The organism is Roseateles saccharophilus, assembly GCF_031458095.1.
Lineage (GTDB): Bacteria > Pseudomonadota > Gammaproteobacteria > Burkholderiales > Burkholderiaceae_C > Pelomonas > Pelomonas saccharophila_A.
Genome location: NZ_JAVDXU010000001.1, coordinates 1,741,277 through 1,854,178 on the forward strand (window position 1 = coordinate 1,741,277; position 112,902 = coordinate 1,854,178).

Here is a 112,902-nt window from a genome sequence, read left to right on the forward strand (position 1 = left end):
AGGCGCTGCGCCAGCAGGCCGACAGCCTGGGCCTGTCCTTCGACGCGGTGAACTCCAACACCTTCCAGGATCAGCCGGGTCAGGCCCAGACCTACAAATACGGCAGCCTGACCGCGCAAAGCCAGGCCGCCCGCGAGCAGGCGGTGGCCCACAACATCGACTGCATCGAGCTCGGCAAGACCCTGGGCTCCAAGGGTCTGACGGTCTGGGTCGGCGACGGCGCCAACTTCCCCGGCCAGCACAATCTGCGCGGCGCGCTGGAGCGCTATCTGGACAGTGCCAAGGGCATCTACGCCGCCCTGCCCGACGACTGGCTGATGTATATCGAGCACAAGCTGTTCGAGCCGGCCTTCTACTGCACGGTCATCGCCGACTGGGGTACCAGCTTCGCGGCGGCGCAGACGCTCGGCGACAAGGCCAAATGCCTGGTCGACCTGGGCCACCATGCGCCCAACACCAATATCGAGATGATCGTGGCCCGCCTGGCCCAGTTCGGCAAGCTCGGCGGCTTCCACTTCAACGACAGCAAATACGGCGACGACGACCTGGACTCGGGGAGCATCGACCCCTTCCAGCTTTTCCTCGTCTTCAACGAGCTGGCCGATGCCACGCTGCGCGACGGCACGTTCAAGCCCGCCTATATGCTGGACCAGTCGCACAACGTGACCGATCCCATCGAGAGCCTGATGAGCAGCGCCGTCGAGGTGCAGCGCGCCTTCGTGCAGGCCGCCCTGGTCGACCGCGCCGCCCTGGCTGGCTTCCAGGAAGCCAACGACGCGCTGCAGTCGGCCCAGGCGCTGAAGAAGGCCTTCCGCACCGACGTCAGCCCCATCCTCGCCATGGCCCGCCTGCGGGCCGGTGGTGCGGCCGACCCGGTGGCCGCTTATCGCGCCAGCGGCTATCGCGAGAAGGTCGCCGTGAAGCGTCCGCCGAAAGCGGGAGCCTCCGGCAGCGGCATCGTTTGAGGTGGATGCCCAAGCCTTCGGCGCCCGCGGCGACGGCATCACCCTCGACACGCGGGCGCTGCAGGCCGCCATCGACGCCGCAGCCCTGCAGCGCACGACACTGAGCCTGACGCCCGGCACCTATCTGACCGGTTCGCTCTTCCTGAAGAGCGGCATGACGCTGAGGTTGGAGACCGGCGCCACGCTGCTGGGCTCACGCAACCTCGCCGACTATCCGTTGCTGGCCACGCGCGTCTCGGGCATCGAGATGCGCTGGCCGGCGGCCCTCGTCAATATCTACGGCGAGCATGACGTCGGTCTCATTGGCGATGGCTGCATCGACGGCGACGGCCAGGTCTTCTGGGACAGCTACTGGGCCCTGCGCGCGACCTACGAGCCGCGCGGCCTGCGCTGGGCCTCGGACTACGACGCGCAGCGCCCGCGCCTCATCCAGGTCTTCGAGTCGTCCCGCGTCAGCATCGGCGATGGCCTGCTGCTGCGCCGTTCCGGCTTCTGGACGCTGCACCTCTGCTACTCGGAAGACGTGACCGTGGACCGCCTCACCATCCGCAACAACGATGGCGACGCGCGCGGTCCCTCCACCGATGGCATCGACATCGACTCCTCGCGCCGCGTCACCATCCGCCGCGCCGACATCGCCGTCAACGACGACGCCCTGTGCATGAAGGCTGGCCGCGACGCCGACGGCCTGCGTGTGGCTCGCCCCTGCGAGGACATCAGCATCAGCGACTGCATCGTCCGCGAGGGCGCCGCCGGCCTGACCTTCGGCAGCGAGACCTCGGGCGGGTTCCGGCGCATCACGGCGCAGCGCATCGAGGTGCACGCACCGGTGCCGGTCGGCCTGCTGTTCAAGTCGGCGCCCAGCCGTGGCGGCTTCATCGAGGGCGTGACGGTCAGCGACCTGTCCCTGCGCGACGTGCCCACCGCGCTGCGCGTGACGATGAACTGGAACCCCGCCTTCAGCCGTGCCGACATCCCGGCCGCCGAAACAGCCGGCGCGCCGGCGCACTGGCGCAACCTGGCCGCGCCGGTGCCTGCCGAGCGCGGTCGCGTCCAGGTGGACGGCGTACGCATCGAGCGCCTCAAGGCGCGTGGCGCGGATGTCGCCTTCGAGGTCGACGCCTATGCCGAGGCGCCGCTGCGCAACTTCCATTTCACGGGGCTGGACGTCGAGGCCCGGCGCGGCGGACATGTGCTGGATGCGGCCGACTGGCACTTCACCGGCAGCCGCCTGGCGCTGGGCCAGCCCATCGCCGTCGGTGCGGGCATCGAACTGGGCGGACTGAACCCTGGCTGCTGGCAGCATGATCCCGCCCTGCGCCGCCGCGACGTGTCGGCGCTGCCGATGGCGGAGCAGGACATTCAATAGACAGGAGACCCCCGGATGAGCGACGAAACCCTGGCCTTCAAGATGCAGCTCAAGCCCGGCGTGGTGGCCGAGTACAAGCGCCGCCACGACGAGCTCTGGCCCGACCTCGCAGCAGCCCTGCGCGAGGCCGGCATCCACGACTACTGGATCTTCCTGGACGAAGACACCCTCTCCCTGTTCGCCGTGCTCAAGCGCAAGCCCGGTGCCGCCTTCGACGCCCTGCCCCGGCAGCCCGTCATGCGCCGCTGGTGGGACTACATGGCCGACCTGATGGAGGTCGAGCCCGACAACAAGCCGCGGCAGTGGCCGCTGACGCCCCTCTTCCACTTCAACTGAAGGGCCGTCATGCGCGCCTGGATCACGCTCGCCCTCGCCTGGACGCTTTGCTCATTGGCCACCGCCGACACGCTGCGCCCGCCCCTGCTGCTGACGGCACGCGCCGCCGCCCAGGACCTGTCGGGCCGATGGGCCTATTCCAAGGACCTCTACCGCACCGGCTTCACCGACATCAACGGCTGGCCCGCCAAGCCGCGCATGCAGCGCTTCCGCGATGTGGACGTGGCCGCAACCGAAGCCAAGGGCGGCGTCGGCTTCTTCGAGTACGACCTCGACCGCGCGCCGATGCTGGACATCCCCGGCGCCTGGAACTCGGCCCTGCCCGAGCTGCGCTACTACGACGGCCTGATGTGGTTCCAGCGCCGCTTCGATGCTCCGGTGAAGCCGGGCCGGCGCAGCTTCCTGCGCTTCGAGGCCGTGAACTACCGCAGCACGGTCTTCCTGAACGGCCAGGAAGTCGGCAGGCATGAGGGCGGCTTCACGCCCTTCGTCGTCGAGATCACGCAGGCCCTGCGCGAGACGGGCAACCGCCTCGTCATCGGCGTGGATTCCAAGCACGATGCCCAGGCCATCCCGGCCGAGATCACCGACTGGGATCTGTATGGCGGCATCACGCGGCCGGTCAAGCTCTTCCAGACGCCGGCCACCTTCATCGACGACGCGACGCTGCGCCTGACCGACGCCGGCCGGCTGGTGGGCAGCCTGCAGCTCAACGGCGCCCAGTCGGCCAACCAGGCGGTGAGCCTGCGCATCGCGACGCTGGGCGTCACGCTGCAGGCCCGCACCGATACGAATGGCGAGGCCCGCTTCGATACCGCCGCGCCGGCGGGACTGAAGCGCTGGTCGCCCGAGTCGCCGACGCTCTACGACGTCGAATTCGAAGCGAGCGGCGACCGCGTGCGCGACCGCATCGGCTTTCGGACCATCGCGGTGCGCGGCAGCGAGATCCTGCTCAACGGCCAACCCGTCACGCTGCGCGGCATCTCCATCCATGAGGAAGAAGTCGGTCCCAACCCGGCTCGCCGCATCGACGAGGCCGCCGCACGCCGCCTGCTGACCGAGGTGAAGACTGGCCTGCATGGCAACTATGTGCGCCTGTCCCACTACCCGCACAACGAGACCATGCTGCGCGTGGCCGACGAACTCGGCCTGCTGGTCTGGAGCGAGATCCCCGTCTACTGGAGCATCGACTGGGACACGCCGGCCGTGCTCGACAGGGCCCGCCGCATGCAGGCCGAGACCATCTACCGCGACCGCAACCGTGCGGCGCTGATCCTGTGGAGCATCGGCAATGAAACGCCGGTGGCCGACAACCGCACGCGCTTCCACACGGCGCTCGCGCAGACCGTGCGCGCGCTGGACCCCAGCCGCCTGGTCAGCGCAGCCCTGCTCGTCGAGCGCCAGGGCGACATCCTCCACATCGCCGACCCATTGCTGCCCCAGCTCGACGTCATCGCCGTCAACACCTATGCCGGCTGGTATGGCGACGACACACTGGAGGCGGTGCGCCAGCTGCGCTGGGACGTGCCCAAGGACAAGCCCCTGCTGTTCTCCGAGTTCGGCGCCGATGCCCTCGCGGGCTTCCGCGACCCGGTGCTGAAACCGAAGTTCTCCGAGGACTACCAGGCCGACTACTACCGCGCGACGCTGGCCATGGCCGCCCAGGTGGCGACACTGCGCGGCATGTCGCCGTGGATCCTGAAGGACTTCCGCTCGCCGCGCCGCGAGCATCCGGTCTACCAGAACGGTTGGAATCGCAAGGGCCTGATCTCCGAGACCGGCCAGCGCAAGCTCGCGTTTGACGTGCTGGCCGAGCACTACCGGGCGCAGCGGCCATGACGTCCCGCCGCCTGCTGCTGGCCGGTGCCAGCGCCGCCCTGCTGGGCGCGGCCCTGCCCTCACGAGCCCAGTCCGCCTGGCCCAATCCCCTGATCCCCCAGCGCGCCGACCCGCAGATCCTGCGCCACGGCGAGTGGTACTACCTGATGGCCACGGTGCCCGAATACGACCGCCTCGAGTTGCGCCGCGCACGCAGCATCACCGGCCTTGCGACGGCTGAGCCGAGGGTGGTCTGGCGCATGCACGACAGCGGTCCCATGAGCCGCCATATCTGGGCGCCGGAGCTGCATTTCCTCGATGGCCGCTGGTTCATCTATTTCAGTGCCGGCGAAGCCAGGGAACCCTGGAAGATCCGCCTGTGGGCACTGGAGAACGCCTCGCCCGACCCCATGCAGGGCGAATGGCGGGAGCGCGGCCGGATCAAGACCCGGTGGGAGACGTTCACGCTGGACGCCACCGTCTTCGAGCACCGCGGCCAGCGCTATATGGCCTGGGCCCAGACCGACCCGGCGCAGAAGAACCACAGCACCGACATCTATCTGTCTCGCATGGCCAGCCCCACGGCGCTGGAAGGGCCGCAGCTGAGGCTGAGCCGGCCCGAGTACGCCTGGGAAAAGGTGCGCCACAGGGTCAACGAGGCGCCCACCGTGCTGATCCACGGTGGCCGCGTCTTCATCAGCTACTCCGCGGCCGGCACCGGCGCCGAGTACTGCCTGGGCCTGCTTTGGGCCGACGAGAACGCCGACCTGCTCGATGCCGGGTCCTGGCGCAAGTCCCCCGGCCCCGTCTTCGTCAGCAGCCCCGAGAACGGCATCTATGGCCCGGGCCACAACAGCTTCATCACCGAGCCCGATGGCCAGGTGCTCACTATCTTCCATGCCCGCAACTACCGCGACATCGTCGGCGACCCGCTGAAGGACACGGGCCGCGCCACGCGTGTGCAGCCGCTCAACTTCACGGCTGACGGCATGCCCGACTTCGGCCTGCCGCTGAAGGAAAAACCGTGACCGTCATTGCCCTCTCGGCCGGTGCGCCCAATGTCTTCGACGGTGAATCGCCTGACCGCATCTGCCGCCACCCCACGCGCGCGGAGCTCCACGCATTCCTGGCGCCCACGCCGGCCCGCGGCCGTGCCCTGGTCTACGCGGGTGGTGGCTATCTGCAGCTGATGCATGACAAGGAAGGCGTCGAGATCGCGCAATGGCTGAACACGCTGGAGCTGGATGCCTATGTGCTGGTGCACCGCCTGCCCGGCCAGAACGGCCAGCCCTTTGACATCGCCCTGCGGGACGGCCTGCTGGCCCTCGACCACCTCGCCAGCCTGCCGCCGCTGCCGCTGCTGCACGTGGGCCTGTCCTCGGGCGGGCATCTGGCGGGCGTGATGGCCTGCCAGCGTGAGTGCGCGGGCGCTGTCATGGCCTACGCGCCCATCAACGCCAACCACCGCGACCACAAATTCCCGCCCGGCAAGCCCGACTTCGCGCCGCCCGAGAAGCAGGCCTTCTACGACGCCTGGCCCATAGGCATCGCCAGCGAACCCCATGGCCTGCCGCGCTGCCCGGTCTTCCTGGCTTATGCCCTGCATGACGCCATCGTGCCCATCGCCCACGCCCTCCATCTGATCGCCGCGGCCCAGCAGCACAGGCTGGACGTCGAGGCCCATGTCTTCCCGCAGGCCGAGCACGGTTTCGCGCTGCGCGGGCTGGGCGGCACCCAGCAGCAATGGCCGGCCCTGGCGGCCCGCTGGATGGCCGAAAAACTGGACGGCCCAAACTTCGCCTAACCTTGCGCGCTTGTTGGGGCCACGAAGCAAGCATGCTGCAAGAGATCAATACCTGGGCTGACTACCGTTCGAAGCTGCGCGAATTCGACGCCGTGCTCGAGCATGGCAGGGCGGCGGCCGTGACCCTGGGCGGCCTGTCGGCGGCTTCTCCGCAGGTCAGCTACGGCCAGCAGATCTTCCTCAAGCTGCTGGCCCACTGCAGCGCCTTGCGCCGGCTGGCGCCTGATCCCACCCAGCCGCCGCCGCGCGAGCTGTCCGACCTGCCCTCCATGTGTGCCCTGGCGCGCTGCGTCATCGAGGCCCACGACGCCTTCGAATACATCGCGGGTCATGCGGTGACGGAGTCCGAGCGGGGCTTTCGCATCCGGCTCTGGGAGCTGCACGACGCCACGCGCCGCCTGAAGATCCTCGGCGGCACGGCTTCGGCGAACCCGGCCGTTGCCACCATCCTGGCCGATGCGGCACGCCTGCAGCTCGCGCTGGAAGCGCACGAGTACATGGCCTCGCTGCCAGCCGTGCCGCAGGCGGAGCTGCGGTTGCGGCTGCGGCGCAGCGATCCGCCGGATTTCCACCTGACCCGGCGCCAGCGCTGCGCCCTGAGCGGCATGGACGCCGACTGGCACAAGGCGGTCACCATGCAACTCTCCCTGAACATGCTCACCCTGCCGTTCTCCGTCCAGCAGTCGTCACAGTTCCAGGCCGGCACGCCCGAGGCGCTGCGCCTGATGGCCATGCCGCTGCTCTTCGCCCTGCCCTTCCTCGCTCGCGTCATCCAGTCCATGGACCAGCTGATTCCCGGCAAGATTCCCCGGCCACCGAGCCGGACGGCCCGCACCATGGCGCTGTGGCGCAGGGTGGGCGAGCAGGACGAACAGGCGGGCGATCCGCGCTAAGCGTGCGGCAGGCGGCCACCGGCCGGCGAGAAGTTCTCCCAGGGCAGGTCCTGGAAGACCACCATCAGGTTCTCGGCGTCCAGGCCAGCATGCGCGGGCGCACCTCGGCCGGGTAGGCGTCGAAGCGCGCCTGGACATCCGGGTTGCGGATGGGTGTCATGCCTCGCCGGGCGGCGCGTACTGCTCGATGACCTGCTGCTCGGTCAGCATGGGCGTCGGGTTGGCGAAGTCGTAATAGGCCGGCTTCTTGTCGACATAGATCTGGCTGGCCAGCTCGAAGTCCTGGCTGTCGAAGACGCCGGCCGGCACGAAATACTCGCCGGTGGCCAGCAGCTTGTAGAACAGATGCGTGCCGCAGCGCTTGCAGAAGGCACGTTCGGCCCATTCGGACGAGGCATAGACGCCGATGTGCTCCTGGTTCTCGAACTGCACCTCGGTCCCGCAGTGCACGGCCAGCAGCGGGCCACCGCCCCAGCGCCGGCAGAAGCCGCAATGACACACACCGATCTCGCGGGCCGCGGGCGAGGTGAAGCGGACGGCGCCGCACAGGCAGTGGGCTTGCATTTCTCGACTCTCCATTCGCAGCAGACCGCCCTCGGGTCGGCCAGAACGCGCGCATTGTTGCTCGAGGCTGCGGCAGCCGCAGCGTCAGGGCGAGCCGCTACCCGCCCTAGCGGACAGAGCTGGACAACACCGGCGCGAGCCGCTCGGTGCTCGCTCCGTCAGCCGCCAAGGCGGGTCATGATCCGTCCTAGCGGCAAGTCGCCACGAGCGCGCGCCGCACCACCTTGCCAAGCGACGCGCCACGCTCGTCGAAAGCTTCCATCAGTACCTGTCCGCCGAACTTGTCCATCTTGCCGACGAGATCGAAGGTCTTGATGCGCCGCACGTCGGCCGGTGCGAAAGGCAGCTTGATCAGGTCGCGAGTCGAGGGGGCCTCGCTCAGCCTGTGCAGGTGCACCAGCGAGCGTTCGGCGCTGTTGAACTGCTTGAACTCGCTGCCGTAGGCATCGACCGCGAAGTTCAGGCCGGGGCGGATGGTTTCATCGACCGGCAGCATGCCCGCATGGGTGGTGCGGCCGTTGACGACGGCGTCGAAGCGGCCCTCCAGCGCAGCCGGCTTGATCTCGACCGTCATGCTGCCTTGCCCGAAGGCGGAGAAATCCGCAACGCAGCTGATATCGGCGTGAGCGGCGGTGGTCAGCAGGCTCAGGGCCAGGGCGGAAGCTGCTTTCATGGCTATCACTTTGTCACGCCCGCAGGCGTGCCAGGTATTGTCCGACGGGGAAAATCACCCACGCCTTGCTGGGTCCGCTCGACCTTGCGAATCGTGCCGTCCTCGTTGAAGTAGAGATACTCGGCCGCCACATGGCGCTGCTTCCTGGCGCAGGCCGCGCCAGGGACGTCCAGCCAGCGGTGATAGAACAAGACCCACTGCCCCTGGTACTGCACGATGGAGTGGTGGTTGTTGCCACCCTCGGCGTCCATGATGACGCCGCGGTAGGTCCACGGTCCCTTGGGCGCCGTGGCCGTGTAATAGGTCAGGATGCGGTTGTGCTCGGGCATCGTGAAGTAGTACAGGCCGCCGCGCTTGAACACCCACGGGCCTTCCATCGGTGGCTCATAGCCGCCCATGTCCATCTTCTGCAGCTCGCCCTTGAGGCTGCGCATGTCGTCGGCCATCTCGGCGACCAGGTAGTTGACGCCCGAGGTGCGGCTGTAGAGATAGGCGCGGCCGTCGTCGTCGACGAACAGCACCGGGTCGTTGGCATAGGGCTTGCGCCACAGCGGCGCGCCGATCATGTCCTTGAAGGGGCCGGCGGGCGAGTCGCTTTCGGCGATGCCTATGCCCATCCACTTGGTGCTGTTCTTGGGGTTCTGGCGGTCCTTGATGCCATTGCCCGCGGGAAAGACGAGGTAGTACTTGCCGTTCTTGTAGGCCGCGTCGGGCGCCCAGGCGTAGTCGTCGGCCCACTTCAAGTCCCGCACCGACAGCACGGCGCCGTGGTTGGTCCAGTTGACCAGGTCGCTGGACGAGAAGGCGACCCAGTCCTTCATGTGGAAGTCGGCCTGGCACTCCTCGTCGTGCGAGGTGTAGAGCCACATCCTGCCGTCGGGCCAGACATGGCCGGAGGGGTCGGCGGTGCGCAGGTCCTTGCCGAGGGCGAGCGGGTTCTGGGCCTGGGCGAGCGGCGCTGCCAGCAGAGCGACAAGAGCAAGCGAGGCGAGCTTCATGGATTGCCTTTGCAGGCGCCGGGCAGCAGCTCGGCACCATCGAACATCAGATCACGTTGACCGGCCTTCAGGCGCAAGCCCACGGGGCGATCGGGCAGCGTGAGTGCGGCACCCAGGCGGTTGGCCAGCACGCCCTGGGCCCAGACGGCGTCCTGAGCGCCGCGCGGCCAGCGCAAGGGATAGGTCTGGCCGTCGACGAGCACCTCGGCCTGCCAGGGCTCATTCGCGGCCTGCGGGTAGTTGGGCAGCACATGGATGCGCAGGCAGCCGGGACCGGCGGCGGGGGCTTCGGCTTGCAAGCCCAAGGTCGCGCCGGGCTGCAGCGCGCTCAGCACGCCCTCGCCACGGCCGAGGCCGGGGATGCGGCGCCAACCTTCGGAGGCGATGACGCGGAGCATGAGCGGCGCGTCGGCAGCGACCACGGGCGCGAGATCCGCGGCCGCTTTTGCGAGATCGCTCAATGCATGGTCAGCTCGACCGCCCAGGCCGGCAGCCGGCATGAGCGGCGCCTGCTGGCGGTAGCTGGTCCACAGGCCGTCGGCCGGCTCCTCGGCCAGGATGCCGGCCCAGCGGCCGCTGTTGTAGCGGGCGGTCAGGGCCTTGAGTCGGGTGTCGGCCCGCACGGCTTGGGCGGCAAAGGTGCGCGCACCGACCGGGTCGCGCTCCAGCGTCGCGGCGTAGCGCTCCAGCGCGAAGAAGCGCTCATTGGCCAGGGCCGAGGCGCGCAGCGGGTACTCGACGAGCTGGAAGAAGGCGGCCTGCTGGGCGACGGCGACGCGCGCGCGCTGAGCATCCAGCTTCGCCAACAGTTGCGCGAAACGGGTCAGGCGTTCGTTGACCGCGGCGGCAGGCCAGCCGCTGCGCTTGAACTTCTCGCCGGGCAGGTGGAACTGCAGGTGCTCGGGGCGGCGCTCGAAGTTGACGCGGTAGTAGCCGTCCCAGATGTCCGCGATCTCCGCCGCGCCGAACCACCGCTGCGCCAGTTCGCGCAGGTAGCCGCCCTGCCCCTGCGCGCGCACGGCGGCGGGATTCCAGGCCAGGTCGAACCAATGGCTGAGGTTGACCTCGTGCGGCTTGATGTCGCCCGCGTTGGCCATCCACAGCCGCTGCGCGCCGGCGTCGAAGGCGCGGCCCATCTCCTCGGCCACCAGGGCCGGTGGCGTCGTGCTCAGCCACAGATAGGACAGCGGCGCGCCGAGATAGCTGAGGTGGTAGTAGACGCCCGAGCCCCCTGAGCGTTTGGCTTGAGCCGCGTCGGGGAACTGGCGGATATAGCCGAAGTTGTCGTCAGGCCAGACCAGGGCCACGTCTTCGGGCAGCGCCAGGCCCGGCAGCAGGGGCAGCACCTCCTTGTAGGGCACGAAGACCTGAGGCAGCGCCGCCGGATCGCCGACGTGTTTCGCCAGCAGCTCGCGCTGGTCGGCGATCAGCTGGCTCAGCAAGGCCTGCTTTTCGACCGCCGTGCCTCCACCCTGCATGCCCGAGTCGTGGATGCCACGCATGCCCAGGGTGTAGAGATTGTCGAAGCGGCCGTTCGTTTTCAGCCGCTCGGCCCAGTAGTCGCGCACCAGTTGCGGGTGGGTCGCGTAGTTGTACTGCTCGTGCGGCGCCTTCCATTCGGCCACGTTGTTGCGCAGCAGCGGCTCGGCGTGGGACGAGCCCATGACGATGCCGTAGAGGTGGGCCAGTTCGGCGTTGCGCGCGTTGGCGTTGAAGGCGCCCGACACCTGGTGCATGGCCGGCCACAGCGTATTGCCCTTCAGGCGCAGCAGCAGGCGAAAGACCTGCTCGTAGGTCCTGGGGCCGAGGGTGCCGGCCTCGGGCTCGAAGGTCCGCGAGGCCCAGGGGAAGAGGCCCCAGTCCTCGTCGTTGATGAAGAGGCCGCGGTACTTCACGGCCGGGCCATCGTGCAGCGGCGCCTCGAGGCCGAGGTGCAGCGGGCCGCGCCTGAGCGGCGCGACATCGGCCCACCAGTGCCAGGGCGACACGCCCAGGGCCTGGCTCAGCGTGTAGACGCCGTAGGCCGTGCCGCGGCGATCGGCGCCGGCGACGACAAGGGCCGCCTTCACGCCTGGCGCGGGGTTGCGCAGCAACTCGATGTGGAAACACTCCCAGCACCCCTGCAGCCGGCTGAGGTCAAGGCCGGCGGCGTCGATGGCGGGGTGATGGCCGGCGGTGCCGACCCAGATCTGCACGGCGCCCTGGCGGCCGACGCGCAGGCCCAGGCGCTTGAGGTCGTCGGCCAGGTCTTGGGCGACAAAGCGCTCGAGCGGATCAGCGTCCGGTGCCGCGACGATGACGGCGCCATCCAGCGGCACGCTGCCGGGCCTGGCATGGACGTCGACGGACAGGCCGGCCTGGGCCACGCCCGCGCAACACCACAGCCAGCCCAGCAGCAGCGCGCGCATCAGTGGCCCCTGAAGGCCGGCCTCAGATCGGGTGGCGGCGCGTTGCGATCGACTGCCAGCCAGCCGTCCTGCAGCTTCATCTCCGCCACCTGGATGACGGTGCGCTGGTGCCAGCGGTCGTCCGTTTGCGCCTCGGGCTCGCCGCCCTGGTGAGTGAAGTAGAAGAGGTAGGCCCGGCCGTCGACGACGGTCACGCCGGGGTGCTGGCCTTTGGCGCGGTCGGTGGCGTGCTGCCCGATGTCGGCCAGCAAGCGCGTGGGCTGCTCCTCCCAGTTCAAGGCGTCGTCGGAGCGCATGACGAGCAGGCCCTTCCACAAATCGGCCACCAGCCACCACTTGCCGGCGAAGCGGAAGACCGTGGGCCCTTCACCAGGCAGCGGGCTCACCGGGCCGCGCACGGTCCAGGTCTTCAGGTCGGGGCTGTCGGCCATCTTGAGCTTGCTGCCGCCCTGCTCGTCCTTGAACCACATCCGCCAGCCGCCCTGCGGCGCGCGGATGACGGATGCATCGATGACCTTGCTCGAACCCAGCTCGACGCGGCCGGCGCAGGTCCAGCTGCGCAGATCGGTGCTGGTCAGATGCTCGATGCGGCGCTCGCCGGTCCAGCTCTTGTGCACGCCGGGCACGATGGTCAGCCACAGGTGGTAGACGCCGTCGAAGTCCTGGATCTCCGGCGCCCACAGCGTGGGGCCGGTGCATTCGGCGGGGAAGCTCGCCTCGCCCGCCGCCTGCCAATGGTTGCCGTCACGCGTCGTCGCGATGCCTATGGGTGTGGCGTGCACCCAGCTGACGTCCTTGGGATCGTCCAGCCGCAGCGTGGCCCGGCGGTTGGTATAGAACATCTCCCAGCGCTTCAGGCCCCGGTTGAAGACCAGAGCGACATCGGCCGCGCCATCCAGCACAGGATCACGGTAAAGCGGGCGCGGCGCGGGTTCGACGCCGGCGCAACCCGCCAGCAGGGCGAGCAGGAGCAGGGCGACCCGCTTCATGGCGTCGTGATGGGCAGATAGCGCGGCGGCTTCATGCCGTGGCCCAGATGAAAACTGGTGTGCGGCGGCTGGTTGTAGCCGGCGTTCTGGGCGGCGACCTGCACGCGGTACTGCGGGTCGTGCATCAGCGTGACGAGGCGATGTTCGGTGGGCAGGGTCGTGGAGAAGATCAGCAGCGCCGTGCTGTCCTCGTTGCGCCAGACCACTTCCTCGCGCCAGTCGCCGAACAGGTCGGCCGACAGCACCGGGTTGCCCTTGGTGCCGTTGTTGGACGCGGCACCGAAGGCCTTGCCGTTGAGCAGGTTCTCGAACTTGAATTTGGCCGGATTCCATTTGTCGATGGCGACATGGTCCAGCGATTCGCGCAGCAGGTCGCCATCCCACCAGAGGGCGAAGTTGTAGCGGTTGGGGTGCTGCTCGCTGATGAGCTTGCCGCCCGCGCTCATCAGGCCCCCGACCGAGCCCCAGCATTCAGCGCCCGGGTAAGCCGGGTCGATGTCGAAGCAGACACCGCGGCCCACGTCGGTGTTCTTGCCGGACATGCTCCACAGCACCTTGCCGGTGGCGGCGTCGTGCATCTCCAGGCCGTGTTCGCCATAGCAACGCGGGCTCTCGTGGACCATGAAGACCTGCTGGCCTTCTCGCGACGGGTCGAAGGCGCTGACATGCAGGGCGTCGCCATGGCACAGGCCGGTGCTGTAGAGCAGCTTGCCGGAACTCGCGATGGTGGCGGCGCCATAGATGATGTCGTCGCGGCCATCGCCGTCCACATCGGCCACCGAGAACCAGTGGGCACCCTGCCCCGCGGCCGGCTTGCTCGCGGCATCGGCATCGCTGTCGAAGACCCAACGCTGCGAGAGCTTGCCGTCGCGCCAGTCCCAGGCCGCCAATACGGCGCGGGTGTAGTAGCCGCGCGAGAAGACGGCGCTGGGGCGCTGGCCGTCGAGGTAGGCCACGCCGGCCAGGAAGCGGTCGACGCGGTTGCCGTAGCCATCGCCCCAGGCGTTCACGTCGCCACGCGGCGGCGTGTAGGGCGCGGTCGCCATCGCCGCGCCGGTCATGCCGTTGAAGACGGTCAGGAACTCCGGCCCGGCCAGCACATAGCCGGCCTCGTTGCGGTAGTCGGCCTTGGCGTCGCCGATCACCTTGCCCGCACCGTCCACCGTCCCGTCGGCCGTCTTCATCATCACCTCGGCCTTGCCGTCACCATCGAAGTCGTAGGCGAGGAAGCTGGTGTAGTGGGCGCCGGCACGGATGTTGGGGCCGAGGTCGATGCGCCACAGCCGCGTGCCGTCGAGCTTGTAGGCATCGAGCAGGGTGTGTCCGGTGTAGCCCTTGTGCGAGTTGTCGTGGGCGTTCGTCGGCTGCCATTTGACGATGAGCTCGTACTCGCCGTCGCCATCAAGGTCGGCGGCGGCGCCGTCATTCGCCTCGTAGCGATAGGCGACGCCGTCGGGTGTCACGCCGCCCTCAGGCTTTTGCAACGGCACGCGCAGATAGGGCTGGCTCCAGGGTCCGGTAGCAGGGGACGCAGCCTGCTCCTGGCCAGCAACAACGGCACGCACTGTGTAGAGGCTGTCCGCACGGCCTTGGACATCCACCAGATTGGTCAGCTGTAGCGGTTCGCGGTTGACGCGCTTGCCATCGCGGTAGACGTTGAAGCGCACCTCGGCCGGCTCGGTGCCGAGCAGCCGCCAGCTGAGGAAGACGCCCTGCTGCGTCTTCAGCGCGACGACGCCGCGGTCGAGCTTTTCCATCTGCTTGGGTTGGGCCTGGGCCGTGCCGGCCAGCAGCAGGCAGCAGATCAGGACATGGCGCAATGGGTTCATGATGATGGATAAAAAACGGCCCCAGCGGAGGCGGGGGCCGGCGCGCGATCTGCGCAACTACGCAAGGCCCATGCCGGCCCGGGAGTTCAGGAAATGAAGAAGGCAATCAGAGCTTGTAGCCCAGCGTGACGTAGTAGCGGCGGCCCGACCAGGCCAGCTCGTTGGGGCGACCCAGGTCGCCGGCATAGGTCAGCTCGGCCTGGTTGGTCAGGTTCTTGGCCTCCAGGGCCAGCGTGAAGTTCTTCGTCGCCTTCCACTGGATCTTGGCGTCCAGATAGCCGGTCTTGTCGGCGAAGTTCGGATTGCCGGAGACGTCGTTGCCGCCGGTGTAGTACTTGTCTCGGTAGGCGTAGGCCAGGCGGGCGTTGAAGTTGCCGTCGTCGTACCACAGGCCCAGGTTGTAGGAGTTCTTCGACAGGCCCGGATAGGGCAGGACCGAATTGTCCAGCGGGCTGATGAGCTCGTTGCCCTTGGCGTAGCTGAAGGCCATGCGGGTGTAGTTGGCATCAACGCCGAAGTTGCCCAGCCAGCCCGGCAGGAAGGACAGTGCCGTGCGGCCGGCCAGTTCCAGGCCCTGGGTCTTGGCGCCTTCGCCGTTGATGGCCTGGGTGACGTCGAACAGGCGGCCGTCGCCGTAGAAGTCCACGCCGCGGTTCACGATGCCCTTGCGCACATAGGTGCCGATCTCGGTGCGAAAGGTGGCCAGGCTGAGCTGCGTGTCGCGGCTGGGGTAGTACTCGACGCTCAGGTCGTACTTGGTGGCGCGGTAGGGCTTGAGGTCGGGGTTGCCGGCCGTGCAGTCGTCGGTGCCGTCACCGCCGGGGCGCGCGGGACTGCCACTGCCGGTCGTGCAGGTGACGTTGGGCGCCAGCAGGTCGATCGCCGGGCGCGCCATCACCTTGGCCGCGCCACCGCGCACCAGCAGCTTGCTGTTGATCAGCTGCAGCGTGGCGTTCAAGCTGGGCAGCACGTCGTTGTAGCTGTTGCTGAGCGACACCACCTTGTTGCTGTTGACGAGGACCGAGCAGGTCGACACAGCGGCCGGATCACAGGTGCGGTCCGTCTGCAAGCCGGTCGAGGTCACGTCGGTGCGGGTGTAGCGCACGCCGACGTTGCCATCCAGCGGCAGGCCGAAGATCTCGGTGCCCCAGTCCAGCCTCACATAGCCGGCCTTGACCTTCTCGACGATGTCGAAGGCGGGGATCTGCGGATAGGTCTTGCCATCGCTGCCGGGCGACTCGTAGAGGTATTTGTGGGAGAAGTCGCTGGTGTCGAAGATGCCCGAGGCCGCCGTGACCGCGTAGCTCGGCGACGTCCAGTTGGCGGGAACGCCAGAGACGTCGCCATAGCCACCCATGAAGGTGCCGGGCGACTTGGTGCGGATGGTGTTGACGATCTCCTGCATGCGCGCGCTGGTCACATAGGACGTCTTGTAGCCGCTGTTGATGTAGGTCTGCACGTCGTTGGGGCGCTGCGCCGTGCCGGTGTAGAGCGGATCCCAGATGAGCGTCTGGTTGACGTTGGCGGTGCGGACGTTGATGTCCACCGCTTCGTTGGTGTTGTTCAGCGCGCCGTTGTTCTGCACCAGGTAGCCGCCGCCGTTGTATTGGCGCGCGCTGGACTCACGCAGCTGACCGCCGAACCACAGGCTCTGGAAGAAGCTGTGATCGAAGTTGTACTGGAAGTCCAGCTTGCCCTGGCGCTCGGTGTTCTTGGTGGCCGACGGGCGGTACTGCAATTGCGCCTGCACATAGGACGAGGCGTTGTCGGGGCTGTAGGCCGACGGGAAGGTGAACTGCGGCAGATGGCTGCCGTCGAGCTTGACGACCAGGCCGGGCGCGTTCTGCGTCAAGACGATGTTGTTGCTCTCGCTCTTGTAGTCGGACTTGGAGTCGCCCAGCAGGCCTTCGATGCGCCAGCTGCTGTTCTTGAACTTGAAGCCGGCCGTCGTGTACTTGGAGTCGATGTCCAGCGCGAAATCGCGCGCCGAGGTGCTGAACGCGCCCTGGCCGCCCTGGCCGGCCACGTTCAGGCAGTTGCCCACGGTGAACTGCGTGACGTGATGGTTGTCCACCACCATGCCGGCCGGCGTCGTGGCCGTCGGCGCGGCCACGCAGGTGCCGGCCGTCAGCACCGTGGCGTCGGCGCGGTAGACCGGCGCATTGCCCGCCGAGGCCAGCCGCGTCACCGCCGAGAAGTCGGTGCCGTAGTTCATGTCGTTGAGCCGCTGCGCCTGCTTGTTGGCCTGGTAGCTCACATAGGCGTCCAGCTCGGGCGTGAACTGGTATTGCGCCGTCACTTCGGCGGAGCTGCGCTTGTGGTCCCGGGTCCAGATGCCGTAGCGCGAGATGCGCGGCGAGTAGTCGAACCACTGCGACTGGCAGGGCGTGCGATCAGCCGCGGCCAGCGACGCGCAGCCGGCAGCGGTCGTCACCGCAGCGGCATTGGCGTTCAGGCTGGTGACGGTCTTCTCGGCCGAGAAGTCCCAGTCGCGCAGAAAGGCCCAGGAGGTGTTGCGCGAGAAGTCGCCACGCGTGTAGATCTTGTCGTAGACCAGGTTGGCCATCAGGCCGAGCTTGCCGTCCAGGAACTTGTCGGCCAGCAGCAGCGTGCCGCGCGGCTGGATGCCACCGCGCAGGCTGCCCCGCTCGGCGGCCAGCGTGCCGGCGACGGTGGTCTTGGTGAAGTCCAGCGGCTTGCGCGTCTTGATCTCCACGGTGCCGCCGATGCCGCCTTCGGTCAGGTCGGCCGTCGAACCCTTGATGACGTCGATGGAGGCGATCAGCTCCGACGCCAGCTCGCGCAGTTCGGCGCCGCGGCCGGCACCGCCGGTGGTGCTCAGCACGGACATGCCGTTGATCTGGACGCGGTTCAGGTCGGGCTCGACGCCGCGGATGGAGACCTGCGAGCCTTCGCCGAACTGGCGCGACAGCTGCACGCCGGTGATGCGCGACAGGGCCTCGCCAACGTTCTTGTCGGGGAACTGGTCGATGTCTTCGGCCACGATGCTGTCGCTGACGGTGGAGGCATTCTTCTTGCGGTCGATGGCGCTCTGGATGGAGCGGCGAATGCCGGTGACGGTGACGGTATCGAGCTGCTGAGCCTTGGCCTTGTCGGCAGCGGGCGCGGACGCGGGCTCAGCCGGCGCTGCAGCTTGCTGGGCCTGGGCCTGTCCGGCCAGGGCCGCCGAGATGGCGATCGCCAGCGGAGTCCAACGCGAAACCGCTGCAGCGCCGTGATTCTTCTTCAGCATTTTGTCTGTCTCCAGAATATCGACCGGGGAGAGTTAGCAAGGTCTCTCTTTAATGCCCCGGAGACAGTCTAGGGCGCTGGTTTTGCCGCGTGTTCACACGCCAGCAAAGAATCACGCGCGTGATTGCTTCGACTCCGCACAAACCCTTGAACGACTCAGGTTTCGCTCAAATTCCTGATTATCCGCGGCGGCTGCGCAGGCAGCGTGCGCTCAATGGTGATCGAAGCTGGGATGCCCGCGCTGGCCGCCCGCCGGGTGGTTTGAGCGTTAGGCAGAGCAGATGCTGAATATCGAAAACAAAGAAACCCGCGCGCGGCGGGTTTCAAGAATATCCCGAATATTCAGATTGAATCTGGTTTCGTCAATATCAAATACTGCAGGCGGAATCTCAGGGCTGGCGTTCCAGCCATGCCTTGGGCACCGGTACGATGCAGATATTCATCCCGCGCCCGTCGGCGGCCAGCATGGCGGACTGGATCTGGATCTTGCGGCCATCCGGGCTGAAGGTCGGATGCGGATGATCGCGCGCCGTGGTCTTGTGGCCGGTGGTCAGCAGCAGCATCTCGCGCGTCTTGCGGTCGATCAGATAGAGGCTGCGGCTGAAGTCGTCGCCGACCGCAAAGCGCCCATCCGGTGAGCCGTGGACATGCCACAGGCCGCTGCCCGAGGGCGTCTGGCCGACCAGGTTCATCTCGCGTGTGCGCAGATTGACGATGGCCAGGCCGGTCGGCTTCTCGCGCGTGCCGGCGTCGCCCCAGGCGGCGTCCTGGCCGGGGTTGGCGCCTTCGACACCGGTGGCCGCCGGCCGGCTGGGGTCGACGACGCCAGGGATGGCGCGGTGGCCCATGATGGCCAGGGCCACCTCGTCCTTGCCGATGAAGGCCTCGTGCGTGACCCACTCATACGGCGCCTCCGGGTAGAGGAGGCGCAGGCCCGAGCCGTCGCCCTTGACCGTCCAGGTGCGCTGTGGCGACTTGCCGCCCGTCTCCCAGCTGAACACGAGCTCGCCCGGATTCCAGCTGTTGCTCTGGATATGGCCGATCTGGAAGGGCACCGAGACGACATGGCGGATCTCGCCCGTCTGCACATTGATCTTGCCGATGGCGTGCGGCCCTGCACCCATGCCGCGCGGGCCGAAAGGCGGCTCGACCTTGGTGCCTGCGGGCAGGCGCGCACCGGCGTAGGCCTTGCCCTGGATGCGGAAGTAGAACCACTGGCCATCGGCATCCAGTGCGTTGTCGCCCACGGCCTCCAGCTCGGCCGGCAGCGTGCCGATGACGCGCTGGTAGCTGGCGGCGGGTTTCATCGCGCCCGCCTTGCTGTCGGTGAAGACGCGGTCCAGGTCCACCTCGATGGCCTGCATGGCCTTGGCCTCGGGGGCCTTGCGCAGGAAGTAGAGCCTGTTGCCGCCGGACTGCGCCAGATTGAGCATGCCCTCATAGCCGCCTTCGGTGACCTGCACCATCTCGCCGCTGGCCTCGTTGACGGCGATGGCCTCGCCCTTGACGCGGGCCGAGCGGAACACCAGCCACTGCCCGTCGGCCGTCCATTGCGGATGGCTGGGGTAGATCTTGGAGTCGCCGCGCGGCTGGGTGGTCAGGAAGGTCAGCGGCGTGCCGGTGACGGGGTCGTTGACAACGCGCTTTTCCGAAGGGAAGCGCTGGCCGATCTGGGCCCAGGCGGGGACCGTGGCGAGCAGCAGGCCCAGCAGCAGGGAGGTCTTGCGAAGCGACATGATGATGAGGGTCCCGGATCGAGGTGGCGCGACTCTAGGACCGGCTCTGTTGCGCGATATTGCTGGGCCCCAATCGCTCAAGAACTTGCGCCATCCCGGCCCGGGCTGCTCCTAGCATCCGCGCCATGCTCCGCACCCTCACCGCCCTGCTCTCGCTGCTGGCCCTGCCCTTGGCCCAGGCCCAGACCTTCACCGCCGCGACCGACCCGGCACGTGCCCAGGTCACCCTGCCTGCGCCGGCCCGGCCCGAGCTGCCCTCCATCCTCCTCATCGGCGACTCGACGGTGCGCAACGGTCATGACGACGGCCAGGGCAAGGGGGCCGAGGGCCAATGGGGCTGGGGCAACCCCATCGCCGCCTACCTCGATGCCAGCAGGGTCAACCTCGTCAATCGCGCCGTCGGCGGCTTGAGCAGCCGCACCTATCGCAGCAGCGGCCACTGGGAGCGCAGCAAGGCCTTCATCAAAAAGGGCGACTGGGTGCTGATGCAGTTCGGCCACAACGACGCCAGCCCGGTCAACGACAACAGCCGTGCCCGCGGCGTGCTGCGCGGCACCGGGCCCGAGAAGGAGGACATCAACAACCTGCTGACCGGCCAGCCCGAGACCGTCTACACCTATGGCGCCTATCTGCGCGGCTATATCGCCGAGATCCGCGCCCTGGGTGCCACGCCCGTCATCTGCTCACCCGTCATCCGCAAGCGCTGGGAGGCCGACGGCGTCAAGGTGCAGCGCGCCGGCGGCAACTTCGCAGCCTGGGCGGCCGAAGTGGCAAGGCAGGAGGGCGTGGCCTTCATTGACCTCAACGAATGGGGGGCGCTGCGCTACGAGGCCCTGGGCAAGGAGACCGTCGAAAAGCTGTTCCCCGCGGACACGCCGCAGGAGACCGTGCACACCAACTGGCTCGGCGCGGCGGTCAATGCCCAGCTCGTCATCGCCGGCCTGATCCAGAACAAGCTGCTGCCCGATGCCTTCTACACGCACCGCTTCGCACCCGATGGCAGCGATGATCGGCCGGTCGTCGATGCCCGCAAGGTCAAGGTCGAGGCGCCACGCGATCCCCGGCTGCCCAGCCTCGTGCTGATCGGCGACTCCACGGTGCGCAGCGGCGGCCAGAACGGCGCCTATGGCTGGGGCGAGCGCCTCGCCGCCTTCTTCGACACCCAGCGCATCAACGTCGTCAACAACGCCATCGGCGGGCGCAGCAGCCGCACCTTCTTCACCGAAGGGCGCTGGGCTTCCGTGCTCGAGCAGCTCAAGGCGGGCGACATTTTGCTGATCCAGTTCGGCCACAACGACGGCGCCCGCATCGGCGACCCGGCGGCCAAGAACCGCGGCTCGGTGCCCGGCATCGGCCCGGAGGCCGTCGAGGACACCAAGCCCGACGGCAGCAAGGAGATGGTGCAGAGCTTCGGCTGGTATCTGGCCCGCTACATCAGCGACGCCAAGGCCAGGGGCGCCAATGTGGTCATCCTCTCACCCATCCCGCACAAGGACCGCTGGCAGGCCGGCCAGCCGCGCGACTTCGAGAACTACGCCGCCTGGGGTGAGCAGGTCGCACGCGCCAACGGTGCCCAGTTCATCGACCTGACGATGCTCGTCACCGAAGCCTATCGCGGCATCGGCGCCGAGCGCGTCGACGGCTTCTTCTCCGATGCCCGCACCCACACCAACGACGCCGGTGCGGTGTTCAACGCCACGCGCGTCGTCGAGGGCCTGAAGCGCCTGCCGGGCCAGCCCTTGAAGGCCTATCTGCGCGAGCCGCCGCCCTGATTTTTTGCGCCCGCTTGCCAGCCTCAAAAAACTTCGTTTAGAATGGCGGGCTCAGGCGCTTTAGCTCAGTTGGTTAGAGCGATGGAATCATAATCCACAGGTCCGGGGTTCGAGTCCCTGAAGCGCCACCAAATACGCAAGCCCGCACCAGCTCCCGCTGTGCGGGCTTTTCTCATGGCCGGCCGGGACGGCTCATCTGGCGGATGGGGTTCGTTGCAACCGGACCGCAATCACCGCGGTGTTGGGGAGGCATCTGTGAGTGCACGCACAGACGGCCCGCATGGCGGGTGCTGTACTGGCCGCGCCCGCGTGGTGCGGGCGAACAGCAAGGAGTTCGCATGATGCACACCCCCAGCAAGTTGCGGTTCCCGATCCTGCACGGCGCCTCGGTCGCCGCCGCGTTGATGACGTTCTGCGTCGCCGCTTCCGCGGCCCTGCCCACGTTCAATTTCAACCCCGGCGCGGTCGGGCTCAATGGCGCCTCGCTCACCGCCGACAACATCCTGATCTCGAACTACTCCACGGTCACCATCGATCCGGCGGGCACTTTCACCGAGAGTGGCTATCTGCCCATCACGGGCTTCCAGCTCAGCGGCAGCGCCCTCACGCCGGGCGGGCTCAATACCGACTACGGGCTCTATCTGGCCTTCACCGGTACGGGCACGACGACGGTCAACGATCCGACGACGACGTTCAACTTCGGCAACTTCACGACGCTGACCTATACCCTCTACGGCTACAACGGCACGGCAAGCTTCGGCTTCAGCGGCAACACGCCGACCGAAACGGCCAGCGGTGAAGTGGCCCTGGCCAGCGGCACGCTGATTTCCGGCAGCGTGCTGACGGTGCCGACCGGCGGCGGCACGTTCAGCCCCTCGGCCAACGCCATGTTGACGGTGTCGCTGACCCAGCCGACCTTCTTCTCGCCCGACCCCTTCTATTCGGTCGCGCTGACCGCCTTCTCCAACACGCCTTCGCAGGTCGAGCCCTTCGCCGGGGGCTTTCGCATCCGCCAGGGCGGTGGGTCGCTGAACTTCGCGCCGGTGCCCGAGCCGGGCAGCGCCGCCATGCTGTTGTGCGGCCTCGTGGCTGCAGGCTTCCTGGGTTATCGCCGCCAGGGTAGACAAGGCTGACGCCGCCCTCAGCGCCGAGGTGTCACCTCGGCGCTCCTCAATACGCCGGTCGCGGCCGCAGCAGGCGATCGAACTCCAGTCTGATGGTGCGGTAGCAATCGCAGCAGCGCCCCTCCAGCCCGCCGCGGTCCTGCACCGCGATATGCCCCCGCGCATAGCGGATATAGCCACCTTGCTGCAGCCGGGCCGCGGCCAGCGTGACGCTTTCGCGTCGCACGCCCAGCATGCCGGCCATGGACTCCTGGGTCATGGCCAGTTCCCCGGCCTGCTGGCGGTCCAGCCGCAACAGGATCAGGCGCGCGAGCTGCTGCTCGAGCGCGTGATGCCGGCTGCACAAGGCCGTCTGCACGATCTCTGCCACCAGGGCCTGCGAATAGGCCAGCAGCAGGCGCCGCACGGCGGCATGGCGGGCGAATTCCTCGGCCACGACAGAAGCGCGCAGGCGCAGCGCCTTGCCGGGGACCTGCACCACCGCACGGCTGCGTGTGTAGTTGCCGTCGATCAAAGGCAGACCCACGACACCGTCGCGGCCGACCGTGGCCACCTCGGCGCAGGCACCAGTGCGATCCGGCACCGTCAGCGACGCCAGGGCCGTGATCGGGAAGTAGACCCACTGGATGAAGCCTGCAGCCTCGTGAAGCATCTGGGCGGACCGCAGATAGACGCACTCGGCCGACGCCAGAAGACGCTCGCGATGAGCCGGCAGCAGGCTGGCCAGCAGCCGGTTGTAGCGCCAGTCATCGGCGTAGTCCAGGCCATGCCGGACGCCCTCGTTTGGATCGTCCTGCAGCCATGCCTGGGCATGGACGCCCGCATGGACAGCCGCATCCGCGGCGACAAGGACTGGCGGGTTCTTCATGGCCCAACGATTGACGAACGTGGCCGCAGTTGCGGCAACAAGAGCCCTGGGAGGCAAAAGCCATGCCCGCCGCCATGTCGAGAGCTCCTCTCCCGGCTTGAAATATTTACGGAATCCTTTCCTTGCCCTCCCCTGACGCACAGCGATCCAGGCCCGCTCATTACAATGGCGGTCTCGCTCGACCTGCATCGAGCGCCACGGCTCGGGGCACCCCGGGTCGTTTTCATTTCCAACCGCAGCCACTGGACACATACCATGTACCGCTGTGCACTCGCGCTGGCCCTGGCCGCCAGCTGTCTGGTCGCCCACGCCCAGACCCACCGCTTCTTCCCCGCCACCGCCCTGCGCGGCGAGCTCGTCATCACGCAGTTCCCCGACGCATTGCTGAACGGCAAGCCAGCACGCCTGGCGCCCGGCAGCCGCATCAAGGGCGACACCAACCTCTGGGTGCCGCCCGCCGGCCTGACGGGCCAGAAGTTCATCGTCCACTACACCGTCGAATCCAGCGGCCTGATCATGGACGTCTGGGTGCTGAACCCCGCCGAGCTCGCCAACAAGACCTGGCCGACGACGCCGGCCGAGGCCGCGACGTGGCAGTTCATTCCCGCCAACCAGCTGTGGGTGAAGCCATGAGCGACGTGAGCTCCAAAAAGGTCTACATCAAGACCTTCGGCTGCCAGATGAACGAGTACGACTCGGACAAGATGGCCGACGTGCTGGGTGCCGCCAAGGGCTATACGCCCACCGATGACCCCGAGCAGGCCGACCTCATCCTGTTCAATACCTGTTCGGTGCGCGAGAAGGCGCAGGAGAAGGTCTTCAGCGACCTCGGCCGCGTCAAGCACTTGAAGGCCAAGGGCGTCATGATCGGCGTCGGCGGCTGCGTGGCCTCGCAGGAAGGCGCGGCCATCATCGAGCGCGCGCCTTATGTTGATGTGGTGTTCGGCCCGCAGACCCTGCACCGCCTGCCGCAGATGCTGGAAGCCCGCCGCGAGCAGCGCCGCCCGCAGGTCGACATCTCCTTCCCCGAGATCGAGAAGTTCGACCACCTGCCGCCGGCCAAGGTCGAGGGCGCCTCGGCCTTCGTCTCCATCATGGAAGGCTGCTCCAAGTACTGCTCCTACTGCGTGGTGCCCTACACCCGTGGCGAGGAGGTCTCGCGGCCCTTCGACGACGTGCTGACCGAGATCGCCGGCCTGGCCGACCAGGGCGTCATGGAGATCAACCTGCTGGGCCAGAACGTCAATGCCTACCGCGGCAAGATGGGTGACACGGCGGAGTTCGCCGACCTGGCCCTGCTGCTCGAGTACGCGGCGGAGATTCCCGGCATCCAGCGCCTGCGCTTCACCACCAGCCACCCCAACGAGTTCAGCCCCCGCCTCATCGAGGCCTACGGCAAGATCCCGCAGTTGGTGAACCACCTGCACCTGCCGGTGCAGCATGGCAGCGACCGCATCCTGATGGCCATGAAGCGCGGCTACACGGCGCTGGAGTTCAAGAGCATCGTGCGCAAGCTGCGCGCCATCCGCCCGGACCTGCGCCTGGCCAGCGACTTCATCGTCGGCTTCCCCGGCGAGACCGACGAGGACCACGCCAAGCTGATGAAGCTGGTGCACGACGTCGGCTTCGACGCCTCCTTCAGCTTCATCTTCAGCCCCCGCCCGGGCACGCCGGCCGCGGCCCTGGAGGACACCACGCCCTACGAGGTCAAGGTCAAGCGCCTGCAGGAGCTGCAGGCGGCCATCGAGGCCCATGCCATCACCATCTCGCAAGCCATGGTCGGCAAGGTCGAGAAGGTGCTCGTCACCGGTAACGCCCGCAAGGATGCCTCCGAGCTGATGGGCCGCACCGAGTGCAACCGCATCGTCAACTTCGCCGGCTCGCCGCGCCTGATGAACCAGTTGGTGGACGTGCGCATCACGACGGCCTTCGCGCATTCCCTGCGCGGCGAGGTCGTCACGACTGAGGAGGTGCTCAGCGCTTGAAGCTGAGCAAATACCACTGCGGCAGGGCGACGCCGAGCACCAGCAAGGCATAGCCCGCCATGCGGCCATCGCGGCCCAACAGGACCAGCGTAGCGATGGCCGCCGCCGTGCCGCCCGCCGCGCCCCAGCCCCAGAGCTTTCGCCAACCCAAGGACTTCGCCTCCCGCCGCCACAGCCCCTTGATCGCCACCGCCAGCAGCGCCGCCAGCCCCCAGGCCGGGGCAAACAGGTTGGCGATATGCCAAAAAGCGTCGAGAGGGCTCATTCGGACTTGACCGGTGTCAGGGGCGGAAAAGCCGCGAATCCTACAATTCAAGCCATGTCGGTCTTTGCTCTCGGCCTGAACCACAACACCGCCCCGCTGGATCTGCGCGGGCGGTTTGCGTTCACCCTCGAGCAACTCGCGCCGTCGCTGACCGGGCTGCGCCAGAAGCTGTCCGGCACGCCAGAGGCGGCCATCCTGTCGACCTGCAACCGCACCGAGGTCTATGTAGCCGCGCCCTCAACCCTGGTGCAGCCGGCCATCGCCTGGCTGGCCGACGCCGGCGGCGTGCAGGCCGGCGCCCTGCGCGAACACGCCTATGTGATGCAGGGCAGCGACGCCGCCCGCCACGCCTTCCGCGTCGCTGCCGGCCTGGATTCCATGGTGCTGGGCGAGCCGCAGATCCTCGGCCAGATGAAGCAGGCCGTGCGCGAGGCCGAGAACGCCGGCGCCCTGGGCACGACCCTGCACCAGCTCTTCCAGCGCAGCTTCTCGGTGGCCAAGGAGGTCCGCAGCTCCACCGAGATCGGCGCCCACTCCATCAGCATGGCCGCCGCCGCCGTGCGCCTGGCCGGCCAGCTGTTCGAAGACCTGGCCAAGACCCGCGTCCTTTTCGTCGGCGCCGGCGAGATGATCGAGCTGACCGCGACTCACTTCGCGGCCAAGACGCCGCGCCAGATGGCCGTGGCCAACCGCACCCTGGAGCGCGGCGAGAAGCTCGCCATTCATTTCGGCGCCGAGGCCATGCGCCTGGCCGACCTGCCGGAGCGCTTGCACGAATTCGACATCGTCGTCTCCTGCACCGCCTCCAGCCTGCCGCTGATCGGCCTGGGCGCCGTCGAGCGCGCGCTGAAGAAACGCAAGCACCGCCCGATGTTCATGGTCGACCTGGCCGTGCCGCGCGACATCGAGCCCGAGGTCGCCCAGCTGGACGACGTCTACCTCTACACCGTCGACGAACTCGCCGCCCAGGTGCAGACCGCCGGCGAAAAGCGCCAGGCCGCCGTGGCCCAGGCCGAGGCCATCGTCGAGACCGGCGTGCAGAGCTTCATGCACTGGCTGGACCAGCGCCACACCGTGCCGCTGATCCAGGCCCTGCACGCGCAGGCCGACGACTGGCGCGCGCTGGAGGTCGCCCGCGCCCGCAAGCTGCTGGCCAAGGGCGCCGAGGTCGACGAGGTGCTGGACGCCCTGTCCAGGGGCCTGACCCAGAAGCTGCTGCACGGCACCCTGGCCGAGCTGCATGCCAGCGATGGCGAGCAGCGCCTGCAGCTTGCGCAGACGGTGTCGCGCCTCTTCCTGCGCGGCAAGCAGTCTTAGCGGCGCTCTCTGCCGCCGCCCGGCGCTGCGCGCCGCCCCTGACTGCCACTCGTTTCCCGCCATGAAAGACTCCCTGCGCCAGCAGTTCGAACGCCTCGGTTTCCGCCTCGCCGAGCTGGACGCCCTCCTCGCCGACGGCGGCATCGCCGCCGACATGAAGCGCTACCGCGCCCTGACCAAGGAGCAGGCCGAGGTGTCCGGCCTGGTCGAGCGCTACCGCCGCTATCAGATGCATGAGGCCGACCTGGCCGCCGCGCGCGAGATGCTGGATGACCCCGAGATGGCCGAGATGGCCCGCGAAGAGGTCACTGCCAACGAAGCCGCCCTCGTCGCGCTGGACCAGGAACTGCAGCTCGCGCTGATCCCCAAGGACCCCGACGACGAGCGCAACGCCTTCCTGGAGATCCGCGCCGGCACGGGAGGTGACGAATCGGCCCTGTTCGCCGGCGACCTGGCGCGCATGTATCTACGCTTCGCGGAAGGCCAGGGCTGGCGCACCGAGATCCTGTCCGAGAACGTGTCGGACCTGGGTGGCTACAAGGAGCTGGTCGTGCGCATCGAAGGCGATGGCGTCTATGGCCGGCTGAAGTTCGAGAGCGGCGGCCATCGCGTGCAGCGCGTGCCGGCGACCGAGACCCAGGGCCGCATCCACACCAGCGCCTGCACGGTCGCCGTGATGCCCGAGCCCGACGAGGCCGAGGCCATCACGCTGAACCCGGCCGACCTGCGCATCGACACCTTCCGCGCCAGCGGCGCCGGCGGCCAGCACATCAACAAGACCGATTCCGCCGTGCGCGTCGTCCACCTGCCCACGGGCATCGTGGCCGAATGCCAGGATGGCCGCAGCCAGCACAGCAACAAGGCCAAAGCGCTGCAGGTGCTGCAGGCACGCATCCAGGAGAAGGAGCGCAGCGAGCGCGCCGCCAAGGAGGCCGCCACCCGCAAGGGCCTGATCGGCAGCGGCGACCGCAGCGACCGCATCCGCACCTACAACTTCCCGCAGGGCCGGCTCACCGACCACCGCATCAATCTGACCCTCTACAAGCTCGGGCAGATCATGGACGGCGACCTCGACGACATCATCCAGGGCCTGCTGGCCGCACAGGCTGCCGAGCAGCTGGCCGAATTGGAAGCAGGCCGCGCATGACCGTCGACGAGGCGCTTGCCCTCGCCCGCCAGCTCGGCGTCGAGCGCGGCGATGCGCAGACGCTGCTCGGTCACCTGACCGGCCAGGGTCGCGCCTGGCTGATCACCCATGGTGACGCGCCCGTGGACGCGGAACCCTCCTTGCGCCGCCTGGCCGCGGGCGAACCCCTGGCTCATCTGACCGGCTGGCAGCCCTTCCACGGCCTGAAGCTGCAGGTCACTCCGGCCACGCTGATCCCCCGGCCGGACACCGAGACCCTGGTCGACTGGGCGCTGGAACGGCTCGCCGAGCTGCCGGGCCAGCCCAGCGTCGTCGACCTCGGCACCGGCAGCGGCGCCATTGCGCTCGCCATCAAGGCGGCCTGCCCGCGCGCTCAGGTCACGGCCGTCGACTTCAGCGCCGAAGCCCTGGCCATCGCCCGCGCCAATGGCGAGCGCCTGGGCCTGGCCGTCGACTGGCGCCACGGCAGCTGGTTCGAGCCGCTGGCCGGCCAGGGCTTCGACCTCGTCGTCAGCAACCCGCCCTATATCGCCGGCGACGACCCGCATCTGCCGGCCCTGCGCCACGAGCCCCTCGCCGCCCTGACGCCTGGCGGCGACGGCCTGGCTGACCTGCGTACGCTGATTGATGTTGCACCGCAACACCTCAACGGCGGCGGCTGGCTGCTGATGGAGCATGGCTGGGACCAGGCCGAAACCGTCGCCGCCTGGCTGGCCGCGCGCGGATTCACCATGGTGACGCTGAGGCGCGACCTGGCCGATCGGCCCCGGGCCAGCGGCGGCCGCTGGGGTGCAACCAGCTGAAACCACCCCGAAATGTGTGATGTATTGCTGCCAGTTCTTGATTCCCGTAACTGAGCGGCCGGCGTAGTATCAAATCCCGGTGCCAGCCGATGCACCGCGCAGGAGACGATCATGGCCCGCCTCGCCAGCGCTGCAGTACTGAGCCTCTCTGTCCTTTTCACCGCGTCCGCCCTGGCGGCTGACAGCGATGCCAATCCGCGCTGGCAGGCACGATTGCAGCTGAGCAGCGTCGATGGCGGCACCGAGGCCCAGCAGCCTCATCTCGGCGGCTCCCGCGTCCTCAGCGCCAATCTGCTCGGCGACTACTACCTCACCAAGTCGGGCATGACGGGCGTCAGCGGCGGCCTGCGCGCCACCGGCGGCCTGCTGCTCGGCCCCCTGTCGATGGCGCAAAGCAGCGGCGGCCTGGCCCTGGGCAGCGGCCCCGTCGCCGCCGGCCGGCGCAGCCTGTCGCTGAGCGGCCCGGACGGCTATTCGGACAACGCCAACCTCTCCTACGTCGGCATCGGCTACACCGGCCGCGTCACGGGGGGCGGCCTGGCCTTCAGTGCCGACTTCGGCCTGATGTCGGGCTCCTATGGCGGCCTGCGCCTGGGCCGCAGCAGCGCCCAGGGCTTCGAGGACGCGATGCGCGATCTGCGCTTCAAGCCCCTGCTGCAACTGGGTCTGGCCTACAGCTACTGACCGGCCCTCGCGCTGTCTCGGATAATCGGGGTTTTGCCTTTCCGAGAACTGCAATGAGCGACGTTCAGCAACGCATCGACGACCTGGTCAAATCCAACCGCGTCGTGCTCTTCATGAAGGGAACGGCCCAGTTCCCCATGTGCGGCTTCTCCGGCCGCGCCATCCAGATCCTGAAGGCCGCCGGCGTGACCGACCTGAAGACCTTCAACGTGCTGGAGGATGAGGAAGTGCGCCAGGGCATCAAGGACTACGCCAACTGGCCCACCATCCCCCAGCTCTACATCGGCGGTGAATTCGTCGGCGGCTCGGACATCATGATGGAGATGTACGAATCGGGTGAGCTGCAGCAGGCCCTCGCCACCGCTTGATGACTCAGCGGCTCGTCGTCGGACTGACGGGCGCGACCGGCGCGGCGTACGCGCTGCGCCTGTTGCGCCGTTCGCGCGAGCTGGGCGTCGAAACCCATCTTGTCGCCACGCCCGCCGGCATCCTGAATGCCCATCACGAGCTGGGGCTGGACCGCTCGATGCTGGAAGCCGAAGCGGACCATGCCCATGCGCCGGGAGACATCGGCGCCTGCATCGCCAGCGGCAGCTTCGCCACGGCCGCCATGGTCGTGGCGCCCTGCTCGATGAAATCCCTCGCTGCCATCGCCCATGGCCTGGGCGACAACCTGCTGACCCGCGCCGCCGACGTGACACTGAAGGAGCGCCGCCGCCTCATCCTGATGGTGCGCGAGACGCCGCTGAACCTGGCGCATCTGCGCAATATGGTCGCCGTGACGGAGATGGGTGGCATCTGCTTCCCGCCGTTGCCGGCCTTCTACCATCACCCCAAGACCATAGCCGAGATGGTCAACGAGACGGCAGAACGGGTGCTGGAACTGGCTGGTGTGAGCCAGGCACAACCCAAGGTCTGGACGGGCCTGTAGTAGCCCGTCAACGCTGATCAGGGGGGCATTCCCCGCTCAGCTGGACCGTTTGCACCGGCGCCGCTCCCGCAAGATGCCCGCATCTACCGGCTCAACGGGTGCGCCATGCTTTCTGGCCTCAACAGCTCTCTGCTCAGCTATCTGAGCCTGCAAGGTCAGGACAGCGCGGCAACCAGCAACGCCGCCGCCGGCAAGTCCAGCACGCCGACGATCTCGTCTGCTGCGATGCAGCGCGCTGCGGGCACGGCAAAGACGTCGACCGCCGTCCACAACCTCGACACCAGCCAGAAGAAGCTGGCCACCGAGCTGCGCGCCGCCATGGACAAGGCCGGAGTCCATCTCACGGGCGCCATCGAGTTCTCGGTGAAGAGCGATGGCAGCGTCGACATCAAGGGCTCGGACGCCGACAAGGCCGCGACCCAGGCCTTCCTGAAAGCCGACACCAGCCAACCCGGCTTCGCCAACCGCATCGCGACCCAGGCGCGCGACGCACTGAAGCTGTCGACCAGCATCCAGCAGAGCGCCGCCATCTCGCAGGCTGCCAAGCTTGCCAAGACCTCGGGCGGCGTGATGTCGCTCTACACCTCGCTGATGCAGCAGACCGCCGCCACCAGCGTGGTGTTCTCGGTCTCGGCGGCGTCGAGCTCGCTGACCTACCCGGGCTCGCTGGCGACCAACGCCTGACGAACCCGGGCCGCCCGCAGACTCAGGGCTTCTGCACCACCAGGCCGCGGCGCTCCAGCAGCGGCTTGATGTCGGGCTCGTGACCGACGAGGTTGCGGAACAGCACCATCGCGTCTTCCGAACCGCCGCGCGACAGCAGCTTGGCGCGCAGCGCGTCGCCATTGGCGCGCTTGAGGCCGCCATGGGCCTTCAGCCATTCCACGGTGTCGGCGTCCAGCACCTCGCTCCAGATGTAGGCGTAGTAGCCGGCCGAATAGCCGCCCATGATGTGGCTGAAGTAGGGCAGACGGTAGCGCGGCGGCACGGGGCCGAAGTCGAGACCTTCGTCCTTCAGCACCTTGGCCTCGAAGGCCATGACGGCGTCGGCCGCCGGCACCTCACCGGCCTTGAGCTGGTGCAGGCGCTGGTCGACGATGGCCGCGCTCAGATAGGACAGGGTCGTGTAGCCCTGGTTGAAGCGCTTGGCGCGCGCCACCTTGTCCAGCAACTCGCGCGGCATGGGGGCGCCCGTCTGGTAGTGCTTGGCGTAGTTGGCCAGCACGCTGGGCCAGTCGGCCCAGACTTCGTTGACCTGCGAGGGGTATTCGACGAAGTCGCGCGGCACGCGCGACAGGCTCGGGTACAGGCCCTTGTTGAACATGCCATGCAGGGCATGGCCGAACTCGTGGAAGAGCGTGTTGACCTCGTCCCAGGTCAGCAGCGTCGGCTCGCCGGCCGGCGGCTTGGGGATGTTGAGGTGGTTGGCCACGACGGGCTGGGTGCCCTCCAGCGGGTTCTGGCCCACATAGGCATTCATCCAGGCGCCGCCGCGCTTGCTCGGGCGGGCATAGAGGTCGGCGATGAAGATGGCGAGCTGCTTGCCGTCCTTGTCGAAGACGTCGTAGGTGCGCACATCGTCGCGGTAGACCGGCAGGTCGGTGCGACGCTTGAAGCTGATGCCATAGAGCTGGTGGGCGGCATGGAACACGCCCTTCTCCAGCACGCTGGTCAGCTCCAGATAGGGCTTGAGCTGGCTCTCGTCGAAGCCGTACTTGGTCGCGCGCAGCTTCTCCGAGTAGTAGCTCCAGTCCCAAGGCTGCAGCTCGAAGCTGGTCTGCTGCTTGGCCGACTGGTCGGCGTCGATGAGCTTCTGCAGTTCGGCGGCTTCCTGCCTGGCCGAGGCGACGGCAGCCGGACCGAGCTTGCCCAGCATGGCGTTGACGGCGTCCGCTGTCTTTGCAGTCTCCTCTTCCAGCACAAAGGCGGCCGGCGTCGCGTAGCCCAGCAGCGCCGCGCGTTCCTGGCGCAGCGCCATCACGCGGGCGATGATGCCCGTCGTGTCATTGGCATTGCCGCGGCTGCCGCGTGCCACCGAGGCGCGGTGCAGGCGCTCGCGCAGGGCGCGGTTCTGCAGCTCGGTCTCCTGCGGCTGGATGGTGGTGTTCAGCAGCGTCAGCAGGTATTTGCCTTCCAGGCCCTTTTTCTTGGCGGCCTCGGCCGCGGCGGAAATCTGGGCCGGCGTGAGACCTGCCAGCTCGTCGGCGCTGTCGACGACGATGGCCGAGTCGTTCACCTCGGCCAGTACGGCCTTGTTGAAGCGCGCGCCCAGCATCGCCAGCTCGGCGTTGATGGCCCGCATGCGGGTCTTCTGCTCGTCGCTGAGCTGGGCGCCGGCGCGCACCATGTCGCGGCGATAGCGCTCGATGAGGCGCTTGGCTTCAGCGTTCGGCGCCGCCTTGTTGCGGGCCGCATAGAGGACCTCGATGCGGGCGAACAGCTTGGGATTGAGCTGGATGGCGTCGCGATGGGCGGCGAGCTTGGCGGCGTAGTCGGTCTGCAGCTGCTGGCGGGCCGGGTTGGCGTCGGCACCGATCAGGCTGAACAGCAGGGTGCTGGTGCGGCCCAGCAGACGACCGCTGCGCTCCATCGCGATGATGGTGTTGTCGAACGTCGGCGCAGCAGGGTTGTCGGCGATGGCCTGGATCTCGGCCAACTGATCGGCCATGCCCTTGTCCAGAGCCGGGCCGAAGTGCTCATCCCTGACCTTGTCGAACTGCGGGTACTGCAGCGGCAGCGGGCTGGGCGAGAACAGGGGGTTGTCGGAAGGCGCTTGAGCCCAGGCCAGGCCGGTGGCGAGCAAGGTGGAAAGCAGGAGAGGCGCGAAGCGTTTGGCAGCGGGCATGGGAAGGCTTGTCTTGTGGACGGAACCGCAAAGCCTAACGCGGCAACAGGCGCCAGCCACAAGCCACGCCGGGTCAACCCTGAGGGCTTTACCGGCCCTTCACTTCTCGCCGGGCAGCAGCCATTGCCGGCGTGCGGCGAACACGGCGTTCGGGTACTCGGGCCTGCCGCGGCTGCCGTTGTAGCGCCCCAGGGCCAGATACAGATCGCCCTTCTCCAGGTCGAGGTAGTGGCGCAGGATGACGCAGCCAAAACGCAGATTGCTCTGCATGTGAAAGAGCCGCGCCGCGTCGCCATCGCCGATCAGCTTGGTCCAGAAGGGCATGACCTGCATATAGCCGCGCGCGCCGGCGATGCTGATGGCGTATTTGCGAAAGCCGCTCTCGACCTGCACCAGGCCCAGCACCAGGCTGGGCTCCAGGCCCGCACGCTTGGCCTCGTACCAGACCGTCTCGAGGAACTCGATGCGAATCTGCGTCTCGGTCTTGCGCTTCTTCAGCCGCTCGCTCATCTCGCCCAGCCAGCGCAGATAAGCCATGCGTTCGTCGACCTGATGCGCCTCGAATCTCGGCCGCGGCGGCGCGGCTTGTGCGATGGAGGCGCTCAAGGCCGAGCGCATCGAGTCGGCCAGCGGCTCCTCGACCTGAGCGCCCGCCCGCGCCGCCAGCGGTGCGGCGAGCAGGCTGGACAGCAGCAGCCGGCGCTTCAAAGCTTGAGCAGGCCCTTCAGGTGGCCAACCACATCGTTGACGCCGAGCTTGGTCGCGGCGTCGTCACGGCGGCCCTGGTATTCGACCTGGCCTTCCTTCAGGCCACGGTCGCCCAGCACGACGCGGTGGGGCACGCCGATCAGCTCCCAGTCCGCGAACATCGCACCGGGGCGCTCGCCGCGGTCGTCCAGCAGCACATCCACGCCCAAGGCCTTCAGCTCTTCGTAGAGCTTGTCGGCCGCGGCCTTCACGTCTGCGCTGCGGTCCGCGCCGATGGGGCAGATCACGACCGTGAACGGCGCGATGGCGTCCGGCCAGATGATGCCGCGGGCATCGTGGTTCTGCTCGATGGCGGCGCCCAGGATGCGGGTCACGCCGATGCCGTAGCAGCCCATCTCCATCAGGGCCGGCTTGCCGTTCTCGTCCAGGAAGGTCGCATTCATGGCCTTGCTGTACTTGGTGCCGAGATAGAAGACATGGCCAACCTCGATGCCGCGCTGGATGGCCAGCAGGCCCTTGCCGTCGGGCGAGGGATCGCCGGCGACGACGTTGCGGATGTCGGCCACCAGGTCGGGCTCGGGCAGGTCGCGGCCCCAGTTGACGCCGGTGAAGTGGAAGTCCACCTCGTTGGCGCCGCAGATGAAGTCGCTCATGACGGCGACGGTGCGATCGGCGACGATCTTGACGGGCTTCTTCAGGCCGATGGGCCCCAGGTAGCCCGGCTTGCAGCCGAAATGGTCGACGATTTCGCCAACCGTGGCGAAGCGGAACCCGCCCTTGAGGCCTTCGACCTTGCCGGCCTTCACTTCGTTGAGCTCATGGTCGCCACGCACCAGCAGCAGCCAGACCTGGGTCTTGACGATATTGCCGTCCTTGTCGAGCTCGTCAGTGGCCAGCACCAGCGATTTGACGGTCTGGGCCAGCGGCAGGCCCAGCAGCAGCGCGACTTCCTCGCAGGTGGACTTGCCCGGCGTGGGCGTCTTGGCCTGGGCCTGCAGGGCCTCGCCGCGGGCGGGCAGCAGGGCCACGCCTTCAGCCAGCTCGATGTTGGCCGCGTAGTCGCTGGTGGGGCAGTAGACGATGGCGTCTTCGCCGGTCTCGGCGATGACCTGGAACTCGTGCGAGCGATCACCGCCGATGGCGCCGGTGTCGGCCGCGACGGCGCGGTACTGCAGGCCGAAGCGGTCGAAGATCTTGCAGTAGGCCGCGTACATATTGTCGTAGCTGCGGCCGGCGGCGTCCTTGTCACGGTCGAAGGAGTAGGCATCCTTCATCGTGAACTCGCGACCGCGCATCAGGCCGAAGCGGGGCCGGCGCTCGTCGCGGAACTTGGTCTGGATGTGATAGAAATTTTTCGGCAGCTGGCGGTAGGAGCGCAACTCCTGGCGGGCGATGTCGGTGATGACCTCTTCGCTGGTCGGCTGGACGATGAAGTCGCGGCCATGGCGGTCTTTCACGCGCAGCAGCTCGGGGCCCATCTTGTCGAAGCGGCCGGTCTCCTGCCACAGCTCGGCGGGTTGGATGACGGGCATCAGGCATTCGACGGCGCCGGCGGCGTCCATCTCCTCGCGGATGATCTTCTCGACCTTGCGGATGACGCGAAGCCCCATCGGCATGTAGTTGTAAATGCCCGCGCCCAGGCGCTTGATCATGCCGGCGCGCATCATCAGCTTGTGGCTGACGACCTCGGCATCGGCGGGGGCTTCCTTCAGCGTGGAGACGAAGAACTGGGTGGCTTTCATGGGCGGTACTAAATGCGAAGGCCGGGTGAAAACCCGGCCGAAGTCACAGCAAAACAGGGGCAAATCTTCGGGTTAGCGAGGGCGCTGTCGCAATCGCGGCCCGATGCAATAATCGAACCAACTAGAGATTTGAGGTTGATTATGCTCGACCGTGAAGGCTTCCGCCCCAACGTCGGCATCATCCTGCTCAACCAGCGCAACGAGGTTTTCTGGGGCAAGCGCATCCGGACACACTCGTGGCAGTTCCCGCAAGGGGGCATCAAGCACGGTGAAACGCCTGAGCAGGCGATGTTCCGAGAGCTCCACGAAGAGGTGGGGCTCACGCCAGAGCATGTGCGCATCATCGCGAGGACTCGCGACTGGCTGCGCTACGAGGTGCCCGAGCACTTCATCCGGCGCGATGCGCGCGGCCACTATCGCGGCCAGAAACAGATCTGGTTCCTGCTGCAGATGGTGGGCCGTGACTGCGACATGAATCTGCGCGCCACCGACCACCCCGAGTTCGACGCCTGGCGCTGGAACGAGTACTGGGTGCCGCTGGAGGCCGTCATCGAGTTCAAGCGCGGCGTCTACGAGATGGCGCTGACGGAGCTCGCCCGCTATCTGCCGCGCATCAACCATCACAACCGCTATCTGCGGGCCGGCATGCGGCCGGCGCACCGGGAGCGCAACAGCGGACCGATGCCGCTGGAAGCGACGGCGACGCCGCCTGACGGCGAGCCGCCAAGCTCCTCCTAGCGAAGTACGAGATTGTCTCGGTGAATCAGTTCAGGCTCTGCGGCATAGCCCAGCAGAGCCTCGAACTCCGAGGACGGCTTGCGGGCGATCAAGCGCGCTTCCGACGCTGAATAGTTGGCCAGGCCGCGGGCCAGTTCGACACCCTCGGTCGTCTGCACGGCGATGACGTCACCGCGATGGAAGCCGCCCTGCACTTCCACGACACCAATGGGCAGCAGGCTCTTGCCCTCGTCGCGCAGCTTGACGGCCGCGCCGGCATCGACCTTGACGGAGCCGCGCAGCTGCAGGTGGTCGACCATCCACTGCTTGCGCGCCGCTAGCTTGGGCGTGGCCGCGAGCAGTGCAGTACCGATGGATTCGCCGCGCGCCAAGCGCAGCAGCACGTCGGGCTCGCGCCCCCACGCGATCACCGTGCCGGCGCCGCTGCCGGCGGCGCGCTTGGCCGCCAGGATCTTGGTGATCATGCCGCCGCGGCCGATGCTGGAACCGGCGCCGCCCGCCATGCGCTCCAGTTCCGGGTCGCCGGCCTGGGCTGTGTCGATGAAACGGGCGTTGGGATCCTTGCGCGGATCGGCCGAATACAGGCCGCGCTGGTCGGTCAGGATGACGAGGGCATCGGCTTCGACGAGGTTGGCGACCAGGGCGCCCAGCGTGTCGTTGTCGCCGAACTTGATCTCGTCGTTGACGACGGTGTCGTTCTCGTTGATGACGGGCAGCACGCGATGGGCCAGCAGCGTCAGCAGCGTCGAGCGGGCGTTCAGATAGCGCTCGCGGTCGGCCAGGTCGGCGTGGGTCAGCAACACCTGGGCGCTGGCCATGCCTTGGGCGCTGAGCTGGCTCTCGTACATCTGGGCCAGGCCCATCTGGCCGACGGCCGCCGCGGCCTGCAGTTCGTGCAGCTCTTTGGGGCGCGTCGCCCAACCGAGGCGCTTCATGCCCTCGGCGATGGCACCGCTGGAGACCATGACCAGCTCGCGCCCTTCGCTCGCCAACGCCGCCAGCTGGCGACTCCAGTTCGCAATCGCTTCGGCATCAACGCCGCGGCCCTCGTTGGTGACGAGGCTGGAACCGACTTTGACAACGATGCGACGCGCGCTGGACAGCAGACTCATTCGGCAGGATCGGGGGAATCGAAACGGATATCGCGCTCTTCGATCACGCGCTGCTCGGCGGCGACATGGTCGTAGATGGCGTGGATCAGCGGCTGGCAGCCTTCGCGGGTCAGGGCCGAGATCTCGAAGACAGGGCCCTTCCACTTGTAGCGCTTGACGAAGTCCTTCACGCGCGCGGCGCGCTCTTCCTCGGGCACCATGTCCAGCTTGTTCAGCACCAGCCAGCGCGGCTTGGCGTGCAGCTCGGGGTCGTACTTCTTCAGCTCGGCCACGATGGCCTTGGCTTCCTTGACGGGATCGACCTCGGGGTCGAAGGGCGCCAGGTCGACGACATGCAGCAGCAGCCGGGTGCGCTGCAGATGGCGCAGGAACTGGTGGCCCAGGCCGGCGCCTTCCGCGGCACCCTCGATCAAGCCGGGGATGTCGGCGACAACGAAGCTCTTCTCCGGGCCGACGCGCACGACGCCCAGGTTGGGATGCAGGGTCGTGAACGGGTAGTCGGCGATCTTGGGCTTGGCGTTCGAAATCGCCGTGATCAGCGTCGACTTGCCGGCATTGGGCTGGCCCAGCAGGCCGACGTCCGCCAGCACGCGCAGCTCCAGGCGGACCTTCTTGATCTCGCCCGGCCAGCCCGGCGTCTTCTGGCGCGGCGCGCGGTTGGTCGAGGTCTTGAAATGCAGATTGCCGAAGCCGCCGTCGCCGCCCTTGCAAAGCAGGATGCGCTGGCCCGGCTCGAGCAGTTCGCCGATGACGGACTCGGTTTCCAGGTCGGTGATGATGGTGCCGACCGGCATGCGCAGCACGATGTCGTCGGCGGCGGCGCCGAAGCAGTCAGAGCCGCGGCCTGCCTCGCCATTGCGCGCCTCGTGGCGGCGCGCGTAGCGGTAGTCGATCAGCGTGTTGAGGTTGCGATCGGCTTCGGCCCAGACGCTGCCGCCCTTGCCGCCATCGCCACCGTCGGGCCCGCCAAAGGGGATGAACTTCTCGCGGCGAAAGCTCGCGCAGCCTGCGCCACCGTTACCGGCGGCGACATCGATGGTGGCTTCGTCAACGAATTTCATGGCGGGAAAGCCATCGTAATGGCTGGGGTTGCGTCCGGCGTGCCGTCGTGTGGCGCAGCAGACTTCAGAAATGACAAAGCCCCGGCGAGCCGGGGCTTAGGCTTTCGGGCGATGTTGCCGCCCGAACCTTGCCGACCTTAGGCGGCCAGCGGGGTCACGACAACCGTCGAACGGTTGTTGGCGCCCTTGGTGGTGAAGCTCACGTGGCCATCGACCAGCGCGAACAGCGTGTGGTCCTTGCCGATGCCGACGTTGACGCCGGGGTGGAACTTCGTGCCGCGCTGGCGGACGATGATCGAGCCCGCGGAGATCAGTTCGCCGCCGTAAGCCTTGACGCCCAGCATCTTGGGCTTGGAGTCGCGGCCGTTCCGTGTAGAACCGCCGCCCTTTTTCTGTGCCATGAGTAGCTCCTAGAAATTAGCGAAAAGAAGAGAACTGAGGGATCAGCCGTTGACCGCGCTGATTTCCAGCTCGGTGTAGTTCTGGCGATGGCCCTGGCTCTTCTTGTAGTGCTTGCGACGGCGCATCTTGAAGATGCGAACCTTGTCGTGCTTGCCGTGGCTGACGACCTTGGCGCTGACCGTAGCGCCGGCGACCAGCGGAGCGCCGACCGTCAGGCCGTCACCGCTGCCAACTGCCAGCACCTGGTCAAGGGTGACCTCGGCGCCAACTTCCGCGTCGAGCAACTCGACCTTGATCTTTTCGCCGGCAGCAACCTTGTATTGCTTGCCGCCGGTTTTGATGACCGCGTACATATTCATCCTTCCGCACCTTGGGGTGCAATCACCCGGCTCCAGCAGCTTGACGCCAGCCCTCAAGCTCGCGCCGCCGCCCTCGCCGGGCCTTTTTGTCGGTTTTGGTCTCTCGGCCACCATGCGCAATGGCTCACACCAAGGCGCACGAAATGCAAAGAGCCCACGAGTATACCCTGAGGCTCCGGCGGAAGGCAAACACCCCTCGCCACCAGACACGCAAGCCCCGCGACAACTGCACGTCCCGGCGTACCTGGGAGGGGGTGGACACCGTTTCTATAATCGACCATCCCTTGCCTGAGAGTCCAGAGTGCGCGTCGAGACTGCCTCGCCCCCATCCCAAGTCGCCGAGGTCCTCGCCCTGCTGGCCGCCGAAATGGCCCAGGTCGATGCCGTCATCGCCCAACGCCTCTCCTCAGACGTCGCGCTGATCGACCAGATCGCCCACTACATCGTGCATGCCGGGGGCAAGCGCATGCGGCCCAAGCTCGTGCTGCTGTTTGCCAACGCGCTGGGCTTCGACAAGCCGGCGCGCTTCGAGCTGGCCGCCGTCGTCGAATTCATCCACACGGCGACGCTGCTGCACGACGACGTCGTCGACGAGTCGTCGCTGCGCCGCGGCAAGCCGACGGCCAACGCCCTGTTCGGCAATGCCGCCAGCGTGCTGGTGGGCGACTTCCTCTACTCGCGCGCCTTCCAGATGATGGTCTCGGTCGACCGCATGCGCGTGCTGGAGGTGCTGGCCGAGGCCACCAACGTCATCGCCGAGGGCGAGGTCCTGCAGCTGATGAACATGCACGATCCGGACATCACGGTGGAGAGTTATCTGCGCGTGATCCGGTTCAAGACCGCCAAGCTCTTCGAAGCCAGTGCCCGCCTGGGTGCGGTACTTGCCAATGCATCACCCGAGGTCGAAGAAGCCTGCGCCGCCTACGGGCGCGCCCTGGGGACGGCCTTCCAGCTCATCGACGACGTACTGGACTACGAGGGCGATGCCCAGGAACTCGGCAAGAACATCGGCGACGATCTGCGCGAGGGCAAGACGACGCTGCCGCTGCTGATCGCCATGGAACGTGCGACGCCCGAGCAGCGCGCCCTGCTGCGTCACGCCATCGAGGAAGGCGAGCAGGAAAAGCTGCAGGAGATCGTTGCCATCGTGCGCTCGACCGGCGCCCTGGAATCAACCCGCGAAGCGGCCCGCACCGAAGCACGGCACGCAGCCGACTGCCTCAGCCATCTGCCTCCCAACAAGTGGACAGAATCTCTGCTAGAATTCGCAATTCAGTCGGTTGAGCGTCACTCGTAAGAGCAGCGCGCAACAGAAGAACATCGGGGTGTAGCTTAGCCTGGTAGAGCGCTACGTTCGGGACGTAGAGGCCGGAGGTTCGAATCCTCTCACCCCGACCAGTCTTCTGATGCTCCCCTCGGGACGAGGGTTGAGCAAAATCCGGCCAGATTGCCGATCGGCGACCCTGAAATCCTGACGTTATCCCTGGAAATCGTTTGCTTCGAGCCCGCTTTGTGGCTGGCACAATCGGTGGACTTCGCTCCTTCCGTCGCCGACGCAACTGTCTGTGGAAACTCCGCTCGCCGAGCCGCTCCAGTCTTCCCTGTCGGGGGTTGCGCGCATGCTTGTGCATGCCGGCAAGCTTCAGGCCAAGGCGGCCGAAGACCTGGTCAGGCAGGCCCGTGAGAAGAAGACCAGCTTCGTCAACGCCGTGATCGCGAGCGGCCAGGTCTCGCCGGTCGACTTGGCGCACACGCTGTCGAGCGCCCTGGCCCTGCCGCTGCTGGACCTGTCCGCGATGGACCCGCAGCGCATGCCGCAGAACGTCATCGACGCCAAGCTGGCCCAGCAATACCAGGTCGTCGCGCTGTCGCGGCGCGGCAATCGTCTTTTCGTCGGCGGTGCGGATCCGACCGACCTCGAGGTCATCGAGCGCATCAAGTTCGCGACCCAGTTGCAGCCGGAATGGGTCATCGTCGAGCACGACAAGCTGGCCAAGATGCTGGCCAGCGCCAGCGCCAGTGCGACGGAATCGCTGGAGAGCATCGCCGGCGGCGACTTCGACTTCGACATCGCCGAAGAGGATGCAGCGCCCCAGCAGGAGGCCGCCGAGCTGGCCGACGTCGAGGACGCGCCCGTGGTGCGCTTCCTGCAGAAGATGTTGGTCGATGCCATCAATCTGCGCGCCTCCGATCTGCACTTCGAGCCCTACGAGTTCCACTACCGCGTGCGCTTCCGCGTCGACGGGGAATTGCGCGAGATCACGCAGCCGCCCATCGCCATCAAGGACAAGCTGGCCTCGCGGATCAAGGTGATCTCGCGCCTGGACATCTCCGAGAAGCGCGTGCCCCAGGACGGGCGCATGAAGCTGAAGTTCGGAGCGAAGTCCATCGACTTCCGCGTCAGCACCCTGCCCACGCTGTTCGGCGAGAAGATCGTCATCCGTATCCTGGACTCCTCGTCGGCCAAGCTCGGCATCGAAGCGCTGGGCTACGAGAAGATCGAAAAGGAACGCCTGCTCGCCGCCATCTATCGCCCCTACGGCATGGTGCTGGTGACCGGCCCGACGGGCTCGGGCAAGACGGTGTCGCTCTACACCTGCCTGAACATCCTGAACCAGCCCGGCGTCAATATCGCGACCGTCGAGGACCCGGCCGAAATCAACCTGCCCGGCATCAACCAGGTCAACGTCAACGACAAGGCCGGACTGAACTTCGCGGCGGCGCTGAAATCATTCCTGCGCCAGGATCCCGACATCATCATGGTCGGCGAAATCCGCGACCTGGAAACGGCCGACATCGCGATCAAGGCGGCGCAGACGGGCCATATGGTCATGTCGACGCTGCACACCAACGATGCGCCCAAGACGCTGACCCGTCTGCTCAACATGGGCGTGGCGCCGTTCAATATCGCGTCCAGCGTGCTGCTCATCACCGCCCAGCGCCTCGTGCGCCGCCTGTGCGAGAACTGCAAGGCGCCGGCCGACTACCCGCGCGAAGCCCTGCTCAAGGCCGGCTTCGTCGAGGACGATTTCGACGGCAGCTGGAAGCCGTATCGGGCCGTCGGCTGCAGCAACTGCACAAATGGTTACCGTGGCCGCGTCGGCCTTTACCAAGTGATGCCCATCACGGAAGACATCCAGCGCATCATCCTGTCCGAGGGAACGGCGATGGACATCGCCGAGCAGGCCAAGAAGGACGGCGTGCGCGACCTGCGCCAATCCGGCTTGGTGAAGGTGCGCATCGGCGTGACGACGCTGGAAGAAGTGCTGTCGGCCACCAACGAATAATCAGTCTCGAGGAGAGCGCATGGCCACTGCCACCGCTGCAGCAAAAGGCGTCAAGGACTTCGTCTTTGAGTGGGAGGGCAAGGACCGCAACGGCAAGATCGTCAGGGGCGAACTGCGCGCCGGCGGCGAGGCCATGGTCAGCGCGACGCTGCGCCGTCAGGGCATCCTGGTCAACAAGGTCAAGAAGCGCCGCTCCAGCGGCGGAAGCTCGATCAAGCAGAAGGACATCGCCATCTTCACGCGTCAATTGGCGACGATGATGCGCGCCGGCGTGCCGCTGCTGCAGGCCTTCGACATCGTCGCCCGTGGCGCCACCAACCCGCGCCTGACACGCCTGCTGAATGACATCCGCCAGGACGTGGAAACGGGTACCAGCCTCTCGGCGGCCTTCCGCAAGCACCCGATGTATTTCGACGCCCTGTACTGCAACCTCGTCGAGGCGGGTGAAGCGGGCGGCATCCTGGAAGCCCTGCTGGACCGCCTGGCCGTCTACCAGGAAAAGACGGTCGCCATCAAGAACAAGATCAAGTCGGCCCTGACCTATCCAATCGCCGTCATGGTGGTCGCCTTCATCGTCGTCGCGGTCATCATGATCTTCGTCGTGCCGGCCTTCAAGGACGTGTTCACGTCCTTCGGCGCCGACCTGCCGGCCCCCACGCTGATGGTCATCGCGATGTCGGAGTTCTTCGTCAAGTTCTGGTGGCTGATCTTCGGCTCGATCGGCGGCGGCATCTATTTCTTCATCCAGAGCTGGAAACGCTCCGAGAAGATGCAAAAGCGCATGGACCGCCTGCTGCTGAAGGTGCCCGTCTTCGGCGACCTCATGTACAAGTCCGCGATCGCGCGCTGGACCCGCACGCTGTCGACGATGTTCGCGGCCGGCGTGCCGCTGGTCGAGGCCCTGGACTCCGTTGGCGGTGCCTCGGGCAATGCCGTCTTCCAAGAGGCGACCGAGCAGATCCAGCGCGACGTCTCCACCGGCGCGGCCCTGACGACGTCGATGCAGACAACGGGCATCTTCCCGACCATGGTGCTGCAGATGGCTTCCATCGGCGAGGAATCCGGCTCCCTGGATCACATGCTGGCCAAGGCCGCCGAGTTCTACGAGGACGAGGTCGACGAAGCCGTCAAGGCCCTGTCCAGCCTGATGGAGCCTTTCATCATCGTCATCCTGGGCGGCCTGATCGGTGGCATCGTGGTGTCGATGTACCTGCCGATCTTCAAGCTCGGCCAGGTGGTCTGATGGCGGTGGACTACGGCCTGCTGCTCTCACCCTGGGTCCTCGGCATCTTCGGCCTGTGCATCGGCAGCTTTCTCAACGTCGTCATCTACCGCCTGCCGCTGATGCTGGAGCGGCAATGGCTGCATGAGTCGGCCGCCCAGCTGACCGACGCGCCCGCCATGGCGCGCGTCGCCGGCGTGCCCCTGCCCGAGGCCGAGAAGCTGGCCAAGGCCGTCGACGCCTACGGTACCCAGATCGAGGCCCTGCCGCCCTTCACCATCGCCGCACCGCGCTCACGCTGCCCGCACTGCGGCCACCAGCTGCGCTGGCACGAGAACCTGCCCGTCATCGGCTGGCTGCGCCTGGGCGGCAAGTGCGCGTCCTGCAAGGCTCCGATCTCCAAGCGCTACCCCCTCATCGAAGTCGTCACCGGCGCCGCCTTCGCCGCCCTGTCCTGGCGCTTCGGCGCTCAGCCGACAACGCTGCTGTGGTGTGGTTTCGTCGCCGCCTTGATCGCGCTGGCGATGATCGACTGGGACACCACACTGCTGCCCGACGCCATCAACCAGCCCCTGCTCTGGGCCGGCCTCGCCGCCGCGCTGATGGGCTGGACCATCCCGCTGGACAAGGCGCTCATCGGCGCGCTGGCCGGCTATCTGTCGCTGTGGTCGGTCTACTGGGTGTTCAAGCTCCTCACCAAGAAGGAGGGCATGGGCTATGGCGACTTCAAGCTGCTGGCGGCCCTGGGCGCCTGGCTGGGCTGGCAGATGATCCTGCCCATCGTGCTGGGCGCTTCTGCGATTGGCGCGGTCATCGGCATCATCATGAAGATGAACGCCGGCCTGCGCGAAGGCCGCTACGTGCCCTTCGGCCCCTTCCTGGCCGGTGGCGGCCTCGTCGTGCTGTTTGCCGGCCAGGCCACGGTGCTGGGGTGGCTGGGCTGGACCTGACGCCGCGATGAGGGTGGGCCTGACCGGCGGCATCGGCAGCGGCAAGAGCACGGTCGCCGGCTTTCTGCGTGAGGCCGGCGCGGCCATCGTCGATACGGATGCGATCTCCCGTGGCCTGACAGGGCCGGGCGGTGCGGCCATGCCCGCCATCGCCGCGCAGTTTGGCGCTGACTTTGTCAGCCCTGACGGCGCCCTGGACCGCGATCGCATGCGCGCCCTCGCCTTCTCGGATCCGGCGGCCAAGCGCCGGCTCGAGGCCATCCTGCATCCACTGATCACCGCTGAAGCCCTGGCCCAGGCCGATGCGGCCACGGCCCCACTCGTTGTCTTCGACGTGCCCCTGCTCGTCGAATCCGGCCGCTGGCGCCCGCGACTGGCGCGCGTGCTGGTGGTCGATTGCTCGACCGAGACCCAGATCGAGCGCGTGCTGCAGCGTCCAGGCTGGACCCGGGAACGTGTTGCCGGGGCCCTGGCCGCGCAAACGACACGCGAGGCGCGCCGCGCCGCCGCCGATGTGGTGCTGCTGAACGACGGCCTGCCTCTTGTTGCGCTCAGAAACGAGGTTCTCGACCTGGCCGGACGCTGGGGCTGTGAAACAATCGCCCGGCCCTGATTGCAGTCCATCCCGAGGCCCCTTTGGTCCTGTACGAGTACCCGTTCAACGAAAGCATCCGCACGATGCTTCGCCTCGAACATCTGTTCGACCGCCTCGGGTCGCTGATGTCGCGCGAAACCGCGCTGGACCACCATTTCGCCCTGGTCACGCTGTTCGAGATCATGGACGTCGCCTCCCGCGCCGACCTCAAGAGCGATCTGCTCAAGGAGCTCGAGAAGCACAAGGCGCAGTTCGTGGCCTACCGTGGCAGCCCCGGCGTCGACGAGGCGCGCCTGGATGAGGTGGTCGCCCGCATCGATGGCGCCTTCGGCCGGCTGAATGCGTTGGCCGGCAAGGCGGGTGCGGCCCTGACCGGCAACGAGTGGCTGATGAGCATACGCAGCCGCATCAGCATTCCCGGCGGCACCTGCGAATTCGACCTGCCGGCCTACTACAACTGGCAGCAGCTGTTGCCGGTGCGCCGCCGCAAGGACCTGATGACCTGGGCCCAGACGCTGATGCCGCTGGCCGAGGCCCTGCAGGTGCTGCTCGGCATGCTGCGTGATTCGGGTGCGCCGCACAAGGTGGCCGCCACGGCAGGCCAGTTCCAGCAGAGTCTGCCGGCCGGCCGCGTCTACCAGCTGCTGCGCATGCGCATCGACCCCAGCCTGGGGCTGATCCCCGAGATCTCCGGCCACCGCCTGATGGTGTCCATCCGCCTGATGCGCCAGGACGAAGAGGGCCGGCTCAAGCTGGCCCAGGAAGACACCGGTTTCGAGCTGACCCTTTGCGCATGACGACCCCGAGCAAGCCCAAGGAACGCATCGTTCGTTGCCCGCAATGCGGCGGCGACAGCGTGTTCGCGCCCAGCAACAAGTGGCGGCCCTTCTGCGGCGAACGCTGCCGGCAGATCGACCTCGGCGCCTGGGCCAGCGAATCCTTCCGCGTGCCGGCGACGCCGCCCCAGGATCCCGATGAATTCGGGCCGAACGGCGAGCCGCTGATGCACTAGGCGCTCAGCAGGCGCCGCGACACCAGCTCACGCCGCGCGCTCGCGGTGTCCGTGAACAGGAAAGCCTGCCAGTCGCGGGACAGCGCCGCGTCGACATTGGCCGGATGGTCGTCCAGGAACAGCAGTTCCTGAGGCGGCACGCCAAAGCGCCGTTCGGCGATGGCGAACATCTCCGCGCTGGGCTTGATCTGCTTCACATGGCTGGAGAACACGCCCGACTCGAACCACTCGCCCAGCGGATGCGCCTTGGCCAGATGGGCCGCATAGGGCTCGGGCATGTTGGACAGGAAGTGCAGGGTGTGGCCGGCCGCGCGCAGGTCGCGGATCAGCACCGCGGTGGCGGGGATCAGCATCAGCTCGTCCGGCACGGCGCGCACGACGGCCGCCACATCACCGCGCGACCAGCCGGTGCGCGCGGCGATGCGGCGCACCACTTCATCGGCGCTGATCAGCCCCTGGTCGAACAGGCCCCAGTCGCCGCCGTAGTTCTGGAAGAAGGTCGCCGCCGCGGCCGCGCCCTGCTCCAGCGTCTCGATGCGATGCGGCCACAGGCGCGCGAGGAAGCTGGCCGGATGCCAGCGGAACACGACGCCGCCGAAGTCGAAGACGATCCTCATGCGTCCACCAGCCGCTTCAGCAGGCCAGCTGTTGAGCCGTCCAGGCCCGCCGTGTCGCCCGAATCCAGGCGCGGCAGCAGCTGGTTGCACAGGGCCTTGCCCAGCTCCACGCCCCATTGGTCGAAGCTGTTGATGCCCCACAGGGCGCCGGTGACGAAGACACGGTGTTCGTACAGAGCGATCAGGGCGCCAAGGGAGCGCGGCGTCAGCGCCTCCAGCACCAGGGTCGTGCTGGGGCGGTTGCCCGGGAAGCTGCGATGGCGAGCCAGCACTTCGCGGTCCAGCGTGGCCGAAGCCGTCGGCGCCTTCTCGGCCAGCGCCTCGGCCGCCGTCTTGCCCTGCATCAGGGCCTGGCTCTGCGCCAGGCAGTTGGCCAGCAGCTTGCGGTGCTGCTCGACGAGCTTGTCGGTCAGCTCGCCCGCCTTTTCGACGCCTTCACCATGGTTGGGCCGCTTCACGGCGATGAACTCGACCGGGATGACGTCGGTGCCCTGGTGCAGCATCTGGAAGTAGGCGTGCTGGCCATTGGTGCCGGCCTCGCCCCACACCACCGGCGACGTGCCCAGCGCCAGCGCGTTGCCGTCCAGGTCGACGCCCTTGCCATTGCTCTCCATCTCCAGCTGCTGCAGATAGGCCGGCAGGCGGCGCAGGCCCTGGTGATAGGGCGCGACGCTGCGGCTCGCGAAGCCGTGGAAGTTGCGGTACCAGATGTCGACCAGGCCCAGCAGCACCGGCAGATTGCCCTCCAGCGGCGCGGTGGCGAAGTGCTGGTCCATCGCATGCGCCCCGGCCAGCATCTCGCGGAAGTTGGCGGCGCCTACAGCGATGGCAATGGGCAGGCCGATGACCGACCACAGCGAGTAGCGGCCCCCGACCCAGTCCCAAAAGCCGAAGGCGGTGTCGATGCCGAAAGCGGCGGCAGCGGCGGTATTGCTGCTGGTCGCGACGAAATGGCGTGCCACATCCGTGCCGCCAGCCGCTAAGAACCAGGCCTTGGCGGCTTGGGCGTTGGCCAGGGTTTCCTGGGTCGTGAACGTCTTGGACGCAATGACGAACAGCGTGTGCTTGGCATCCAGGCCGGCCAGCACCGGCGCCAGATCGTGGCCATCGACGTTGGAGACGAAATGCAGCTTCAGGTCACGGCGGCCAAAGGCCTGCAGGGCCTGCACCACCATGGCCGGGCCGAGGTCGCTGCCGCCGATGCCGATGTGCACGACGTCGGTGATCTCGCCGCGATCGCCGTGCCGCACGCTTTCGGCAAAGGCCAGCATGGTGTCCAGCGAAGCCTGGACTTCGGCGTTGAAGGGGGCGTTGCTGCCGGCCGGCGCGCGCAGCGCCGTGTGCAGCACCGCGCGACCCTCGGTGTGGTTGACCGGCTCGCCGCGCAACAACGCATCGCGCCGCACCTCCAGGGCGCAGTCGCGGGCCAGGTCCAGCAGCAGCGCCAGCGTGGGCGCATCGATGCGGTTCTTGGACAGGTCGGCAAACACCTCGGGCGCCTCGAACGACAGCGTGCCGAAGCGGCCTGCGTCGGACTTGAAGGCGTCACGGATGTCGAAGCCGCGACCGCTCGCGGCGTAATGGGCTTGCAGTTCGGCCCAGACGGGAGAGAGGTCGCAGCGGGTCGTCATGTCAGGCGGCCTCGATGAGCTTGTCGAGCTTGCCGGCGTCGACGGCGAACAGGCGGATGCCTTCGGCCAGCTTCTCGGTCGCCATTGCGTCCTCGTTCAGCGCGAAGCGGAAAGCGGCCTCGTCGAGATGGATGGCGGGCATGGCGGCCGATTTCGCCGGGTCGAGCGCGCGCTCCAGCTTGGCCTGCGAGGCCTGCAGTTGCGCGAGCAGGTCGGGGCTGATGGTCAGCAGGTCGCAGCCGGCCAGCGCCTGGATCTGGCCGATGTTGCGGAAGCTCGCGCCCATGACCTCGGTCTTGATGCCATGCTGCTTGAAGTAGGCGTAGATCTGGCTCACCGACTTCACGCCCGGGTCGTTCACGCCAGCCATTGCGGCCTCGTCCCACGCGGCACCTGCCGACTTCTTGTACCAGTCGTAGATGCGACCGACGAAGGGCGAGATCAACTGCACCTTGGCCTCGCCGCAGGCCACGGCCTGGGCGAAGGCGAACAACAGCGTCAGATTGCAGTGGATGCCTTCGCGCTCCAGTTCGGCGGCGGCCTGGATGCCTTCCCATGTCGAGGCCAGCTTGATCAGCACGCGGTCGCGGCCAATGCCGGCGGCCTCGTACAGGCCGATGAGGCGGCGCGCACGCGCCAGCGATGCGGCCTTGTCGAAGCTCAGGCGGGCATCGACTTCGGTGGACACGCGGCCCGGCACGACCTTGAGGATCTCCAGGCCGAAGCGCACGAGGACGTGGTCGACGATCTCGTCCAGCGGTTTGCCGCGATGCGCCTGGACGGTTTCCTTCAGCAGCGGCGCGTAATCGGGCGACTGCACGGCCTTCAGGATCAGCGAAGGATTGGTCGTCGCGTCGCGCGGGGCGAACTGGGCGAGCTGCAGGAAGTTGCCGGTGTCGGCAACGACGGTGGTGAAGGCCTTGAGTTGGTCGAGCTGGTTCATGACTGGCATGCCGGATTGACCCGGCGAAGAAACTGCTGCATAGTATTTCACGAAACTTAGTTACACAACGGTTAGCGCCTCCAGTGAAGCGCTGGCCTGGAGACCCCGCAGATGTCTTTCGATCTCGTGTTCTTTGGCGGTACCGGCGACCTGACATGGCGCAAGCTGATGCCCGCGCTGTTCCAGGCCTTCCGGCACGGCAAATTGCCCGAAGGCGGTCGCATTCTCGCCGTCGCGCGTGACGACCAAACCGATGAGCGCTACCGCGAATGGCTGAAGGAGCGCTTCCGCGAAGTGGACGGCGCCAAGCGCCCGACGGACGAAGAATTCGAGAAGTTCGGTTCGCTGATCCACTACCGCCGCATGGACCTGTCCCAGCCCGAGCATTACCAGGGGCTGAAGGACTGGCTGGATGCGCGCAACGCCGACACCGTGGTGCTGTACCTGGCCACCAGCCCGCATCTGTTCACCGGCATCTGCCAGCAGCTCGGCGCCGTCGGGCTGAACCACGGCAAGGTGCGCGTGGTGCTGGAGAAGCCGCTGGGCCACGACCTGGCCAGCGCCCAGGAGATCAACCGCGCGGTGCGCGGCGTCTTCGCCGAAAGCCAGGCCTTCCGCATCGACCACTACCTCGGCAAGCCCTCGGTGCAGAACCTGATGGCCCTGCGCTTTGGCAATGCCCTGTTCGAACCGCTGTGGCGCCGCGAAAGCATCGCCAACATCCAGATCACGCTGGCCGAGCGCCTGGGCGTGGGCACGCGCGGCGCCTTCTACGACGGCACCGGCGCGCTGCGCGACATGATCCAGAACCACGCGCTGCAGCTGCTGACCATGATCGCGATGGAGCCGCCGTCCAGCAACGACGCCGATGCCATCCGCGACGAGAAGCTCAAGGTGCTGCGCTCGCTCAAGCCCTTCACGGCCGAAAGCGTGGCGCGCGATGTCGTGCGCGGCCAGTACCGCGCCGGCAGCATCGAGGGCAAGGCCGTGCCGGGCTATCTCGAGGAGGTCAAGGTACCGCCCGAAAGCCAATGCGAGACCTTCGTCGCCCTGCGCACCGAGATCAACAACTGGCGCTGGGCCGGCGTGCCCTTCTACCTGCGCACCGGCAAGCGCCTGGCCGAGCGGGACGCGCAGATCGTCGTCAACTTCCGCCCCGTGCCGCACAAGATCTTCGCCGGCGGCGGTCAGCCCAACCGCCTCGTCATCAAGCTGCAGCCCGAGGACGGCCTGGAGCTGCAACTGCTGGCCCAGAAGGGCACGGGCCAGGGCGAGCAGCTGACGCCGGTGTCGCTGGACCTGGACTTCGACAAGGCTTTCGCGACCCAGCGCGTCGGCGCCTACGAGCGCCTGCTGCTGGACGCGATTGCCGGCCGCCTCAACCTCTTCGTGCGCAGTGACGAGCAGGAACAGGCCTGGCGCTGGGTAGAACCCATCCTGAATGCCTGGACGGCGGACGCCAGCGGTCCCCGCCCCTATTCCGCCGGCTCCTGGGGCCCGGCTGCCGCGAGCGCCCTGGTGGCGCGGGACGGCTTCTCCTGGGCTGAAGAACAATGAGCATTCTCGAGCGCGTCAAGGCGGCCCTGCCCGCCCTCCCTCCGGCAGAACAGCGGGTCGCCAAGCTGCTGCTGGCCGACGCGCGCAGCTTCGCCAGCCTGCCCGTCAGCGAGCTGGCCGATCGCTCACATGTGTCCAAGCCGACGGTGGTGCGTTTCTGCCGCAGCGTCGGCTATGACGGCCTGGCCGACTTCAAGCTCAAGCTGGCCGGCAGCGTCAACGAAGGCGTGCCCTTCGTGCACCGGGCGGTGGACGAGGACGACAAGCCCGCCGACATCATCGTCAAGGTCGTCGACAACGCCGTCGCCGCCCTGCTGCACTACCGCAACGACGCAGCCAGCCACGCCTTCGAGCGCGCCATCGAGGCGCTGGCCGATTCGGCCCGCCACAACAAGCGCATCGAGTTCTATGGCGTCGGCAATTCCGGCATCGTGGCCCAGGACGCCCAGCACAAGTTCTTCCGCCTCGGCGTCAACACCGTCGCCACCAGCGACGGCCATGTGCAGTTGATGAGCGCCACCATGCTGCAGCCGGGCGACTGCGCCGTCATCATCAGCAACTCGGGCCGCAGCCGCGATCTGCTGGATGCGGCCGAGATCGCGCGCAAGAAGGGCGCGACCATCATCATCATCACGGCCAGCGCCTCGCCGCTGGCGCAACTGGCGCTCGGGCCCAGCCAGATCCTGCTGGCGGTGGACCACCCCGAGGACTTCGACCGCTACAGCCCCATGGTGTCGCGGCTGCTGCACCTGATCGCGGTGGACATCCTGACGACGGGCGTGGCGCTGAAACTCGGCCAGCACCTGCGGCCCATGCTGCAGGAGATCAAGAAGAACCTGCGCGCGAAACGCTACGCCGGTTAGACAAGCCCACCCCCTACCGGCTGACGCCGGCCCCCTCAAGGGGGCGCAGTCAGTGGCCCGGCAAAGCCGGTTCCACGACTGCCGCTGGAAGGGACAAAGCCCGCTTTTCAGGCGGGCTTTGTCTTTCTTGACTCAAGCTTGTGCGGAAGGGCTTGGCCCCCAGAACAGCTCCGACACCCCGTAGACGCGCGCCAGTTCGCGCAGCTTGTCGGGGGCATCGTCGAGCTTGAGCGTGGCGCCCTGCTCGCTGCATTGACGGGCCGCGGACAGCAGCAGGCTCAGAGCTGACGAGTCGAAATCCGTCAGCCCGGCGGCCGACAACCTGACCTCGCGGCCAGCTGCCGCCAGCACCTGGGCGGCCTCGGCGCGCAGGGCCGGCGACATCTGCGCCCAGGCGGCGCGGGCGCCATCCATGCGCAGCGGATTGGGCAGCTTCAGGCCGCTCAAGATCAGCTCTTGGCCGCGGTGGCGGTGCCACCGGCCTTGGCGTTCTTGTCGGCCAGGCTCTTGATCAGGCCATCGATGCCGTTGGCACCGATCTCCTGGGCGAAGCTGTTGCGGTATTGGTCCGCCAGCCAGATGCCCAGCACATTGACGTCATAGATCTTCCATTCGGCGCCGGCCTTTTCCAGGCGGTAATCGAGCTGGATGGCGTCGCCCTTGCCGCGGATCTCGGTACGCACGACGACTTCGGTGTCGGTCGGCTGGGCGCGCAGCGGCTTCAGGCCGATGGTCTGGTCCTTCACCTGGGTCAGGGCGCCGGCATAGGTGCGCACCAGCAGGGTCTTGAACTCGGCCTGCAGCTTGGTTTGCTGCTCGGGCGTGGCCTGGCGCCAGAAGCGGCCGACGGCCGAGGCCGTCATGCGCTGGAAGTTGACGTGGGGCATCACCTTGGCATCCACCAGGGCAATGATCTTGTTGATGTTGCCGGCCTGGATGTCCTTGTCGGCCTTGACGGCCTCGATGGTTTCCAGGGACAGCCCGCGGATCAGCTGGTCGGGGGCGCCGGCGTCGGCCGCATGGGTGGCATGCACGAGACCGAGGCCCAGGGTGGCCACAGTCAGCAGACGGCGCAGGGAGGTCAACAAGGTCATGGTGTCGCTTTCACTGAACAGGACGGACGCTCAACGCGTCAGCCCGGATTTTGGTTGGCTCTCGGCAAGTAACCGTTCGCACAGGGGGTCAGCGCGATGCGGCGGAGGCCGGTTCGGCGGGCCGCTTCACGCTGGGTTCGGAGGCCGCGGCCTCGGGGGCCGATGCGGCAGCCGCCGGAGCCGAAGCCGCCGGAGCCGAAGCCCCATTGCCCGGCACCAGCACTTCGACCTCATCGTCATCATCGAAGCTGCCGCGCCTTTGCAGATAGGCATCGCGGTAAAAGGTGTATTTATCCAATGCGATGCCATCGAGCATCTCGCCGGCGCGCAGGAAGTTGGAGCGCGTGTTGATGAGGCTGAGGGCGGTGATCGCGACCTTCTTGCGGCCGTCGTCGAAGATCACGCCCGGCGAGGCCTGCCAGTCGACCGGCAAGGCCAGCGAGTCGCGCACCGACGACGGGCCGAACAAGGGCCAGACGATGTAGGCGCCGGTACCCATGCCCCATTTGCCCAGCGTCTTGCCGAAGTCCTGGCTGTTCTTCTCCAGGCCCGCCTCGGTGGCGATGTCCAGCACACCGGCCAGACCCAGCGTCGAATTGACGGCAAAACGCATGCCCTGCTCGACACCCGCCTTGAAACGACCTTGCAGGAAGAGGTTCACCGCCGACCAGGCGTCGCCGATGTTGCCGAAGAAGTTGTCGATGCCGGTGCGGATGGGCGAGGGCACGATCTCGGTGTAGGCCGTCGCCACGGGCTTCAGCACGGTCTCATCCAGCTTCTCGTTGAAGGCGAAGACCTTGCGGTTCCAGGATTCCCAGGGATCCAGCCTCTGGCCCTTGGAGCCCATGACCTTGTCGACCGCCCGCTCGATGCGGCTGCCGACCCCCTTCACCGTCTGGCAGCCGGCCAGGCCCAGGGCCAGGGCCAGCACGACCAGCATGCGCAAGATCTGGCTCACGGCTTGCCCCCCGACGCCGCGGGCTGGGTCGCCGGGGCGCTGCCCATGTCGGCGGCCTTGCTGTTGATGAACTGGCCGATGAGGTTTTCCAGCACGACGGCGCTCTGGGTCTGCTTGATGACATCGCCACCGGCGAGGTTCTTCTCGTCAGCGCCGGGCTCCAGGCCAATGTACTGCTCCCCGAGCAGACCCGAGGTCAGGATCTTGGCCGAGCTGTCCTTGGGGAACTGGGTGGTCTTGTACAGATTCAGCAACACCTTGGCCTGGAAGGTCTTGTCATCGAAGTTGATGGACTCGACCCGGCCGACGACGACGCCGGCACTCTTGACCGCCGCGTTGGGCTTCAAGCCGCCGATATTGTCGAAGCGCGCCGACACCTGGTAAGTGGCATCGAAATTGAGGCTCAGCAGATTGCCGGCCTTGAGCGCCAGGAACAGCAGGGCCGCGCCGCCGATCAGCACGAACAGACCCACCCAGGCGTCATAACGAGAGGATTGCATCCTTCCTTCTCCCTAAATCGAAAACATCATGGCGGTCAGCATGAAGTCCAGGGCCAGCACGGCCAGGGACGACAGCACGACGGTCCGCGTGGTCGCCGCCGACACGCCTTCCGGCGTGGGACGGCAGGCATAGCCCTGCAGCAGCGCGATGAAGGTGACCGTCACACCGAACACCAGGCTCTTGATGACGCCGTTGCCGACGTCCTTGAACACGTCCACGCCGCCCTGCATCTGCGACCAGAAGGCGCCGGGGTCGATGCCCAGCAGCGGCACGTCGACGAGCCAGCCGCCCATGATGCCCACCGCCGAGAAGACCGCGGCGAGCAAGGGCATCGCGATCAGCCCGCCCCAGAAGCGCGGCGCCAGCACACGCTGCACCGGGTCCACGGCCATCATCTCCATGGCGGTGAGCTGCTCGCCGGCCTTCATCAGGCCGATCTCGGCCGTCAGCGAGGTGCCGGCGCGGCCGGCGAACAGCAGCGCCGTGACCACCGGCCCCAGCTCCCGCACCAGGCTGAGCGCCGTCAACAGGCCCACGGCCTCGCGGGAACCGTAGCGCTGCAGCGCGTAGTCGCCCTGCAGGGCCAGCACCGAGCCGACGAAGAGGCCCGACACGCCGATGATGAGCAGCGAGCGGTTGCCCAGATAGAAGAGCTGCTCGCGCACCAGCACAAAGCGCATCAACGCCCGCGGCGAGGCAGCCAGCAAGGCCCAGAAGAGCCGCGCCGAGGCGCCCCAGTCGGCGAGCAGACGGCGCACGCCCAGTCCGATATTGGCAGCCAGGCTCATCATGTCGCCACCCCGAAATCCTCGGCCACGGGTCGGGCCGGCTGATGGAAGCGCACCGGCCCGTCGGCCTCGGCGCCGACGAACTGGCGCACCAGCGGGTCGTCGCTGTGGCGCAATTCGTCCGGCGTGCCCTGGGCCACGACGCGGCCATTGGCCACCATGGCTACCACGTCGGCGATCTCGAAGGTCTCGTGCAGATCATGCGAGACGATGATGCTGGTCAGGCCCAGCGCATCGTTCAGGTCGCGGATCAGCCGGGCGGCCACGCCCAGGGAAATCGGGTCCAGGCCGGCGAAGGGCTCGTCGTAGAGCACCAGGTCCGGGTCCAGGGCGATGGCGCGGGCCAGGGCGACACGCCGGGCCATGCCGCCGGAAATCTCGCTCGGCAGCAGGTCGCGCGCGCCGCGCAGGCCGACGGCATTGAGCTTCATCAGCACCAGGTCGCGGATCATGGCCTCGGGCAGGTCGGTGTGCTCGCGCAGCGGGAAGGCGACGTTTTCGAAGACGCTGAGGTCGGTGAACAGGGCGCCGAACTGGAACAGCATGCCCATGCGCCGGCGCACGGCATACAGGCCCTGCAAGTCCAGCGGCGCCAGGTCCTGCCCATCGAACAGCACCTGGCCGCTGATGGGGCGAAGCTGGCGGCCCAGCAGGCGCAGGACCGTGGTCTTGCCGCCCCCTGACGTGCCGATCAGCGCCAGCACCTTGCCGCGCTCCAGCTTCAGGTTGACGCCGTCCAGGATCACGCGGTCGCCGTAGCCGACGCTGACGTTGCGCAGTTCGATCAGAGGTGCGGTTGCCAATTGATTCACGCGGGCAGGCTGCGAGCCGGGGCGGAAGAAAGGGCGCCATGATAGGGGAAACACCGAGAACCCCGGGGTTCACCCTCGACAAGCCCGTCAACCTGCCGATACAGCTCAAGGGTCAGGGCAGCGCGCTGTTACGTCCACTTGCTTCGGTCAACCCTCCGAACGACTGTTTTTGGCCCGCCAAACGTGCGCCAGTTCACGAATCGCCGCGCGACCGCGACCAGCGTTCGTTGCTTCGCGACAAGCGGTATCGCGCCGACGCCCCTCGCTACCAAAATAGCTTCCACCCGCCATGCAAAGCGCCAACATGCCCCGCCACAACCCCTCCTTCGCCAATCGCGGCTTCACCCTCGTGGAGCTGATGATCACCGTGGCCATCCTCGGCATCCTCGCTGCGGTGGCGATCCCGCAATACAAGGACTACGTGACGAGGGGCCGCATTCCGGATGCCACCTCGGGCCTCGCCGGCAAGCAGGTGCAGATGGAACAGTTCTATCAGGACAACCGCACCTATGTGGGTGCGCCGGCCTGCAGCTCCGACACGACGACCAGCAAGTACTACACCTTCTCCTGCGTCACCGGCAGCGCCACCGCCACGGCCTACACCCTGCAGGCCGTGGGCCGCAGTTCGATGGCGGGTTTCACCTACACGGTGACCCAGGCCGGCGCCAAGGCCACGACGGCCGTGCCGACCGGCTGGACCACGTCCACCACCTGCTGGGTCGCCAAGAAGGACGGCTCGTGCTAAACCCCATGCGTCAGCGCGGCGTCACCCTGATCGAGCTCGTCGTGGCCGTCGTCATCATGGGCGTCATGATGGCCATGGCCGCGCCGAGCTTCGGCACCTGGATCACCGGCACGCGCATCCGCTCGACGGCCGAGAGCATGCTGGCCGGCCTGCAATACGCCCGCAGCGAGGCCACGACGCGCAACACCCAGGTGCGCTTTCAGCTGACCACCTCGCTGGACGCCACCTGCGCCCTGAGCACCAGCAGCGCCAACTGGCTGGTCGACGTGGTGACCACCGACGCCAATGATTCGGTCGAAACCCGTTGCAACGCCACGCCGAGCGACACGGTCGCGCCCACCATCCTGCAGGTGCGCGCCGCCGCCGAAACCGGCTCCGGCATCGTCGTCGCCGCCGGGTCCAGCCAGATCATCTTCAACGGCCTCGGCCGCCAGGTGCCCATCGCACCGGCGACGGCGGCAGCCAACGTGTCCATCGACATCACGCCCGCCACCACGCGCGGCACGTGCGTGGCCAGTGGCGGCAAGGTCACCTGTCTGCGCATCGTCATCAACCCGGGTGGCCTGGTGCGCATGTGCAACCCCGCTGCCGCCTCGAGCGACCCCCAAGCATGCTGAACCACCGCCGCTCCCAATCCGGCGTCCTGCTGCTGGAAGTGCTGATCGCACTGCTGATCTTCTCCCTCGGCGTGCTCGGCCTCGTCGGCCTGCAGGCGAATGCCATCAAGCAGTCCGGCCAGTCCAAATACCGCATCGACGCAACGCTGCTGGCCAATGAGTTGATCGGCCAGATGTGGGTCGCCGACCGCAACTACACGACGCTGAACGCGGCCTTCACCAGCACCTCCGGCGGCGGCCCCAGCTACCGCGCATGGAAGACCAAGGTCCTGGCCGCCCTGCCCGGGGCCGACACCTATCCACCCACGGTCATCCTGACTCAGGTGAACCCGCTGAATGCCATCGTCGGCAACACCACCGTCGCCCCCGTCGGCCTGACGCCCAGCACCCGGGTGACCATCACGATGCAGTGGAAGGCGCCCGGCGAACCGTCCGGCGACCCCGCCCACAGCTTCGTGCTGACCAACGAGATCAAGTGATGCGCCGCCACCACTTTCACCGCCGCGTACGGGGCTTCAGCCTCGTCGAGCTGATGGTCGGCATCGTCGTCGCGATGGCCGCCGTTGTCGTCGTCATGCAGGTCTTCAAGGTCTCGGAAGGCCAGCGCCGCAACACCAGCGGCGGCGATGACGCGCAGACCACCGGCGCCATCGCCGTCAGCCTGCTGCAGCGCGACCTGCGCCAGGCCGGCCAGGGCTTCAGCAATGAGCAGATGCTGGATTGCCAACTCAACCTCACCAGCACCCGCAGCATCGCCAACCTGGCGCCCGTCATCATCAACCCGCCCGGCATTCCCGATGGCGAGGACAACACCGACGTGCTGCTGATCGGCTATGGCTCGGGCTGGGGTGCGCCGGAAGGCGGCCTGATCAATTCCCAGCCCGGCGCGGCGACCTATGCCGTGACGGCGCCCCAGGCCTACCAGCTGGGCGACCGCGTCGTCGCCGCACCGCAGAGCCGGGCCAGCCCCTGTGTGCTGACCCTGACAAGTCTGGCTGCCGCGCCGACATCGACGTCGGTCACCGTCACGCAAGGCATGGCCAATGCGTCCAACGGCACCCTGTTCAACCTGGGCCGCGCGCCCCGCTTCGTGGCCTACGCCGTGCGCTCGGGGCAATTGACCGCCTGCGACTTCATGACCCAGGACTGCACGAGCGCCGATCCGGCCAACTGGACCGATGTCGCCGAAGGCATCGTCAGCCTGCGTGCCGAGTATGCCCAGGACACCTCGACGCCGCGCGACGCCGTGGCCGACAGCTACAGCCAGACCGTATCGACGGCGACGCCGACCTACTGCGGATGGTCACGCATCGTCGGCCTACGCCTCGTCCTCGTCGCCCGCAGCCGCCAGGCCGAAAAGGAGGACGTGACCGCGTCCGCACCGACGTGGGCAGGCGCCGCATCCGTCTCGCTGACCGACCCCGACTGGCGGCGCTACCGCTACCGGACCTTCGAAACCACCGTGCCGCTGCGCAACACGCCCGCCGCCACCGCCGCGGCCTTCACATCATGCCCCCCCTGAACGCTCGCCCCCTCCGCCAAGCCGGCCAGCGCGGTCTCGTGCTGGTGCTGGCCCTCGTCGTGCTCGCCGCGATGTCGCTCGCCGCCGTCGGCCTGATGCGCGGCGTGTTCGGCAGCAACCGCGTCGCCGGCAACCTCGCCTACCAGCAGGCCGCCGTGCAGGCGGCCGACGTCGGCGTGGAAACCGCCATCGCCTGGCTCGAGCAGCGCACACGCGAGCTGGAGCAGCCCAACCCCAATGTCGCGACGCTGAGCCTGGCCAACAAGCTCTACAGCAACATCGTCAGGGGCACGGGCGAGCCCTATGCCTATGTGGCGACGCGGGCCGACCCGCCGGCCAACCAGACCTGGGACGCCTTCTGGCAGACCCTGACGACGGCCAATGTCGTCAACAACCTGCCCGTCGATGCCGCCGGCAACCAGGTCTCCTTCGTCATCCACCGCCTCTGCGCCAATGCCGGCGAGCCCTCGGTGAGCCGCTGCGAGGCGGCGCCCGTCCTGCCCGCCGCCATCCAGACCAGCAGCAAGTCCAGCAGCCTCAAGCTCAAGGAAGCCAGCCAGGTCTATTACCGCATCACGGTGCGTGTGCTGGGCCCGCGCAATGCCACCAGCTTCATCCAGACCATGGTCGCCATCTGAGCGGCCGCACCCGAACCACATCGAGGTCATCATGGTGTTCCGATCGCCCCGCCCCCTGATCCGCGCCGCGCTGGCAGTGCTGCTGACGGCCACGGCTCATTTCAGCAACGCGGACGTCATCGACGTCTCGCAGTCCCCCCTCATCGTCACCTCGCAGGATTCGGTCAAGGCCAACCTGCTCTTCATCCTCGACGACTCGGGCTCGATGAACTTCGACTTCCTGCCCGACCACATCAACGGTGACGGCAGCCCCGACCCGGCCCTGTGCCGCAGCAGCGGCGCCACGCCGGTCAACAGCGGCAACTTCAACAACACCTGCTGCATCGGCGGCAACAGCTCGGCCGCCTGCTGGACGGGTGCCGCCCCCTTCGGCAGCCTGCGCGGACAACCGCCCTTCCTGGCCGCCAGCTTCAACGGCCTGGCCTATGACCCCGCCGTCAACTACAAGCCGCCGATCAAGGCCGACAACACCTACTGGCCCAGCCAGACGCGTACGCAGACGTCCAACTGGACCTCGGTCAAGAACGACGCCTACAACGTCCAGAACACCGGTTCCATCAACCTGACGACGCAGTTCCCTGACACCGAATGGTGCGTGGACAGCAGCTACACCGACTGCCTGCGCAACGACAACTACATCCTGCCCGGCACCGTCAACAGCAAGGCCTACACGGTCTTCCACGCCACCGTCGCCACCGGCACCGGCGCCGTGGCCACCGGCGCCCCCGACAACCCGTCGGTCACCCTGGCACGCCCCTTCGGTCCGCATTACTACAACATCGTCGCCGCCGAGTACTGCAACGGTGTCGACCTGCGCGACTGCTCTGGCACCGCCGGAAACGGATACGTCTATGCCGCACCGCTGCGTTGGTGCAAGACCGACGCCGACTCGCGCGCCACCGCCCCGGCCGCCAACGCCTGCCAGGCCACGCGCAACAACGTCTTCTCCTACGCCCGCTTCCCGACCAAGTTCTTCAATGCCGGCCAGGCCGGCTCGCCCGAGGTGCGCGCGAAGGCGACGTTCACGATCACCGCCAACACGAGCTGCAGCATCCAGGTCACGGCCGTCACCGTCGGCGGCCTCAACCTGATGGGCACGGCCACGGCCTCCAGCACCAACCGCGGCACCATCGGCAATGCCATCCGCGACTCCATCAACAACAAGAATCCGGCGAGCGGCTACACGGCCTCCACCAGCAACAGCGGCCGCACGGTGACCATCACGGCGCCCGCCGGCCTGAACACGACAGCGCAGATCTCCTTCACGCGCACGCCGACGAACTGCACCTTCCCGCTGGACAACAACAACCCGGCCTTCAGCGGCTATGCCGCCGCCGTTCCTGCCACGCCCGGCATCTATGGCGGCAGCTTCCAGCGCGTCGACATCGTCTCGTCGACGACCAGCTATGCACGGCCCAGGACCCGGGACGACTGTGCAGCCATCGCCTCCGCGAGGGCGGCGGGCAACTGCACCTATGACGAAGAGATGACCAATTTCGCGAACTGGTGGACCTACTACCACTCGCGCATGCAGTCCATGAAGTCTTCGGCCGCGTTGGCTTTCGGTGCTGTCGGCAACAACCGCCGCGTCGGCTACATGAGCATCAACAACAACACCGGCACGGACTTCCTCAACCTCGACACCTTCGAGAACCGCACCTCGCCGGCCTACAACCAGAAGACCAACTGGTTCAACAAGCTGACCGCCGCCATTCCCAACAACTCGACGCCGCTGCGCAGCGCCCTGTCCAAGGCCGGCAAGCTGTACGCCGGCAAGTACAACCCCATCAACTCCCAGGGCACCACGCTCAACGGCGTGACCACGGTCGACCCGGTCCAGTATTCCTGCCAGCGCAACTTCACCATCCTGTCCACCGACGGCTTCTGGAACGAGACCTCGAACCCGACCAAGCTGGACGGCACCGAGATGGGCGACCAGGACGGCAGCCTGGTGCGGCCGATGCTGGACGGCTCGGCCACCGGCAACACCCTGGCCGACGTGGCCGCCTACTACCTGAACACCGACCTGCGCACCGGCACGACCGGCGCCAACGAGTGCAAGAGCTACAGCGGCACCAATGCCGATGTCTGCGGCAACGGCAATACCTCCCCCGACATCCTGCTGCAGAAGATGAAGACCTTCACCCTGGGCCTGGGTGCCTCGGGCTATATGCAGTTCTCGCCCACCTATCTGACCGACACGAGTGGCGACTTTCATGCGGTGAAGGAAGGCTCCACGCCCAACGGCGGCGTCTGCAGCTGGCAGAGCAGTGGCGACTGCAACTGGCCGACGCCGGTCAGCAACACGCTGACCACCATCGACGACCTCTGGCATGCAGCCGTCAACGGCGGCGGCACCTACTTCAGCGCCTCCAACCCGACGTCGCTCTACACCGGCCTGGCCAGCGCCATCAATTCCCTGGCCGGCCAGGTGGGCGCCGCCGCGGCGGCCACGACCAGCAACCCCAACGTCTCGGCCGGCGACAACCAGGTCTTCATCTCCAACTTCATCTCCTCCGAATGGTCGGGTGAACTCAGGAGCCAACGCCTGGACATCGACACTGGCGTGGTCCAGTCGGGGGCCTACGACTGGTCGGCCAGCGAGCGTCTGGACGCCAATACCTCGCGCAACATCTATTTGTTCTCGGCGGGCGCCGCGGACAAGCTCAAGGCCTTCAACTGGGGCTCGCTGACCGCCACCGAACAGGCTTATTTCTCGCTGGCCTATGTGACCACCACCGGCCGTGCACTGAGCCAGTTCTGCGCCTTCGGTCCCTACTGCGTGTCGGCTTCCGACCAGGCCGCGGCGGCCGGCCAGCCCCTGGTCGACTTCCTGCGCGGCGACCGCACCAACGAAGGCGATGTGACGGTCGCGACCAAGTACTTCCGCCAGCGCACCCACCGCCTGGGCGACATCGTCAACTCCGAGGCCGTCTACGTGTCGAGTTCCCTGGTGAACTACAACGATGCCGACTACGACACCTTCAAGGCCACGGTGTCCACACGCCAGGGCGTCGTCTATGTCGGCGCCAACGACGGCATGCTGCACGCCTTCCGTGCCGACACCGGCGACGAGGTCTGGGCCTATATGCCGACGGCCGTGCTGCCCAATCTCTACAAGCTGGCCGACAAGCAGTACGCGGTGCAACACCAGTACAGCGTCGACGGCACGCCCGTGGTGCAGGACGTCTATATCAATGGGGCCTGGCGCAGCATCCTCGTCGCCGGCCTGGGCGCGGGTGGCCGCAGCTATTACGCGCTGGACGTGACCGACCCCACCGCGCCCAAGGCCCTCTGGGAGTTCACCGACACCAACCTCGGCCTGACCGTCGGCAAGCCGGAAATCGGCAAGCTCGAGGATGGCACCTGGGTCGTCATCTTCGCCTCGGGCTACAACAATGTGTCGCCCGGCGATGGCGTCGGACGCCTCTATGTCGTCAACGCCGCCACGGGCGCACTGATCCGCAGCATCAGCACCGGCATGGGCAGCACCTCCACGCCCTCCGGCCTGGCCCATATCCGCGGCTGGGTGGAGAACAGCGACCTCGACAACACCATCGTGCGCGTCTACGCCGGCGACAACATGGGCAATCTCTGGCGCTTCGACGTCAACGACAACGTCGGTGCCGCCGGCTATGACGCCCAGCGCATCGCCACGTTGAAGTCCAGCACCGGCATCGCCCAGCCCATCACGTCGCGCCCCGAGCTCGGCTTGGTTGGCACCTATCCCATGGTCTTCGTCGGCACCGGCCGCTATCTGGGCCAGACCGACCTGACCGATACGAGCGCGCAGACCATCTATGGCATCAAGGACAACATGAATGGCACCGACATCGGTGACCCGCGCCTGACCGCCAACGCCTTCGTGCAGCAGACCCTGACCGCCGGCACCTGCCCGGCGAACTCCAACGCCTGCGCCAGCGGCGACGTGGTTCGCAAGGTGGCTGCTCCCAATCCGGTCAACCTGGCGAGCAATGGCGGCTGGTTCGTTGATCTGCCCCAGAGCCGCGAGCGCGTCAACACCGACCCGCAGCTGGCACTGGGCACCCTGGTCGTCACGTCCAACATCATCGAATCCGGCAACGTCTGCAAGGTGGGTGGCAGCAGCTGGGCCAACTTCCTGGACTACCGCACCGGCGCGGCGGTCGATTCGGCAAGGGGCGTCGCCAGCGTCTCTCTGGGTGACGCGATTGCCACGCGGCCGGCCCTGATCAAGTTGCCGAACAACAAGGTCATCAGCCTGTTCCGCCTGTCCAACGACAGCACCGTGTCGGCGCCGACGCCGACGCCCAGCACGTCCAACGCGACGCGCCGCCTGTCCTGGCGCGACCTGCTGCAGCAATGAGGTGAATGAGGCCGTGAAGGGCGGCAAACCGGTCCTGGTCAGCGCAGCCCTCGCGCTGGCCGCCCATGCCGCCCTGCTGCTGGGGCCCACCGGTCCGCGGGCGGGCCGGCAAGGCGCAAGCGCGCCGCCGGCCGTGACCGCAAGGCTCGCCATCGAAACGCCCGCCCCTGCCGAGCCACCGCCCCTGCCCGAGCCCGAGCCCACACCGGCCCCCGCCCCGGCCCAGGTGGCGGTGGCTTCCGCATCGGCCCAACCTCCGGCCGCGGCCGAAGTAGGCCCTCCCGACACCGAACCGCCCGTTTTCGAAGCGGCGGCACCGCGCATCGGCTTTCCTGATGCACCGCTGCCGGCCGATGGCGTGCAGTTGCGTGCCTATGTCGAACTGGAGGCGGACGGCAACCCACGGCAGATCAGCATGGCCAGCCCGCCCGGCACGGCCGTGCCGCCGCTGGGCTTCCAGAAGCTGGCCGAGATCGGCCTGAGGCAGGCGCGCTTCAAGCCCGGCCTGGGCTCGGCGTATTGCCTGCAGATCCGTTTCGAGCCGGACACTCCCGCGCCCAAACTCTCCTGGCTGCCTGGCGCCGCGCGCGACGTATCGCGCTGTCTGGCCGGTACTGCGCCGCCACCGCGCGATATCGACGTCGCGGCGTCAGCGCCCTGACGCGCCTTCAGCGCGGCAGCGTCGTCGAACCCATCAGATATTCGTCCACCGCGCGGGCGGCCTGGCGGCCTTCGCGGATGGCCCAGACCACCAGGCTCTGGCCGCGGCGCATGTCGCCAGCGGCGAAGACCTTGTCGACATTGGTCTTGTAGGCGTTGGCGCCTTCGGTCGTCGCCTTGCCGTTGCCGCGGGCATCCTTGTCGACGCCGAAGGCTTCCAGAATGGTGGCGACCGGCGACACGAAACCCATGGCCAGGAAGGCGATGTCGGCCTTGAGGACCTGCTCGCTGCCCTCGACCTCGATCATCTTGCCGCCTTCCCACTTCAGCCGCACGGTCTTGACGCCGGTCAACTTGCCCTTCTCGCCGATGAATTCCTTGGTGGCGATGGCGAACTCGCGCTCGCAACCCTCTTCATGGCTGGAGGAGGTGCGCAGCTTGATCGGCCAGTAGGGCCAGGTCAGCGGGCGGTCTTCCACTTCGGGCGGCTGGGGCAGCAGCTCGAACTGGGTCACGCTCTTGGCGCCGTGGCGGTTGCTCGTGCCGACGCAGTCGCTGCCGGTGTCGCCGCCGCCGATGACGATGACGTGCTTGCCGGCAGCCGTGATCTGGCCCTTGAGCTTGTCGCCGGCGTTGACCTTGTTCTGCTGCGGCAGGAACTCCATCGCGAAATGCACACCGGCGAGTTCGCGACCGGGCACGGGCAGGTCGCGCGACTGCTCGGCGCCGCCGGTCAGCACGATGGCGTCGAACTGCGCCTTCAGCTCATCGGCGGTGACCGTTTCCTTGGCCCAGTTGGTGACCTTGCTGCCCTCGGGCAGGGTCGCGACCATGACGCCGGTGCGGAACTCCACACCCTCGGCCTTCATCTGCTCGACACGGCGGTCGATATGGGACTTCTCCATCTTGAAGTCCGGGATGCCGTAGCGCAGCAGGCCGCCAACGCGGTCGTTCTTCTCGAAGACGGTGACGCTGTGACCGACGCGCGCCAGTTGCTGAGCAGCTGCCAAGCCGGCCGGGCCGGCGCCGACAACAGCGATCTTCTTGCCCGTCTTGACCTTGGGGGGTTGGGCGTGCACCCAGCCCTCGGCCCAGGCGCGATCGATGATGGCGTGCTCGATGGACTTGATGCCCACGGCGTCGTCATTGACGTTCAGCGTGCAGGCCGCCTCGCAAGGCGCGGGGCAGATGCGGCCGGTGAACTCCGGGAAGTTGTTGGTGCTGTGCAGAACGGTGATGGCGTTCTTCCAGTCTTCCGGCCGGCCCTTGTAGACCAGGTCGTTGAAGTCCGGAATGACGTTGTTGACCGGGCAGCCGTTGTTGCAGAACGGCGTGCCGCAGTCCATGCAGCGGGCGCCCTGCTGCTTGGCCTGGTCGACGTTCAACGCGATGACGAATTCCTTGTAGTTCTTGACGCGAGCGACGACGGGCTCGTAGCCCTCTTCGAGGCGCTCGTACTCCATGAAGCCGGTGACTTTTCCCATGCTTCCTCTCCTCAGGCCTTGGCAGTGACGGCCTCAGGCGACTTGGCCTGGGCGATGGTTTGAGCGGCTTCCTTGGCGGCGTTGATTTCGCCCAGGGCACGACGGTATTCGTTCGGGAACACCTTGATGAACTTGGTGCGCGACTCGGCCCAGTGGTCGAGGATGTCGCGGGCGCGTTGGCTGCCGGTCCAACGGTGGTGGTCTTCCAGCAGCTTGCGCAGGATGGCCTCGTCCGTCTGGGCTTCGCGATCCACGCCGTCGACGGCCTTGGTCTTGTGCCAGATGGCCTTGTCGACCGTGGCCTCCTGCTCGTGGGCCGGCAGCAGCTTCTCCAGCGACACCATGCTGGTGTTGCAACGCTTGGCGAAGTGGCCATCCTCGTCATAGACGTAGGCGATGCCACCGCTCATGCCGGCGGCGAAGTTGCGGCCGGTCTTGCCTAGCACGGCGACGGTGCCACCGGTCATGTATTCGCAGCCATGGTCGCCCGTGCCTTCGACGACGGCCGTGGCCCCCGACAGGCGCACCGCGAAGCGCTCGCCCGCCACGCCGCGGAAGAAGGCCTCGCCGCGCGTCGCGCCGTAGAGCGCGGTGTTGCCGACGATGATGTTCTTGGTCGCGTCGCCGCGGAAGTCGATGCTGGGACGCACGACGACACGGCCGCCGGACATGCCCTTGCCGGTGTAGTCGTTGGCGTCACCGATCAGATAGAAGGTGATGCCCTGGGCCAGGAAGGCGCCGAAGCTCTGACCGCCCGTGCCTTCCATCTGGATGAAGATGGTGTGGTCGGGCAGGCCCTCGGGCTTGCGACGGATCAGTTCACCGGACAGGCGCGCACCGACCGAGCGGCGCACGTTGGTGACCTCCTGCATGAACTGCACCTTCTCGCCCTTCTCGAAGGCGGGCAGGCACTTCTCGATGAGCTTGACGTCCAGCGCACGTTCCAGGCCATGGTCCTGCACATCGTTGTGGATGCGCGAGACGTCGGCCGGCACGTTGGGGCGGTGGAAGATGCGGGCGAAGTCCAGGCCCTTGGCCTTCCAGTGCGAGATGGCCTTCTTGGTGTCCAGCCAGTCACTGCGACCGATCAGTTCGTCGAACTTGCGCACGCCGAGCTGGGCCATGATCTGGCGCGCTTCCTCGGCGACGAAGAAGAAATAGTTGACGACGTGCTCGGGGCGACCCGTGAACTTCTTGCGCAGCACCGGGTCCTGAGTCGCCACGCCCACCGGGCAGGTGTTGAGGTGGCATTTGCGCATCATGATGCAGCCCTCGGCCACCAGCGGCGCGGTGGCGAAGCCGAACTCATCGGCACCCAGCAGCGCGCCGATGACGACGTCGCGGCCGGTCTTCATCTGGCCGTCGGCCTGCACGCGCACGCGACCGCGCAGGCGGTTCAGCACCAGGGTCTGCTGGGCCTCGGCCAGGCCGAGTTCCCACGGCGTGCCGCAATGCTTGATGGAGCTCCAGGGCGAGGCACCGGTGCCGCCGTCGTGGCCGGCGATGACGATGTGGTCGGCCTTGCACTTGGCGACACCCGTGGCCACCGTGCCCACGCCCACTTCCGACACCAGCTTGACCGACACGTCCGCCTTGGGGTTGACGTTCTTCAGGTCATGGATGAGCTGGGCCAGGTCCTCGATCGAGTAGATGTCATGGTGGGGCGGCGGGCTGATGAGGCCCACACCCGGCACCGAGTGGCGCAGGAAGCCGATGTACTCGGACACCTTGCCGCCGGGCAGCTGGCCGCCTTCGCCAGGCTTGGCGCCCTGGGCCATCTTGATCTGGATCTGGTCGGCGCTGACCAGGTATTCGGTGGTGACACCGAAGCGGCCCGAGGCCACCTGCTTGATCTTGGAGCGCAGGCTGTCGCCGTCCTTGAGCTCGTAGTCGGCCTCCATGATCTTGTGGCCGAGCACGTCGCCGACCTTGCTGCCGCCGGTGATCTTGATGCCCTTGAGCTCGTTGCGGTAGCGGGCCGGGTCTTCGCCGCCCTCGCCCGTGTTGCTCTTGCCGCCGATGCGGTTCATGGCGACGGCCAGCGTGGCGTGGGCCTCGGTGGAGATGGAGCCCAGCGACATGGCGCCGGTGGCGAAGCGCTTGACGATGTCCGCCGCCGACTCGACCTCTTCCAGCGGCACGGCCTTGGCGGGATCGAACTTGAACTCGAACAGGCCGCGCAGCGTCATGTGGCGCTTGCTCTGGTCGTTGATGATCTGGGCGTATTCCTTGTAGGTCTCGAACTTGCCGCTGCGCGCGCTGTGCTGCAGCTTGGCGATGGCGTCCGGCGTCCACATATGCTCTTCGCCGCGCACCCGCCAGGCGTATTCGCCGCCGGTCTCCAGCATGCTGTCCAGCAGCGGGTCGTCGCCGAAAGCCGCCTCGTGCATGCGGATGGCTTCCTCAGCCACCTCGAACACGCCGATGCCGCCGACCTGGGTGGCCGTGCCGCGGAAGTACTTCTCGACGAAGTCCGCCTTCAGGCCGATGGCCTCGAAGATCTGCGCACCGCAGTAGGACATATAGGTCGAGATGCCCATCTTGGACATGATCTTGGACAGACCCTTGCCCACGGCCTTGATGTAGTTGTAGCGGGCTTGCTCGGCCGTCAGCTTGGCCGGCAGTTCGTCTCCCATGGCCTCGAGCGTCTCCAGCGCGAGGTAGGGGTGGACGGCTTCGGCGCCGTAGCCGGCCAGCACGGCGAAGTGGTGCACCTCGCGGGCCGTGCCGGTCTCGACGACCAGACCGGCCGTCGTGCGCAGGCCCTCACGCACCAGGTGGTGGTGGACGGCGGACAGGGCCAGCAGCGCGGGGATGGCGATGCGGTCGGCGCTGAGGTGGCGGTCCGTGATGATGAGGATGTTGTGGCCGGTCTTGATCGCGTCCACGGCCGAGGCACACAGTGAGGCGAGCTGCGCTTCCACGCCGGCGCGACCCCAGTCGCGCGGGTAGGTGATATCCAGCTCGCTGGGCTTGAACTTGCCGTGGGTGGGCGCCTCGATGCCGCGCAGGCGCGCCATGTCGTCGAAGTCCAGGATGGGCTGGCTGACTTCCAGCCGCATCGGCGGGTTGATGGCGTTGATGTCCAGCAGATTGGGCTTGGGGCCGATGAAGCTGTTCAGCGACATCACGATGTTTTCGCGGATCGGGTCGATCGGCGGGTTCGTGACCTGGGCGAAGAGCTGCTTGAAGTAGTTGTAAAGCGGCTTGTTCTTGCCCGACAGCACCGCCAGCGGCGAGTCGTTGCCCATCGAGCCGATGCCCTCTTCGCCGTTCGCGGCCATGGGCGCGAGCAGGAACTTGATGTCTTCCTGCGTGGTGCCGAAGGCCTGCTGGCGGTCCAGCAGCGTCGTCGTGAAGCCGGGGCGGGCCGCGTCGGGCACGCTGATGTCGTCCAGCTTGACGCGGACGTTCTCGATCCACTGGCGATACGGGCGCGCGTTGGCGAACTGGTTCTTCAGTTCCTCGTCATCGACGATGCGGCCCTGCTCCAGGTCGATGAGGAACATCTTGCCGGGCTGCAGGCGCCATTTCTTGACGATCTTGGCTTCGGGAATCGGCAGCACGCCGGACTCGGAGGCCATCACGACGAGGTCGTCGTCGGTGATGCAGTAGCGGGCCGGGCGCAGGCCGTTGCGGTCCAGTGCGGCGCAGACCTGGCGGCCGTCGGTGAAGGCCATGGCGGCGGGGCCGTCCCACGGTTCCATCATGGCGGCGTGGTACTCGTAGAAGGCGCGGCGGCGCTCATCCATGCCTTCGTGCTGCTCCCAGGCTTCCGGGATCATCATCATGGCGGCGTGGGCGAGCGGGTAGCCGGCCATCGTCAGCAGCTCGATGGCGTTGTCGAAGGTGGCCGTGTCGGACTGGTGCTCGAAGCTGATGGGGTAGAGCTTCTTCAGGTCGTCGCCCAGCACCGGCGACTTCATGACGCCTTCGCGGGCGCGCATCCAGTTGAAGTTGCCCTTGACCGTGTTGATCTCGCCGTTGTGGCAGACCATGCGGTAGGGGTGGGCCAGCGGCCACTCGGGGAAGGTGTTGGTGGAGAAGCGCTGGTGCACCAGGGCAATGGCCGAGACGACGCGCGGGTCGGCCAGGTCCAGGTAGTACTTGCCGACCTGGTCGGCCAGCAGCAGGCCCTTGTAGATGATGGTGCGGCAGCTCATCGACGGCACGTAGTACTCGCGGCTGTGCGTGAGCTTGAGTGCCTGGATGGCGCTGGAGGCCGTCTTGCGGATGACGTAGAGCTTTCGCTCCAGCGCGTCGGGCACGATGATGTCCGGGCCGCGACCGATGAAGATCTGGCGGATCACCGGCTCCTTCTCGCGCACCGTGGGCGACATGGGCATGTCGCGGTCCACCGGCACGTCGCGCCAGCCGATCAGCACCTGGCCTTCGGCCTTGATGGCACGGGCGAGTTCCTGTTCGCAGGCCAGGCGCGAGGCGTGCTCCTTGGGCAGGAAGATCATGCCGACGCCGTACTCGCCGGGCGGCGGCAGGTTGATGCCCTGCTTGGCCATCTCTTCGCGGTAGTACTCGTCCGGGATCTGGATCAGGATGCCGGCGCCGTCGCCCATCAGCTTGTCGGCCCCCACCGCACCGCGGTGGTCCAGGTTCTCGAGGATCTTCAGACCCTGCTGGACGATGTTGTGCGCCTTCTGGCCCTTGATGTGAGCCACAAAGCCCAGGCCGCAGGCGTCCTTCTCATGGGTGGCACGGTAGAGCCCATGTTCGGCAAGGTCTTGGATCTCGGCTTGAATCTGCGCGGCGTGGCTCATGGCGCCCTCCTGGAACACAACAGGGCGGGAGCGTAATGCAGTGCAGCATTTGCAGCAACTTGATTAAATTAGGGTCAGAGTCGATTATTTGCATTCAAAGACGCTGAGCGATAATAATTGGGGCCACAGTCAGATGCACTCACCGGGGCCTGACTCAGGAGGAACCGGTGTTTTGCGTGGCCGGCCACGGGGTCGCTTGACCGCGACCTTCGGATGAACATCGGCCAAAGTCTCCAGGAATGCGGCGCTGCCAACGGGCCGCCCGCGCAGCACGGCCTGGGTGAATTGCGCCTGTTCCAATGGCGTGGCGCCCTGCCCCATCAACTCGGCATAGGCATGCTCGCGTTCGAAGGGAGTGTTTCCGAGCGACCAATACAACTTGTGCTCGGTCACCAGCGGACTGCGCATCCGGCCCAAATGATGGGCAGCGCTGGACCAGGGCCATTGCGCCGCTTCCTGACACAGGCCCGCACGCACAGGATTCAGCTCGATGTAGCGCATGCAGGCCAGCAGATGCCGCTCGCCCTCGATCAAGCCGGCGCGGAAACGTCCTTCCCAGAGCGTGCCGCTGCGTTGATGGCGGGTGTTGAACCAAGCCACATAGCGTCGACCCAGCGCCTGCATCATGCGGCTGAGGGCATCGGCTTGCGAGGGCGTCAACAGCAGGTGGAGATGGTTGTCCATCAGCACATAGGCATGGATGGCAACCCGGTACAGCGCGGCGACCTCGCCCAGCGTGGCCAGCATGTGCTGGCGATCGTGATCGCTGAAGAAGATCGCCTGACGGTTGTTACCGCGCAGGATGACGTGGTGAGGCTGACCCGGCAGGATCAGTCGGGGGAGACGGGCCATGGAGGCATCCCTTTCGGCTCGGCAGCCGGATTGGAGGCACCTAGGATAATCGACTCCGACCCCAATTTATCGGGATTGCTCTAGAACAGGCTCTTGCCCGTCAGCCTCAAATGCTCGCGGATGGCGAAGCGGTCGGTCATGCCGGCGATGTAATCGGCGCAGGCGCGCTCGCGGTCGAGGCGGTCGGCGAAGTCGGCGGGCATCTGGCTCGCGTCGGACGAATAGGCCGCAAACAGATCGCGCAGCACCTGTTCGGCACGCGCCCGCGTTCCCTGCACCTGGGGATGGCGGTAGAGGTTGGCAAACAGGAAGCGCTTCAGCGCCGTGCTCTTGGCACGCATTTCCGGGCTGAAACGCAGCAGCGGCTTGTCGGCCCGGCGCACAGCCTCGACGTCGGCAGGCGCCGCCTCGGCCAGAGCCGCGCGCGTGGCGTCGATGATGTCGTAGACCTGGGCCGACAGCATGCGGCGGATGGTCTCGAACAGCAGGCGCTTGCCGGCCAGGCCGGGGTGCGCGTCCAGTGACGCCTGCCAGTGCTCGCGCACGAGGTCCACCTCCAGCAATTGCTCCAGTTCGATCAGCCCGGAGCGCACGCCGTCATCGACATCGTGGGCGTTGTAGGCCACCTCGTCAGCGAGGTTGCAGAGCTCGGCCTCCAGGCTGGTCTGGCCACCATGCAGGAAGCGCGTCGCGATGCCTTGCGGCTCGGCCGCCTCGATCAGTTCGGCATTGCGGCGCGAGCAATGCTTGAGGATGCCCTCTCGCGTTTCGAAGCAGAGGTTGAGCCCGTCAAAAGCGGGGTAGCGCTGCTCCAGGTGGTCGACGACCCGCAACGACTGCAGGTTGTGCTCGAAGCCGCCATGGCCCTTCATGCAGTCGTCCAGCACGTCCTGGCCGGCATGGCCGAAGGGTGTGTGGCCCAGGTCATGGGCCAGGGCCACCGCTTCGACCAGGTCCTCGTCCAGGCCCAGGCTGCGCGCGATGGAGCGTCCGAGCTGGGCCACCTCCAGCGAATGCGTCAGCCGCGTGCGGAACAGGTCGCCCTCGTGGTTGAGGAAGACCTGGGTCTTGTAGACGAGGCGGCGGAAGGCCGTGCTGTGGATGATGCGGTCACGGTCGCGCTGGAACTCGCTGCGCGTCGGCGCGGCCGGTTCGGGAAGGCGGCGGCCGCGGCTGCGCGCCGGGTCGGCGGCATAGGCCGGGCGCATCGCCGACACCTCAGGCGGCCCCGTGGGCCGTCAGCGTTTCGACGATGCTTGCGTCGGGCACCGAATGCAGCCCCGCCTTGCCCAAGGCCTCGATGAGCACGAAACGGATCTCGCCGGCCTCGGCCTTCTTGTCCACACGCATCAGCGACAGATAGCGCTCGGCGCCCAGCTTGGGCGGGTGCACAGGCAACCCCGCCCTCTCGATGAGGTGTCGCAGGCGTTCGACAAAATCAGCCGGCATCAGGCCCATGCGCTGCGACAGGTCGGCCGCCAGCACCATGCCGCAGGCCACGGCTTCGCCGTGCAGCCACGCGCCATAGCCCATGCCGGCCTCGATGGCGTGGCCGATGGTGTGGCCGAAGTTCAGGATGGCGCGCAGGCCCTGCTCCCGCTCGTCCTGTCCCACCACGTCAGCCTTGATCTCGCAGCTGCGCCGCACCGCATAGCCCAGCACGGCCTTGTCCCGCACCAGCAGCGCGTCGAGGTTGTCCTCGATCCAGCACAGGAAGGCCGCATCGGCGATCGGTCCGTATTTGATGACCTCGGCCAGGCCGGCGCGCAACTCGCGCTCGGGCAGGCTGTCCAGGGTGTCGAGGTCGGCGATGACACGCTCGGGCTGGTAGAAGGCGCCGATCATGTTCTTACCCAGCGGGTGGTTGATGGCCGTCTTGCCACCCACCGAGGAGTCAACCTGGGCCAGCAGCGTCGTGGGCACCTGCACAAAGGGCACGCCACGCATATAGATGGCGGCCGCGAAGCCGGTCATGTCGCCGATGACGCCGCCGCCCAGTGCGAACAGCACGGTCTTGCGATCCAGGGCCTCGCCCAGCAGGTGGTCGCAGATGCGGTTCAGGCTGGCCCAGTCCTTGTGCTGCTCGCCATCGGGCAGCATGACGACATCGACACGCTTGTAGACGGCCAGCAGGCGTTGGCGCAGCCGCTCGGCGTACAGCGGCGCCACGGTCTCGTTGCTGACGATGACGGCGGCCGCGGCCTTGGGCAGGCGCTGCCAGCTCGCCACCTCATCCAGCAAACCCGAACCGATGCGGATCTCGTAGTCGCGGTTGTCGGGAAGCTGGATGCGGACGGTATCGGTGGCAGGCATGCGGTCGAGTGTAAGAGCCGCCCCGGCGGGCGCCCTCCGCTTCCCGTCAAGCCGGCATCAAAGCGGCTCGGCGCCCACCGTGGCGGCCACGCGGGCCGGGTCGAGCAGGCCCGCCAGCTCCAGTTGCATCAGCGCCATGTTGACGAGGGCATGCACGGACGGGCGTGCGCTCTCCAGCACATAGTGGGCGCAGCGGCGGTAGAGGGGGTCGCGCTGCTGATGCAGTTCGCGCAGCTTGGCCAGGGGGTCGCGCACCTGCAGCAAGGGCCGCGTCGTGTCGTGGCGAAGGCGGCGGAACAGGTCCTCGGGCGTGGAGCGCAGATAGAGCACGATCGCGCCGTTATGCAGCAACTCGCGATTGCGCTCCCGCAACACGGCGCCGCCGCCAGTCGCCAACACGCACTCGCCGGCGCGCGCGATCAGCTCGGCGATGACCTCGGTTTCAATGTCGCGAAAGGCATCTTCGCCGTGGCGCTCGAAGAACGGCCTGATGCTGCCGCCGATGCGCTGCTCGATTTCATGGTCCGAATCGACAAAAGGCACGCCGATCTGGCGTGCCAGTTGCTTGCCGACGGTGGACTTGCCACCGCCCGGCATGCCCACCAGGGCGATCACGTCACTTCGGGTCGGAACAGCTGACAGCTGTGCCATATGGGCTGACCTTGAACGCGGGATCCCCCACGCCGCCGAGATCAGCGGCCGCCACCGGCAGCGAAGCGTAGGTGTACAGGTAGTTGATCACCGCATCGGCGTACGTCGTGCCGCCAGCGACGGCCTGGGCCGTCAGGTTGGAGTAGGACGTTGAAGGCAGAACCACCGGGACGCCGATCGGATAGTAGGCTGGCGGGCTGAGGACCCCTGCAGCGGTGACCGTGATCTTGTACTTCACCCAGCTGCCCAGGCTCTTCGCATACTCGAGCCGCAGGACGGCCACGCCATTCGCATCCGTCTTGGTGGAGCCCACCAGTGTGATGGCCACGTCGGATTTGCGCGGGTCGAGTTGCTTGTTGCCGTTGGCGTCCTCGACGCCGTCAATGACGCCGTTTCGATTCAGGTCCTCGTTGGGGCAGATGGCCGTCAGTGCACCCGCGCCGTAACCCTGGCTCCCGAGGGCCGTGAAATAGTCACCCTGCGGCCTCAGCTCCCAGCGTTGCGTGGCGAGGTTGTATCCCCAGGCGCCCTTGTAGAAGCCACCCAGGTCCACCGACGGCGTGATCTGGACGTCAGGCTTGGGATTGCCGGCGGAATCGACAACCAGCACCACGTACTTCTTGACGTAGGTCAGCCCCGAAGGTCCGTCGGAGATGGTGTTGTCCGTACCGATGGAGATCGAGACCGGATTGGACACGATGGTCAGCGTGGTGGTCAGCAACTGGCCGCCCGCCGCAGCGCAGTTGCCAGCCGTCGCGCCGGCTGCAAAGTCGCTGACCTTCCAGCAGGCCTGAATCGTCACGCCGTTGGTGGGGCTGCTGACGGCGCCAGGTGAGTAGGTCGTCGAGGCCGTACCCGAGGCGTCGGACAGCACGGAATTGAGTCCGGCGCCGATCTTGCCCGTTCCGTTGTCGCCCGTTGCCGCGAACAGGACGCGGACGTTGGAGATGGGGGCGTTGTTGCCATCGCGGAAGATGGCGCTGATGGTGACCTGGTTGTTGGTGGCCGCGGTGTTGACCGAGACGACGTCCGCGGACAGGTTGAGCGCGGTCGCGACAGGTGTCGAGCCGGCATCGGGCACCGTCGTGCCACCACCGCCGGCGATCGGAATCGTCACGATGGACTCGCGGCCACCCGCCACTGCCTTGATCGTCAGATTGGTGCCCGGCGCGTTGGGCGTGGTGTAGTTGAAGGTGTAGGCCCCGTTCAGGTCTGTCGTACCCGTGGCGCTGGTCACACCATTGCCGCTGACGCTGATGGGCACGCCCGGCATCGGGTTGGTGTTCACATCCGACAAGGTGTACTGCACGGTACCCGCCGCACCCACAGTCGCCACGGACGGAACCGGGCTGGCCTGCGAGAAGCTCGCCCCGATGACCTGGAAGGCGGCGGTACGCGTCAGGGTGCCGCTTGTCGCGACAACGGTGATGGTGCGGTTGGACCTGTCCTGGCCGATGCTGACCGTGCCTGTCACCTGACCACTGCTATTGGTGGTGCTGGATGGCGCGATCATGTAGGCGCTGGCATCCGTCACCGACAGTTGAACGGGGATGCCCTGCAGGGCGTTCCGGTTGCCGTCCACCGCGGTGGCCGTCGCCGTGATCGTCGCGCTGCCGCCGTTGTTGATATTGCTGGCACTCAACGTCAAGGACAGGTCATTCGCCTGCGGATTGTTCGGCGACGAGTTCTGGACGATGTTGAAGGTCACGGCCCGCGTGACCTCGCCCGACTTGACAGTCAGCGTCACTGGCCGCAGGGACGAGTCCGAACCTTGGGTGATGGTGGCGACCAGCACACCCTTGGCGTCGGTCGCTGTCGCGGTGGTCGACACCACTGCGTTGGCATTCACGGAAACGCTCACCGGCGCGCTGGCAAGTGCCGCGCGGTTGCTGTCGATGGTGGTCACCGTCGCCGTGATCGAGTCGGTTCCGGAGTTCGTCATCGTGGATTTGTTCAGCACCACAACGACATCGGCCGCCACGGCGCTGGCTGCGCCCGTGGGGCTTGACGCACCACCCCCGCCGATGACGGGAGTTCCGGCGCTGCCACCACCGCCACCACAGGCTGCGAGGGTGGCCGCAAGCACGCCACCCAACAGCGCGCGGACCGCGGTCCGGCTCCAAACATCAAACTTCAACATCTCTTTGCACTCCCGTGTGTAGCCAGCGCAGCTGACACATCGTCAATTCAGTGAAACCTCAGCGCACCGTCTGCCGCTCGCTGACGACCTTGGGCGTCAGGAAGATCAGCAGCTCGGTCTTCGAGGTGGTGCGGGTCTTGTTCTTGAACAGATTGCCCAGCAGGGGCACATCACCCAGCAGCGGGACCTTGTTGACGGTCTCACCTTCATCCTGGGTGTAGATGCCGCCGATGACGACGGTACCGCCGTTCTCGACCAGCACCTGGGTCTGGACATGCTTGGTGTTGATCGCATAGCCCTGGGGCGTCAGCGTGCCACGGCTGTCCTTGTTGACGTCCACGCTCAGGATGACGCTGCCTTCGGGCGTGATCTGCGGCGTGACCTCGAGCTTGAGGTTGGCCTTGCGGAACTGCACCGAGGTCGCGCCGCTGGACGTGGCCACCTGGTAGGGCAGTTCCTCACCCTGCTCGATCAGGGCCTTGACCTGGTCGGCCGTGATGACGCGCGGGCTGGACACGACCTTGCCCTTGCCATCGGACTCGAGGGCCGAGAGCTCCAGGTTCAGGAAGCGGTTGGCCGTGGCGCTGAACAGCGACAGCGCGACCTGGGCGGCCGTACCGCCACTGAAGGCGTCGGACGAGGTGTTGGCCGGCAGGTTCACGAACTGCGTGTTGTTGTAGTTGGTCGCAACCCCCTGGTTGGTCTGCGAGCCGACGCCGTTGTAATTGCCGCCCACGGTCACATAGTTGCCGCCGCCCACGCTGTAGCCCGGGATGCCGCCCTGCTGGCCGCGCAGGTCGTTGACGCCGAGCTTGACACCCAGCGAGCGGCCGAACTTGTCGTTGGCCTCGACGATACGGGCCTCGATCAGCACCTGGCGCACCGGGATGTCGATCTTGGCGATCATGGCCTGGATCTCCTCGAGCTTGCTCGGGATGTCGGACACGAACAGTTGGTTGGTACGCGGCTCGAAGATGACACTGCCGCGCTGCGACAGGATGCGGGTGCCACTGCTCGAACCGCCGCTGCCGCCGGAAGCCTGACCAGTCAGGCCCTTGGCAATGTCCTCGGACTTCACGTAGTTGAGCTGGAAGGACTGGTTGCGCAGCGGTTCAAGCTGGGCGATGGCCGCCTTGGCCTCGAGATCCAGCTTTTCCTTGGTGGCCAGTTCGTCCTTGGGCGCGATCCACAGCACATTGCCGGACTTCCTCAACCCCAGGCCCTTGGCCTGCATGATGATGTCCAGGGCCTGGTCCCAGGGCACGTCCTTCAGGCGCAGCGTGACGCTGCCGGTCACGGTGTCGCTGGTCACCACGTTGAAGTTCGTGAAGTCGGCAATGACCTGCAGCAGCGCGCGGACTTCGATGTTCTGGAAGTTCAGCGACAGCTTGTCACCCGCGTAGCCGGGGCCCTGGGTCAGCTTGTTCGGGTCGACCTTCATCGATCGAACTTCAAGCACGAACTGGTTGTCGCTCTGGTAGGCGCTGTGCTCCCAGTTGCCCTTCGGCTGGACCACCATGCGCACGCGGTCACCGACCTGCGTCGTCGTGATGGTCTGCACCGGCGTGCCGAAATCGACGACGTCGATCTTGCGGCGCAGGTTCTCGGGCAGGCTGGAGCGCAGGAACTCGACGACCAGGCTCTGGCCCTGCTGCTGGATGTCGACGCCAACCTGGTTGCTCGGCAGGTTGACGACCACGCGGCCGGCATCGTCTGCGCCGCGGCGGAAGTCGATGTCGCGCAGCGCTTGCGGCGCGGCGTTCAGGCTCTGCGCAAAATGCACGGGTTCGCTGGGCGCTGGCACGGCCTGCGCAGCGCCGGCGTCCAGCACCAGGACGATCGCATTGCCTTCGAGTTTGGCGCTGTAGTTCGACGCATGGCGCAGATTCAACACCACACGGGAACGCTCACCCGCCTGGGCCACATTGGCCGAGCGCAGATTGCCCTGGTTGATGTCGAGCTGGTTGCGACCCATGCCGTTCACGACGCCGGGCAGATCGATGGCGATGCGTGGTGGCGTCTGGATGGTGAAGCCCGCTGGCACGGCCGCCAAGGGCTCGCTCAGTTCGATCCGCACGATCTCCACGCCCGCCTGCTGGCTGGTGTTGATGGCACGAATCTGCGTCTGCGCCCAGGCCGCCGGCACAGCCAGCAGGGTGAGTGCAATTCCCAGCAACCAGCCACGGCCCATCGACTTGTTCTCCTGCAATGTCTTCATCGTCCCTTCTCCTGTAGCTGGAGGGTACTGGTGCGCTCGATCCACTCGCCCGCAGCGTCCTGGACGACTTCTCGCAACGTGATCTCGGTCTCGCTGATCTTGGTGATGCGGCCGAAGTTCTGGCCGAGGTAGTCCCCGGCCTTGACCTGATAGAGCAGGTTGTCGACGCGCAGCAGCGCATAGCGACGGCCCTCGCGCGTCAGGCTGCCCACCATGGCCATGCCATCCAGTGGATAGGCCTCCAGGGGCTCCTTGCGACGGCTGATCTCGGCCGTCAGCAGAGAGTTCGGCTGGGCCGCTTCCTGCTTGATCGCGACACTCAGCTTCTGCGGGCTGTAGGGGTCCACGCCAGCCGCCGATTCATAGGGCTGAGGCAGGAACTTCTTGGGCGGCAGCAGCGGCGTGACGGTGGTCTTGGCGTCCTTGCGCTCCTGTTCCATCCATTGGCGCAGCTCGTCCATGTCGCTTCCGCAACCCGACAGCGACATCAGGACCGCGAGGGGAATCAGCAGGCGCTTCATTTCTTGGCTCCCGCCTTGGTCGCGGCCTTCTTCTGCTCGGCGACCTCCGCCGCGTCAAGGTAGCGGTAGGTGCGGGCCGTGGCCTCCATGCTGAGGGGGCCATTCGCATCGCGCGGACCTTGCGGCGCGACGACATTGAGGTTGTGCAGAGTGACGATGCGCGACAGATTGGACACGTCGGCCGCGAAGGCGCCGATGTCGTGATAGCGGCCCGACACCTTGACCGCGATCGGCAGTTCGGCGTAGTAGTCCTTGATCAAGACCTGACCCGGGCGGAACAGCTCGAACTGCAGGCCGCGTCCGACGCCGGCGCTGCTGATGTCGGAGAGCAGGGAGTCGATCTCCGCCTTGCCTGGCAGCTGCTTCTCGAGCTGGGTCACATATTCCTCGACCTGGCTCTTCTGCTTGCGCAGTTCGGGCAGGTTGACGGCCTGGCCCAGCTTGTTGTGATAGTCCTGGCGCAGCTGCGGCTCGCGGTCGCGCTCGGCATCCAGGCCGGCCTGTACATCGGACAGCACGAAGACATAGCCCGCGACACCGACGGCCAGCATCACGATCAGCGCGGCCGCAAGCTTGGGCAGCAGCGGCCACTGGCCGGGCTCCTTGGGGTTCAGCCCTTGGAACTGGCTCGCGACGTCGGCGAACCAGGCGTTCAGGTCAAACTTGGAAGTGGAGGTCGCCATGGCGGTCAGCTCTTCTTCGGCGCGGAAGCACCCGGTGCACCCGGCGCGGCCTCGCGGACCGGGGACTTGATCGATACCTTCATAGAGAAGTCCAGCAGGCGCCGCGGGTCACGCGTGTTGGTCGTGACGGAGGCCAGCTTGACTTCGATGAGGTCGGGTTTCTCCAGCCACTCCGAGCTGCGCGAGACGTTGCGCAGGAACTCGGACACACGCTCGTTGGTCTGGGCGATGCCGCTGATGGTCACCACCTTGGCGTCCTGCCTGAGCGCCGTCAGGTAGATGCCTTCCGGGGCGAGGCGGGCGAGGTCGTTGAGCAGCTGCACCGGCGTGTTGCGATCGGTCTGCAGGTCTTCGACGGCGCGCTGGCGTGCCTTCAGGGACTCGATCTCGGCCTTCAGGTCGGCGATGTCCTTGATCTGGGCCTCGAGCCGCGTGATCTCGTTCTGGATGTACTGGTTGTGCGACTGCTGTTCAGCCGTCAGGAACTGCAGCATCAGATACGCCGCAACGACGATGCCGGCACCCACCAGGCCCGCGAGACCCAGACCCGCGAAGAAGGCTGCCTTGCGCCGCTTGCGCCGTTCCTCACGGTAGGGCAGCAGGTTGATCAGGATCACTGGAAGAACCTCCGCATCGCGAGGCCGCAGGCGGTCAGATAGGACGGGGCCTCACGCCGCAGCTTGGGCTCGCGCACGGCCGCGCCCATGCCCATGTTCTCGAAGGGATTGACGACCATGCAGGCAAAGCCCGTCAGGTCGGTCACGCGTTCCTTCAGCCCGGGCAGCGTTGCCGTGCCGCCAGCCAGCATCACGTAATGCACCTTGTGATGCGGCGTGCTCGTGAAGAAGTACTGCAGGGCCCGGCCGATCTCCTGGGACAGGCTGTCGACAAAGGGGTTGAGCACGCTGCTCTCATAGTCCTCGGGCAACTCGTTGGCCAGCTTCTTCTGCTCGGCCTCTTCGAAGGAGAAGCCGTATTGGCGTGAGATGAGCTGTGTCAGCTGGGATCCCCCGAAGGACTGGTCCCGGTCGTAGAGGAGTTCGTCGTCACGCAGCACCTTCAGGCTGGTGGTATCGGCGCCGATCTCGAACAGCGCCACGAGGGCGTCCTTGCCTTCATTGGGCAGCGCCGCGATGAGACGGCCCATGGCCATGCGCGAGGCGTGGGACTCGATGTCCAGCACGACCGGACGCAGCCCGGCCGCTTCGGCCAGACCCTGGCGATCCTGCACGCGGTCCTTGCGCGAGGCGGCGATCAGCACCTCGACGTCACCCACCGACGTGGGGCTGGGGCCGATGACGCAGAAGTCCAGGCTGACCTCGTCCAGAGAGAACGGGATGTATTGATTGGCCTCGGCCTCGACCTGCAGCTCAAGCTCTTCCTCGCGCAGGCCGGCCGGCAACATGATCTTCTTGGTGATGACGGCCGACTGCGGCATCGCCAGGGCCGCGTCGCGGGTCTTGCTGCCGCTGCGCGCAACCACGCGGCGCACGGCGTCGGCCACCTCGTCGAACTTCTCGATCTGGCCGTCAGCGATCCAGCCCTTTTCGAAGGGCTCGCTCGCGAAACGCTCCAGAACGAATTCGCCGCTCTTGGTCTGGCTCAATTCCACCAGCTTGACGCTGGAGGAACTGATATCCAGGCCAATCAGGGGGGGGTGCTTGCGACCCAAAAGTGCGTCAAGTATTCCCATGCCCTTTATCTCCGAGACGCTCCCCGACACGCGAGTTACGTTCTGGACTATTAATAAGTTACTTGAATGCTAGCAGCAAAGCCGTTGACGCCGAACGGAAATTCGGCGCGAGCTGGTAACGCCACGTTGCTAAACATACACGATTCAACTGACTTGCAAGCTCCTGAAAAACACATGTGATCCGGTCGTTTGGCACGCCGTTTGGGGCGCACTGCGTATACAAGGAGGCGTCAACCGCCCTTCCTATAATCCGCCGCCTCCTCCCAACGCGTCTTCGGGCGCGCCCCGCCGGCTCATGAATGACAAGCCCCGCTCCGCTGCATCCAGTCCTTCGCCTGCCGGCTCATCCGCTTCCAGTCCCCTCTCCCGCCTGAGTTCCTACTTCGGTCGCTGGGTGCTTTGGGCTCTGGGTTTGCTGGCTGGTGGCATCGCAGCCGTTGCCCTGCTGCTGGCCCTGGGCCTGGCCCTGGCCTATCCCAACCTGCCCGACATCGGCGGCCTGACGGACTACCGTCCCAAGCTGCCCATGCGCGTGCTGTCCAGCGACGGCGTGCTGCTGGGCGAGTTCGGCGAGGAACGCCGCAACTACCTGCCGATCCGGGAAATTCCCAAGGTCATGCAGGAAGCCGTGCTGGCGATCGAGGACGCCCGCTTCTATCAGCATGGTGGCGTCGACTACCTGGGCATCATTCGCGCCGGCCTGGCCAATGTGGGCGAATCCCGCAGCCAGGGCGCTTCGACCATCACCATGCAGGTGGCGCGCAACTTCTATCTAAGCACGGAGAAGACCTTCACGCGCAAGATCTACGAGATCCTGCTGGCGCTGAAGATCGAGTCGGCCCTGTCCAAGGAAAAGATCCTCGAGATCTATATGAACCAGATCTTCCTGGGGCACCGCGCGCACGGCTTCGCGGCGGCCAGCGAGATCTATTTCGGCAAGACCCTGGACAAGCTCAGCGTGGCGGAGGCGGCCATGCTGGCCGGCCTGCCCAAGGCGCCGTCGGCCTACAACCCCATCAACAATCCCAAGCGGGCCGCCATCCGCCAGCAATACATCATCGAGCGGATGTATGAGACAGGCTACATCACCGAGGAGCAGCGCGACGAGGCCAAGGCGGAGAAACTGCGCATCCGCCCGGTGCAGGAGTCGGTCTCTCACGCCGAGTTCGTCGCCGAGGCGGCGCGTCAACTGATCTTCAACCAGTACGGCGACGAGGCCTATTCGCGCGGCCTGAATGTCTATCTGACGCTGAACAGCGCCGAGCAGAACACCGCCTACCGCGCCCTGCGCCGCGGCATCCTCGACTACGAGAAGCGCCAGGTCTACCGTGGCCCCGAGGCCTATGCCGACCTGCCCGGCGATGCCAAGGCCCTGGACGCGCGCATCGCCGAAGCCCTGGCCGACCATCCGGCCAACGACGAACTGCTCGCCGCCGTCGTGCTGGAGGCCGACCCGAAAAAGGTGACGGCGGTGTTGCAAAGCGGCGACGCCATCACCATCGTCGGCGACGGTCTCAAGCCCGCCACCTCGGGCCTGTCGGACAAGGGCAACCCCAAGACCCGCATCCGCCGCGGCGCCGTCATCCGTGTCGTCAAGGGGATCAAGCAGAAGGATGGCAACGAGTGGACGATCACCCAGCTGCCCGAGGTCGAAGGCGCCTTCGTGTCCATGGACCCCAAGACCGGCCAGGTGCACGCCATGGTCGGCGGCTTCGACTACAACAAAAACAAGTTCAACCACGTGACCCAGGCCTGGCGCCAGCCGGGCTCCAGCTTCAAGCCCTTCATCTACTCGGCGGCGCTTGAAAAAGGCTTCACGCCGGCCACCGTCGTCAATGACGCGCCGCTGTTCTTCGACGCCGGCACGACGGGCAGCCAGCCTTGGGAGCCCAAGAACTACGACGGCAAGTTCGAGGGCCCGATGCCGCTGCGCACCGCCCTGGCCAAGTCCAAGAACATGGTCTCCATCCGCGTGCTGCACTCCATCGGTGTCAAGTACGCGCAGGAGTGGATCACCCGCTTCGGCTTCGAGGCCGAGAAGCACCCGGCCTACCTGACCATGGCCCTGGGCGCCGGCTCGGTGACGCCCATGCAGATGGCCCAGGGTTATGCCGTGTTCGCCAACGGCGGCTACCGCGTCAGCCCGCAGCTCATCAATCGCATCACCGACAACAAGGGCCGGCTGCTCTACGAAGCCCTGCCGACGACGCTGAGCGACGACGCCCGCGCCATCGAACCACGCAACGCCTTCCTGATGAGCAGCCTGCTGCAGGAGGTCACGCGCAGTGGCACGGCGGCGCGCGCCCAGGCCACGCTGAAGCGCCCCGACATCTATGGCAAGACTGGCACGACCAACGACTCCATGGACGCCTGGTTCGCCGGCTACCAGAAGGACCTCGTTGCCATCGTCTGGATCGGCTACGACCAACCGCGCAAGCTGGGCGACCGCGAAACCGGTGGGGGCTTGAGCCTGCCGGTCTGGATCGAGTACATGGGCTTCGCGCTGAAGAACAAGCCGGTTGACGAGATGACGCCGCCCGAGGGCATCGTCAACGTCAATGGCGAATGGTTCTACGAGGAATACACCACCGGCAACGGCGTGCGCGAACTGTCCAACGAACCCGCGGCGGTGCCGGGAGCGGCCACCGAGGACGAGAAGAAGTCCATCCTGGACCTCTTCAAACGATAGGGATCAGGCGCTCAAGCTGAGAACTTCAGCGCCTGGCCGGCCTGCTCACTGGCGCTGCGCGACAGCCGAGCGAGGAATTCCTGGCCTTCGCGGTCGACCCACTGCGAACCGTCCCATTTGAAGTGATAACCGCCGGAGCGCGCGGCCAGCCAGATCTCCTGCAGCGGCGGCTGGGTGTTCAACACGATCTTGCTGCCACCCGGCATGCTGAGCTCCAGCAGCCCACCGGTGCGATGCGCGTCGATGTCCACCACGTCCTCATCGAGCCACGCGTCGATCTGCGCCTCGATACGGGCGAGCAGGGCATGGGCCTTGGCGTGGTAGTCGGCGTCGGACAGGGACATAAACTGGGCGGATGAAGAAGACTGCCGCCAGTTTAGGTGTCCTGCTGATCACCCTTACCGCTCTCATGGGTTGCGGGCAGAAGGGGCCGCTGAGCCTGCCCAAGCCGGCCGGGGCCGCATCCGCGGCTTCGGCGCCCCCGCACTGATCAGCCTGCCCTGCCCTCTTCCACCGCGTGGCAGGCCACGCGCACACCCTTGATCTCCAGCAGCGCCGGCCTCTCGGCCTTGCAGCGCACATTGGCCAGGGGGCAGCGCGGGTGGAAGCTGCAACCGCTCGGCGGGTTCAGCGGATTGGGCACTTCGCCCTGCACCGGCGTGCGGGCGCGGCCGCTCATGTGGATGTCAGGGATCGCATCCAGCAGCATGCGCGTGTAAGGGTGGCGCGGCTGGGAGAACAGCCTGGCCTTGTCCGCCACCTCGACGAGGCGGCCGAGATACATGACGCCGACCTGATCGGCCACGTGCCGCACGACGGCCAGGTTGTGCGAGATGAAGAGGTAGGTGAGGCCGCGCTGGCGCTGCAGGTCCTTCATGATGTTGAGGACCTGGGCCTGCACCGACACATCCAGCGCCGACGTGGGCTCGTCGCAGACGAGGAATTCGGGCTGGGTTGCCAGCGCCCGCGCGATCGAGATGCGCTGGCGCTGACCGCCGGAGAACTGGTGCGGGAATTTCTCGGCATCGGCCGGGTTCAACCCGACCGAGCTGAGCAACTCGGCGACGCGCATCCTGGCCTCGGCGCCGTCACGGATCAGGCCATGCTCACGCAGCGGCTCAGCCACGATGTCCAGCACCTTCCAGCGCGGATTCAGCGACGCATAGGGATCCTGGAAGATCATCTGCATGCGCCGGCGCAGCTTGAGCGCACCGGCACCGCCGCTCAGCGTCTTGACGATGTCTTCGCCGTCGAAGTGCACCGCGCCACGCGTGGCGCCATACAGGCCGACCAGCAGACGCGCGACGGTGCTCTTGCCGCAGCCGCTTTCACCGACCAGGGCCAGGGTCTTGCCACGCTCGATGCTGAAGGACACACCATCCACCGCATGCACGAAGGCCTTGGGCTTGCGCTCGACGACGCGGTTCAGCCAGGGCGGCGACACGTCGAATATCTTCGCAAGGTCGCGGACCTCGACGAGGGGGGCACTCATCGCACGACCTCCACGGTGACGGGCCGCCAGCATGCCGCCGTCGTTGCCCCCACCTCGACCAGTTCGGGTCGCTCGCTGCGGCAACGATCGACGACGCGCGGGCAGCGCGGGTTGAAGGCACAGCCGGGCGGGATGGCGGTCAGGCGCGGCATGGCGCCGTCAATCTGCAGCAACCGCTCGCGGTCCTCGTCCATGGCCGGGATGGAGCCCATCAGGCCAACGGTGTAGGGATGGGCCGGGCGGTGGATGACGTCGGCCACCGGGCCGATCTCGGCGACACGGCCGGCGTACATGACGGCCACGCGGTCGCAGGTCTCGGCGATGACGCCCATGTCGTGGGTGACCAGCATGACGGCGGCACCCTGCTCGCGGCAGACCTTCTTCAGCAGCGCAATGATCTGGGCCTGGATCGAGACATCCAGCGCCGTCGTCGGCTCGTCGGCGACGATGAGCTTGGGGTTGGCCGCCAGCGCCAGCGCGATGACGACGCGCTGGCGCATGCCGCCGGAGAACTGGTGCGGGAAATGGTCGACCCGCGCCTCGGGCGCCGGGATACCGGTGGACGCGAGCAGCTCGATGGCGCGGGCGCGGGCCTGCGAGGCCGTCAGGTCCAGGTGCGTCGTGATGGTCTCGGTAAGCTGGCGGCCGACCGTGTAGAGCGGATTCAGCGACGTCAGCGGATCCTGGAAGACGGCACCGATCTCCTTGCCGCGGATGCGGCGCATCTGCTCATAGGGCAGGTTGTCGATACGCCGGCCGGCGAGCTTGATTTCGCCCGCGGCGATGCGCCCCGGCGGGTCCAGCAGGCCGATGATGGCCGCGCCCGTCAGCGACTTGCCGGCGCCGGATTCGCCGACGACGCCCAGGATCTCGCCCGGCGCGATCGAGAAGGAGATGTCGTCCAGCGCCAGCAGCGTGCCGCGGCGGGTCGGGAACTCCACCCGCAGGTGGCTGACTTCGAGCAGAGGGGCAGTCATCGCAATCAACGCAGCCTAGGGTTGAGCGCGTCGCGCAGCCAGTCGCCGAGCAGGTTCACGCTGAGCGTGATCAGCACCAGGGTCAGGCTGGGCCAGGCGGTGATCCACCACTCGCCCGAGAACAGATAGTCGTTGCCGTTGCGGATCAGCGTGCCCAAGGACGGGCTGGTGGCCGGCACGCCGACGCCGAGGAAGGACAGCGTCGCCTCGGTGATGATGGCCGAGGCGATCTGGATGGTGGCCAGCACCAGCACCGGCCCCAGCACATTGGGCAGCACATGGCGGCGCATGATGCGCAGCGGGCCAACGCCGATGACGCGGGCGGCTTGCACATATTCCTTGTTGCGCTCCACCAGCGTCGAGCCGCGCACGGTGCGCGCATATTGCACCCAGCCCGTCAGCGCGATGGCCAGCACGAGCACGACGAAGGCCAGCATGTCGGGCGCATGCGGGAACAGGCTGCGGCCCACGCCGCTGATCATCAGCGCGACCAGGATGGACGGGAAGGACAGCATCACGTCGCAGATGCGCATGATGAAGGCGTCAGTCCGGCCGCCGACGAAGCCGGCCAGCAGTCCCAGGCTGACGCCGATCAGGATGGACAGCAGCACCGAGGCGATGCCCACCAACAGCGAGATGCGTGCGCCATACATCAGGGCCGAAAGGATGTCGCGGCCCTGGCCATCGGTGCCCAGGCTGTACTTGGATTCACCGCCGTCGACCCAGGCCGGTGGCTTCAGCGAGTCCAGCAGTTCCAGCGTCGCCAGGTCGAAGGGGTTGTGGGGTGCGACGACCTCCGCGAACAGCGCGCAGACGAAGCAGATCAGCACAATGGCCGCCGCCAGCATCGCGACCGGCGAGGTCCGGAAGGAATGCCAGACGTCGCCATCGAAGAAGCCCCGCAGCGCGGAGGCCGAGGCGGTAGGTTTGGGGTCGGCGTCGACAGCCATCGTCAATGGGCCTTGCCTTCGATGCGCAGGCGCGGATCGACGGCGAAATAGAGCAGATCCACGCCGAGGTTGATGACGACGAAGATCAACGAGATCAGGCAGAGATAGGCGGCCATCACGGGGATGTCGGCGAACTGCACAGCCTGGATGAAGAGCAGGCCCATACCGGGCCACTGGAAGACCTGCTCGGTGATGATGGCAAAGGCGATCAGCGAGCCGAGCTGCAGGCCGGTGATGGTGATGACGGGCACGAGCGTGTTCTTCAGCGCATGGCCGAAGTAGACGCTGCGATCCGTCAGGCCGCGGGCGCGCGCAAAGCGGATGTAGTCGGTGCGCAGCACCTCCAGCATCTCGGCGCGCACCAGCCGCATGATCAGCGTCAGCTGGAAGGCTGACAGCGTGAAGGCCGGCAGGATCAGATGCAGCAGACCGTCGCGGGTGAGAAGGCCCGACGTCCAGGTGCCGAAAGCGACGACTTCACCACGGCCAAAGCTGGGCAGCCATTTCAGCTCCACGGCGAACACCCAGATCAGCACGATGCCGATGACGAAGTTGGGCAGGCTGACGCCGAACAGCGTGCCCGTCATCAGCAATTGCGCGCTCGCCTTGCCACGTCGCAGCGCCGCAAACACCCCGAGCGGGATGCCCAGGCCGAGAGCGATCAGGCCCGCGACGAGAGCCAGCTCCAGCGTCGCGGGAAAGCGCTCGGCGATCAGGGTCGACACCTTGCGCCCCTGCCTCAGGCTGATGCCGAACTCGCCCTGGACCGCATTGGCGGCAAAGCGGCCGAACTGCACCGGGAAGGGTTGGTCCAGGCCCAGGTCTTTGCGCAGCGCGACACGCTGTTCCTCGGTCGCATCCTGGCCCAGCAGATTGGTGACGGGATCGCCGACGAACTGGAACAGCATGAAGGCGATGAAGGCCACCGACAACATGACGACCAGGGCCTGAACCAGGCGGCGAAGAATGAAGACCAGCATGAAGACTTTGAAGCGGGCGCGTCACTGCGCCGCGCGAAGGCGGGATCATGGCGAAGCCTGAGGGCCTGAGCCTCCCGGGAAAGCCCTAGCGTGTGCTCGGTGCCATCACCAATGAAAAACGGGCCGCTTTCGCGGCCCGTCGTCGTGATGCCTGCGAGGCCTGGCCTCGCATCGACATCAGAAGCGGTGACGCAGACCCACCATCGCGCCGCCACGCTTGCTGGCAGCATTCAGGAAGCGAACCTGGCCATCCAACCTCGTGTAGTCGGCCTCGAGGTAGGCGTCCGTGCGCTTGGAGAACGCATAGTCGAGCACGACAGCGAAGAAGTCGGCCTTGGAGGTGCTGTTAGCGGTCGTCGAGAGTGCCAGCGGAGCAAGCGCCAGCCCGTAGTGGGTCTGCTTGCTGATCCATGCATTGGCACCGATGTTCAGCTGAGGGGTCAGCTGATAAGTGGCGCCGACCATGTACATGGTGCGGGTCTTGATGTCCGCTGAGTTGTTGTTGAAGATGCTGGCGCCCAGCAGACCGCTGGTGTAGCTGCCGCGAGTGGTCAACGCAACCCGGAAATTGCCGTTGGCATCGGCAACCGCAGCCGGCGAGGTGATCAGGTCCGAAATGCGGTCGAACTTGTTTTCGCCCCACGACGCATGCACATACAGCGGGCCGTCGGTGTAGGACGCACCCAGGACCGTGGCCTTGATCTTCTTGCCGGTCTGCTCGGTCGCCTGCAGATAAGCGCCGCCTGCACCGAACTTGCCGTCGTTGTAGCGCACCAGGCCGCCGATGGTCTTGTTCGGCAGGGAAGCCGCAGCCCCGGACTGGCCTTCGCCTGCACTCACCTGCACTTCGCCATAGATATTGCCGACCTGGACGAGGTACTTGACCATATTGTCCTGACGGGCGGCCATGGCCATGCCGATTTCGGGCTTGTACGCCTCGATGTAGGGCGAATAACGGAAGGAAGCAAAGGTCGACGTATAGACGTCAAACAGGATGTTGTATTGGCGGCCCAGACGAATCTGACCGAAATCGCTGGACTGCAGGCCAACCCAGGCCTGGCGCCAGAATTCAGCAGCGGCGACCGCGCCGGTATCCGAGCTCAGGCGGTGCTCCATGTTCACCAGGGCCTTCAAACCGCCGCCCATGTCTTCGGTGACATTCACGCCCAAGCGGCTTTGGGACATGCCGCCGGGAATCAGCTGCTTCTGGGCGACACCCGGGTTGGCATTGGTGGTGTAACGCGTAGCAGCGTCCACGATGCCATACAGGGTCACGCTGGACTGGGCCCAAGCGGCGGAAGTGCTGGCGGCCAGAACGGCAACTGCAAAGGTTGCTTTTTTCATCAAGGTTGTCTCCTGCGAAGAAAGGTGAACCTTTTTATTCTCAGGGATGCGCTCTGCCATAACCGCGGGTCTGTTGTTGATTACCCACAGCAATTCCCCTGTCTCATGCGGGACAAGGGAATAGACAAAAGAAAAGCCGCCCGAAGGCGGCTTGGCTGAGTCGGCAGCGGCCCGAGGGCCGCGGGGCGTCATCAGAAGCTGTGGCGAACGCCGACGTCGAAGCCGCTGGACTTCTGACCGTTGGCAGTGGCCGCCGGAGCGCCACCGACAGCGAAGCGCGCGCCGCCGCTGTTCTTCAGGTTGGAGTAGGTCGTGTACAGCGCGGTACGCTTGGACAGGTTGTAGATGTAACCTGCGGCGAGCAGCTTGCCTTGGCCGATGCCGGTGTAGCCGGTCTCGCCGGTGATCTTGGCATCGGTGTACGAGCCCCACAGCTGGCCCTGGCCCAGAGGCGCCGTCAGCGACGCGGTCCAGACCTTCTCCTTGCGAGCCTGGTACTTGGATTCCGTGTACGACAGCGACGGACGAACCACGCCGAAGTCGAAGGCGCCGCCGATCGAGGCCAGCTTGAACTTGTCGCTGTCATTCGCGTTGGACGTGTTGGCATAGGCGCCCGACACGTGTAGGGGGCCCTGCTTGTAGCCCAGGCGAACCGACTGGCCCTTGTTGGTGCCCACGCCTTCACCGGCGGAGACATCCACGCCGCCGTAGAAGCCGCCGAGGTTGTTCGGCAGGGAGTACGACGCCAGGTTGTCGGCACGGCCGAACGAGGTGCCGTTGCCGCTGCCCAGGTTGCTGTACAGCACGCTGACGCTGCCCAGACCGGTGAATGCGGTCGGGTCGAAGTCTTCAATGTGCAGGCGCGAGACGGTCTTGTTGCGACCCAGACGCACTTCACCGAAATCGCCGCTCAGGCTGACGGTCGCACGGCGGCCCCAGAAGGCGCTGCCGCCACCGGCGACGCCCGTATCGGTGTCGACTTGGGATTCCAGCCAGAAGCCAGCCTTCAGGCCGCCACCGAGATCTTCGGTGCCGCGCACGCCGAGACGGCTGGTGTTCAGGCCACTGGAGTCCAGCTTCTTGACCGTCAGGCTGCCGGTCTTGACGTACTTGAGGTCGGCATCCAGGACGCCGAACAGGGTGACGGAGGATTGCGCAACGGCTGCGCCGCCGGTCAGACCGAGGACGGCCAGGGCAATCAGAGCTTTCTTCATTCGATACTCCTAGGTATTCATCCGAGACGCCGGTCGAACGCGACTCAACGACTCACCTCCTGTGAGGAAGTGGGCGTATTCCACCAGAGCTTGGGGGTCCTCGGGAATTCACGGATATGAAATTGTGTGTTGCCGTTGCTGGTCCACAACGTCATCCCTAGTTCATGATTCATTCATGGAAACACTGCTTAACTGAATGCATCCGCCTGCAAGCCCTACCCATCCACGTCGACTGACCTTCACGGACCGCTTGCTCGGCGCCCTGGACTCGGGTCTGCGCACGGTCTTTGCGCCCACCCGCCCCGCCCGACCGTCACCGGCCACGGGCGTGCAGGCGCCCACCTTGAGCCCGCTGGAAATGCGCGAAGCCGGAGCGCTGATGCGCGTCAACCATGTCGGCGAAATCTGCGCCCAGGCCCTGTATCAGTCGCAGGCCCTTTTCAGCCGCAGCGAGGAATTGCGACACCATTTCGAAGGCGCCGCTGAAGAAGAACTCGACCATCTCGCGTGGACGGCCGACCGCATCGCCGAGCTCGGCACCCATACCAGCCACCTGGCACCGCTCTGGTGGGCCGGCGCCTTCGCCTGGGGCAGCCTGGCCGGCCTGGCGGGCGATAGATGGAGCCTGGGCTTTGTCGTCGAGACCGAACGCCAGGTCGAAGCCCATCTGGCCTCGCACCTGGACCGGCTGCCCGCCGAGGACGCCCCGTCCCGGGCCATCGTGGACCAGATGAAGCGCGAGGAGGCCGAGCATGCCGACGCGGCGCTCGCCGCCGGCGCGCTGCCCCTGCCCTCACCCATCCAGGAGCTGATGCGTGCGGCGGCCAAGGTCATGACGACCGTGGCCCACCGGGTTTGATCAGACTTCGGCGACCTCGAAGGAAGTGCTGATGGCCGAGGTCTTGGCCAGCATGGCCGTGGCCGAGCAGTACTTCTCGTGCGACAGCGCGACGGCGCGCTCGACGATCTCGGGCTTGAGGCCCTTGCCGCTGACGACGAAGTGGAAATGGATGGCCGTGAAGACCTTGGGGTCGCTGGTGGCGCGCTCGGCCTTCAGCGTCACCTTGCAGCCGCGCACATCGTGGCGGCCGCGCTTGAGGATGAGCACGACGTCATAGGCCGTGCAGCCGCCGGTACCCGCCAGCACGGTTTCCATCGGCCGGGGCGCCAGGTTGCGGCCGCCACCATCAGGCGCACCATCCATGGACAGCACATGACCGCTGCCGGTCTCGGCCACGAAGCTCATGCCACTCGGCCCCTCAGGACCCAACCAACTGACGGTGCATTCCATGCTCATCTAGAGTCAAAGCTCCAATTCGTTCACGAAAAATATTGCAGCGCAGCATAACTCGGCGCTAAACTGCTTCCCAAGCGAAAACGTTTTCGCACCGATTGTCTCCTCCACCGCCTCCATGGTGGATTCAACCCGAGCTTGCAAGAGCTCGGGTTTTTTTTCGCCGAAGGCAGACAGCGGCGCCGCTTGAAGGGTTCCCCCTATCATGCGGCGCCGCAACAAGACTGTTTGGAGACCCGATGAGCTCGCCTTCGCGACGCCGCCCGTCCGCCGCCAAGGCGCAGACGCCCCAGGTGCCCGCGATGCTGCCGCCCGGCAGCAGCTATCTGCAGCGAATTCTGAACGCCCGGGTCTACGACGTCGCCCGCGAAACCACGCTCAGCCAGGCCCCCAAGCTGTCCAAGCGCCTGTCCAACAAGGTCTGGCTCAAGCGCGAGGACGAGCAGGACGTCTTCAGCTTCAAGCTGCGCGGCGCCTACAACAAGATGGCCCATCTGACGCCCGAGCAGCGCGCCGCTGGCGTCATCTGTGCATCGGCCGGCAACCACGCCCAGGGCGTGGCCCTGTCGGCCAAGAAGCTCGGCTGCCGCGCCGTCATCGTGATGCCAGTGACGACACCCCAGGTCAAGGTCGACGCCGTACGCGGTCATGGCGGCGAGGTCGTGCTCTTCGGCGAAAGCTTCACCGACGCCTATGGCCACGCCAAGGAGCTGGAAAGCGCGCAAGGCCTGACCTTTGTCCACCCCTTCGACGACCCGGACGTCATCGCCGGCCAGGGCACCATCGCCATGGAGCTGCTGCGCCAGCATCCCGGCCCCATCGACGCCATCTTCGTCGCCATCGGCGGCGGCGGCCTGATCTCGGGCGTCGCCGCCTACGTCAAGGCCCTGCGTCCCGAGATCAAGATCATCGGCGTGCAGACGACCGACTCCGACGCCATGCTGCGCTCGGTCAGGGCCGGCAAGCGCGTGACGCTGACCGACGTTGGCCTGTTCGCCGACGGCACCGCCGTCAAGCTGGTCGGCGAGGAGACCTTCCGCATCGCCCGCGAACTGGTCGACGACTACATCGTCGTCGACACCGACGCCGTCTGCGCCGCCATCAAGGACGTCTTCGAGGACACCCGCTCCATCCTGGAACCCTCGGGCGCCATGAGCGTCGCCGCCGTCAAGCAGTACGCGGCCACGACCGGCGCCAAGGGCCAGACCCTGGTGGCCATCACCTGCGGCGCCAACATGAATTTCGACCGCCTGCGTTTCGTCGCCGAGCGCGCCGAGGTCGGCGAGCATCGCGAGGCCCTGTTCGCCGTCACCATCCCCGAGGCGCGCGGCAGCTTCAAGCGCTTCTGCGAGCTGCTGGGCCCGCGCAGCGTCACCGAGTTCAACTACCGCATCGCCGACGCCAAGGTCGCCCACATCTTCGTCGGCATCGCCATCTCCAAGCCCGACGAGGCCGCCAAGCTGGCCCGCACCTTCAGCAAGGCCGGCTTCGAGACCCTGGACCTGACCAACGATGAACTCGCCAAGCAGCATGTCCGTCACATGGTGGGCGGGCGCAGCGAGCTGGCCCGCCACGAGCGCCTCTACCGCTTCGTCTTCCCGGAGCGGCCGGGCGCGCTGATGCGCTTTCTGTCCAGCATGCACCCGGACTGGAACATCAGCCTGTTCCACTACCGCAACCAGGGCGCCGACTACGGCCGCATCCTCGTCGGCATCCAGGTTCCCAAGGGCGACGCCGCTGCGCTGAGGCAGTTTCTGGACGGCTTGAACTACCCCTTCGAGGACGAAACCGCCAATCCGGTCTACCGCTTGTTCCTGGCTTGAGTTGAAATGCGGGGTCTGACAACGCCTGCGCCATGACCGTCGCCCAACAGTCGCTCATCTCACCCACCGCCAATCCCGAGCTGGAAAAGGCCTTGCGCGACCGCGTCGACCGGCGCTCGGCCATTGCCGGCGGCCTGGGAGAACTGGAGCCGCTGGCCGTGCGCCTCGGGCTTGTGCAGAACAGCCTGACACCGCGCTTCCGCGACCCCGTCCTCGCGCTGTTTGCCTCCGACCACGGTCTGGTCGTCGATGGTGTTGGCGCCCAGTGGGGCCGTGCGACCAAGGACCAGGTGCAGATGGCCCTGCACGCCCAGTTGCCGGTATCGGTGTTCTCGCGCCTGCAAGGTCTGCATCTGACGGTCGTCGATTGCGGCGTCGCCGAGAACCTGCCGCCTCATGCCCGGCTGCTGGCGCGCAAGGTCTCGCACGGCACGCGCAATGCACGCACCGCCCATGCCATGAGCGTCGAGCAGGCCCATGCCGGCGTGCGCGTCGGCATGGAGATCGCCGACAACCTGCCCGGCAATGTGCTGGCCTGCGCCGCCATGGGCCAGGGCTCGCCCGAGTGCGCGGCGCTGATCCTGGCCCGGCTGTCGGACCAATCGGTGCGCGACTTCGTCGTCTCCGGCCCCACCATGCGCCAGGACGACCTCGTCCATCTGCTCGACGTGCTGCACGGCGCCCTGGCCCGGCATCGCGACGCCAAGGACCCCATGGACATCCTCGCGGCCTTTGGCGGCCACGAGATCGCCGTCATGGTCGGCGCCATGCTGGTCGCGGCCAGCAAGCGCAGCCTCATCATCGTGGACGGCATCGCCGCCTGCGCGGCCCTGAAGCTGGCCTCGCTGATCTGCGCGCCGGTCACGGACTACGCCGTGTTCTGCCGCAGCCATGTGCACCGCGGCCTGGACGAAGCCCTGGCCCTCTTCCACGCCTCGGCCCTGCTGGAGCTCGGCATGGACAGCGCCGACGGCACCGGCGCCGCCCTGGCCTGGCCCATGATCCGCGCCGCGGCGGCCCTGCTGACCGACCTGCACGAGGTGGCCGAGGCCCGCGTCGCGGCTCGGCCTGAACCCGGCGCCCACGTGCCAACGTTGGGCGCCTGAACTCGGCACCGCTGTCGTTTCAGCGCTGCTGCTGCTGCAATTCCTCGTTGCGGGTCGGCGGCGAGGCCTGGTTGGCCGGCGGCGCACCATAGACCGAAGGCATGGTGGCGGACACCGGCGGCGGCACATTGGCGCGCAGCGGCACGCCCTGCGCATTCTGTGAAGGGTTAGGCGGCGGATTCGGATTGCCACCCAGCACGACGGGCGACGGCGCGGCGGGCGCCAGGGCACCCGTGGCCGCAGCCGCGGGCGGGCTGATCTGCAGCACCTGGCTGGGCGCCTGGCCAAGCCGGCCGAGGCTGGCACTGCGCACGTCCACTCGCAACAAACGCAGCTCGCCATCGACGGCGGCGCCGACGCGCACCGTGCGCGCCACACCGTCCACTTCGATCAGCGCCACCCCCTCGCCGGCTTCGGCTGCCTTGGCGTTCTTGGGCGCCACCACGCCGAGCAGGCGCAGCCGCGTCGAGGCGGCGACCTCAGGCTCGGGCGCGGTCTCGGCGACCGTCACGCCCAGCAAACGGCTCAGGTCGACCGAGCCGCCGCGCGCCTCGCCCGCCGGCAGCACCGAAGCCGGCATGGGCAGGGGCCGCGCGAGCAGCTGCAGGCTCCAGTAAGCCACCGAGCCGCCCAGCAGCAGCCACACCGTAAACGACATCGTTCGAGCAAGCATGGCCCATTATGATGGCCCGCTCATCGCTGCCCAGCGCTCCTACGCTCCCTGACATGCGCCGTTCCTCTCTCGCCCGCGGCTTCACGCTGATCGAACTGCTGGTCGTGCTCGTCATCATCGGCGTGCTCGCGGCCCTCGTCGTGCCCAATGTGCTGGATCGGGCCGAGGACGCCCGCGTCACTGCCGCCCGCACCGACGTCAACAACCTGATGCAGGCCCTCAAGCTCTACAAGCTCGACAACCAGCGTTACCCGAGCTCCGAGCAGGGCCTGGACGCCCTCGTGCACAAGCCGACCGCCGGCACGCCGCCGCCGAACTGGAAGCCCTATCTCGAGAAGCTGCCCAACGACCCCTGGGGCCACCCCTATCAATTCGCCAACCCGGGCGTGAAGGGTGAGGTCGATGTCTACAGCTTTGGCGCCGATGGCCGCGCCGGCGGCGAGGGTCGTGACGCCGACATTGGCTCCTGGCAATAAGCCGCGCCGCGCGGCAAGCGGCTTCACGCTGATCGAGCTGCTGGTCGTCGTCGCCCTGATTGCGATCACCAGCGCCACCATCACGCTGGCCCTGCGCGACCCTGCCGAAATGCAATTGCAGCGCGAGGCCCAGCGCCTGGCCGCGCTGCTCGAGACGGCGCGCGCCGAGAGCCGCGCCTCGGGCCTGGCCGTGCGCTGGATTCCCAAGGGCCTCAAGACCGGCGACGACTTCCGCTTCGAAGGTCTGCCGCGCACCCTCCAGCTGCCCACGCGCTGGCTGGGCGAACCGGTGGCCGTGCTGATCGAGAACGCGACGGCCGCCAACCCCGGCCTGATCCTCGGTCCCGAGCCCGTCATCCCGGCCCAGCGCCTGCGCCTGCAGCTGGGCGGCCAGCACCTGACGCTCGCGACCGACGGCCTCGCCGCCTTCGACGTCGTCACCCCGCAATGAAGCGCGCGCGCGGCTTCACGCTGATCGAGGTCCTCGTCGCCCTCGTCATCGTCGCCATTGCGCTGGGCGCCGGCATCAAGGCCGCGGGAGCCTTGACCGACAACGCCGAGCGCCTGACCCTGGTCAGCGCCGGACAATGGTGTGCCGAGAACCTGCTGACCGAGCTGCGTCTGTCCCAGCAGTTCCCCAACATCGGCGAATCGCCCTTCGCCTGCGAGCAGCTGGGCCGCAGCTATACCGGCAAGCTCAAGGTCAGCCCGACGCCCAACCCGCTGTTCCGCCGCGTCGACGCCGACGTCATCGACGATCAGGGCCGGCCCGTGCTGACCTTGACCACCATCCTCGGCAAGTGAATGTGAGCCCCTCGCCTCGTCTTGCCCCGCTGAACGCGGGCCAGCCCAACCGGTCCCCCGAGGGGACGGCGACGCTTGCCGGCTCGACCGGCAAGCACATCGCCTGTGCGGGCCGGCTAGGGAGCGGCCCGGCGCTCGGCCCGCGAGTTTCATCAGCTGCGACCGCTGCGCTTTCAGCCCGGCGACAGTGCGGCTTCACCCTCGTCGAAGTGCTGGTGGCTCTCGTCGTCATGGCGACGATGGCCGCCATGGCCTGGCGCGGCATCGATGCGCTGGTGAGAAGCCGCGAGATCGCGCAGGCCCGCCTGGCCCAGACGGCCCGGCTGCAGACCGTGCTGGCCCAGTGGGAGGTCGACCTGCGCGCCCTGCAGGACAGCCACAGCACCGTGCCGCCCATCGCCTTCGACGGCGGCAACCTCGTGCTGACGCGCCAGGCGACGGCCGGCCTGCAGGTGGTGGTGTGGAGCCTGCGCGAGGGCAGCCTGTGGCGCTGGGAGAGCCCGGCCCAGCGCACCGTGCAGGACCTGGAAGACCAGCGCCAGCGCGGCCTGCAGCAGCTGGCCCAGCGCAACCCGGCCCTGCGCACCTTCGACGGCGTGGCCGGCTGGCAGTTCTATTGCTACTGGGGCAATGCCTGGAGCAATTGCCAGTCCACCGGCGGCAGCAGCAATGCCGGCCCGGTGAATCCCCAGACGCCAACGCAGCCGCCCGCCGGCCTGCGCGTGGCCATGCAGTTCGCCGAAGGCAGCGGCCTGGTCGGCACGTTGACGCGCGAACTCGAGGTGACCGTCCGATGAAACCGGGCATTCCGGACCGAGCGCTGGGCCTGCCATGGGCCAGAGGCCCATGGCGTTCCGTAGGCACAAGCAGTCCGCAGGGACTGCTTGTGTCCGACTCCACTTCGCCGAGCCGGCCCGCGTCAAACCGCGTTCAGCGGTGTGCGGCTGGACGAGGGGCTTCACGTCAACGCGGCGCGGCCCTGCTGACCGCCATGATCATCGTCACGCTGATCGCCAGCCTGGCCGCCGGCATGGTCTGGCAGCAATACCGCGCCGTGCAGATCGAGGCCGCCGACCGCGCCCGCGCCCAGAGCGCCTGGATCCTGCAGGGCGCGCTGGACTGGACGCGCCTGATCCTGAAGACGGACGCCCAGGGCAACCAACAAAAGAAGATCGACCACCTGGGCGAGCCCTGGGCCGTGCCGCTGGCCGAGGCGCGGCTGTCCACCTTCCTGGCCGCCGACAAGAGCGCCGCCAGCGATGACGAAGGCCCCGAGGCCTTCCTCTCCGGCAGCATCGAGGACGCCCAGAGCCACTACAACCTGCGCGCCCTGCTCGGCGGCGCCACCGTGGACCCGCTGGAGCAGCGGGTGCTGGAGCGGCTGTGCAGCCAGGTCAACGCTCCGCCGGGAACGGCCGCCGTCATCATTGCCGGGCTGCGCGATGCCTTTCCGGCGCCGGCCAGCACGCCCAGCGCGCCCGGCACGGCGGGTCCGCCAGCCAGTCAGCCGCAAAGCCAGAACGGCCCCCTGCAACCCGCCGGCGTCGACCAGCTTGCCTGGCTGGGCCTGGATGCCGACACGATCAAACGCCTGCAGCCCTATGTCACCCTGCTGCCCAAGCCCACGCCGGTCAATGTGAACACCGCGCCGCGCGAGGTCATCGCCGCATTGTTCGATGGCATGAATCTGGCCTCGGCCGAACGTCTCGTGCAGACCCGCAAGGTCAAGCCCTTGCAGGATCCCGTCAACGACATTCAGCCCTACCTGCCCGCCAATTCCCAGCCGCAGGCCACGCCAACCCGCGTCTCTGTCGACTCGTCCTTCTTCATCGTCACCGGCCGCTTGCGCCTGGACGAACGCCAGCTCGAGCAACGCTCGCTGATCGAACGCCAGGGCCTGAACATGATCGTGCTGGCCCGCGAGCGCATCAACCAGCTGCTGGATCGGTGATTCCTTGAACTCGAACCCGGCTACAGATCTTCACCGCCAGCGCGGCGCCCGACTCGGGAAGCTCGCAGCCCCTCCTAGAATGCGCCGCCCCCTGATGCCCCAATGAGCACCCTGTTGCTGTTCCTGCCCCCAAGGACGCGCCTGCGCGCCCTGGGCAAAGCCGCGCCCGCGGCGGCCGAGCTGCCGCGCGCCGATGCGGTGCGTGAGTACGACTACGCGCTGACCCCCGACGGCCGCCAGATCACGGCCGAGGGCCGCGCCGCGCCGGGTGGCCTGCCGGCGGCGGACAGCGTCATCGCCATCGTTGCTGAATCCGATGTCAGCTGGCGCCGCGTCGACCTGCCGCGCGCCGGCCGCCAGATGCGTGCCGCCCTGGCGGGCAAGCTCGAGGAGGCCCTGCTCGACGACCCCGACACCCTGCACTTCGCGCTCGAGCCCGACGCCCTCGGCGGCGACACGGCCTGGGTCGCCATCACGTCGCGTCCCTGGCTGGCCGAGCATCTGGCCCAGCTCGAAGCCGCCCAGATCTTCATCGACCGCGTCGCGCCACTGTCCTGGCCGGACGAGCTGGCCCGCGGCCACTTCTTCGAAGCCAACGGCGCCGGCACGGCGCTGCGCTGGAGCCACACCGAAGGCGTCGCCACCCTGGCCCTGGAAGGCGGCCTGGCCCGCCAGTTCTTCCCGCCCGGCCTGGTGCATGCGGCGCAGTGGACGGCCACGCCGGGCGCCGCGACGGCCGCCGAGCGCTGGCTGGGCACCGCCGTCACGGTGCAGACGCCCGCCCAGCGGGCCCTGGCCGTCGTCGACAGCGCCTGGAATCTGCGTCAATTCGATCTCGCGCCCCGCGCCCGCGGCACGCGCGCCCTGCGCCTGTTCAGCCGCGGCCTGATGCGCAAGCCCTGGCAGCCGGTGCGCCAGGGCCTGGTCGGCCTGGCCTTGGTGCAGTTGCTGGGCATCAATCTCTGGGCCTGGCACCAGCAGCGCGAAGTCGCGGCGCGGCGCGAGGCCATCACGACGACGCTGACCGGCGCCTTCCCCCAGGTGCGCGCCATCCTGGACGCGCCGGTGCAGATGCAAAAGCAACTCGACCTGCTGCGCGCCAGCGCCGGCAGCGTCGGCGAACAGGATCTCGAAGCCCTGCTCGCAGCCGCCGCCCTGGCTTGGCCGGCCGACCGCCCGCCCACCGAGGCCCTGGCCTTCGAACCCGGCCGCCTGACCGTTTCGGCCCAGGGCTGGGCCCAGCCCCAGATCGACAACTTCCGCAACCAGCTGCGCAGCGAAGGCTGGCAGCTGGACGCCAGCGAGGGCAAGCTGACCATCAGCCGCGCCAGCGCCCAAGGACGCCCCTGATGGCCCGCTTCAATTCCAGCGGCAGCGACGGCCTCGCCGCCCAGTTTCAACAGGCCAGGGCCCAGGCGGCCGCGCAATGGCAGTCCCTCGGTGAACGTGAGCGCTTCGCCCTCGGCACCGTCGGCGTGCTGCTGGGCCTGCTGCTGGCCTGGAGCCTGCTGCTGGCGCCGGCCCTGCGCACGCTGAAGACGGCGCCGGCCGAGCTGGAGCGCCTGGAGCTGCAGCTGCAGCAGATGCAGGCGCAGGCTCAGGAAGCCCAGACCCTGCGCGCGGCGCCGCCCGTGCCGCCAGACCAGGCCCAGGCCGCGCTGAAGGCCTCGGTCGAACACCTGGGGGCCGCGGCCCGCCTGAACCTGACCGGCGATCGCGCCGTCGTCAGCCTCAACGGCGTCGCCCCGGAGCAGTTGCAGGGCTGGCTGGGCGAGGTGCGCGCAGCCGCGCGGGCCCGCCCCGTCGAGGCTCAGTTGACCCGTGGCCCCAAGGGCTATTCCGGCACCCTGGTGCTGAGCCTGGGAGGCGCCTGATGGCCTGGTTCAAGAAGCGCAGCGGTCACACGACGATGCAGCTGTCCGACTCGGTGCTGGGCGGCGCCAACTATGGCGGCGGCCGCGCGGTGCGCCATCGCACGCCGCGGCGCTGGGCCGTGGCCGGCGCCCTGGTCGGCATCCTGGGCGCCCTCATCGTCTTCGCCCCGGCCAGCTGGCTGGCGCGCGCCCTGGCCTCGGCCAGCAACGATCACCTGCTGGTGGTCGACACGCGCGGCAGCGTCTGGAATGGCTCGGGCGTGCTCGTGCTGACCGGCGGCGCCGGCAGCCGCGATGCCTCCGCCCTGCCTGGCCGCCTGCACTGGCGCATGAGCATCAAGGGCCTGGGCCTGCAGCTGGCGGCGCGCCAGGACTGCTGCATCAACGGCGACCTGCTGCTGGGCATCAAGCCGGGCTTGGGCCGCATGGAGATCAGCGTCGACAACCAGTCCGACTGGCTGGCCCGCCTGCCCGCAGGCCTGCTGGCGGGCCTGGGCACGCCCTGGAACACGCTGCAGCTGGGCGGCTCGCTGCGCCTGTCGGCGCGCGAGCTGAGGCTGGAGTCGGTGCAGGGCCGCTGGCGCCAGTTCGGCGAGCTGCAGCTGGACCTGCTCAACCTGTCCTCGCGCGTGTCCACCGTCGCGCCGCTGGGCAGCTACCGCTTCACGGTGACGGCCGATACGGCCAGCCCCGGCGTCAGCACCCTGCGCCTGTCCACGCTGGAAGGCGCCCTGCAGCTCTCGGGCGTGGGCACGCTGAACAGCGGCGGCAAGAGCCGCTTCACCGGTGAGGCCGGCGCCGCGCCGGGCCGCGAGGAAGCGCTGAACAATCTGCTGAACATCATCGGGCGCCGCCAGGGGTCGCGCTCCGTCTTGACGATCGGATGATCATGAATTTCGCTCGCACCGCCGTCGCGTCGGCCACCGCGCTCTCCGTACTGTTGACGTCAGCCGGCAGCGCCTTCGCACAGCCCGACAACGCCAGCATTCAACGCGGCCGCACGGGCTCGGGCAAAGGCCCGGCCGTCAAGGCCAGCTCGCCGGTCACGCTGAATTTCGTCAACGCCGACATCGAGGCCGTGACCCGCGCCATCGGCGTCATGCTGGACCGCCAGATCATCATCGACCCGCGCGTCAAGGGCACGATCACGGTCTACAGCGAGCAGCCGGTGTCGGTGCGCGAGGCCTATCTGAACTACCTCGCGGCCCTGCGCGGCCTGGGCTTCACCGTCGTCGAGACCGCGGGCCTGCTCAAGGTGCTGCCCGAGCCCGACGCCAAGCTGCAGGCCGGCTCGGTGGCGGTGGAAACCACCACGGCGCGCGGCGACCAGATCCTGACGCAGATCTTCCGCATCCAGCACGAGAACGCCAACAACCTCGTCGCCGTGCTGCGCCCGCTGATCAGCCCCAACAACACCATCAACGCCAACCCGGGCAACAACAGCCTGGTCATCACCGACTACGCGGACAACCTGCAGCGCATCGCCAAGATCATCGCGGCCATGGACACGCCGGGCACCAGCGACATCGAGATCGTGCCGCTGAAGAATGCCGTCGCGGCCGACCTGGCCCCGCTGGTGCAGCGCCTGGCCGATGGCGGCGCCACCGTCGGCGCGGCCGTGCCGGGCCAGAGCAGCAGCGCCGTCAATGTGCTGGTGGACCCGCGCTCCAACGGCCTCATCCTGCGCGCCAGCAACCCGGCCCGCCTGGCCGCCGTGCGCTCCATGGTCGACAAGCTCGACCAGCCCAGCAGCGACGGTGGCGGCAACAACATCCGCGTCGTCTACCTGAAGAACGCCGATGCGGCCAAGCTCGCCACCGTGCTGCGCGCGGCCTTCGGGGCCGCTTCGTCCGGCAACAACAGCGGCGGCAGCTCCTCGGGCACGTCCAGCCTCAGCGGCAGCGGCTCCCTGACCGGCGCCTCCCAGACGCTGACCGGCGGCAACGCAGGCGGCACCGGCAACACCAGCGGCATGAATTCGGCCGCCGCGACGTCGCCGCTGACGCAGTCGGCCGGCCCGTCCACCGGCGGCTTCGTGCAGGCCGACCCGTCGACCAACTCGCTGATCATCACGGCGCCCGAGCCCCTGTACCGCCAGGTGCGCGCCGTCATCGAGCAGCTCGACTCGCGCCGCGCCCAGATCTATGTCGAGTCCCTCATCGTCAAGATCGACAACACCAAGGCCGCCCAGTTCGGCGTGCAGTGGCAGAACCTGTTCGGCAACAAGGGCGACTCCACCATCACCGGTGCCGGCACCAACTTCGGCTCGGGCCTGGCCAACATCATCAACGGCACCGTGGCCGTGGCCGGCGGCCGCAGCGGCGTCGGTTCTGCGCTGAGCTCGGGCTCGGCCCCCACCGGCCTGAATATCGGCATCCTGAAGAAGGTCGGCGACTTCTACACCCTGGGCGCCGTGGCCAACTTCTTCGAAAGCCAGAGCGGCGCCAACGTGCTGTCCACGCCCAACCTGGTGGCCCTGGACAACGAGGAGGCCCGCATCGTCATTGGCCAGAACGTGCCCTTCGTGACCGGCTCCTACGCCAGCAGTGGCGCGTCGACCGGCGGCACCGTCAACCCCTTCACGACCGTGGACCGCAAGGACGTCGGCCTGACGCTGAAGATCAAGAGCCAGATCGGCGAAGGCGGCACGGTGCGCATGGTGGTCTACCAGGAGAACTCCTCCGTGGTGCCCGGCTCCAACAGCACCACCGGGCCGACGCTGGACAAGAGCGCCATCGAGACCAGCGTCGTCGTCGACGACGGCGACATCATCGTGCTCGGCGGCCTGCTGAAGGACGAGTACACCGACGGCGACGACGGCGTGCCCGGCCTGTCCAAGATCCCGCTGATCGGCAACCTCTTCAGCAGCAAGAATCGCAAGCGCGTGAAGACCAATCTGATGGTCTTCCTGCGTCCCGTCGTCATGCGCTCGGCCGACAGCGCCAACCAGCTGACGCTGGACCGCTACGAGAGCATCCGCAGCGTGCAGCAGAACAGCCAGCCGCAGAAGAGCCTGGTCCTGCCCAACACCGGCGCCCCGGTGCTGCCCGAGCCCAGGATCGCGCCGCCGAACAAGGCCCTGCCGCAGCCTTCGCTGCAGCCGCCCCAGCAGCCGCAAACGCAGCAGCAGTGACCGCGCCATGGCTGCGACCCGACATCCCCTGCCCTATGCCTTTGCCAAGGCCAACACCGTGCTGCTGGAGGACGACGGCAACACGCTGACGCTGTGGGCGCCTCCGGAGGTCGGCTGGGCCACGCTGTCCGAAGTGCAGCGCCAGTACGCGGTGGACCGACTCGAGTCCGAAGCCGCCCCGTCGCTGGCCGAGCGCATCAATGCCGCCTATGCCGGCAGCGAGAGCAGCGCGGCCGTCGTCGTCGGCGAGGTCGAGAGCGCGGTGGACCTGTCGCGCATGATGCAGGACCTGCCCGCCGTGGAGGACCTGCTCGAGGCCGCCAACGACGCGCCCATCATCCGCATGCTGAACGCGCTGCTCACGCAAGCGGCCAAGGACGGCGCCAGCGACATCCACATCGAGCCCTATGAGCGCGCCTCGTCGGTGCGCTTTCGCGTCGACGGCACGCTGCGCGAAGTGGTGCAGCCCAACCGCGGCCTGCATGCGGCCCTGATTTCGCGCCTGAAGATCATGGCCGAGCTCGACATCGCCGAGAAGCGCCTGCCCCAGGACGGCCGCATCTCGCTGCGCATCGGCGGCCGCGCCATCGACGTGCGCGTCTCGACGCTGCCCAGCGCCCATGGCGAGCGCGCCGTGCTGCGCCTGCTGGACAAGAGCGAATCCAAGTTCACCCTCGAAGGCCTGGGCATGGACGGCCAGGTGCTGTCGGCCTTCAAGAAGCTGGTGCAGCAGCCCCACGGCATCGTGCTCGTCACCGGCCCGACCGGCTCGGGCAAGACGACCTCGCTGTATGCCTCGCTGCAGACCGTCGATACCAGCACCACCAATGTGCTGACCGTCGAGGACCCCATCGAATACGAGTTGCCCGGCATCGGCCAGACCCAGGTCAACAGCAAGATCGACCTGACCTTCGCCAAGGCCCTGCGCGCCATCCTGCGCCAGGATCCGGACGTCATCATGATCGGCGAAATCCGCGACTACGAGACCGCGCAGATCGCCATCCAGGCCTCGCTGACGGGCCACCTGGTGCTCGCCACCCTGCACACCAACGACGCGCCCAGCGCCGTCACCCGCCTGACCGACATGGGCGTCGAGCCCTTCCTGCTCAGCAGCTCGCTGCTGGGCGTGCTGGCCCAGCGCCTGGTGAGGCGGCTCTGCCCGGTCTGCAAGAAGCAGGACGACCATGGCCGCTGGCATCCGGTGGGCTGCGACAGCTGCGGCCACACCGGCTACAAGGGCCGCACCGGCGTGTATGAGTTGATGGTGGCCGACGACGCCGTGCGCAGCCTCATCCACAACCGCGCCCCCGAGAGCCAGTTGCAGGCCGCCGCCGAGGCCGTCGGCCTGCGCTCCATGCGCGAGGATGGTGAGCGGCTGATCAATGCCGGCATCACCTCGCTCGAAGAAGTGCTGCGCGTGACGCGCGAATAGCCGTGCCCGCCTACAAATACGAAGCCCTCACCGATGCCGGCCGCCACAGCAGCGGCCTGATCGAGGCCGACAACCCGCGTGCGGCGCGTGCCATGGTGCGCGCGCAAGGGTTGACGCCGCTGTCCATCGAGATGGTGCAGCAGCATGGCACGCAGGAAGGCAGCCGCTTCACGCGCCGCGTCTTCAGCCCGACGGCCCTGGCCGTCTGGACGCGCCAGTTGGCCGGCCTGGTCGGCTCCGGCCTGCCCATCGAGCGGGCCCTGACCGCCCTGGCCGACGAGAGCGAGGACACCAAGCAGCGCGAACTGATTTCGCAGCTGAAGGCCGAGGTCAATGCCGGCTCGACCTTCGCCCGCGCCCTGTCCTCGGCGCCGCGCGAGTTCGACGATGTCTACCGCGGCGTCGTGGCCGCCGGCGAACAGAGCGGTGCCCTGGGCCAGGTGCTGGAGAAGCTCGCCGACGACCTCGAGGAGCGCCAGGACCTGAAGGCCAAGCTCGTCGGCGCCATGGCCTACCCGGCCATCGTCTCCTTCATCTCCGTCCTCATCGTCATCTTCCTCGTCACCTATGTGGTGCCGCAGATCGCCACGGTGTTCACGAGCTCCAAGCGCGCCCTGCCCGCGCTGACCGTGGCCATGCTGGCCGTCAGCGACTTCGTGCGCAGCTGGGGCTGGGCCATGCTGGCCGTCCTCATTGCCGGTGGCGTGGCGCTGCGCTTCGCGCTGAAGGCGCCGGCCTTCAGGCTGCGCTTTGACGCCGGCATCCTCGGCCTGCCCCTGGTCGGGCGCCTGGCCCGCGGCTACAACGCGGCCCGCTTTGCCGGGACGCTGGCCATGCTGGCCGGCGCCGGTGTGCCCATCCTGAAGGCTCTGCAGGCCGCGGCCGAGACCCTGTCCAACCGCGCCATGCAGGCCGATGCGCTCGATGCCCTGGTGCAGGTGCGCGAAGGCGCACCGCTGGGGTCGGCCCTGGCCGGCAAGAAGCGCTTCCCCGGCATCCTGGCCATGTTCGCCCGCCTGGGCGAGCAGACCGGCGAGCTGCCCGCCATGCTGGGCCGCGCCGCCCGCCAGCTCGGCACCGAGGTGCAGCGCCGCTCGATGGCCGCGGCGACGCTGCTGGAGCCTCTGCTCATCGTCGCGATGGGCGCCGTGGTGCTGCTGATCGTGTTGGCCGTGCTGCTGCCCATCATCCAGCTGAATACATGGGTGAAGTGAGGCGGCCAGCCGTCAGCGCTCTGCTGACGTTGACCGTGAGTTTGAGCGTCATCGCCTGGATGGGCTGGCACTGGTGGCCGCACTGGGGCCTGGCCTTTGCCGCCGAGGACGCGCCGCTGGCCTGGTGGCAGGCCGCGCTGCTGGTGGCCAATGCGACTGCAGCCGCAGCGCTGGCCTGCGTGCATGCCGCCATGGGTGGCCGGCAGCGCGCCGTGCGCTGGTGGACGCTGCTGGCCTTGGGCATGGTGTTCGCAGCGCTAGACGAACGCTTCATGGCCCACGAGGCCGTGCAGGACTGGCTGCAGTTTGACCTGGGCTGGCCGCGCCGCTGGGCCCAGGGCGTCATCCTCGTCTACGCGCTGGGGGGCCTGGCCCTGCTGCGCGCCGTGTGGGCCGAAGGCAGTGCGACGCTGCGGCGCTGGGCCATCGCCGCGCTCGCCGCCGGTGCCGCCGCCATCGCCCTGGACCTGGCTTTCGACACCATCGCCATGCAGATCGTCGAGGAGGGGCTGGAAGCCCTCGCCGAGACGCTGCTGCTGGCCGGCCTCTTCAGCGAACTGGGCAGCGCGGCGTCCCCGCGGCGCTGAGGGCCGGCGGCGTGTCCCAGGCCTCGCGGGGCTGGCTGATGACCTCCTCGGTCCAGGCCCGCACGCCCCAGGCCTCGCCGCGCTTGATCTGCGGCTGCATGCCGGCGCCATCGGGTTCGGCCTCGAGATCGGCCGAGTAGAAGTCGTAGCGACTGGCACGCAGGCGCAGCACCGGCAGGCCCTTGGCTGCCGGCAGGCTCAGGCGCAGTTCGCCGCGCTGGGCTTCCGATTCCCCCGGCTTGGCCGCCAGGCGCTGCACGCTCGCGCCTGAGGCCCAGGCCGGGTCGGACAGGGCCAGCAGCGCCCAGACCGCCGGCTCGGCCGCGCCGGGCCAGCGCAGTTCGATCCAGCTCTCGCAGCCGCTCCCCACGCCGCCCCAATGCAGGCGCTGCAGCCGCGCCTCGCTGACGCCGCCGGGGCTGACGAGCCAGACGCGCGGCGCACCGGCCGGCGTTTCGAAGCTGGCGCGCACCGTGATCTCGGCGTATTCCTCGGGCGGCGGCGTCTCGCGCAAGCGCAGCTGCACACCCCAGCCCAGGGTCTTGGCGATCACCATCCATTGGCCCGCGAGGCCATCGTCCAACCCAAGACGCGCGACGGTCTCGCTGCCCTCGCGGCGATAGCTCGCCACGCCATCCTTGACCGCCGGCCCGGCCACGACAAAGGCCGTGGCCACGGGCGGGTTCTGCTCGGCCGCGGATTGCCAGCGCGGCTCGCGCGCGACGGTTTGTTTCGTTTCAGCCGGCCAGCCCTGGGTGGTCACCCAGGCGGCCAGCGGTGCGCGCGTCCAGTCCGGCAAGGCCAGCGGCTGCAGCGATGCCGGCATGAAGGCCTCGTGGACGCCCGCCCGCGCCGGCGAACCGTAGAACTCGGGCCACCAGGGCCAGACCTGCTGCAGGCCCGCCAGCTGCAGCGCGCCGACGCCGGGCGGCTGCTGGCTGCCGAAGTTCTGCAGCGCCCGCTTGAAATCGGCCTGCAGTTCGGCCACCGTCGCAGCCGGCGCCTGCGCGGCCATCACGCCGCCCAGCATCAGGATGAGCAGCCGCCTCATGTGCAGGTCACCAGGTTGTAGCGGGACAGCACGCGCCACCAGCCCTGTTCATTGGCCTCGAGCTGGTAGAGGTCGTAGGCATACCAGCCCGCCGCCTTGCGCAGGTGCTCCGGTCGCCAGGCGTCGGCCAGCGCGCGCGCCGGGTCCAGCCAGGGCGCCTGGCCGACCTCGCGGTCCTCGCTGATGACGGTGCGCAGGTCGGCGACGCCGTCGCCGTCCAGGTCGAGGGCGGCATCGACGCGATGGGTCAGCGTGGCAGAGCTCAGGCGCGTCTCGCGCTGCGGCAGCACGCGTGCCCGCGCCGCGTCCACAGCCGCCGTGGTCGCAAACACCGCCAGGATGGGAGAGCGAGCCGGCTGGGCCAGCACGATCTCGGCCTGGCTGCGGAAGTCCTCTGGCTTGTCGCTTCTGCCGCAGCCATCGCTGCCGTAGGTGGCGCTGCGCAGCACGCCCGGCAGCAGGCCCTTCTCGGTGGCCACCCAGACCGGCAGGCGCAGCGTCAGCTGCAACTGGTCGATGCGGCCGCGGCCGTTCGTCAGCGAGCTGCTGAGGTCGGCCAGTTCGGCTTCGCGCCAGGTCGCCTTCACCGCCAGGCCGCGCGCCTTGGCGATCTCGTACAGGTCGGCCAGCGCGGCGGCGCTGCGGGCGTCGTAGCTGACCCGGTAGACCACGCCCTCGGCGTCCCGCGTGCGCAGCCGCCCCACCAAGGGGCCGCCGGCGAAACCGGCGACCAGCATGTCGGGCTTGAAGAAGGACATTCCCGGCGCTCGGCCGCCCCAACGCCCCAGGCCCATGGCCGTCATGCGTGCGGGGTCGAGCTTGAACTCGCGGCTGCTGCGCGCCGCGATCTGCACATTGATGGCCGTGCTGGGCGGATGCGCCAGCACCTCGGCCGGCGCCTTGCCGAAGTCGCGGCTCAGGCCCGCGCGCATCTTCTGTGACTGGGCGAACTCGGCTGCGACCAGCTTCTGCCAGGCCGGTGCCTCGGGGTCGCCGCCTTCGGGCGCGCCCCGCGCCTTGAGCTGGTTGAGCAGGCCGGCATGGTCGCCCCAGGCATGCAGGGACGGCGTCAGTGCGAAGTGCTTGCGCAAGGCTTCGAATTGCGCGCGGGCGGAGGCCAGGCCGGGCTTCTCGACCAGCGTCGCGCGGGCGAGGTCGGCCTCGGCTTGCGCCAGCGCGGTAGAAGGCTCGGCCAAGGCGTGGCCGGCCATGGCCAGCATCAAGGCGCCACAAAGACGTGCCAGTTGCATAGCTCTCCCTGTCTCTTTGGCCCGCATTGTGGGCCCGGCTAGCGTGCCAGCCGCCCTTCCACGACACGCGCCACGCACGTCAGGCCAAAGCACATGGCGAAGTAGCAGCCCGCCAGCGTCAGATAGATCTCGACCGGCTTGACCAGCACCTGGGCGTTGATCTGGTTGGCGATGAAGCTCAGCTCCGAGAGGCCGATGATGGTGCCCAGCGACGTCTCCTTGATGATGGCGACGAACTGGTTGATCAGCGACGGCAGCATGTGGCGCAGGGCCTGGGGCAGCAGCACGGAGCGCAGCGTCTGGCTGCGCGTCATGCCCAGGGACATGGCCGCCTGCAGCTGGCCGCGCGGCAAGGCCTGCAGGCCAGCGTGGACGATCTCGGCGAGATAGGCGGCGTCGAAGACGATCAGCGCGATCAGCATGGTGCTGAACTGGTCGGTCTTGCGGCCGGTGACCGTGGGCAGGAAGAAATAGGCCCAGAACACCACCATCAGCAGTGGCGTGCCGCGCACGACCCAGACCCAGGCCGTCACCGGCAAGCGCAGCCAGCGATTGGGGCTGAAGCGCGCCAGGCCCAGCAGCACGCCCAGCGGCAACGCCAGCACCAGGCCCAGCGTGGCCAGGACCACCGTCAACGCCAGGCCGCCCAGAGGCCCATGCGGGTACTGGCCGACGAGGAAATAGAGCCAGTAGGTGTCGACCAGCTCCGTCATCGCCTGGCCTCTTGCGGCGACACCGCGTGCCGGGCCCATTGCGCCAGGCCCGTCAGCACCAGCGACACCGACAGATAGGCTACCGTCACGATGGCGAAGGTCTCGAAGCCGCGGAAGGTGGCCGACTCGACGCGCTGGGCCTGGGTCATCAACTCGGCCGCGCCGATGACGGTGGCGATGCTGGTGTTCTTCCAGAGGTTCAGCGTCTGCGACAGCAGCGGCGGCAGCGTGATGCGCAGGGCCTGCGGCAGCACGACCACGCGCATGCCGGCCAGATAGCTGAAACCCAGGGCCATGGCCGCATCCAGCTGCGCCGCTGGCACGGCCCGAACGCCGGAACGGATGTCCTCGGACATATAGGCCGCCGTGTACAGCGTGAGAGCCGCCCAGGCGCTGAAGACTTCGATATTGCTGGCATAGACCTGCTCCTTGATGCCGGCCGGCAGCAGCTCGGGCACGCCGAAGTACCAGAACAGCATGTGCACCAGCAGCGGCACACAGCGCACGGCCTCGACATAGCTTTCACCGATGACGCGAAAGGCACGCCACGGCGACAGGCGCAGCAGCGCGATGAAGACGGCGAGCGGCAACGCCGTCAGCAGCGTCAGGCCGGTCAGCAGCAGCGACAGGCGCAGGCCTTCCAGCAGCCAGGTGAGGTAGTCGCCCTGCAGCAGCGGAGCAAAGGAGAGAACGGGCATGGCAGCAGACAAAAAGCAAGACAGCCGCCAACCCTCGTGAGGTGGCGGCTGCAATCAATGGAACAGAACGATCAGCTTTCAACCTTGTCGCTGTCGATCTTGAAGGTGCGCTTGGGGAACTTCAGCCGCGTCTCCGGGCCGTACCACTTGACGAAGAGCTTGTCGGCCTCGCCACCCTTCTCCAGGCCCGTGAGTGCCGCGTCAACCTCGGCCTTCAGGCGCTTCTCGCCCTTCTTGATGCCGATGGCCAGCGGCTCGACGCTGATGTTCTGGTCGAGGATACGGTACTGGCTGGACGCCGCCCCCAGCTTGGCATGCTGGTCCAGCAGCGAGACCTCATCGTTGACAAAGGCCACGCCCTTGCCCTGCTGCAGGGCCTGGAAGGCCTGCGGACCGGTGTCGAAGGTGACGACGTCGACTTGCGGCACGGCCTTGCGGATGTTGGGCTCCTGGGTGCCGCCCTTGATGGTGACGACCTTCTTGCCCGTCAGCGCGGCGAGGTTCTGGATGCCGCTGTCGGCCTTGACCAGCACCTTCTGGCCGGTGACGAAGGTGGTCAGCGAGAAGTCGATGACGGCTTCGCGTTCCTTGTTGTGGGTCAGCGAGGCGGCCAGCAGGTCGACATGGCCCTGCTGCAGTTCGGGGATGCGCGCGGCGACGGCGAGCTGCTTGATCTGCAGCTTGACGCCCAGCCGGGCGGCGATGGCGCGGGCCAGGTCGACCTCGTAGCCGATGATCTCGCGCGTCCTGGGATCGATGAAGCTGTTGGGCTCGTCGGTGCCCAGCACGCCGACGACGAGCTCGCCCTTTTTCTTGATGTCGTCGAGTTGGTCGGCGTGGGAGACCTGGGCAGCGAGCAGGCCGGTGGCGATGAGGGCCTGGGTCAGCAGGCGGCGGGAGAACAAAGACATCTGGCTTCCTTGTGGGATCAACGTGGCCGCATGCTAGGAATCGCATAAGCGCTCGTGAACGACGCTTTTCGCATTTGCTTGT

Annotated in this window: 104 protein-coding genes and 2 tRNA genes (1 of these 106 running past the window's edge); 54 read left to right on the forward strand and 52 right to left on the reverse strand. The window is 67.4% G+C overall.

Translation table 11 applies throughout. The features are described 5' to 3' along the window. The 7 genes in view from rhaI to J2X20_RS08070 are tightly spaced (at most 32 nt apart) and all read left to right on the forward strand, a layout consistent with a single transcriptional unit that may run on beyond the window. A protein-coding gene (rhaI, locus tag J2X20_RS08040) for an L-rhamnose catabolism isomerase (RefSeq protein WP_310263189.1) crosses the window boundary here: on the forward strand, positions 1–965 show its 3' portion. Its footprint begins 331 nt before the window's first position; 965 of the gene's 1,296 nt are visible here — the last part of the coding sequence; its start codon lies beyond the left edge, outside the window; it ends in the stop codon at positions 963–965. Between the two features lies 1 nt (position 966). After that, the gene (locus tag J2X20_RS08045) at positions 967–2,334 is read left to right on the forward strand and encodes a glycoside hydrolase family 28 protein (RefSeq protein WP_310263191.1); all 1,368 of its coding nucleotides are present in this window, start codon (positions 967–969) and stop codon (positions 2,332–2,334) included. Between the two features lie 15 nt (positions 2,335–2,349). Continuing rightward, positions 2,350–2,670: an L-rhamnose mutarotase gene (locus J2X20_RS08050; protein ID WP_310263193.1), complete on the forward strand. Its 321-nt coding sequence runs from the start codon at positions 2,350–2,352 to the stop codon at positions 2,668–2,670. Positions 2,671–2,679: 9 nt separating this feature from the next. Then, the gene (locus tag J2X20_RS08055) at positions 2,680–4,509 is read left to right on the forward strand and encodes a glycoside hydrolase family 2 protein (protein ID WP_310263194.1); all 1,830 of its coding nucleotides are present in this window, start codon (positions 2,680–2,682) and stop codon (positions 4,507–4,509) included. Further along, on the forward strand, positions 4,506–5,516 hold the full coding sequence (locus J2X20_RS08060; protein WP_310263196.1) for a glycoside hydrolase family 43 protein: 1,011 nt from the start codon (positions 4,506–4,508) through the stop codon (positions 5,514–5,516). Before J2X20_RS08055 ends, J2X20_RS08060 begins: the two co-directional genes overlap by 4 nt. Next, entirely contained in the window at positions 5,513–6,292 is a 780-nt protein-coding gene (locus J2X20_RS08065) for a prolyl oligopeptidase family serine peptidase (protein ID WP_310263198.1), read from the forward strand. The genes J2X20_RS08060 and J2X20_RS08065 overlap by 4 nt, the downstream gene beginning before the upstream one ends. A gap of 32 nt (positions 6,293–6,324) precedes the next feature. Next, positions 6,325–7,185: a hypothetical protein gene (locus tag J2X20_RS08070; RefSeq protein WP_310263200.1), complete on the forward strand. Its 861-nt coding sequence runs from the start codon at positions 6,325–6,327 to the stop codon at positions 7,183–7,185. A 156-nt stretch (positions 7,186–7,341) separates the two neighbouring features. On the opposite strand, the gene J2X20_RS08075 is transcribed toward J2X20_RS08070, so the two are convergent. From J2X20_RS08075 to J2X20_RS08110, 8 genes are all read right to left on the reverse strand, one after another. Beyond that, entirely contained in the window at positions 7,342–7,749 is a 408-nt protein-coding gene (locus tag J2X20_RS08075; protein ID WP_310263202.1) for a GFA family protein, read from the reverse strand. 187 nt (positions 7,750–7,936) lie between these two features. Beyond that, positions 7,937–8,422, reverse strand: coding sequence for a hypothetical protein (locus J2X20_RS08080; protein WP_310263203.1), 486 nt, complete (start codon positions 8,420–8,422; stop codon positions 7,937–7,939). Between the two features lie 5 nt (positions 8,423–8,427). Continuing rightward, entirely contained in the window at positions 8,428–9,420 is a 993-nt protein-coding gene (locus tag J2X20_RS08085; protein ID WP_310263204.1) for a family 43 glycosylhydrolase, read from the reverse strand. Continuing rightward, positions 9,417–11,828, reverse strand: a complete 2,412-nt coding sequence (locus tag J2X20_RS08090) for a glycosyl hydrolase 115 family protein (protein ID WP_310263206.1) — start codon at positions 11,826–11,828, stop codon at positions 9,417–9,419. Before J2X20_RS08090 ends, J2X20_RS08085 begins: the two co-directional genes overlap by 4 nt. Beyond that, positions 11,828–12,817: a glycoside hydrolase family protein gene (locus tag J2X20_RS08095; RefSeq protein WP_310263208.1), complete on the reverse strand. Its 990-nt coding sequence runs from the start codon at positions 12,815–12,817 to the stop codon at positions 11,828–11,830. Before J2X20_RS08095 ends, J2X20_RS08090 begins: the two co-directional genes overlap by 1 nt. After that, on the reverse strand, positions 12,814–14,646 hold the full coding sequence (locus J2X20_RS08100; protein WP_310263209.1) for a rhamnogalacturonan lyase: 1,833 nt from the start codon (positions 14,644–14,646) through the stop codon (positions 12,814–12,816). Before J2X20_RS08100 ends, J2X20_RS08095 begins: the two co-directional genes overlap by 4 nt. Positions 14,647–14,752: 106 nt before the next feature. Further along, positions 14,753–17,899, reverse strand: a complete 3,147-nt coding sequence (locus tag J2X20_RS08105; protein ID WP_310263212.1) for a TonB-dependent receptor — start codon at positions 17,897–17,899, stop codon at positions 14,753–14,755. 388 nt (positions 17,900–18,287) lie between these two features. Next, positions 18,288–19,634 (reverse strand): TolB-like translocation protein, encoded by a 1,347-nt coding sequence (locus tag J2X20_RS08110; protein ID WP_310263214.1) that lies wholly within the window; start codon positions 19,632–19,634, stop codon positions 18,288–18,290. Between the two features lie 125 nt (positions 19,635–19,759). Between J2X20_RS08110 and J2X20_RS08115 the strand changes: the two genes are divergently transcribed. The 3 genes from J2X20_RS08115 to pepA all read left to right on the forward strand — a co-directional run bounded on the left by J2X20_RS08115 (position 19,760) and on the right by pepA (position 22,539). Then, on the forward strand, positions 19,760–21,406 hold the full coding sequence (locus J2X20_RS08115) for a rhamnogalacturonan acetylesterase (RefSeq protein WP_310263216.1): 1,647 nt from the start codon (positions 19,760–19,762) through the stop codon (positions 21,404–21,406). Positions 21,407–21,460: 54 nt separating this feature from the next. Next, positions 21,461–21,537, forward strand: a tRNA-Met gene (locus J2X20_RS08120). A 207-nt stretch (positions 21,538–21,744) separates the two neighbouring features. After that, complete coding sequence (pepA, locus tag J2X20_RS08125) at positions 21,745–22,539, forward strand: flocculation-associated PEP-CTERM protein PepA (RefSeq protein ID WP_310263219.1); 795 nt, start codon at positions 21,745–21,747, stop codon at positions 22,537–22,539. Positions 22,540–22,576: 37 nt separating this feature from the next. Here pepA and J2X20_RS08130 read toward each other — a convergent pair whose 3' ends face one another. Beyond that, on the reverse strand, positions 22,577–23,398 hold the full coding sequence (locus J2X20_RS08130; RefSeq protein WP_310263221.1) for a Crp/Fnr family transcriptional regulator: 822 nt from the start codon (positions 23,396–23,398) through the stop codon (positions 22,577–22,579). Positions 23,399–23,653: 255 nt separating this feature from the next. On the opposite strand from J2X20_RS08130, the gene J2X20_RS08135 reads away from it, so the two are divergent. After that, positions 23,654–24,031 carry a hypothetical protein gene (locus J2X20_RS08135; RefSeq protein WP_310263223.1) on the forward strand — a complete coding sequence of 126 codons (378 nt, stop codon included), beginning with the start codon at positions 23,654–23,656 and terminating at the stop codon, positions 24,029–24,031. Then, positions 24,028–25,383 carry a tRNA (N6-isopentenyl adenosine(37)-C2)-methylthiotransferase MiaB gene (gene miaB, locus J2X20_RS08140; RefSeq protein ID WP_310263225.1) on the forward strand — a complete coding sequence of 452 codons (1,356 nt, stop codon included), beginning with the start codon at positions 24,028–24,030 and terminating at the stop codon, positions 25,381–25,383. The genes J2X20_RS08135 and miaB overlap by 4 nt, the downstream gene beginning before the upstream one ends. On the opposite strand, the gene J2X20_RS08145 is transcribed toward miaB, so the two are convergent. Next, positions 25,373–25,648 carry a hypothetical protein gene (locus J2X20_RS08145; protein ID WP_310263227.1) on the reverse strand — a complete coding sequence of 92 codons (276 nt, stop codon included), beginning with the start codon at positions 25,646–25,648 and terminating at the stop codon, positions 25,373–25,375. The two genes, miaB and J2X20_RS08145, sit on opposite strands and share 11 nt — an antisense overlap. Before the next feature lie 54 nt (positions 25,649–25,702). On the opposite strand from J2X20_RS08145, the gene hemA reads away from it, so the two are divergent. From hemA to J2X20_RS08180, 7 genes are all read left to right on the forward strand, one after another. Continuing rightward, a complete protein-coding gene (hemA, locus tag J2X20_RS08150; protein ID WP_310263230.1) occupies positions 25,703–26,965 on the forward strand; it encodes a glutamyl-tRNA reductase in 1,263 nt (420 codons plus the stop codon). A gap of 61 nt (positions 26,966–27,026) precedes the next feature. Beyond that, positions 27,027–28,112, forward strand: coding sequence for a peptide chain release factor 1 (gene prfA / locus J2X20_RS08155; protein WP_310263232.1), 1,086 nt, complete (start codon positions 27,027–27,029; stop codon positions 28,110–28,112). Then, a complete protein-coding gene (gene prmC, locus J2X20_RS08160) occupies positions 28,109–28,915 on the forward strand; it encodes a peptide chain release factor N(5)-glutamine methyltransferase (protein ID WP_310263234.1) in 807 nt (268 codons plus the stop codon). Before prfA ends, prmC begins: the two co-directional genes overlap by 4 nt. Positions 28,916–29,026: 111 nt before the next feature. Then, on the forward strand, positions 29,027–29,599 hold the full coding sequence (locus J2X20_RS08165) for a hypothetical protein (protein ID WP_310263235.1): 573 nt from the start codon (positions 29,027–29,029) through the stop codon (positions 29,597–29,599). 53 nt (positions 29,600–29,652) lie between these two features. Then, complete coding sequence (gene grxD, locus J2X20_RS08170; RefSeq protein ID WP_310263237.1) at positions 29,653–29,967, forward strand: Grx4 family monothiol glutaredoxin; 315 nt, start codon at positions 29,653–29,655, stop codon at positions 29,965–29,967. Then, positions 29,967–30,530 carry a UbiX family flavin prenyltransferase gene (locus J2X20_RS08175; protein ID WP_310263239.1) on the forward strand — a complete coding sequence of 188 codons (564 nt, stop codon included), beginning with the start codon at positions 29,967–29,969 and terminating at the stop codon, positions 30,528–30,530. The genes grxD and J2X20_RS08175 overlap by 1 nt, the downstream gene beginning before the upstream one ends. Before the next feature lie 105 nt (positions 30,531–30,635). Next, entirely contained in the window at positions 30,636–31,214 is a 579-nt protein-coding gene (locus tag J2X20_RS08180; RefSeq protein ID WP_310263241.1) for a hypothetical protein, read from the forward strand. A gap of 22 nt (positions 31,215–31,236) precedes the next feature. Here J2X20_RS08180 and J2X20_RS08185 read toward each other — a convergent pair whose 3' ends face one another. The 3 genes from J2X20_RS08185 to J2X20_RS08195 all read right to left on the reverse strand — a co-directional run bounded on the left by J2X20_RS08185 (position 31,237) and on the right by J2X20_RS08195 (position 35,825). Further along, a complete protein-coding gene (locus tag J2X20_RS08185) occupies positions 31,237–33,375 on the reverse strand; it encodes a M3 family metallopeptidase (protein WP_310263243.1) in 2,139 nt (712 codons plus the stop codon). A gap of 99 nt (positions 33,376–33,474) precedes the next feature. Then, positions 33,475–34,083, reverse strand: coding sequence for a lytic transglycosylase domain-containing protein (locus J2X20_RS08190; protein WP_310263245.1), 609 nt, complete (start codon positions 34,081–34,083; stop codon positions 33,475–33,477). Next, complete coding sequence (locus J2X20_RS08195) at positions 34,080–35,825, reverse strand: proline--tRNA ligase (protein ID WP_310263246.1); 1,746 nt, start codon at positions 35,823–35,825, stop codon at positions 34,080–34,082. The genes J2X20_RS08190 and J2X20_RS08195 overlap by 4 nt, the downstream gene beginning before the upstream one ends. 141 nt (positions 35,826–35,966) lie before the next feature. On the opposite strand from J2X20_RS08195, the gene J2X20_RS08200 reads away from it, so the two are divergent. Continuing rightward, positions 35,967–36,563, forward strand: a complete 597-nt coding sequence (locus tag J2X20_RS08200; protein ID WP_310263248.1) for an RNA pyrophosphohydrolase — start codon at positions 35,967–35,969, stop codon at positions 36,561–36,563. Here J2X20_RS08200 and proB read toward each other — a convergent pair. From proB to rplU, 4 genes are all read right to left on the reverse strand, one after another. Beyond that, complete coding sequence (gene proB / locus J2X20_RS08205) at positions 36,560–37,675, reverse strand: glutamate 5-kinase (RefSeq protein ID WP_310263251.1); 1,116 nt, start codon at positions 37,673–37,675, stop codon at positions 36,560–36,562. The genes J2X20_RS08200 and proB overlap by 4 nt on opposite strands. Next, complete coding sequence (obgE, locus tag J2X20_RS08210) at positions 37,672–38,736, reverse strand: GTPase ObgE (RefSeq protein WP_310263255.1); 1,065 nt, start codon at positions 38,734–38,736, stop codon at positions 37,672–37,674. The genes proB and obgE overlap by 4 nt, the downstream gene beginning before the upstream one ends. A gap of 137 nt (positions 38,737–38,873) precedes the next feature. Next, the gene (rpmA, locus tag J2X20_RS08215) at positions 38,874–39,137 is read right to left on the reverse strand and encodes a 50S ribosomal protein L27 (protein WP_025564361.1); all 264 of its coding nucleotides are present in this window, start codon (positions 39,135–39,137) and stop codon (positions 38,874–38,876) included. 42 nt (positions 39,138–39,179) lie between these two features. Further along, a complete protein-coding gene (gene rplU / locus J2X20_RS08220; protein ID WP_025564359.1) occupies positions 39,180–39,491 on the reverse strand; it encodes a 50S ribosomal protein L21 in 312 nt (103 codons plus the stop codon). Positions 39,492–39,798: 307 nt separating this feature from the next. Between rplU and ispB the strand changes: the two genes are divergently transcribed. The 8 genes from ispB to J2X20_RS08260 all read left to right on the forward strand — a co-directional run bounded on the left by ispB (position 39,799) and on the right by J2X20_RS08260 (position 46,563). Further along, positions 39,799–40,794, forward strand: a complete 996-nt coding sequence (gene ispB / locus J2X20_RS08225) for an octaprenyl diphosphate synthase (protein ID WP_310263256.1) — start codon at positions 39,799–39,801, stop codon at positions 40,792–40,794. Between the two features lie 24 nt (positions 40,795–40,818). After that, positions 40,819–40,895 (forward strand) — tRNA-Pro (locus tag J2X20_RS08230). 221 nt (positions 40,896–41,116) lie between these two features. Beyond that, complete coding sequence (pilB, locus tag J2X20_RS08235) at positions 41,117–42,784, forward strand: type IV-A pilus assembly ATPase PilB (protein ID WP_310263258.1); 1,668 nt, start codon at positions 41,117–41,119, stop codon at positions 42,782–42,784. A 19-nt stretch (positions 42,785–42,803) separates the two neighbouring features. Beyond that, positions 42,804–44,027, forward strand: coding sequence for a type II secretion system F family protein (locus tag J2X20_RS08240; protein ID WP_310263260.1), 1,224 nt, complete (start codon positions 42,804–42,806; stop codon positions 44,025–44,027). After that, positions 44,027–44,956: a prepilin peptidase gene (locus tag J2X20_RS08245; protein WP_310263261.1), complete on the forward strand. Its 930-nt coding sequence runs from the start codon at positions 44,027–44,029 to the stop codon at positions 44,954–44,956. The genes J2X20_RS08240 and J2X20_RS08245 overlap by 1 nt, the downstream gene beginning before the upstream one ends. A gap of 7 nt (positions 44,957–44,963) precedes the next feature. Further along, on the forward strand, positions 44,964–45,569 hold the full coding sequence (gene coaE / locus J2X20_RS08250; protein ID WP_310263263.1) for a dephospho-CoA kinase: 606 nt from the start codon (positions 44,964–44,966) through the stop codon (positions 45,567–45,569). A 23-nt stretch (positions 45,570–45,592) separates the two neighbouring features. Further along, positions 45,593–46,348 carry a cell division protein ZapD gene (gene zapD / locus J2X20_RS08255; protein WP_310263264.1) on the forward strand — a complete coding sequence of 252 codons (756 nt, stop codon included), beginning with the start codon at positions 45,593–45,595 and terminating at the stop codon, positions 46,346–46,348. Continuing rightward, positions 46,345–46,563 (forward strand): DNA gyrase inhibitor YacG, encoded by a 219-nt coding sequence (locus tag J2X20_RS08260; RefSeq protein WP_310263265.1) that lies wholly within the window; start codon positions 46,345–46,347, stop codon positions 46,561–46,563. Before zapD ends, J2X20_RS08260 begins: the two co-directional genes overlap by 4 nt. On the opposite strand, the gene J2X20_RS08265 is transcribed toward J2X20_RS08260, so the two are convergent. Genes J2X20_RS08265 through tal form a run of 3 tightly spaced genes read right to left on the reverse strand, consistent with a single transcriptional unit; the run spans position 46,560 to position 49,754 of the window. Further along, positions 46,560–47,180: an HAD family hydrolase gene (locus J2X20_RS08265; RefSeq protein WP_310263267.1), complete on the reverse strand. Its 621-nt coding sequence runs from the start codon at positions 47,178–47,180 to the stop codon at positions 46,560–46,562. The genes J2X20_RS08260 and J2X20_RS08265 overlap by 4 nt on opposite strands. After that, positions 47,177–48,811, reverse strand: coding sequence for a glucose-6-phosphate isomerase (gene pgi / locus J2X20_RS08270; RefSeq protein ID WP_310263268.1), 1,635 nt, complete (start codon positions 48,809–48,811; stop codon positions 47,177–47,179). Before pgi ends, J2X20_RS08265 begins: the two co-directional genes overlap by 4 nt. Before the next feature lies 1 nt (position 48,812). Then, positions 48,813–49,754, reverse strand: coding sequence for a transaldolase (gene tal, locus J2X20_RS08275; RefSeq protein WP_310263270.1), 942 nt, complete (start codon positions 49,752–49,754; stop codon positions 48,813–48,815). A 111-nt stretch (positions 49,755–49,865) separates the two neighbouring features. On the opposite strand from tal, the gene zwf reads away from it, so the two are divergent. Then, entirely contained in the window at positions 49,866–51,311 is a 1,446-nt protein-coding gene (gene zwf, locus J2X20_RS08280) for a glucose-6-phosphate dehydrogenase (protein ID WP_310263272.1), read from the forward strand. A gap of 2 nt (positions 51,312–51,313) precedes the next feature. Then, positions 51,314–52,174: a MurR/RpiR family transcriptional regulator gene (locus J2X20_RS08285; protein WP_310265134.1), complete on the forward strand. Its 861-nt coding sequence runs from the start codon at positions 51,314–51,316 to the stop codon at positions 52,172–52,174. Positions 52,175–52,306: 132 nt separating this feature from the next. Here J2X20_RS08285 and J2X20_RS08290 read toward each other — a convergent pair whose 3' ends face one another. The 6 genes from J2X20_RS08290 to J2X20_RS08315 all read right to left on the reverse strand — a co-directional run bounded on the left by J2X20_RS08290 (position 52,307) and on the right by J2X20_RS08315 (position 56,318). Next, positions 52,307–52,621, reverse strand: coding sequence for an STAS domain-containing protein (locus tag J2X20_RS08290; protein WP_310263274.1), 315 nt, complete (start codon positions 52,619–52,621; stop codon positions 52,307–52,309). A 2-nt stretch (positions 52,622–52,623) separates the two neighbouring features. Next, positions 52,624–53,268, reverse strand: a complete 645-nt coding sequence (locus tag J2X20_RS08295) for an MlaC/ttg2D family ABC transporter substrate-binding protein (RefSeq protein ID WP_310263276.1) — start codon at positions 53,266–53,268, stop codon at positions 52,624–52,626. Positions 53,269–53,356: 88 nt separating this feature from the next. Continuing rightward, on the reverse strand, positions 53,357–54,226 hold the full coding sequence (locus J2X20_RS08300; RefSeq protein WP_310263278.1) for an MlaA family lipoprotein: 870 nt from the start codon (positions 54,224–54,226) through the stop codon (positions 53,357–53,359). After that, positions 54,223–54,726, reverse strand: a complete 504-nt coding sequence (gene mlaD / locus J2X20_RS08305; RefSeq protein WP_310263279.1) for an outer membrane lipid asymmetry maintenance protein MlaD — start codon at positions 54,724–54,726, stop codon at positions 54,223–54,225. The genes J2X20_RS08300 and mlaD overlap by 4 nt, the downstream gene beginning before the upstream one ends. A gap of 12 nt (positions 54,727–54,738) precedes the next feature. After that, the gene (mlaE, locus tag J2X20_RS08310; protein ID WP_409034141.1) at positions 54,739–55,518 is read right to left on the reverse strand and encodes a lipid asymmetry maintenance ABC transporter permease subunit MlaE; all 780 of its coding nucleotides are present in this window, start codon (positions 55,516–55,518) and stop codon (positions 54,739–54,741) included. Next, positions 55,515–56,318 (reverse strand): ABC transporter ATP-binding protein, encoded by an 804-nt coding sequence (locus J2X20_RS08315; protein WP_310263282.1) that lies wholly within the window; start codon positions 56,316–56,318, stop codon positions 55,515–55,517. Before J2X20_RS08315 ends, mlaE begins: the two co-directional genes overlap by 4 nt. Before the next feature lie 313 nt (positions 56,319–56,631). On the opposite strand from J2X20_RS08315, the gene J2X20_RS08320 reads away from it, so the two are divergent. Genes J2X20_RS08320 through J2X20_RS08350 form a run of 7 tightly spaced genes read left to right on the forward strand, consistent with a single transcriptional unit; the run spans position 56,632 to position 64,855 of the window. Continuing rightward, positions 56,632–57,072 (forward strand): type IV pilin protein, encoded by a 441-nt coding sequence (locus J2X20_RS08320; protein ID WP_310263284.1) that lies wholly within the window; start codon positions 56,632–56,634, stop codon positions 57,070–57,072. Further along, the gene (locus tag J2X20_RS08325) at positions 57,066–57,689 is read left to right on the forward strand and encodes a GspH/FimT family pseudopilin (protein WP_310263285.1); all 624 of its coding nucleotides are present in this window, start codon (positions 57,066–57,068) and stop codon (positions 57,687–57,689) included. The genes J2X20_RS08320 and J2X20_RS08325 overlap by 7 nt, the downstream gene beginning before the upstream one ends. Beyond that, a complete protein-coding gene (locus J2X20_RS08330; protein ID WP_310263287.1) occupies positions 57,683–58,168 on the forward strand; it encodes a type IV pilus modification PilV family protein in 486 nt (161 codons plus the stop codon). The genes J2X20_RS08325 and J2X20_RS08330 overlap by 7 nt, the downstream gene beginning before the upstream one ends. Beyond that, positions 58,168–59,211, forward strand: a complete 1,044-nt coding sequence (locus J2X20_RS08335) for a PilW family protein (RefSeq protein WP_310263289.1) — start codon at positions 58,168–58,170, stop codon at positions 59,209–59,211. Before J2X20_RS08330 ends, J2X20_RS08335 begins: the two co-directional genes overlap by 1 nt. Then, entirely contained in the window at positions 59,199–59,849 is a 651-nt protein-coding gene (locus tag J2X20_RS08340; RefSeq protein ID WP_310263292.1) for a PilX N-terminal domain-containing pilus assembly protein, read from the forward strand. Before J2X20_RS08335 ends, J2X20_RS08340 begins: the two co-directional genes overlap by 13 nt. Before the next feature lie 31 nt (positions 59,850–59,880). Next, positions 59,881–64,194 carry a pilus assembly protein gene (locus J2X20_RS08345; RefSeq protein ID WP_310263294.1) on the forward strand — a complete coding sequence of 1,438 codons (4,314 nt, stop codon included), beginning with the start codon at positions 59,881–59,883 and terminating at the stop codon, positions 64,192–64,194. Position 64,195: 1 nt separating this feature from the next. Beyond that, the gene (locus tag J2X20_RS08350) at positions 64,196–64,855 is read left to right on the forward strand and encodes a hypothetical protein (protein WP_310263295.1); all 660 of its coding nucleotides are present in this window, start codon (positions 64,196–64,198) and stop codon (positions 64,853–64,855) included. Between the two features lie 7 nt (positions 64,856–64,862). Here J2X20_RS08350 and J2X20_RS08355 read toward each other — a convergent pair whose 3' ends face one another. From J2X20_RS08355 to J2X20_RS08410, 12 genes are all read right to left on the reverse strand, one after another. Next, on the reverse strand, positions 64,863–66,338 hold the full coding sequence (locus J2X20_RS08355; RefSeq protein WP_310263298.1) for a glutamate synthase subunit beta: 1,476 nt from the start codon (positions 66,336–66,338) through the stop codon (positions 64,863–64,865). Positions 66,339–66,349: 11 nt separating this feature from the next. Next, positions 66,350–71,113, reverse strand: coding sequence for a glutamate synthase-related protein (locus tag J2X20_RS08360; RefSeq protein ID WP_310263301.1), 4,764 nt, complete (start codon positions 71,111–71,113; stop codon positions 66,350–66,352). Positions 71,114–71,242: 129 nt separating this feature from the next. Beyond that, positions 71,243–71,965, reverse strand: coding sequence for an REP-associated tyrosine transposase (locus tag J2X20_RS08365; protein ID WP_310263302.1), 723 nt, complete (start codon positions 71,963–71,965; stop codon positions 71,243–71,245). A gap of 80 nt (positions 71,966–72,045) precedes the next feature. After that, a complete protein-coding gene (locus J2X20_RS08370; RefSeq protein WP_310263304.1) occupies positions 72,046–73,173 on the reverse strand; it encodes a deoxyguanosinetriphosphate triphosphohydrolase in 1,128 nt (375 codons plus the stop codon). Positions 73,174–73,183: 10 nt separating this feature from the next. Continuing rightward, positions 73,184–74,278: a 3-dehydroquinate synthase gene (aroB, locus tag J2X20_RS08375; protein ID WP_310263306.1), complete on the reverse strand. Its 1,095-nt coding sequence runs from the start codon at positions 74,276–74,278 to the stop codon at positions 73,184–73,186. Positions 74,279–74,335: 57 nt separating this feature from the next. Then, positions 74,336–74,929: a shikimate kinase gene (locus tag J2X20_RS08380; RefSeq protein WP_409034142.1), complete on the reverse strand. Its 594-nt coding sequence runs from the start codon at positions 74,927–74,929 to the stop codon at positions 74,336–74,338. Next, complete coding sequence (locus tag J2X20_RS08385; RefSeq protein ID WP_310263308.1) at positions 74,895–77,069, reverse strand: beta strand repeat-containing protein; 2,175 nt, start codon at positions 77,067–77,069, stop codon at positions 74,895–74,897. Before J2X20_RS08385 ends, J2X20_RS08380 begins: the two co-directional genes overlap by 35 nt. A gap of 58 nt (positions 77,070–77,127) precedes the next feature. Further along, positions 77,128–79,287, reverse strand: coding sequence for a type IV pilus secretin PilQ (locus J2X20_RS08390; protein ID WP_310263309.1), 2,160 nt, complete (start codon positions 79,285–79,287; stop codon positions 77,128–77,130). After that, a complete protein-coding gene (locus J2X20_RS08395; RefSeq protein WP_310263311.1) occupies positions 79,284–79,808 on the reverse strand; it encodes a pilus assembly protein PilP in 525 nt (174 codons plus the stop codon). Before J2X20_RS08395 ends, J2X20_RS08390 begins: the two co-directional genes overlap by 4 nt. Then, positions 79,805–80,491 (reverse strand): type IV pilus inner membrane component PilO, encoded by a 687-nt coding sequence (locus J2X20_RS08400; protein WP_310263312.1) that lies wholly within the window; start codon positions 80,489–80,491, stop codon positions 79,805–79,807. Before J2X20_RS08400 ends, J2X20_RS08395 begins: the two co-directional genes overlap by 4 nt. Before the next feature lie 5 nt (positions 80,492–80,496). Then, entirely contained in the window at positions 80,497–81,108 is a 612-nt protein-coding gene (locus J2X20_RS08405; protein WP_310263314.1) for a PilN domain-containing protein, read from the reverse strand. Further along, positions 81,105–82,184, reverse strand: a complete 1,080-nt coding sequence (locus J2X20_RS08410; RefSeq protein ID WP_310263316.1) for a pilus assembly protein PilM — start codon at positions 82,182–82,184, stop codon at positions 81,105–81,107. Before J2X20_RS08410 ends, J2X20_RS08405 begins: the two co-directional genes overlap by 4 nt. 295 nt (positions 82,185–82,479) lie before the next feature. Between J2X20_RS08410 and J2X20_RS08415 the strand changes: the two genes are divergently transcribed. Further along, positions 82,480–84,873, forward strand: a complete 2,394-nt coding sequence (locus J2X20_RS08415; protein ID WP_310263318.1) for a penicillin-binding protein 1A — start codon at positions 82,480–82,482, stop codon at positions 84,871–84,873. An 11-nt stretch (positions 84,874–84,884) separates the two neighbouring features. Here the strand turns inward: J2X20_RS08415 and cyaY are convergent, their stop codons facing one another. Further along, entirely contained in the window at positions 84,885–85,217 is a 333-nt protein-coding gene (gene cyaY, locus J2X20_RS08420; protein ID WP_310263320.1) for an iron donor protein CyaY, read from the reverse strand. Between the two features lie 11 nt (positions 85,218–85,228). Here cyaY and lptM point away from each other — a divergent pair, with 11 nt between their 5' ends. Beyond that, on the forward strand, positions 85,229–85,363 hold the full coding sequence (lptM, locus tag J2X20_RS08425; protein ID WP_310263322.1) for an LPS translocon maturation chaperone LptM: 135 nt from the start codon (positions 85,229–85,231) through the stop codon (positions 85,361–85,363). Here the strand turns inward: lptM and J2X20_RS08430 are convergent, their stop codons facing one another. The 6 genes from J2X20_RS08430 to J2X20_RS08455 all read right to left on the reverse strand — a co-directional run bounded on the left by J2X20_RS08430 (position 85,364) and on the right by J2X20_RS08455 (position 91,830). Then, a complete protein-coding gene (locus J2X20_RS08430) occupies positions 85,364–86,365 on the reverse strand; it encodes an ABC transporter ATP-binding protein (RefSeq protein ID WP_310263324.1) in 1,002 nt (333 codons plus the stop codon). It abuts the gene before it with no gap. Further along, positions 86,362–87,342, reverse strand: a complete 981-nt coding sequence (locus J2X20_RS08435) for an ABC transporter ATP-binding protein (protein ID WP_310263326.1) — start codon at positions 87,340–87,342, stop codon at positions 86,362–86,364. The genes J2X20_RS08430 and J2X20_RS08435 overlap by 4 nt, the downstream gene beginning before the upstream one ends. A gap of 5 nt (positions 87,343–87,347) precedes the next feature. Then, entirely contained in the window at positions 87,348–88,292 is a 945-nt protein-coding gene (locus J2X20_RS08440) for an ABC transporter permease (RefSeq protein ID WP_310263328.1), read from the reverse strand. 2 nt (positions 88,293–88,294) lie between these two features. Next, positions 88,295–89,272 (reverse strand): ABC transporter permease, encoded by a 978-nt coding sequence (locus J2X20_RS08445; RefSeq protein ID WP_310263331.1) that lies wholly within the window; start codon positions 89,270–89,272, stop codon positions 88,295–88,297. Between the two features lie 177 nt (positions 89,273–89,449). After that, a complete protein-coding gene (locus tag J2X20_RS08450; protein WP_310263333.1) occupies positions 89,450–90,676 on the reverse strand; it encodes a porin in 1,227 nt (408 codons plus the stop codon). A 131-nt stretch (positions 90,677–90,807) separates the two neighbouring features. Further along, positions 90,808–91,830 carry a porin gene (locus J2X20_RS08455; RefSeq protein ID WP_310263335.1) on the reverse strand — a complete coding sequence of 341 codons (1,023 nt, stop codon included), beginning with the start codon at positions 91,828–91,830 and terminating at the stop codon, positions 90,808–90,810. A gap of 196 nt (positions 91,831–92,026) precedes the next feature. Between J2X20_RS08455 and coq7 the strand changes: the two genes are divergently transcribed. Continuing rightward, on the forward strand, positions 92,027–92,689 hold the full coding sequence (gene coq7, locus J2X20_RS08460) for a 2-polyprenyl-3-methyl-6-methoxy-1,4-benzoquinone monooxygenase (RefSeq protein WP_310263337.1): 663 nt from the start codon (positions 92,027–92,029) through the stop codon (positions 92,687–92,689). On the opposite strand, the gene J2X20_RS08465 is transcribed toward coq7, so the two are convergent. Beyond that, positions 92,690–93,121 (reverse strand): OsmC family protein, encoded by a 432-nt coding sequence (locus J2X20_RS08465; protein ID WP_310263339.1) that lies wholly within the window; start codon positions 93,119–93,121, stop codon positions 92,690–92,692. Positions 93,122–93,426: 305 nt separating this feature from the next. Between J2X20_RS08465 and ilvA the strand changes: the two genes are divergently transcribed. Together ilvA and J2X20_RS08475 are read left to right on the forward strand one after the other, a co-directional pair. After that, positions 93,427–94,947, forward strand: coding sequence for a threonine ammonia-lyase, biosynthetic (gene ilvA / locus J2X20_RS08470; protein ID WP_310265138.1), 1,521 nt, complete (start codon positions 93,427–93,429; stop codon positions 94,945–94,947). Between the two features lie 32 nt (positions 94,948–94,979). Then, positions 94,980–96,053, forward strand: a complete 1,074-nt coding sequence (locus tag J2X20_RS08475) for a nicotinate-nucleotide--dimethylbenzimidazole phosphoribosyltransferase (protein WP_310263340.1) — start codon at positions 94,980–94,982, stop codon at positions 96,051–96,053. Between the two features lie 19 nt (positions 96,054–96,072). Here the strand turns inward: J2X20_RS08475 and J2X20_RS08480 are convergent, their stop codons facing one another. Next, positions 96,073–96,711 (reverse strand): hypothetical protein, encoded by a 639-nt coding sequence (locus J2X20_RS08480; protein WP_310263342.1) that lies wholly within the window; start codon positions 96,709–96,711, stop codon positions 96,073–96,075. 68 nt (positions 96,712–96,779) lie between these two features. Here J2X20_RS08480 and gspG point away from each other — a divergent pair, with 68 nt between their 5' ends. The 12 genes from gspG to J2X20_RS08540 all read left to right on the forward strand — a co-directional run bounded on the left by gspG (position 96,780) and on the right by J2X20_RS08540 (position 108,197). After that, the gene (gspG, locus tag J2X20_RS08485) at positions 96,780–97,202 is read left to right on the forward strand and encodes a type II secretion system major pseudopilin GspG (protein ID WP_310263343.1); all 423 of its coding nucleotides are present in this window, start codon (positions 96,780–96,782) and stop codon (positions 97,200–97,202) included. Then, complete coding sequence (locus J2X20_RS08490) at positions 97,186–97,653, forward strand: prepilin-type N-terminal cleavage/methylation domain-containing protein (protein ID WP_310263345.1); 468 nt, start codon at positions 97,186–97,188, stop codon at positions 97,651–97,653. Before gspG ends, J2X20_RS08490 begins: the two co-directional genes overlap by 17 nt. Next, positions 97,650–98,006 (forward strand): type II secretion system minor pseudopilin GspI, encoded by a 357-nt coding sequence (gene gspI / locus J2X20_RS08495; RefSeq protein WP_310263346.1) that lies wholly within the window; start codon positions 97,650–97,652, stop codon positions 98,004–98,006. The genes J2X20_RS08490 and gspI overlap by 4 nt, the downstream gene beginning before the upstream one ends. Before the next feature lie 2 nt (positions 98,007–98,008). Then, positions 98,009–98,803: a PulJ/GspJ family protein gene (locus tag J2X20_RS08500; RefSeq protein ID WP_310263348.1), complete on the forward strand. Its 795-nt coding sequence runs from the start codon at positions 98,009–98,011 to the stop codon at positions 98,801–98,803. Positions 98,804–98,892: 89 nt separating this feature from the next. Then, positions 98,893–99,957: a type II secretion system minor pseudopilin GspK gene (gene gspK / locus J2X20_RS08505; protein WP_310263349.1), complete on the forward strand. Its 1,065-nt coding sequence runs from the start codon at positions 98,893–98,895 to the stop codon at positions 99,955–99,957. Positions 99,958–100,059: 102 nt separating this feature from the next. After that, complete coding sequence (gspL, locus tag J2X20_RS08510) at positions 100,060–101,307, forward strand: type II secretion system protein GspL (protein ID WP_310263350.1); 1,248 nt, start codon at positions 100,060–100,062, stop codon at positions 101,305–101,307. Beyond that, the gene (gspM, locus tag J2X20_RS08515; protein ID WP_310263352.1) at positions 101,307–101,831 is read left to right on the forward strand and encodes a type II secretion system protein GspM; all 525 of its coding nucleotides are present in this window, start codon (positions 101,307–101,309) and stop codon (positions 101,829–101,831) included. Before gspL ends, gspM begins: the two co-directional genes overlap by 1 nt. Continuing rightward, positions 101,831–102,718 carry a type II secretion system protein N gene (gspN, locus tag J2X20_RS08520; protein ID WP_310263354.1) on the forward strand — a complete coding sequence of 296 codons (888 nt, stop codon included), beginning with the start codon at positions 101,831–101,833 and terminating at the stop codon, positions 102,716–102,718. The genes gspM and gspN overlap by 1 nt, the downstream gene beginning before the upstream one ends. Positions 102,719–102,720: 2 nt before the next feature. Continuing rightward, the gene (gene gspD / locus J2X20_RS08525; RefSeq protein ID WP_310263356.1) at positions 102,721–104,964 is read left to right on the forward strand and encodes a type II secretion system secretin GspD; all 2,244 of its coding nucleotides are present in this window, start codon (positions 102,721–102,723) and stop codon (positions 104,962–104,964) included. Between the two features lie 7 nt (positions 104,965–104,971). Continuing rightward, positions 104,972–106,396, forward strand: a complete 1,425-nt coding sequence (gene gspE / locus J2X20_RS08530) for a type II secretion system ATPase GspE (RefSeq protein WP_310263358.1) — start codon at positions 104,972–104,974, stop codon at positions 106,394–106,396. A gap of 2 nt (positions 106,397–106,398) precedes the next feature. After that, on the forward strand, positions 106,399–107,610 hold the full coding sequence (gene gspF / locus J2X20_RS08535) for a type II secretion system inner membrane protein GspF (RefSeq protein ID WP_310263359.1): 1,212 nt from the start codon (positions 106,399–106,401) through the stop codon (positions 107,608–107,610). 35 nt (positions 107,611–107,645) lie between these two features. Continuing rightward, positions 107,646–108,197, forward strand: a complete 552-nt coding sequence (locus tag J2X20_RS08540; RefSeq protein ID WP_310263361.1) for a hypothetical protein — start codon at positions 107,646–107,648, stop codon at positions 108,195–108,197. On the opposite strand, the gene J2X20_RS08545 is transcribed toward J2X20_RS08540, so the two are convergent. From J2X20_RS08545 to J2X20_RS08565, 5 genes are all read right to left on the reverse strand, one after another. Then, positions 108,160–109,248 carry a hypothetical protein gene (locus J2X20_RS08545; protein ID WP_310263363.1) on the reverse strand — a complete coding sequence of 363 codons (1,089 nt, stop codon included), beginning with the start codon at positions 109,246–109,248 and terminating at the stop codon, positions 108,160–108,162. The two genes, J2X20_RS08540 and J2X20_RS08545, sit on opposite strands and share 38 nt — an antisense overlap. Beyond that, on the reverse strand, positions 109,245–110,498 hold the full coding sequence (locus J2X20_RS08550) for a hypothetical protein (RefSeq protein WP_310263364.1): 1,254 nt from the start codon (positions 110,496–110,498) through the stop codon (positions 109,245–109,247). The genes J2X20_RS08545 and J2X20_RS08550 overlap by 4 nt, the downstream gene beginning before the upstream one ends. Positions 110,499–110,536: 38 nt before the next feature. Next, positions 110,537–111,211 (reverse strand): amino acid ABC transporter permease, encoded by a 675-nt coding sequence (locus J2X20_RS08555; protein ID WP_310263365.1) that lies wholly within the window; start codon positions 111,209–111,211, stop codon positions 110,537–110,539. After that, on the reverse strand, positions 111,208–111,909 hold the full coding sequence (locus tag J2X20_RS08560) for an amino acid ABC transporter permease (RefSeq protein WP_310263367.1): 702 nt from the start codon (positions 111,907–111,909) through the stop codon (positions 111,208–111,210). The genes J2X20_RS08555 and J2X20_RS08560 overlap by 4 nt, the downstream gene beginning before the upstream one ends. Before the next feature lie 71 nt (positions 111,910–111,980). Further along, complete coding sequence (locus J2X20_RS08565; protein WP_310263369.1) at positions 111,981–112,820, reverse strand: ABC transporter substrate-binding protein; 840 nt, start codon at positions 112,818–112,820, stop codon at positions 111,981–111,983. Positions 112,821–112,902 lie beyond the last annotated feature (82 nt).

Excerpts from the sequence above, each read along its gene's own strand:
- J2X20_RS08050 (WP_310263193.1), top strand. The coding sequence starts at position 2,350 with ATGAGCGACGAAACCCTGGCCTTCAAGATGCAGCTCAAGCCCGGCGTG.
- J2X20_RS08055 (WP_310263194.1), top strand. The coding sequence starts at position 2,680 with ATGCGCGCCTGGATCACGCTCGCCCTCGCCTGGACGCTTTGCTCATTG.
- J2X20_RS08060 (WP_310263196.1), top strand. The coding sequence starts at position 4,506 with ATGACGTCCCGCCGCCTGCTGCTGGCCGGTGCCAGCGCCGCCCTGCTG.
- J2X20_RS08070 (WP_310263200.1), top strand. The coding sequence starts at position 6,325 with ATGCTGCAAGAGATCAATACCTGGGCTGACTACCGTTCGAAGCTGCGC.
- J2X20_RS08075 (WP_310263202.1), bottom strand. The coding sequence starts at position 7,749 with ATGCAAGCCCACTGCCTGTGCGGCGCCGTCCGCTTCACCTCGCCCGCG.
- J2X20_RS08080 (WP_310263203.1), bottom strand. The coding sequence starts at position 8,422 with ATGAAAGCAGCTTCCGCCCTGGCCCTGAGCCTGCTGACCACCGCCGCT.
- J2X20_RS08085 (WP_310263204.1), bottom strand. The coding sequence starts at position 9,420 with ATGAAGCTCGCCTCGCTTGCTCTTGTCGCTCTGCTGGCAGCGCCGCTC.
- J2X20_RS08090 (WP_310263206.1), bottom strand. The coding sequence starts at position 11,828 with ATGCGCGCGCTGCTGCTGGGCTGGCTGTGGTGTTGCGCGGGCGTGGCC.
- J2X20_RS08095 (WP_310263208.1), bottom strand. The coding sequence starts at position 12,817 with ATGAAGCGGGTCGCCCTGCTCCTGCTCGCCCTGCTGGCGGGTTGCGCC.
- J2X20_RS08100 (WP_310263209.1), bottom strand. The coding sequence starts at position 14,646 with ATGAACCCATTGCGCCATGTCCTGATCTGCTGCCTGCTGCTGGCCGGC.
- J2X20_RS08105 (WP_310263212.1), bottom strand. The coding sequence starts at position 17,899 with ATGCTGAAGAAGAATCACGGCGCTGCAGCGGTTTCGCGTTGGACTCCG.
- J2X20_RS08110 (WP_310263214.1), bottom strand. The coding sequence starts at position 19,634 with ATGTCGCTTCGCAAGACCTCCCTGCTGCTGGGCCTGCTGCTCGCCACG.
- J2X20_RS08115 (WP_310263216.1), top strand. The coding sequence starts at position 19,760 with ATGCTCCGCACCCTCACCGCCCTGCTCTCGCTGCTGGCCCTGCCCTTG.
- pepA (WP_310263219.1), top strand. The coding sequence starts at position 21,745 with ATGATGCACACCCCCAGCAAGTTGCGGTTCCCGATCCTGCACGGCGCC.
- J2X20_RS08130 (WP_310263221.1), bottom strand. The coding sequence starts at position 23,398 with ATGAAGAACCCGCCAGTCCTTGTCGCCGCGGATGCGGCTGTCCATGCG.
- J2X20_RS08135 (WP_310263223.1), top strand. The coding sequence starts at position 23,654 with ATGTACCGCTGTGCACTCGCGCTGGCCCTGGCCGCCAGCTGTCTGGTC.
- miaB (WP_310263225.1), top strand. The coding sequence starts at position 24,028 with ATGAGCGACGTGAGCTCCAAAAAGGTCTACATCAAGACCTTCGGCTGC.
- J2X20_RS08145 (WP_310263227.1), bottom strand. The coding sequence starts at position 25,648 with ATGAGCCCTCTCGACGCTTTTTGGCATATCGCCAACCTGTTTGCCCCG.
- hemA (WP_310263230.1), top strand. The coding sequence starts at position 25,703 with ATGTCGGTCTTTGCTCTCGGCCTGAACCACAACACCGCCCCGCTGGAT.
- prfA (WP_310263232.1), top strand. The coding sequence starts at position 27,027 with ATGAAAGACTCCCTGCGCCAGCAGTTCGAACGCCTCGGTTTCCGCCTC.
- prmC (WP_310263234.1), top strand. The coding sequence starts at position 28,109 with ATGACCGTCGACGAGGCGCTTGCCCTCGCCCGCCAGCTCGGCGTCGAG.
- J2X20_RS08165 (WP_310263235.1), top strand. The coding sequence starts at position 29,027 with ATGGCCCGCCTCGCCAGCGCTGCAGTACTGAGCCTCTCTGTCCTTTTC.
- grxD (WP_310263237.1), top strand. The coding sequence starts at position 29,653 with ATGAGCGACGTTCAGCAACGCATCGACGACCTGGTCAAATCCAACCGC.
- J2X20_RS08175 (WP_310263239.1), top strand. The coding sequence starts at position 29,967 with ATGACTCAGCGGCTCGTCGTCGGACTGACGGGCGCGACCGGCGCGGCG.
- J2X20_RS08180 (WP_310263241.1), top strand. The coding sequence starts at position 30,636 with ATGCTTTCTGGCCTCAACAGCTCTCTGCTCAGCTATCTGAGCCTGCAA.
- J2X20_RS08185 (WP_310263243.1), bottom strand. The coding sequence starts at position 33,375 with ATGCCCGCTGCCAAACGCTTCGCGCCTCTCCTGCTTTCCACCTTGCTC.
- J2X20_RS08195 (WP_310263246.1), bottom strand. The coding sequence starts at position 35,825 with ATGAAAGCCACCCAGTTCTTCGTCTCCACGCTGAAGGAAGCCCCCGCC.
- J2X20_RS08200 (WP_310263248.1), top strand. The coding sequence starts at position 35,967 with ATGCTCGACCGTGAAGGCTTCCGCCCCAACGTCGGCATCATCCTGCTC.
- proB (WP_310263251.1), bottom strand. The coding sequence starts at position 37,675 with ATGAGTCTGCTGTCCAGCGCGCGTCGCATCGTTGTCAAAGTCGGTTCC.
- obgE (WP_310263255.1), bottom strand. The coding sequence starts at position 38,736 with ATGAAATTCGTTGACGAAGCCACCATCGATGTCGCCGCCGGTAACGGT.
- rpmA (WP_025564361.1), bottom strand. The coding sequence starts at position 39,137 with ATGGCACAGAAAAAGGGCGGCGGTTCTACACGGAACGGCCGCGACTCC.
- rplU (WP_025564359.1), bottom strand. The coding sequence starts at position 39,491 with ATGTACGCGGTCATCAAAACCGGCGGCAAGCAATACAAGGTTGCTGCC.
- pilB (WP_310263258.1), top strand. The coding sequence starts at position 41,117 with ATGCTTGTGCATGCCGGCAAGCTTCAGGCCAAGGCGGCCGAAGACCTG.
- J2X20_RS08240 (WP_310263260.1), top strand. The coding sequence starts at position 42,804 with ATGGCCACTGCCACCGCTGCAGCAAAAGGCGTCAAGGACTTCGTCTTT.
- J2X20_RS08245 (WP_310263261.1), top strand. The coding sequence starts at position 44,027 with ATGGCGGTGGACTACGGCCTGCTGCTCTCACCCTGGGTCCTCGGCATC.
- coaE (WP_310263263.1), top strand. The coding sequence starts at position 44,964 with ATGAGGGTGGGCCTGACCGGCGGCATCGGCAGCGGCAAGAGCACGGTC.
- J2X20_RS08260 (WP_310263265.1), top strand. The coding sequence starts at position 46,345 with ATGACGACCCCGAGCAAGCCCAAGGAACGCATCGTTCGTTGCCCGCAA.
- J2X20_RS08265 (WP_310263267.1), bottom strand. The coding sequence starts at position 47,180 with ATGAGGATCGTCTTCGACTTCGGCGGCGTCGTGTTCCGCTGGCATCCG.
- pgi (WP_310263268.1), bottom strand. The coding sequence starts at position 48,811 with ATGACGACCCGCTGCGACCTCTCTCCCGTCTGGGCCGAACTGCAAGCC.
- tal (WP_310263270.1), bottom strand. The coding sequence starts at position 49,754 with ATGAACCAGCTCGACCAACTCAAGGCCTTCACCACCGTCGTTGCCGAC.
- zwf (WP_310263272.1), top strand. The coding sequence starts at position 49,866 with ATGTCTTTCGATCTCGTGTTCTTTGGCGGTACCGGCGACCTGACATGG.
- J2X20_RS08295 (WP_310263276.1), bottom strand. The coding sequence starts at position 53,268 with ATGACCTTGTTGACCTCCCTGCGCCGTCTGCTGACTGTGGCCACCCTG.
- mlaD (WP_310263279.1), bottom strand. The coding sequence starts at position 54,726 with ATGCAATCCTCTCGTTATGACGCCTGGGTGGGTCTGTTCGTGCTGATC.
- mlaE (WP_409034141.1), bottom strand. The coding sequence starts at position 55,518 with ATGATGAGCCTGGCTGCCAATATCGGACTGGGCGTGCGCCGTCTGCTC.
- J2X20_RS08320 (WP_310263284.1), top strand. The coding sequence starts at position 56,632 with ATGCCCCGCCACAACCCCTCCTTCGCCAATCGCGGCTTCACCCTCGTG.
- J2X20_RS08330 (WP_310263287.1), top strand. The coding sequence starts at position 57,683 with ATGCTGAACCACCGCCGCTCCCAATCCGGCGTCCTGCTGCTGGAAGTG.
- J2X20_RS08335 (WP_310263289.1), top strand. The coding sequence starts at position 58,168 with ATGCGCCGCCACCACTTTCACCGCCGCGTACGGGGCTTCAGCCTCGTC.
- J2X20_RS08340 (WP_310263292.1), top strand. The coding sequence starts at position 59,199 with ATGCCCCCCCTGAACGCTCGCCCCCTCCGCCAAGCCGGCCAGCGCGGT.
- J2X20_RS08345 (WP_310263294.1), top strand. The coding sequence starts at position 59,881 with ATGGTGTTCCGATCGCCCCGCCCCCTGATCCGCGCCGCGCTGGCAGTG.
- J2X20_RS08355 (WP_310263298.1), bottom strand. The coding sequence starts at position 66,338 with ATGGGAAAAGTCACCGGCTTCATGGAGTACGAGCGCCTCGAAGAGGGC.
- J2X20_RS08360 (WP_310263301.1), bottom strand. The coding sequence starts at position 71,113 with ATGAGCCACGCCGCGCAGATTCAAGCCGAGATCCAAGACCTTGCCGAA.
- J2X20_RS08365 (WP_310263302.1), bottom strand. The coding sequence starts at position 71,965 with ATGGCCCGTCTCCCCCGACTGATCCTGCCGGGTCAGCCTCACCACGTC.
- J2X20_RS08370 (WP_310263304.1), bottom strand. The coding sequence starts at position 73,173 with ATGCGCCCGGCCTATGCCGCCGACCCGGCGCGCAGCCGCGGCCGCCGC.
- aroB (WP_310263306.1), bottom strand. The coding sequence starts at position 74,278 with ATGCCTGCCACCGATACCGTCCGCATCCAGCTTCCCGACAACCGCGAC.
- J2X20_RS08380 (WP_409034142.1), bottom strand. The coding sequence starts at position 74,929 with ATGGCACAGCTGTCAGCTGTTCCGACCCGAAGTGACGTGATCGCCCTG.
- J2X20_RS08385 (WP_310263308.1), bottom strand. The coding sequence starts at position 77,069 with ATGTTGAAGTTTGATGTTTGGAGCCGGACCGCGGTCCGCGCGCTGTTG.
- J2X20_RS08390 (WP_310263309.1), bottom strand. The coding sequence starts at position 79,287 with ATGAAGACATTGCAGGAGAACAAGTCGATGGGCCGTGGCTGGTTGCTG.
- J2X20_RS08395 (WP_310263311.1), bottom strand. The coding sequence starts at position 79,808 with ATGAAGCGCCTGCTGATTCCCCTCGCGGTCCTGATGTCGCTGTCGGGT.
- J2X20_RS08400 (WP_310263312.1), bottom strand. The coding sequence starts at position 80,491 with ATGGCGACCTCCACTTCCAAGTTTGACCTGAACGCCTGGTTCGCCGAC.
- J2X20_RS08410 (WP_310263316.1), bottom strand. The coding sequence starts at position 82,184 with ATGGGAATACTTGACGCACTTTTGGGTCGCAAGCACCCCCCCCTGATT.
- J2X20_RS08415 (WP_310263318.1), top strand. The coding sequence starts at position 82,480 with ATGAATGACAAGCCCCGCTCCGCTGCATCCAGTCCTTCGCCTGCCGGC.
- cyaY (WP_310263320.1), bottom strand. The coding sequence starts at position 85,217 with ATGTCCCTGTCCGACGCCGACTACCACGCCAAGGCCCATGCCCTGCTC.
- lptM (WP_310263322.1), top strand. The coding sequence starts at position 85,229 with ATGAAGAAGACTGCCGCCAGTTTAGGTGTCCTGCTGATCACCCTTACC.
- J2X20_RS08430 (WP_310263324.1), bottom strand. The coding sequence starts at position 86,365 with ATGAGTGCCCCCCTCGTCGAGGTCCGCGACCTTGCGAAGATATTCGAC.
- J2X20_RS08435 (WP_310263326.1), bottom strand. The coding sequence starts at position 87,342 with ATGACTGCCCCTCTGCTCGAAGTCAGCCACCTGCGGGTGGAGTTCCCG.
- J2X20_RS08440 (WP_310263328.1), bottom strand. The coding sequence starts at position 88,292 with ATGGCTGTCGACGCCGACCCCAAACCTACCGCCTCGGCCTCCGCGCTG.
- J2X20_RS08445 (WP_310263331.1), bottom strand. The coding sequence starts at position 89,272 with ATGCTGGTCTTCATTCTTCGCCGCCTGGTTCAGGCCCTGGTCGTCATG.
- J2X20_RS08450 (WP_310263333.1), bottom strand. The coding sequence starts at position 90,676 with ATGGCAGAGCGCATCCCTGAGAATAAAAAGGTTCACCTTTCTTCGCAG.
- J2X20_RS08455 (WP_310263335.1), bottom strand. The coding sequence starts at position 91,830 with ATGAAGAAAGCTCTGATTGCCCTGGCCGTCCTCGGTCTGACCGGCGGC.
- coq7 (WP_310263337.1), top strand. The coding sequence starts at position 92,027 with ATGCATCCGCCTGCAAGCCCTACCCATCCACGTCGACTGACCTTCACG.
- J2X20_RS08465 (WP_310263339.1), bottom strand. The coding sequence starts at position 93,121 with ATGGAATGCACCGTCAGTTGGTTGGGTCCTGAGGGGCCGAGTGGCATG.
- ilvA (WP_310265138.1), top strand. The coding sequence starts at position 93,427 with ATGCTGCCGCCCGGCAGCAGCTATCTGCAGCGAATTCTGAACGCCCGG.
- J2X20_RS08475 (WP_310263340.1), top strand. The coding sequence starts at position 94,980 with ATGACCGTCGCCCAACAGTCGCTCATCTCACCCACCGCCAATCCCGAG.
- J2X20_RS08480 (WP_310263342.1), bottom strand. The coding sequence starts at position 96,711 with ATGTCGTTTACGGTGTGGCTGCTGCTGGGCGGCTCGGTGGCTTACTGG.
- gspG (WP_310263343.1), top strand. The coding sequence starts at position 96,780 with ATGCGCCGTTCCTCTCTCGCCCGCGGCTTCACGCTGATCGAACTGCTG.
- gspI (WP_310263346.1), top strand. The coding sequence starts at position 97,650 with ATGAAGCGCGCGCGCGGCTTCACGCTGATCGAGGTCCTCGTCGCCCTC.
- gspL (WP_310263350.1), top strand. The coding sequence starts at position 100,060 with ATGAGCACCCTGTTGCTGTTCCTGCCCCCAAGGACGCGCCTGCGCGCC.
- gspM (WP_310263352.1), top strand. The coding sequence starts at position 101,307 with ATGGCCCGCTTCAATTCCAGCGGCAGCGACGGCCTCGCCGCCCAGTTT.
- gspN (WP_310263354.1), top strand. The coding sequence starts at position 101,831 with ATGGCCTGGTTCAAGAAGCGCAGCGGTCACACGACGATGCAGCTGTCC.
- gspD (WP_310263356.1), top strand. The coding sequence starts at position 102,721 with ATGAATTTCGCTCGCACCGCCGTCGCGTCGGCCACCGCGCTCTCCGTA.
- gspE (WP_310263358.1), top strand. The coding sequence starts at position 104,972 with ATGGCTGCGACCCGACATCCCCTGCCCTATGCCTTTGCCAAGGCCAAC.
- J2X20_RS08545 (WP_310263363.1), bottom strand. The coding sequence starts at position 109,248 with ATGAGGCGGCTGCTCATCCTGATGCTGGGCGGCGTGATGGCCGCGCAG.
- J2X20_RS08550 (WP_310263364.1), bottom strand. The coding sequence starts at position 110,498 with ATGCAACTGGCACGTCTTTGTGGCGCCTTGATGCTGGCCATGGCCGGC.
- J2X20_RS08555 (WP_310263365.1), bottom strand. The coding sequence starts at position 111,211 with ATGACGGAGCTGGTCGACACCTACTGGCTCTATTTCCTCGTCGGCCAG.
- J2X20_RS08560 (WP_310263367.1), bottom strand. The coding sequence starts at position 111,909 with ATGCCCGTTCTCTCCTTTGCTCCGCTGCTGCAGGGCGACTACCTCACC.
- J2X20_RS08565 (WP_310263369.1), bottom strand. The coding sequence starts at position 112,820 with ATGTCTTTGTTCTCCCGCCGCCTGCTGACCCAGGCCCTCATCGCCACC.